The sequence below is a fragment of the Ruegeria sp. BI7 genome (genome assembly GCF_056537925.1).
The window spans coordinates 113,417-224,161 of sequence record NZ_JBQFSK010000004.1; the positions used below are offsets into that span (position 1 = coordinate 113,417).

The 110,745-nt window shown below is 58.7% G+C and carries 121 protein-coding genes and 1 pseudogene (2 of these 122 only partly in view); 60 read left to right on the forward strand and 62 right to left on the reverse strand.

All coding sequences use genetic code 11. The features are described 5' to 3' along the window. The 9 genes from ACR0JB_RS11935 to ACR0JB_RS11975 all read left to right on the forward strand — a co-directional run. Positions 1–133, forward strand: partial view of a NifU family protein gene (locus tag ACR0JB_RS11935; RefSeq protein ID WP_170350589.1) — the end only. It extends 431 nt beyond the left edge of the window; only the last 133 of its 564 coding nucleotides appear in the window; its start codon lies off the left edge, out of view; the stop codon is at positions 131–133. Beyond that, positions 123–707: a tRNA (adenosine(37)-N6)-threonylcarbamoyltransferase complex dimerization subunit type 1 TsaB gene (gene tsaB / locus ACR0JB_RS11940; protein WP_170397202.1), complete on the forward strand. Its 585-nt coding sequence runs from the start codon at positions 123–125 to the stop codon at positions 705–707. The genes ACR0JB_RS11935 and tsaB overlap by 11 nt, the downstream gene beginning before the upstream one ends. After that, on the forward strand, positions 704–1,117 hold the full coding sequence (locus ACR0JB_RS11945) for a GNAT family N-acetyltransferase (protein ID WP_170397200.1): 414 nt from the start codon (positions 704–706) through the stop codon (positions 1,115–1,117). The genes tsaB and ACR0JB_RS11945 overlap by 4 nt, the downstream gene beginning before the upstream one ends. 159 nt (positions 1,118–1,276) lie before the next feature. Next, positions 1,277–2,275 (forward strand): BMP family lipoprotein, encoded by a 999-nt coding sequence (locus ACR0JB_RS11950; protein WP_480789949.1) that lies wholly within the window; start codon positions 1,277–1,279, stop codon positions 2,273–2,275. An 85-nt stretch (positions 2,276–2,360) separates the two neighbouring features. Beyond that, positions 2,361–3,890 (forward strand): ABC transporter ATP-binding protein, encoded by a 1,530-nt coding sequence (locus ACR0JB_RS11955; RefSeq protein ID WP_170397198.1) that lies wholly within the window; start codon positions 2,361–2,363, stop codon positions 3,888–3,890. A gap of 3 nt (positions 3,891–3,893) precedes the next feature. Then, positions 3,894–4,988, forward strand: a complete 1,095-nt coding sequence (locus tag ACR0JB_RS11960; RefSeq protein WP_170397196.1) for an ABC transporter permease — start codon at positions 3,894–3,896, stop codon at positions 4,986–4,988. Beyond that, on the forward strand, positions 4,988–5,998 hold the full coding sequence (locus ACR0JB_RS11965; RefSeq protein ID WP_170397194.1) for an ABC transporter permease: 1,011 nt from the start codon (positions 4,988–4,990) through the stop codon (positions 5,996–5,998). The genes ACR0JB_RS11960 and ACR0JB_RS11965 overlap by 1 nt, the downstream gene beginning before the upstream one ends. Positions 5,999–6,342: 344 nt before the next feature. Then, complete coding sequence (locus ACR0JB_RS11970) at positions 6,343–7,263, forward strand: sulfite exporter TauE/SafE family protein (protein WP_170350595.1); 921 nt, start codon at positions 6,343–6,345, stop codon at positions 7,261–7,263. 2 nt (positions 7,264–7,265) lie between these two features. Next, entirely contained in the window at positions 7,266–8,033 is a 768-nt protein-coding gene (locus ACR0JB_RS11975) for a TIGR02186 family protein (protein ID WP_170350596.1), read from the forward strand. A 3-nt stretch (positions 8,034–8,036) separates the two neighbouring features. On the opposite strand, the gene ACR0JB_RS11980 is transcribed toward ACR0JB_RS11975, so the two are convergent. From ACR0JB_RS11980 to ACR0JB_RS12010, 7 genes are all read right to left on the reverse strand, one after another. Beyond that, positions 8,037–8,765, reverse strand: a complete 729-nt coding sequence (locus ACR0JB_RS11980) for an SDR family oxidoreductase (protein ID WP_170397192.1) — start codon at positions 8,763–8,765, stop codon at positions 8,037–8,039. Continuing rightward, a complete protein-coding gene (locus ACR0JB_RS11985; protein WP_170397189.1) occupies positions 8,762–10,294 on the reverse strand; it encodes an ATP-dependent DNA helicase in 1,533 nt (510 codons plus the stop codon). The genes ACR0JB_RS11980 and ACR0JB_RS11985 overlap by 4 nt, the downstream gene beginning before the upstream one ends. A gap of 60 nt (positions 10,295–10,354) precedes the next feature. Beyond that, complete coding sequence (locus ACR0JB_RS11990) at positions 10,355–10,993, reverse strand: acyl-homoserine-lactone synthase (protein ID WP_170350599.1); 639 nt, start codon at positions 10,991–10,993, stop codon at positions 10,355–10,357. A gap of 84 nt (positions 10,994–11,077) precedes the next feature. Beyond that, on the reverse strand, positions 11,078–11,797 hold the full coding sequence (locus ACR0JB_RS11995; RefSeq protein WP_170361413.1) for a helix-turn-helix transcriptional regulator: 720 nt from the start codon (positions 11,795–11,797) through the stop codon (positions 11,078–11,080). Next, on the reverse strand, positions 11,736–11,954 hold the full coding sequence (locus ACR0JB_RS12000; protein ID WP_170350439.1) for a hypothetical protein: 219 nt from the start codon (positions 11,952–11,954) through the stop codon (positions 11,736–11,738). The genes ACR0JB_RS11995 and ACR0JB_RS12000 overlap by 62 nt, the downstream gene beginning before the upstream one ends. 206 nt (positions 11,955–12,160) lie before the next feature. After that, complete coding sequence (gene ccrA / locus ACR0JB_RS12005) at positions 12,161–13,447, reverse strand: crotonyl-CoA carboxylase/reductase (RefSeq protein ID WP_170377733.1); 1,287 nt, start codon at positions 13,445–13,447, stop codon at positions 12,161–12,163. Between the two features lie 110 nt (positions 13,448–13,557). Continuing rightward, the gene (locus tag ACR0JB_RS12010; protein ID WP_170397187.1) at positions 13,558–14,946 is read right to left on the reverse strand and encodes a 1-acyl-sn-glycerol-3-phosphate acyltransferase; all 1,389 of its coding nucleotides are present in this window, start codon (positions 14,944–14,946) and stop codon (positions 13,558–13,560) included. Between the two features lie 135 nt (positions 14,947–15,081). On the opposite strand from ACR0JB_RS12010, the pseudogene ACR0JB_RS12015 reads away from it, so the two are divergent. From ACR0JB_RS12015 to deoD, 3 genes and pseudogenes are all read left to right on the forward strand, one after another. Beyond that, positions 15,082–17,058 (forward strand): annotated as a pseudogene (locus ACR0JB_RS12015) (methylmalonyl-CoA mutase family protein); the annotation flags it as partial. A gap of 123 nt (positions 17,059–17,181) precedes the next feature. Beyond that, a complete protein-coding gene (locus ACR0JB_RS12020; RefSeq protein ID WP_170350763.1) occupies positions 17,182–17,499 on the forward strand; it encodes an H-NS histone family protein in 318 nt (105 codons plus the stop codon). 17 nt (positions 17,500–17,516) lie between these two features. Further along, complete coding sequence (gene deoD, locus ACR0JB_RS12025; protein WP_170397183.1) at positions 17,517–18,230, forward strand: purine-nucleoside phosphorylase; 714 nt, start codon at positions 17,517–17,519, stop codon at positions 18,228–18,230. 258 nt (positions 18,231–18,488) lie between these two features. On the opposite strand, the gene ACR0JB_RS12030 is transcribed toward deoD, so the two are convergent. The 11 genes from ACR0JB_RS12030 to ACR0JB_RS12080 form a co-directional block, all read right to left on the reverse strand. Continuing rightward, positions 18,489–18,629, reverse strand: coding sequence for a hypothetical protein (locus tag ACR0JB_RS12030; protein ID WP_170397181.1), 141 nt, complete (start codon positions 18,627–18,629; stop codon positions 18,489–18,491). Between the two features lie 155 nt (positions 18,630–18,784). Next, a complete protein-coding gene (locus tag ACR0JB_RS12035) occupies positions 18,785–19,033 on the reverse strand; it encodes a hypothetical protein (RefSeq protein ID WP_480789950.1) in 249 nt (82 codons plus the stop codon). A gap of 87 nt (positions 19,034–19,120) precedes the next feature. Then, a complete protein-coding gene (locus tag ACR0JB_RS12040) occupies positions 19,121–19,900 on the reverse strand; it encodes a succinate dehydrogenase iron-sulfur subunit (RefSeq protein ID WP_170361401.1) in 780 nt (259 codons plus the stop codon). Between the two features lie 12 nt (positions 19,901–19,912). After that, positions 19,913–21,721, reverse strand: a complete 1,809-nt coding sequence (gene sdhA / locus ACR0JB_RS12045) for a succinate dehydrogenase flavoprotein subunit (RefSeq protein WP_170377745.1) — start codon at positions 21,719–21,721, stop codon at positions 19,913–19,915. Between the two features lie 22 nt (positions 21,722–21,743). After that, positions 21,744–22,115 (reverse strand): succinate dehydrogenase, hydrophobic membrane anchor protein, encoded by a 372-nt coding sequence (locus tag ACR0JB_RS12050; RefSeq protein ID WP_170350608.1) that lies wholly within the window; start codon positions 22,113–22,115, stop codon positions 21,744–21,746. An 11-nt stretch (positions 22,116–22,126) separates the two neighbouring features. Beyond that, positions 22,127–22,510 (reverse strand): succinate dehydrogenase, cytochrome b556 subunit, encoded by a 384-nt coding sequence (sdhC, locus tag ACR0JB_RS12055; RefSeq protein WP_170350610.1) that lies wholly within the window; start codon positions 22,508–22,510, stop codon positions 22,127–22,129. A 207-nt stretch (positions 22,511–22,717) separates the two neighbouring features. After that, positions 22,718–23,386 (reverse strand): DUF1194 domain-containing protein, encoded by a 669-nt coding sequence (locus tag ACR0JB_RS12060; RefSeq protein ID WP_425081675.1) that lies wholly within the window; start codon positions 23,384–23,386, stop codon positions 22,718–22,720. Positions 23,387–23,441: 55 nt separating this feature from the next. Continuing rightward, positions 23,442–24,470 carry a MaoC family dehydratase gene (locus ACR0JB_RS12065; RefSeq protein ID WP_480789951.1) on the reverse strand — a complete coding sequence of 343 codons (1,029 nt, stop codon included), beginning with the start codon at positions 24,468–24,470 and terminating at the stop codon, positions 23,442–23,444. After that, positions 24,470–24,676: a DUF1737 domain-containing protein gene (locus tag ACR0JB_RS12070; protein ID WP_170350615.1), complete on the reverse strand. Its 207-nt coding sequence runs from the start codon at positions 24,674–24,676 to the stop codon at positions 24,470–24,472. The genes ACR0JB_RS12065 and ACR0JB_RS12070 overlap by 1 nt, the downstream gene beginning before the upstream one ends. A 12-nt stretch (positions 24,677–24,688) precedes the next feature. Beyond that, positions 24,689–25,243, reverse strand: a complete 555-nt coding sequence (locus ACR0JB_RS12075) for an NnrU family protein (protein ID WP_480789952.1) — start codon at positions 25,241–25,243, stop codon at positions 24,689–24,691. A gap of 7 nt (positions 25,244–25,250) precedes the next feature. Continuing rightward, the gene (locus ACR0JB_RS12080; RefSeq protein ID WP_170506898.1) at positions 25,251–26,108 is read right to left on the reverse strand and encodes an HpcH/HpaI aldolase/citrate lyase family protein; all 858 of its coding nucleotides are present in this window, start codon (positions 26,106–26,108) and stop codon (positions 25,251–25,253) included. A gap of 168 nt (positions 26,109–26,276) precedes the next feature. Between ACR0JB_RS12080 and ACR0JB_RS12085 the strand changes: the two genes are divergently transcribed. Next, entirely contained in the window at positions 26,277–26,576 is a 300-nt protein-coding gene (locus ACR0JB_RS12085; protein ID WP_170397167.1) for a hypothetical protein, read from the forward strand. On the opposite strand, the gene ACR0JB_RS12090 is transcribed toward ACR0JB_RS12085, so the two are convergent. Continuing rightward, positions 26,573–27,328, reverse strand: a complete 756-nt coding sequence (locus tag ACR0JB_RS12090) for a sulfite exporter TauE/SafE family protein (protein WP_170377757.1) — start codon at positions 27,326–27,328, stop codon at positions 26,573–26,575. The genes ACR0JB_RS12085 and ACR0JB_RS12090 overlap by 4 nt on opposite strands. A gap of 161 nt (positions 27,329–27,489) precedes the next feature. On the opposite strand from ACR0JB_RS12090, the gene mdh reads away from it, so the two are divergent. The 11 genes from mdh (at position 27,490) to lpdA (ending at position 40,002) form a co-directional block, all read left to right on the forward strand. Beyond that, positions 27,490–28,452, forward strand: a complete 963-nt coding sequence (gene mdh, locus ACR0JB_RS12095) for a malate dehydrogenase (RefSeq protein WP_170377759.1) — start codon at positions 27,490–27,492, stop codon at positions 28,450–28,452. A gap of 320 nt (positions 28,453–28,772) precedes the next feature. Further along, on the forward strand, positions 28,773–29,966 hold the full coding sequence (gene sucC / locus ACR0JB_RS12100) for an ADP-forming succinate--CoA ligase subunit beta (RefSeq protein ID WP_170350625.1): 1,194 nt from the start codon (positions 28,773–28,775) through the stop codon (positions 29,964–29,966). A 42-nt stretch (positions 29,967–30,008) separates the two neighbouring features. Further along, a complete protein-coding gene (locus ACR0JB_RS12105; protein ID WP_170412706.1) occupies positions 30,009–30,716 on the forward strand; it encodes a class I SAM-dependent methyltransferase in 708 nt (235 codons plus the stop codon). A 33-nt stretch (positions 30,717–30,749) separates the two neighbouring features. After that, positions 30,750–31,631, forward strand: coding sequence for a succinate--CoA ligase subunit alpha (gene sucD / locus ACR0JB_RS12110; RefSeq protein ID WP_170350627.1), 882 nt, complete (start codon positions 30,750–30,752; stop codon positions 31,629–31,631). A 187-nt stretch (positions 31,632–31,818) separates the two neighbouring features. Beyond that, a complete protein-coding gene (locus ACR0JB_RS12115) occupies positions 31,819–32,442 on the forward strand; it encodes a hypothetical protein (protein WP_170424866.1) in 624 nt (207 codons plus the stop codon). Between the two features lie 9 nt (positions 32,443–32,451). Then, a complete protein-coding gene (locus ACR0JB_RS12120) occupies positions 32,452–32,994 on the forward strand; it encodes a DUF805 domain-containing protein (RefSeq protein ID WP_170424863.1) in 543 nt (180 codons plus the stop codon). A 57-nt stretch (positions 32,995–33,051) separates the two neighbouring features. Further along, entirely contained in the window at positions 33,052–33,756 is a 705-nt protein-coding gene (locus ACR0JB_RS12125) for a sulfotransferase family 2 domain-containing protein (RefSeq protein ID WP_170397162.1), read from the forward strand. A 39-nt stretch (positions 33,757–33,795) separates the two neighbouring features. After that, on the forward strand, positions 33,796–36,753 hold the full coding sequence (locus ACR0JB_RS12130) for a 2-oxoglutarate dehydrogenase E1 component (protein WP_170350633.1): 2,958 nt from the start codon (positions 33,796–33,798) through the stop codon (positions 36,751–36,753). Positions 36,754–36,756: 3 nt separating this feature from the next. Continuing rightward, positions 36,757–38,268 (forward strand): 2-oxoglutarate dehydrogenase complex dihydrolipoyllysine-residue succinyltransferase, encoded by a 1,512-nt coding sequence (odhB, locus tag ACR0JB_RS12135; RefSeq protein WP_170397159.1) that lies wholly within the window; start codon positions 36,757–36,759, stop codon positions 38,266–38,268. 2 nt (positions 38,269–38,270) lie between these two features. Beyond that, the gene (locus ACR0JB_RS12140) at positions 38,271–38,540 is read left to right on the forward strand and encodes a hypothetical protein (RefSeq protein ID WP_170361376.1); all 270 of its coding nucleotides are present in this window, start codon (positions 38,271–38,273) and stop codon (positions 38,538–38,540) included. Between the two features lie 73 nt (positions 38,541–38,613). Next, positions 38,614–40,002 (forward strand): dihydrolipoyl dehydrogenase, encoded by a 1,389-nt coding sequence (lpdA, locus tag ACR0JB_RS12145; protein WP_170397157.1) that lies wholly within the window; start codon positions 38,614–38,616, stop codon positions 40,000–40,002. Between the two features lie 21 nt (positions 40,003–40,023). Here lpdA and ACR0JB_RS12150 read toward each other — a convergent pair whose 3' ends face one another. Then, a complete protein-coding gene (locus ACR0JB_RS12150) occupies positions 40,024–40,617 on the reverse strand; it encodes a TetR/AcrR family transcriptional regulator (RefSeq protein WP_254440530.1) in 594 nt (197 codons plus the stop codon). A gap of 85 nt (positions 40,618–40,702) precedes the next feature. Here ACR0JB_RS12150 and ACR0JB_RS12155 point away from each other — a divergent pair, with 85 nt between their 5' ends. Continuing rightward, positions 40,703–41,296 (forward strand): NAD(P)H-dependent oxidoreductase, encoded by a 594-nt coding sequence (locus ACR0JB_RS12155; RefSeq protein WP_170506901.1) that lies wholly within the window; start codon positions 40,703–40,705, stop codon positions 41,294–41,296. A 9-nt stretch (positions 41,297–41,305) separates the two neighbouring features. Here ACR0JB_RS12155 and ACR0JB_RS12160 read toward each other — a convergent pair whose 3' ends face one another. The 4 genes from ACR0JB_RS12160 to ACR0JB_RS12175 are packed head-to-tail and all read right to left on the reverse strand — an operon-like array spanning position 41,306 to position 44,214. Then, the gene (locus tag ACR0JB_RS12160) at positions 41,306–41,914 is read right to left on the reverse strand and encodes a pyridoxamine 5'-phosphate oxidase family protein (RefSeq protein ID WP_480644623.1); all 609 of its coding nucleotides are present in this window, start codon (positions 41,912–41,914) and stop codon (positions 41,306–41,308) included. Next, complete coding sequence (locus tag ACR0JB_RS12165) at positions 41,901–42,641, reverse strand: lysophospholipid acyltransferase family protein (RefSeq protein WP_170397151.1); 741 nt, start codon at positions 42,639–42,641, stop codon at positions 41,901–41,903. The genes ACR0JB_RS12160 and ACR0JB_RS12165 overlap by 14 nt, the downstream gene beginning before the upstream one ends. Beyond that, entirely contained in the window at positions 42,641–43,540 is a 900-nt protein-coding gene (locus ACR0JB_RS12170; RefSeq protein ID WP_170361370.1) for a cell division protein FtsX, read from the reverse strand. The genes ACR0JB_RS12165 and ACR0JB_RS12170 overlap by 1 nt, the downstream gene beginning before the upstream one ends. Next, positions 43,537–44,214, reverse strand: coding sequence for a cell division ATP-binding protein FtsE (locus ACR0JB_RS12175; protein ID WP_170397149.1), 678 nt, complete (start codon positions 44,212–44,214; stop codon positions 43,537–43,539). The genes ACR0JB_RS12170 and ACR0JB_RS12175 overlap by 4 nt, the downstream gene beginning before the upstream one ends. A gap of 183 nt (positions 44,215–44,397) precedes the next feature. Here ACR0JB_RS12175 and ACR0JB_RS12180 point away from each other — a divergent pair, with 183 nt between their 5' ends. Then, positions 44,398–45,198 carry a zinc-ribbon domain-containing protein gene (locus tag ACR0JB_RS12180; RefSeq protein ID WP_170397147.1) on the forward strand — a complete coding sequence of 267 codons (801 nt, stop codon included), beginning with the start codon at positions 44,398–44,400 and terminating at the stop codon, positions 45,196–45,198. A gap of 18 nt (positions 45,199–45,216) precedes the next feature. Here the strand turns inward: ACR0JB_RS12180 and ACR0JB_RS12185 are convergent, their stop codons facing one another. The 5 genes from ACR0JB_RS12185 to argH form a co-directional block, all read right to left on the reverse strand. Continuing rightward, complete coding sequence (locus tag ACR0JB_RS12185) at positions 45,217–47,754, reverse strand: TIGR02302 family protein (RefSeq protein WP_367648187.1); 2,538 nt, start codon at positions 47,752–47,754, stop codon at positions 45,217–45,219. 36 nt (positions 47,755–47,790) lie between these two features. Continuing rightward, positions 47,791–49,056 carry a diaminopimelate decarboxylase gene (gene lysA, locus ACR0JB_RS12190; RefSeq protein ID WP_170350644.1) on the reverse strand — a complete coding sequence of 422 codons (1,266 nt, stop codon included), beginning with the start codon at positions 49,054–49,056 and terminating at the stop codon, positions 47,791–47,793. 65 nt (positions 49,057–49,121) lie between these two features. Further along, entirely contained in the window at positions 49,122–49,271 is a 150-nt protein-coding gene (locus ACR0JB_RS12195; RefSeq protein ID WP_170350645.1) for a hypothetical protein, read from the reverse strand. Positions 49,272–49,362: 91 nt separating this feature from the next. After that, positions 49,363–49,548 (reverse strand): argininosuccinate lyase, encoded by a 186-nt coding sequence (locus tag ACR0JB_RS12200; RefSeq protein WP_413247489.1) that lies wholly within the window; start codon positions 49,546–49,548, stop codon positions 49,363–49,365. Next, on the reverse strand, positions 49,545–50,933 hold the full coding sequence (argH, locus tag ACR0JB_RS12205) for an argininosuccinate lyase (protein ID WP_170397145.1): 1,389 nt from the start codon (positions 50,931–50,933) through the stop codon (positions 49,545–49,547). The genes ACR0JB_RS12200 and argH overlap by 4 nt, the downstream gene beginning before the upstream one ends. Before the next feature lie 21 nt (positions 50,934–50,954). Here argH and ACR0JB_RS12210 point away from each other — a divergent pair, with 21 nt between their 5' ends. From ACR0JB_RS12210 to yddG, 10 genes are all read left to right on the forward strand, one after another. Continuing rightward, positions 50,955–51,521: a TlpA disulfide reductase family protein gene (locus ACR0JB_RS12210; protein ID WP_170350648.1), complete on the forward strand. Its 567-nt coding sequence runs from the start codon at positions 50,955–50,957 to the stop codon at positions 51,519–51,521. Between the two features lie 65 nt (positions 51,522–51,586). Beyond that, positions 51,587–51,949, forward strand: coding sequence for a hypothetical protein (locus ACR0JB_RS12215; RefSeq protein WP_170397140.1), 363 nt, complete (start codon positions 51,587–51,589; stop codon positions 51,947–51,949). Between the two features lie 89 nt (positions 51,950–52,038). Further along, positions 52,039–52,368 carry a hypothetical protein gene (locus ACR0JB_RS12220; RefSeq protein ID WP_170350651.1) on the forward strand — a complete coding sequence of 110 codons (330 nt, stop codon included), beginning with the start codon at positions 52,039–52,041 and terminating at the stop codon, positions 52,366–52,368. 60 nt (positions 52,369–52,428) lie between these two features. Continuing rightward, positions 52,429–52,815: a hypothetical protein gene (locus ACR0JB_RS12225; RefSeq protein WP_170350652.1), complete on the forward strand. Its 387-nt coding sequence runs from the start codon at positions 52,429–52,431 to the stop codon at positions 52,813–52,815. Then, a complete protein-coding gene (locus tag ACR0JB_RS12230) occupies positions 52,812–53,783 on the forward strand; it encodes a sterol desaturase family protein (RefSeq protein WP_170397138.1) in 972 nt (323 codons plus the stop codon). Before ACR0JB_RS12225 ends, ACR0JB_RS12230 begins: the two co-directional genes overlap by 4 nt. A 93-nt stretch (positions 53,784–53,876) precedes the next feature. Then, complete coding sequence (locus tag ACR0JB_RS12235) at positions 53,877–54,065, forward strand: hypothetical protein (protein WP_170350656.1); 189 nt, start codon at positions 53,877–53,879, stop codon at positions 54,063–54,065. A gap of 92 nt (positions 54,066–54,157) precedes the next feature. Next, positions 54,158–54,991: an EAL domain-containing protein gene (locus ACR0JB_RS12240; protein ID WP_170397136.1), complete on the forward strand. Its 834-nt coding sequence runs from the start codon at positions 54,158–54,160 to the stop codon at positions 54,989–54,991. 183 nt (positions 54,992–55,174) lie between these two features. Beyond that, a complete protein-coding gene (locus tag ACR0JB_RS12245; protein ID WP_170397134.1) occupies positions 55,175–56,350 on the forward strand; it encodes an acetyl-CoA C-acetyltransferase in 1,176 nt (391 codons plus the stop codon). A 187-nt stretch (positions 56,351–56,537) separates the two neighbouring features. Then, positions 56,538–57,260: an acetoacetyl-CoA reductase gene (gene phbB, locus ACR0JB_RS12250; protein ID WP_170397131.1), complete on the forward strand. Its 723-nt coding sequence runs from the start codon at positions 56,538–56,540 to the stop codon at positions 57,258–57,260. 137 nt (positions 57,261–57,397) lie between these two features. Next, positions 57,398–58,264, forward strand: coding sequence for an aromatic amino acid exporter YddG (gene yddG, locus ACR0JB_RS12255; protein WP_170397130.1), 867 nt, complete (start codon positions 57,398–57,400; stop codon positions 58,262–58,264). Here the strand turns inward: yddG and ACR0JB_RS12260 are convergent. The 3 genes from ACR0JB_RS12260 to ACR0JB_RS12270 form a co-directional block, all read right to left on the reverse strand. Then, positions 58,261–58,425, reverse strand: coding sequence for a YdcH family protein (locus ACR0JB_RS12260; RefSeq protein ID WP_170350663.1), 165 nt, complete (start codon positions 58,423–58,425; stop codon positions 58,261–58,263). The genes yddG and ACR0JB_RS12260 overlap by 4 nt on opposite strands. Positions 58,426–58,546: 121 nt before the next feature. Continuing rightward, complete coding sequence (locus ACR0JB_RS12265) at positions 58,547–59,320, reverse strand: tRNA1(Val) (adenine(37)-N6)-methyltransferase (protein WP_170397128.1); 774 nt, start codon at positions 59,318–59,320, stop codon at positions 58,547–58,549. Beyond that, the gene (locus ACR0JB_RS12270; protein ID WP_037316655.1) at positions 59,317–59,532 is read right to left on the reverse strand and encodes a putative signal transducing protein; all 216 of its coding nucleotides are present in this window, start codon (positions 59,530–59,532) and stop codon (positions 59,317–59,319) included. The genes ACR0JB_RS12265 and ACR0JB_RS12270 overlap by 4 nt, the downstream gene beginning before the upstream one ends. A 56-nt stretch (positions 59,533–59,588) precedes the next feature. Between ACR0JB_RS12270 and ACR0JB_RS12275 the strand changes: the two genes are divergently transcribed. Beyond that, on the forward strand, positions 59,589–60,587 hold the full coding sequence (locus tag ACR0JB_RS12275) for a polyprenyl synthetase family protein (RefSeq protein ID WP_170397126.1): 999 nt from the start codon (positions 59,589–59,591) through the stop codon (positions 60,585–60,587). Here ACR0JB_RS12275 and ACR0JB_RS12280 read toward each other — a convergent pair. The 4 genes from ACR0JB_RS12280 to soxR form a co-directional block, all read right to left on the reverse strand. After that, complete coding sequence (locus ACR0JB_RS12280; RefSeq protein WP_170350670.1) at positions 60,580–61,401, reverse strand: 4-(cytidine 5'-diphospho)-2-C-methyl-D-erythritol kinase; 822 nt, start codon at positions 61,399–61,401, stop codon at positions 60,580–60,582. The two genes, ACR0JB_RS12275 and ACR0JB_RS12280, sit on opposite strands and share 8 nt — an antisense overlap. Continuing rightward, entirely contained in the window at positions 61,391–63,067 is a 1,677-nt protein-coding gene (locus ACR0JB_RS12285; RefSeq protein WP_170397364.1) for a tetratricopeptide repeat protein, read from the reverse strand. The genes ACR0JB_RS12280 and ACR0JB_RS12285 overlap by 11 nt, the downstream gene beginning before the upstream one ends. A 131-nt stretch (positions 63,068–63,198) precedes the next feature. Next, a complete protein-coding gene (locus tag ACR0JB_RS12290; protein ID WP_480789953.1) occupies positions 63,199–64,845 on the reverse strand; it encodes an electron transfer flavoprotein-ubiquinone oxidoreductase in 1,647 nt (548 codons plus the stop codon). A gap of 135 nt (positions 64,846–64,980) precedes the next feature. Next, on the reverse strand, positions 64,981–65,436 hold the full coding sequence (soxR, locus tag ACR0JB_RS12295) for a redox-sensitive transcriptional activator SoxR (RefSeq protein ID WP_170350673.1): 456 nt from the start codon (positions 65,434–65,436) through the stop codon (positions 64,981–64,983). Positions 65,437–65,520: 84 nt separating this feature from the next. On the opposite strand from soxR, the gene ACR0JB_RS12300 reads away from it, so the two are divergent. The 3 genes from ACR0JB_RS12300 (at position 65,521) to ACR0JB_RS12310 (ending at position 67,620) form a co-directional block, all read left to right on the forward strand. After that, a complete protein-coding gene (locus ACR0JB_RS12300; RefSeq protein WP_170350675.1) occupies positions 65,521–65,901 on the forward strand; it encodes a VOC family protein in 381 nt (126 codons plus the stop codon). A gap of 241 nt (positions 65,902–66,142) precedes the next feature. Further along, positions 66,143–66,613 carry a transcription elongation factor GreA gene (gene greA, locus ACR0JB_RS12305; RefSeq protein ID WP_058282071.1) on the forward strand — a complete coding sequence of 157 codons (471 nt, stop codon included), beginning with the start codon at positions 66,143–66,145 and terminating at the stop codon, positions 66,611–66,613. Positions 66,614–66,627: 14 nt separating this feature from the next. Continuing rightward, positions 66,628–67,620 (forward strand): hypothetical protein, encoded by a 993-nt coding sequence (locus ACR0JB_RS12310; protein ID WP_170350677.1) that lies wholly within the window; start codon positions 66,628–66,630, stop codon positions 67,618–67,620. Here ACR0JB_RS12310 and ACR0JB_RS12315 read toward each other — a convergent pair. The 4 genes from ACR0JB_RS12315 to ACR0JB_RS12330 form a co-directional block, all read right to left on the reverse strand. Next, a complete protein-coding gene (locus ACR0JB_RS12315) occupies positions 67,617–69,692 on the reverse strand; it encodes a molybdenum cofactor synthesis domain-containing protein (RefSeq protein WP_367648262.1) in 2,076 nt (691 codons plus the stop codon). The genes ACR0JB_RS12310 and ACR0JB_RS12315 overlap by 4 nt on opposite strands. Then, positions 69,689–70,180 (reverse strand): molybdopterin-guanine dinucleotide biosynthesis protein B, encoded by a 492-nt coding sequence (gene mobB / locus ACR0JB_RS12320; RefSeq protein ID WP_170506907.1) that lies wholly within the window; start codon positions 70,178–70,180, stop codon positions 69,689–69,691. Before mobB ends, ACR0JB_RS12315 begins: the two co-directional genes overlap by 4 nt. Further along, complete coding sequence (gene mobA / locus ACR0JB_RS12325) at positions 70,177–70,821, reverse strand: molybdenum cofactor guanylyltransferase MobA (protein WP_170506910.1); 645 nt, start codon at positions 70,819–70,821, stop codon at positions 70,177–70,179. The genes mobB and mobA overlap by 4 nt, the downstream gene beginning before the upstream one ends. A 352-nt stretch (positions 70,822–71,173) precedes the next feature. Next, positions 71,174–72,061: a formate dehydrogenase accessory sulfurtransferase FdhD gene (locus ACR0JB_RS12330; RefSeq protein ID WP_480789964.1), complete on the reverse strand. Its 888-nt coding sequence runs from the start codon at positions 72,059–72,061 to the stop codon at positions 71,174–71,176. Positions 72,062–72,110: 49 nt separating this feature from the next. Here ACR0JB_RS12330 and ACR0JB_RS12335 point away from each other — a divergent pair, with 49 nt between their 5' ends. Together ACR0JB_RS12335 and ACR0JB_RS12340 are read left to right on the forward strand one after the other, a co-directional pair. Then, the gene (locus ACR0JB_RS12335) at positions 72,111–72,827 is read left to right on the forward strand and encodes an AzlC family ABC transporter permease (protein ID WP_170361335.1); all 717 of its coding nucleotides are present in this window, start codon (positions 72,111–72,113) and stop codon (positions 72,825–72,827) included. After that, positions 72,824–73,156, forward strand: coding sequence for an AzlD domain-containing protein (locus ACR0JB_RS12340; protein WP_170397120.1), 333 nt, complete (start codon positions 72,824–72,826; stop codon positions 73,154–73,156). Before ACR0JB_RS12335 ends, ACR0JB_RS12340 begins: the two co-directional genes overlap by 4 nt. Here the strand turns inward: ACR0JB_RS12340 and ACR0JB_RS12345 are convergent. The 7 genes from ACR0JB_RS12345 to ACR0JB_RS12375 all read right to left on the reverse strand — a co-directional run bounded on the left by ACR0JB_RS12345 (position 73,145) and on the right by ACR0JB_RS12375 (position 79,653). After that, a complete protein-coding gene (locus tag ACR0JB_RS12345) occupies positions 73,145–73,777 on the reverse strand; it encodes a hypothetical protein (protein WP_170397118.1) in 633 nt (210 codons plus the stop codon). The genes ACR0JB_RS12340 and ACR0JB_RS12345 overlap by 12 nt on opposite strands. A gap of 18 nt (positions 73,778–73,795) precedes the next feature. Then, complete coding sequence (locus ACR0JB_RS12350) at positions 73,796–73,930, reverse strand: aa3-type cytochrome c oxidase subunit IV (RefSeq protein WP_058281864.1); 135 nt, start codon at positions 73,928–73,930, stop codon at positions 73,796–73,798. Between the two features lie 68 nt (positions 73,931–73,998). Then, positions 73,999–74,559: a hypothetical protein gene (locus tag ACR0JB_RS12355; RefSeq protein WP_170397116.1), complete on the reverse strand. Its 561-nt coding sequence runs from the start codon at positions 74,557–74,559 to the stop codon at positions 73,999–74,001. After that, positions 74,546–76,384, reverse strand: a complete 1,839-nt coding sequence (locus tag ACR0JB_RS12360) for a glycerophosphodiester phosphodiesterase (RefSeq protein WP_170350686.1) — start codon at positions 76,382–76,384, stop codon at positions 74,546–74,548. The genes ACR0JB_RS12355 and ACR0JB_RS12360 overlap by 14 nt, the downstream gene beginning before the upstream one ends. Positions 76,385–76,446: 62 nt before the next feature. Continuing rightward, a complete protein-coding gene (locus tag ACR0JB_RS12365; RefSeq protein WP_170350687.1) occupies positions 76,447–76,899 on the reverse strand; it encodes a DUF6173 family protein in 453 nt (150 codons plus the stop codon). Between the two features lie 4 nt (positions 76,900–76,903). Next, a complete protein-coding gene (locus ACR0JB_RS12370) occupies positions 76,904–77,950 on the reverse strand; it encodes an MBL fold metallo-hydrolase (RefSeq protein ID WP_170578035.1) in 1,047 nt (348 codons plus the stop codon). Beyond that, the gene (locus ACR0JB_RS12375; protein WP_170578032.1) at positions 77,950–79,653 is read right to left on the reverse strand and encodes an acyl-CoA dehydrogenase family protein; all 1,704 of its coding nucleotides are present in this window, start codon (positions 79,651–79,653) and stop codon (positions 77,950–77,952) included. The genes ACR0JB_RS12370 and ACR0JB_RS12375 overlap by 1 nt, the downstream gene beginning before the upstream one ends. Before the next feature lie 138 nt (positions 79,654–79,791). On the opposite strand from ACR0JB_RS12375, the gene ACR0JB_RS12380 reads away from it, so the two are divergent. After that, a complete protein-coding gene (locus tag ACR0JB_RS12380) occupies positions 79,792–80,742 on the forward strand; it encodes an L-threonylcarbamoyladenylate synthase (RefSeq protein ID WP_170397110.1) in 951 nt (316 codons plus the stop codon). Here ACR0JB_RS12380 and ACR0JB_RS12385 read toward each other — a convergent pair whose 3' ends face one another. Further along, on the reverse strand, positions 80,743–81,297 hold the full coding sequence (locus ACR0JB_RS12385; RefSeq protein WP_170350691.1) for a YqgE/AlgH family protein: 555 nt from the start codon (positions 81,295–81,297) through the stop codon (positions 80,743–80,745). Between the two features lie 146 nt (positions 81,298–81,443). On the opposite strand from ACR0JB_RS12385, the gene ACR0JB_RS12390 reads away from it, so the two are divergent. Together ACR0JB_RS12390 and ACR0JB_RS12395 are read left to right on the forward strand one after the other, a co-directional pair. Further along, complete coding sequence (locus tag ACR0JB_RS12390; protein WP_170397108.1) at positions 81,444–82,256, forward strand: protein-disulfide reductase DsbD domain-containing protein; 813 nt, start codon at positions 81,444–81,446, stop codon at positions 82,254–82,256. A gap of 3 nt (positions 82,257–82,259) precedes the next feature. Next, positions 82,260–82,706 (forward strand): NUDIX hydrolase, encoded by a 447-nt coding sequence (locus ACR0JB_RS12395; protein WP_170397106.1) that lies wholly within the window; start codon positions 82,260–82,262, stop codon positions 82,704–82,706. Here the strand turns inward: ACR0JB_RS12395 and ACR0JB_RS12400 are convergent. The 6 genes from ACR0JB_RS12400 to ACR0JB_RS12425 form a co-directional block, all read right to left on the reverse strand. After that, the gene (locus ACR0JB_RS12400) at positions 82,676–86,077 is read right to left on the reverse strand and encodes an efflux RND transporter permease subunit (RefSeq protein WP_480789954.1); all 3,402 of its coding nucleotides are present in this window, start codon (positions 86,075–86,077) and stop codon (positions 82,676–82,678) included. The two genes, ACR0JB_RS12395 and ACR0JB_RS12400, sit on opposite strands and share 31 nt — an antisense overlap. A gap of 5 nt (positions 86,078–86,082) precedes the next feature. Further along, on the reverse strand, positions 86,083–87,537 hold the full coding sequence (locus ACR0JB_RS12405) for an efflux RND transporter periplasmic adaptor subunit (RefSeq protein ID WP_226689303.1): 1,455 nt from the start codon (positions 87,535–87,537) through the stop codon (positions 86,083–86,085). A 106-nt stretch (positions 87,538–87,643) separates the two neighbouring features. Continuing rightward, complete coding sequence (gene moaB, locus ACR0JB_RS12410; protein ID WP_170350700.1) at positions 87,644–88,186, reverse strand: molybdenum cofactor biosynthesis protein B; 543 nt, start codon at positions 88,184–88,186, stop codon at positions 87,644–87,646. A 6-nt stretch (positions 88,187–88,192) separates the two neighbouring features. Next, a complete protein-coding gene (locus ACR0JB_RS12415) occupies positions 88,193–88,813 on the reverse strand; it encodes a LysE family translocator (RefSeq protein WP_170350701.1) in 621 nt (206 codons plus the stop codon). After that, on the reverse strand, positions 88,810–89,409 hold the full coding sequence (locus ACR0JB_RS12420; protein WP_170397102.1) for a metallophosphoesterase family protein: 600 nt from the start codon (positions 89,407–89,409) through the stop codon (positions 88,810–88,812). Before ACR0JB_RS12420 ends, ACR0JB_RS12415 begins: the two co-directional genes overlap by 4 nt. Continuing rightward, positions 89,409–90,173: a uracil-DNA glycosylase gene (locus ACR0JB_RS12425; protein WP_170397357.1), complete on the reverse strand. Its 765-nt coding sequence runs from the start codon at positions 90,171–90,173 to the stop codon at positions 89,409–89,411. The genes ACR0JB_RS12420 and ACR0JB_RS12425 overlap by 1 nt, the downstream gene beginning before the upstream one ends. Before the next feature lie 85 nt (positions 90,174–90,258). On the opposite strand from ACR0JB_RS12425, the gene ACR0JB_RS12430 reads away from it, so the two are divergent. From ACR0JB_RS12430 to ACR0JB_RS12465, 8 genes are all read left to right on the forward strand, one after another. Then, on the forward strand, positions 90,259–90,888 hold the full coding sequence (locus tag ACR0JB_RS12430; protein ID WP_254437415.1) for a scavenger receptor class F, member 2: 630 nt from the start codon (positions 90,259–90,261) through the stop codon (positions 90,886–90,888). Between the two features lie 59 nt (positions 90,889–90,947). Then, positions 90,948–91,883, forward strand: a complete 936-nt coding sequence (locus tag ACR0JB_RS12435; RefSeq protein WP_170397098.1) for an aspartate carbamoyltransferase catalytic subunit — start codon at positions 90,948–90,950, stop codon at positions 91,881–91,883. Further along, positions 91,880–92,398: a hypothetical protein gene (locus tag ACR0JB_RS12440; RefSeq protein ID WP_170397096.1), complete on the forward strand. Its 519-nt coding sequence runs from the start codon at positions 91,880–91,882 to the stop codon at positions 92,396–92,398. The genes ACR0JB_RS12435 and ACR0JB_RS12440 overlap by 4 nt, the downstream gene beginning before the upstream one ends. Beyond that, entirely contained in the window at positions 92,383–92,769 is a 387-nt protein-coding gene (locus ACR0JB_RS12445; protein ID WP_226689300.1) for a hypothetical protein, read from the forward strand. Before ACR0JB_RS12440 ends, ACR0JB_RS12445 begins: the two co-directional genes overlap by 16 nt. Further along, positions 92,766–94,046, forward strand: coding sequence for a dihydroorotase (gene pyrC, locus ACR0JB_RS12450; RefSeq protein WP_480789955.1), 1,281 nt, complete (start codon positions 92,766–92,768; stop codon positions 94,044–94,046). Before ACR0JB_RS12445 ends, pyrC begins: the two co-directional genes overlap by 4 nt. Then, positions 94,046–94,651 (forward strand): glycerol-3-phosphate 1-O-acyltransferase PlsY, encoded by a 606-nt coding sequence (plsY, locus tag ACR0JB_RS12455; protein ID WP_170350708.1) that lies wholly within the window; start codon positions 94,046–94,048, stop codon positions 94,649–94,651. The genes pyrC and plsY overlap by 1 nt, the downstream gene beginning before the upstream one ends. Continuing rightward, a complete protein-coding gene (locus ACR0JB_RS12460; RefSeq protein WP_170397092.1) occupies positions 94,648–94,917 on the forward strand; it encodes a hypothetical protein in 270 nt (89 codons plus the stop codon). The genes plsY and ACR0JB_RS12460 overlap by 4 nt, the downstream gene beginning before the upstream one ends. Before the next feature lie 179 nt (positions 94,918–95,096). Continuing rightward, a complete protein-coding gene (locus ACR0JB_RS12465; RefSeq protein ID WP_170350710.1) occupies positions 95,097–95,570 on the forward strand; it encodes a YHS domain-containing (seleno)protein in 474 nt (157 codons plus the stop codon). Between the two features lie 106 nt (positions 95,571–95,676). On the opposite strand, the gene ACR0JB_RS12470 is transcribed toward ACR0JB_RS12465, so the two are convergent. Then, complete coding sequence (locus ACR0JB_RS12470; protein WP_170350711.1) at positions 95,677–96,660, reverse strand: quinone oxidoreductase family protein; 984 nt, start codon at positions 96,658–96,660, stop codon at positions 95,677–95,679. Between the two features lie 191 nt (positions 96,661–96,851). On the opposite strand from ACR0JB_RS12470, the gene ACR0JB_RS12475 reads away from it, so the two are divergent. Continuing rightward, complete coding sequence (locus ACR0JB_RS12475; RefSeq protein WP_170350712.1) at positions 96,852–97,709, forward strand: DUF2189 domain-containing protein; 858 nt, start codon at positions 96,852–96,854, stop codon at positions 97,707–97,709. Between the two features lie 29 nt (positions 97,710–97,738). Here the strand turns inward: ACR0JB_RS12475 and ACR0JB_RS12480 are convergent, their stop codons facing one another. Together ACR0JB_RS12480 and ACR0JB_RS12485 are read right to left on the reverse strand one after the other, a co-directional pair. After that, entirely contained in the window at positions 97,739–98,725 is a 987-nt protein-coding gene (locus tag ACR0JB_RS12480) for an NAD(P)H-quinone oxidoreductase (protein ID WP_170377834.1), read from the reverse strand. 55 nt (positions 98,726–98,780) lie between these two features. Then, positions 98,781–99,473 carry a COQ9 family protein gene (locus tag ACR0JB_RS12485; RefSeq protein WP_170377836.1) on the reverse strand — a complete coding sequence of 231 codons (693 nt, stop codon included), beginning with the start codon at positions 99,471–99,473 and terminating at the stop codon, positions 98,781–98,783. A 111-nt stretch (positions 99,474–99,584) separates the two neighbouring features. On the opposite strand from ACR0JB_RS12485, the gene rpsU reads away from it, so the two are divergent. The 3 genes from rpsU to ACR0JB_RS12500 all read left to right on the forward strand — a co-directional run bounded on the left by rpsU (position 99,585) and on the right by ACR0JB_RS12500 (position 102,651). Beyond that, positions 99,585–99,791 (forward strand): 30S ribosomal protein S21, encoded by a 207-nt coding sequence (gene rpsU / locus ACR0JB_RS12490; RefSeq protein ID WP_005614280.1) that lies wholly within the window; start codon positions 99,585–99,587, stop codon positions 99,789–99,791. 296 nt (positions 99,792–100,087) lie between these two features. Then, positions 100,088–101,320 carry a CAP domain-containing protein gene (locus tag ACR0JB_RS12495; protein WP_480789956.1) on the forward strand — a complete coding sequence of 411 codons (1,233 nt, stop codon included), beginning with the start codon at positions 100,088–100,090 and terminating at the stop codon, positions 101,318–101,320. A gap of 203 nt (positions 101,321–101,523) precedes the next feature. Continuing rightward, positions 101,524–102,651 carry a CAP domain-containing protein gene (locus tag ACR0JB_RS12500; RefSeq protein WP_170397086.1) on the forward strand — a complete coding sequence of 376 codons (1,128 nt, stop codon included), beginning with the start codon at positions 101,524–101,526 and terminating at the stop codon, positions 102,649–102,651. Between the two features lie 55 nt (positions 102,652–102,706). On the opposite strand, the gene ppk2 is transcribed toward ACR0JB_RS12500, so the two are convergent. Further along, entirely contained in the window at positions 102,707–103,624 is a 918-nt protein-coding gene (gene ppk2, locus ACR0JB_RS12505) for a polyphosphate kinase 2 (protein ID WP_170350719.1), read from the reverse strand. Positions 103,625–103,915: 291 nt separating this feature from the next. Between ppk2 and ACR0JB_RS12510 the strand changes: the two genes are divergently transcribed. After that, complete coding sequence (locus ACR0JB_RS12510) at positions 103,916–104,755, forward strand: CPBP family intramembrane glutamic endopeptidase (protein ID WP_170397084.1); 840 nt, start codon at positions 103,916–103,918, stop codon at positions 104,753–104,755. Between the two features lie 3 nt (positions 104,756–104,758). On the opposite strand, the gene ACR0JB_RS12515 is transcribed toward ACR0JB_RS12510, so the two are convergent. After that, a complete protein-coding gene (locus tag ACR0JB_RS12515) occupies positions 104,759–105,217 on the reverse strand; it encodes an Lrp/AsnC family transcriptional regulator (protein WP_170350721.1) in 459 nt (152 codons plus the stop codon). 138 nt (positions 105,218–105,355) lie between these two features. Between ACR0JB_RS12515 and ald the strand changes: the two genes are divergently transcribed. After that, a complete protein-coding gene (gene ald / locus ACR0JB_RS12520; RefSeq protein ID WP_170350723.1) occupies positions 105,356–106,474 on the forward strand; it encodes an alanine dehydrogenase in 1,119 nt (372 codons plus the stop codon). 166 nt (positions 106,475–106,640) lie between these two features. Here the strand turns inward: ald and ACR0JB_RS12525 are convergent, their stop codons facing one another. Next, entirely contained in the window at positions 106,641–107,447 is an 807-nt protein-coding gene (locus ACR0JB_RS12525; RefSeq protein WP_170350724.1) for a mechanosensitive ion channel family protein, read from the reverse strand. A 215-nt stretch (positions 107,448–107,662) separates the two neighbouring features. Here ACR0JB_RS12525 and ACR0JB_RS12530 point away from each other — a divergent pair, with 215 nt between their 5' ends. Next, entirely contained in the window at positions 107,663–108,361 is a 699-nt protein-coding gene (locus ACR0JB_RS12530) for a glutathione S-transferase family protein (RefSeq protein WP_480789957.1), read from the forward strand. Positions 108,362–108,422: 61 nt separating this feature from the next. On the opposite strand, the gene ACR0JB_RS12535 is transcribed toward ACR0JB_RS12530, so the two are convergent. Together ACR0JB_RS12535 and pheT are read right to left on the reverse strand one after the other, a co-directional pair. Next, positions 108,423–108,872 carry a YtoQ family protein gene (locus ACR0JB_RS12535; protein WP_170397082.1) on the reverse strand — a complete coding sequence of 150 codons (450 nt, stop codon included), beginning with the start codon at positions 108,870–108,872 and terminating at the stop codon, positions 108,423–108,425. Positions 108,873–109,033: 161 nt separating this feature from the next. Then, a protein-coding gene (pheT, locus tag ACR0JB_RS12540) for a phenylalanine--tRNA ligase subunit beta (RefSeq protein WP_480789958.1) crosses the window boundary here: on the reverse strand, positions 109,034–110,745 show its 3' portion. 685 nt of this gene lie beyond the right edge of the window; only the last 1,712 of its 2,397 coding nucleotides appear in the window; its start codon lies beyond the right edge, outside the window; it ends in the stop codon at positions 109,034–109,036.

Below are 110,745 nucleotides of genomic sequence, written 5' to 3' on the forward strand. Positions count from 1 at the left end.
CGTTGTTTACCTGCACATGCAAGGCGCTTGCGCGGGCTGCCCGTCCTCGACCCTGACGCTGAAAATGGGAATTGAGAACCTGCTGCGCCACTACATCCCGGAAGTGACCGAGGTTCGCCCCGTTGCCGTCTGACCCGATCATTTTAGCATTTGACACATCGGCCGCGCATTGCGCGGCCGCTTTGCTACATGGCGACACGATTGTCGCTTCGCGCGTTGAGCCCATGTCACGCGGGCAGGCAGAACGGTTGATGCCGCTGTTAGAAGAGATTCTGGCCGAGGCGGATTGCACGTGGCGCAATCTGACCGCCATTGGAGTCGGGATCGGGCCGGGGAATTTTACCGGCATCCGTATCTCGGTTTCGGCTGCGCGGGGATTGGCGTTGGGACTTGGTATCCCGGCTGTTGGAGTTACCGGTTTTGATGCCTTGGCCGAAATCGGGGATGGGATTCCCGCGATCCGCGCACCCCGCGAGCAAGTCTATGTCGCGCTGCCCGGTCAGGACCCCGCACTGATGGCGCAGGAACACGCAGAATCACTTGGAAATCTGATTCTGAATGATGACGCCGATGTGCTGGTCAACGCCCTTGCCCGGCTGACAGCGCAAAGATGGTCCACCACGACCCAGCCCCCTGCCCCGTTCTATGTGCGCCCGGCTGATGCGGCCCCGTCAAAGGACTCACCACCGGTTCTGCTTGACGGATGACCCCGCAAGAATTGGCTCATACCCATACGGCAGCCTTCACGCAGTCGCGCCCTTGGACGGAATCAGAATTTTCTGATCTTCTGACCAATCGGTTCACGCATGTCATTGGTAACGCTGACTGTTTTGCCCTGTTTCAAGTCATTGCAGGTGAAGCTGAACTGCTGACAATCGCCACCCACCCCAATCGTCAGCGCCAAGGTCTTGCCCTGCGCCTCATGCAGGACTGGCACGCAAAAGCCAAAGCTTTGGGCGCAACCCGCGCCTTTCTGGACGTTGCGGCAGACAATCACCCGGCTATCGCGTTGTACCAGCGCTGTGGATACACAAGCTGCGGCCTGCGCAAGGGTTACTATCTGCGCGAAAAAGCTGAGAAAATCGACTCCGTTGTCATGGTCTGCGCCCTGACCTGACCGACGCCTCCTAATTTTTTCGACCATTTGGTCAAGAATCAGTTGACCGCACCGGTTGCAAACGCCCTTAATTCCCGCCATCACAACAGTTATGCTCGCTCACAGTGAGTAATCGGGGCTATCTTAACCCCGACCAACAATAACAAACGGGAGTATGAAATGACCCTGATGAAATCCTTGATGGGCGCTGCCGCCGCCGTCGCGTTGACCGCGGGTGCGGCCCTGGCTGAACCAGCCCTGATCTTCGACCTGGGTGGCAAGTTTGACAAATCGTTCAACGAAGCAGCCCATAATGGGGCATCACGTTGGGCGGAACAGACCGGTAAGACTTATCGCGAAATCGAACTGCAGTCTGAAGCCCAGCGTGAACAAGCCCTGCGTCGTTTTGCCGAAGCTGGCCTGAACCCAATCATCACCATGGGTTTCGCAATGGCTGATCCGCTGGCGGCTGTCGCGGGCGACTATCCCGACACCAAATTCGTTGCAGTTGATGTGAATTGGCTAGATGCTCCGAACGTGCGTCAGATCGGCTTTGCCGAGCATGAGGGTTCCTATCTGGTTGGAATGATGGCTGCGATGGCATCTAAGACCGGAACAGTTGGCTTCATCGGTGGCATGGATATTCCGCTGATCCGTCACTTTGGCTGCGGTTACGCGCAAGGCGCCAAAGCCGTGAACCCCGACATCAATATCGTTGCCAACATGACTGGTACCACCCCATCGGCATGGAACGACCCGGTCAAGGGCTCCGAACTGACCAAGGCACAGATCAGCCAGGGTGCTGACGTCATCTATGCTGCTGCGGGCGGCACCGGTGTGGGCGTTCTGCAGACCGCCGCCGATGAAGGCATCCTTTCGATCGGTGTGGACAGCAACCAGAACCACCTGCATCCGGGCAAGGTTCTGACCTCAATGCTGAAGCGCGTGGACGTGGCCGTTTATGACGCCATGAAGGCTGGCGAGGATCTGCAAACCGGCGTTTTCGCCATGGGTCTGGCCGAAGAGGGTGTGGGCGTCGCCATGGATGAATACAACGCTGAACTAGTTACGGAAGAGATGAGCTCGGCCGTTGCAGACGCACGCAGTGACATCATCAACGGAAACGTCTCCGTCGTCAGCTATTACGAGAACGACAGCTGCCCGGCACTGCAGTTCTGATACCACGCGGGGCGGGGGTTTGACCTCCGCCTCGTCTCCACTTGGCCGCGCCCTGTGCGGCCCCTTCGGCAATTGAGGACACGACATGACAGTCCCCGCCATTGAGCTCAAAGGGATTTCCAAAGCCTTTGGGCCGGTTCAGGCCAACAAAGACATTTCCATCAGCGTCGCCCCCGGCACGATCCACGGGATCATCGGTGAAAACGGTGCGGGCAAATCCACGCTGATGAGTATTCTCTACGGTTTCTACAAAGCCGACAAAGGTGAGATTTGGATCAACGGGACCAAGACCGACATCCCCGACAGTCAGGCGGCGATTGCGGCGGGCATCGGGATGGTGTTCCAGCATTTCAAGCTGGTTGAGAATTTCACGGTTCTGGAAAACATCGTTCTGGGCGCCGAAGATGGCGGGCTGCTGGCTCCGTCTTTATCCAAGGCTCGCAAGGAACTGAAAGAGCTGGAAGAAGAATACGAGCTGTTCGTTGACCCAGACAAGCGCATTGACGAAATCGGCGTGGGGATGCAGCAACGGGTCGAAATCCTCAAAGCCTTGTATCGCAAAGCCGAGATTTTGATTTTGGACGAACCGACCGGCGTTCTGACCCCGGCCGAGGCCGATCAGCTGTTCCGCATTCTCGACCGTCTGCGGGCCGAAGGGAAGACGATCATTGTGATCACCCACAAGCTGCGCGAGATCATGGAAAACACCGATACAGTCTCGGTGATGCGGCGCGGGCAGATGACGGCGACAGTCAAAACCGCCGAGACCAGCCCCGAGGAGCTGGCCGAGCTGATGGTAGGCCGCAAGGTTCTGCTGCAGGTCGACAAGGTTCCTGCAAAACCCGGCAAACCTATTCTTGAGGTCGAAAACCTGCGCGTCTTCGATTCAGCGGGTGTTGAGCGGGTCAAGGGTATCGACTTGACGGTCCGCGCGGGTGAGATCGTCGGCATCGCCGGTGTTGCGGGTAATGGCCAGTCGGAACTGCTTGAGGTTTTGGGCGGGATGCGGCCTGGAAAAGGGTCTATCAAGCTGAATGGTGAACCGCTGGCGCTTAGTGGGCATGGGTCTGACGGTCAGGCGCGGCGTGCGCAGCACATCGCTCACGTCCCCGAGGATCGTCAGCGCGAGGGCCTGATCATGGATTTCCACGCGTGGGAAAACGTGGCGTTCGGCTATCACCGCGACCCTGCCTATAAACGCGGTCTGTTCATGGACAATGCCGCCCTGCGCGCGGATACCGAGCGCAAGATTCAAAAGTTCGATGTGCGCCCGCCCAATGGCTGGCTGACCGCCAAAAGCTTTTCAGGCGGCAACCAGCAGAAAATCGTCGTCGCGCGCGAGATCGAGCGGAACCCCGACCTGTTGCTGGTCGGCCAGCCGACACGCGGTGTGGATATCGGCGCGATCGAATTCATTCACAAACAAATCGTCGCCCTGCGCGATCAGGGGAAGGCAATCCTGCTGGTCTCGGTCGAGCTGGAGGAGATCTTCTCGCTGTCCGATCGGATCGCGGTGATGTTCGACGGACATATTATGGGCGAACGCCTGCCCCACGAGACAGATGAAAAAGAACTGGGCCTGCTAATGGCCGGTGTTGCGGAAGAGGCCGCGTGAAGCATGGATAAAATGCCCAAATGGGCCGATGTCGTTCTGATCCCACTGATCAGTCTGATATTGGCCGCGATCCTTTCGGCGCTGGTTATTCTGGCCATTGGTGAAAACCCGGTTGAAGCGGTGAATCTGATGGTTACCGGCGCGCTGGGGTCGACTTATGGCTGGGGCTATACGCTCTATTACGCGACCAATTTCATGTTCACCGGGCTGGCGGTGGCTGTGGCGTTCCACGCGCGGCTGTTCAACATCGGCGGCGAAGGCCAAGCCATGCTGGGCGGGCTTGGCGTTGCCATAGTGTGTCTGTACATCGACTGGCCACATTGGAGCATTGCCCTGCTGGCCGCCTGTGCGGCGTCGATGCTGTTTGGGGCGGCATGGGCCGCAATCCCGGCCTTTCTGCAAGCCAAGCGCGGCAGTCATATCGTCATCACCACGATCATGTTCAACTTTATCGCGGCGGCCTTCCTGAACTATATGCTGGTCAATGTGATGCGCCCGCAGGGCTCGCAAGATCCTGCAACTGCACGCTTCCCCGAGGCCGTGCATCTGCCGACCTTCCAGTCGATGTTCTCGACCGCTGAAAACGCGGTATTCAAGGGTGCGCCGGCCAATATCTCGTTCTTTGTCGCGATCCTGGCCTGTTTTGTGGTCTGGGCGCTGATCTGGCGGACGCGGCTGGGGTATGAGATCCGTGCCTATGGTCACTCCGAAACCGGTGCTGTCTATGCCGGTATCTCTCCCGTGCGCATCACCATCGTTGCCATGCTGATCTCGGGCGCGCTGGCTGGGTTAATGGCCACCAACAACGTGATGGGTGAGGCTGAACGGCTGGTACTCAACTCGACCGAGGGCGCGGGTTTCATCGGGATTGCCGTGGCGCTGATGGGCCGGTCGCACCCGTTCGGCGTGTTTGTGGCGGCCCTTTTATTCGGGTTCCTGTACCAGGGCGGTGCCGAATTGGCGCTGTGGACCTCGATCCCGCGTGAGCTGATCGTGGTTATTCAAGCGCTGGTGATCCTGTTTACCGGGGCACTGGACAACATGGTGCGCATGCCGCTTGAGAAACTGTTCCTCGGTCTGCGGAAGGGGGCCGAGTGATGGAGGTTTTCGTAACACTCATTCAGGTTTTTGATTCAACGATCCGTCTGGCAACACCGCTTTTACTGGCGTGTCTGGCCGGGTTGTATTCGGAACGCGCGGGTATTTTCGACATTGGGCTGGAAGGCAAGATGCTGATGGCGGCGTTTTTCTCGGCGGCGATTGCGGCAGTGACCGGGTCTGTCTGGTTGGGCCTGCTGGCAGGGATCGGGTCCTCGCTGATTTTGTCCGGCTTGCACGGGCTCGCTTCGATCACCTTCAGGGGCAATCAGCTGATCTCGGGCGTTGCCATCAACTTTCTGGCCTCGGGCCTGACCGTTCTGATTGCGCAGAGCTGGTTCAAACAGGGCGGGCGCACGCCTTCTCTCTTTGGCGGTGGACGGTTCGAATCTGCAGAGTTTCCTTATGCAATCGGCCCCGAAGATGCTGAACTCTCGGGGAAACCGGTTTCTGAACTGATGTCTGACACCAATTCGTTTCATATGGTGTATTCCGAACTACTCTCGGGTCATTCGATATTGGTCTATGTGGCGTTTCTGATGGTGCCATTGACGTGGTGGATTCTGTATCGCACCCGGTTCGGCTTGCGCCTGCGCGCGGTGGGTGAAAATCCGGCCGCGGTGGATACCGCCGGTGTCTCGGTTGTCGGCCTGAGATTTGCGGCCGTTGCCATCTGCGGCGTGCTGTGTGGGATCGCCGGGGCCTATCTGGCCACTGCCCTGCAGGCCGGGTTCGTCAAGGAAATGACCGCCGGTCGCGGGTTCATCGCTTTGGCCGCGCTGATCTTTGCGAAATGGCGGCCTTGGCATGCGATGTGGGCTTGCCTGCTGTTCGGTCTGTTACAGGCGATTGCGCTGCGTTTCCAGAACATCGACCTGGGCGGCGTTGTTATCCCGGTACAGGCCATGGACGCCCTGCCCTATATCCTGACGGTGGTTATTCTGGCCGGGTTCGTAGGCAAAGCCGTCCCGCCACGCGCCGGTGGCGAACCCTATGTGAAAGAGCGCTGATAAGTCCAGTTTAAGACTCATTTCAGTCCTGTTCGCTGCAGAGCGGCATGCAGAGTTGATTTTGCATGCCGCAACCGCTCTAAGGGGGTATGTGTTTGTTTCCTGTGATAGCCAAGATCGGATTCGTTCCTGTCACGGTGGCAAACGCACAAAAACGTCTCGGTTCCGGGGTCCGTTTTTCAATTCAGCCAGATCGGCTTGTCGGTCACGCAGCCCGCGCGATCGGCAGGTTGGTATTCGCCATACGGCCGCATTGCGCGCGCAGTATTAAAGCCTCATCCCTGTGGTATGAGACGGGCCGGATCACTTTGTGTGACGCGTCTGACCTCATCCGGTAAATACACATGCAGATCTACCTTCCAATCGCCGAAGTCTCCGTCAACGCCTTTTTGCTGCTGGGGCTGGGTGGGATGGTTGGCATCCTGTCGGGCATGTTCGGTGTAGGCGGCGGGTTTCTGATGACGCCGCTGCTGTTCTTCATCGGCATCCCCCCCGCTGTCGCCGTCGCAACCGAAGCCAACCAGATCGTCGCCTCGTCCTTTTCCGGTGTATTAGCGCATTTTCGACGAAAGACCGTAGATCTGAAAATGGGCACGGTCTTATTGATCGGGGGCTTAATGGGTGCGGCCCTTGGGGTGGTGGTGTTCAACTATCTCAAAAGCCTGGGCCAGGTCGATCTGCTTGTCACGCTATGCTACGTCGTCTTCCTTGGCGTCGTTGGTGGCCTGATGTTCATCGAAAGCTTGCGGGCACTGCGCAAGGCCAAAAAGGGTGGCGGCGCACCAGCAAAACGGCGCCAGCGTGGCTGGGTTCATGCGATGCCGTTTAAAATGCGCTTTCGCACTTCGGGCCTGTATATCTCGGTCATTCCCCCAATTCTGGTCGGGCTTTGCGTCGGTGTACTGGCGGCCATCATGGGCGTCGGCGGCGGCTTTATTATGGTGCCTGCAATGATCTATCTACTGGGCATGCCCACAAAGGTGGTGGTTGGAACATCCTTGTTTCAGATCATCTTTGTGACCGGCTTTACCACCATGCTGCACGCAACCACGAACTATACGGTTGATGTTGTTCTGGCCGTTCTGCTGCTGGTCGGCGGTGTCGTGGGCGCGCAGATTGGCACGGTGATTGGCGCGAAGATGCCCGCCGAGCAGTTGCGCGTGCTGCTGGCAGCCCTGGTTCTGGTGGTCTGCGGCAAGCTGGCACTGGACTTATTGATCGAACCATCCGAGCTGTATTCCATTGGCAGCGAAGGAGGGCACTGATCATGCTGAAACGCTTGATTGCCCTGCTGGTTTTCTGCTGCTCGCCAGCCCTTGCGCAAGAAGAGCAGGTGGTGCTGGGTCTCAGCCAGGACCGGGTCGCCATTACCGCGACATTCGATGGTTCTGAAATCCTGATCTTCGGTGCCGTCAAACGAGAAGCACCGATCCCCGCCGGCCCACCGCTTGAGGTGATCGTGACTGTGGCCGGGCCGTCCAGCCCAGTGACAGTCCGGCGCAAGGAACGCAAACTGGGCATCTGGGTCAACACTGACAGCGTTCTGGTCGACCTTGCGCCAAGTTTCTACGCCGTCGCCACAAGCGGACCGCTGGATAATATCCTTTTGGACACCGAGGACCTAAGATACCGAATTTCAATCGAACGCGCCATCCGATCGGTCGGGGCGGCCATGCATATCCGAGGCGCGCAGGATTTTGCAGATGCCGTGGTGCGCATTCGCGAGGATGAGGGGCTGTATTCCATTCGCGAAAACACAGTGGCCGTGGATGAGCAAACCCTGTTCCGCACCTCAATTGCAATGCCTGCCGACCTGACCGAAGGCGACTATGCTGCGCGCATCTTCCTGACCCGCGGCAAAGAGGTGATCTCGGAATTCGAGACAACCATCGACGTGCGCAAAGTGGGGCTGGAGCGGTTTTTGTACAATATGTCCCGACAGCAACCTGTGTGGTACGGGCTGATGTCACTGGTCATTGCGATTGCAGCGGGCTGGGGGGCGTCGACTGCGTTCCGATTGCTGCGTGAAAACTAGCCTCTAACCGCGCCCGATATAGGGCATCGTTGTTGCCATCACGGTCATGAACTGCACATTCGCCTCGGGCGGCAGGGTCGCCATATGCAGCACCGAGCGTGCTGCGTCTTCAACCGCCATGGTCGGGTCGGGCGTCTGACCGGCCTCAACCGCGGCATCCACCAGTCCCTGTACCATCTGCGTGCGCGCGTTGCCGATGTCGATCTGACCGCAAGCAATTCCGAAGTCCCGCCCGTCCAGCGACAGACTGCGGGTCAGACCGGTGATGGCATGTTTCGTGGTCGTGTAGTGCACCGAGTTCGGGCGCGGCACATATGCGGCAATCGAGCCGTTGTTAATGATGCGCCCGCCCTGCGGCGACTGATGGCGCATGATCCGAAAAGCCTCGCGCGCGCATAGGAACATGCCGTTCAGATTGACGTTGACGGTTTGATACCAATCCTCCAGCGCGATCTCGTCGATGGTTCCGCCGGGCGCAAAGATGCCCGCATTGTTGAACAACGCGTCCAACCGGCCAGCCTTTTCCTGAAACGCGCCAAAGGCCGCATGGACCGCATCCGCGTCCGTTACATCCGCAACCAATGGGATCGCGTTTGTGCGATCCTTGGCCATTTCGTGCAACGTATCGGCACTGCGCGCCAACAGGCCCACTGTCCAGCCTTCGTTCAAGAACAATTCCGCCGTGGCCCGCCCAATGCCCGAGCTTGCGCCGGTTACTATGATGGATGTCATGTATCTTCAGCCTCCAATGTCAAGGACGCCGCCGGAACCGCGCGCAGATCATCCACACGCAGCGGATGGGTGGGCTTGGCCAGACGGTTGCGCACAACCCAGATCAACCGCTCTTGCGCGCGGGTGATGGCGACATAGGCCAGCCGCTTCCAAAGCGGCTGCCCGGCCTCGGTCCTGCCCATGCGGGCGGCGGCGTAAATATCCGGTGCAAAGACCTGTACTGTGTCCCATTGCGAGCCCTGCGCCTTGTGAATGGTTACCGCCGCGCCATGCAGAAAGGTGGCACCCATGCGGGCGGCGAAGGGGATAAAGGGTTCTTCTTCATCCGGCTTTTCGATCTTGACGATCGAGGCCGCACTGACCTGTGGGTCCTCGGCGCCCATCACGTGCAGGCGTGAAAAGCCCGGCTTGCGCCCTGGTCCCAAATAGATGACTTGCGCGCCTTTGATCAGCCCGCGCGCCTCAAGGTCCAAACGTTTCTTGCGGTGTTTCAACGGCAGTTCGATGCCATCACAGATCAGTGGTTCACCTTCCAGCAGCTCGGTCTCAGGCGCGCCGTGAACTTGCCGAAACGCCTGAATCAACCGAATGCGTGTGGCGTTGCGCCAGACCAGAACCGGGCTGCGGGCCATCAGATCAACTTCGACCCGCTGACCCCAGACCACGCGGTCATCCTGACGGGCGGTTTGTTCTATAAGACGTTCGAAATCCTCGAACCCCATCTTAGGGTCCGCCAGCGCGTGGGCCAAGTCCAGGATAGGATTGTCCGCCTCTTGCCGGTGGACCCGGTGCAGGACCTGTTTGCGCGGCTCGGGCAAAGCGTCAAACACCATGCTGCCCGATTGATTGACGGGGGCCAGCTGCGCAGGGTCACCGAATAACAACAAGGTCGGAAAAATCTCTTGCAGGTCCTCGAATTGCCGGTCGTCCAGCATCGAGGCCTCATCGACGAACCCGATATCCAAAGGCTCGTCCCGACGTTTCCAGCCGGTGATGAAATCGGATCCGCGCAATCCGGCGGCGGCCAAGGCACCAGGGATCGATTTATTATTCGCATAAAACGCCGCTGCACGGTCCAACGCCTCGTCCGTCAGACCTTCGATCTCGGGGCGTTCGTCATTGCCCGCCAGCCATTCGGCGATGCGTTCATATTCCGGGTCATAAACCGGGGTATAGAGAATGCGGTGAATGGTCGTTGCAGGGACCCCGCGCAGGCGCAACACGCTGGCGGCCTTGTTGGTGGGGGCCAGGATCGCAAGGCTACGCTTTTCCTTGGCTTTGCGGCTTTCGAAATCACCAGACACAATCTGAACACCGGTTTCGGCCAAGGCCTTGTACAGCTCGGCCAGCAACAAGGTCTTGCCCGAGCCGGCTTTGCCGATCACCGCCATCACACCGGATTTGCCATTGCCCGGCAATTTCAGCAGGGCATCATCATCCAGATCAACACCGGCTGATCGCAGCATTTCAGAAATGCTGTCATAGGCGGCCGCCTGGTCGTCAGAGAAGGTCACGGGGGGCAAAGACATGGCGCGACCCTACAGGGCCGCGCCAGCTATCACCAGAGAGGGATTGGGCTTTTCGCCTGATCAGGCCGACAGAGAAAAGCGATGCTGCCGTCCGATCCCGAATGCCGTCTTGAACCACAGCCGCGACAACTCTCGCGGGATCCCCGCGCGTTCGGCTACGCGGTTGCAATCATCGGCAGAATAGGGCCACAGCCCTACCGAAATCTGATCACGCCCATGCCCTTCGGTCCCCAGAACCACCGGGGACGATCCGATCAGGCGGTAAATCCGAATCATGCGTGCATCAAAGACCCCGGCGATATGGGTCAGGCCGAACCCTTCCATCATCTCACCGCCGCTTAGCATGATGGCGCCTGCGGTGTGTGGGCTGGCCGTGCGCGACAGGCAGAACCTTGTGACCTCCCAAATCAGCGGGCTGCAGACTGGTTTGCCACCGGTCAGATGGCCGAACACCTCGTTCACCATGACCGGGCCGGTGGTCGGCAACACGCGCATTGAGCCTCCATGACTGCCGTCTTCTTCTTCCCAGATGACATAAAGCGGGTTCAGATCGTCATACCGATCCCGCTCTTCCCCTTTTTCGTTAACGTGTACGTCCCAACCCAACCGGGTTTTGAACTGATCCGCGCGATCCCGGAACATCCCTTCGGCCAGATCCGGAAACTTGTGCAGCTCATCCGCATACAAATAGCGCAACATGACTTTTTTCCCCTTGTCGTCCTGTGCAGGAACGAAGGGGGTACAAAGTCATAGTTAATTTCCCGTTCTGAGGGCGCGCGCCTCTTAAACCACTATTAATCCTCGGCTGAGCGCTGTGGCGATGGCGTGAGTGGTGTTCTGCGCCCCAAGCTTCGCCCGGGCGCCTTCGATATAGACCCGTAGTGTATGTTCAGAGATAGACAGCGAATGGGCCACCTGGGCCCGGCTGTACCCCAGCGCCAGCAAGGTCATCGCGTCGACTTCGCGTGGCGACAGACTGCGGGCAGAGTCGGGCTGTCGATCAACTTCGAATTCCAGCGCTTTGCGGTTGAAATAATGCGCGATCAGGATCAGCTCACGACCATGACGCTCGATGAAACGCTGCCAGGTTTCATCATCACAGGTATGGTTGACCGTAAACAAGGCGAATTGCCCGTTCGGCCCCCGGATCGGGATGGAATAGCCTTGATTGCCGACACCGTGGCTTTGTGCGTCTTGCAGAAATGCCTTGGCCACTTTGCTGGACCAATCCAGCGTTTTCCAATCGACCGGGTGGAACCGCTGAAAGCACCCCAGGATGACCGGATCAATGCGGTGATAACTCTTTTCCAGATATCGCTCTGCCCAAGCATCGGGATAGGTCGTATAGCCGTACTGATCCCCGGCACCATCGACCCAGTGGTATATAAGGTGCTCGACTTTCAGCCGGTCACGCAACCGGATTGCGACGCCACTTAATTCATCAAGCGTGCTGGTGTTTTCCAAGTCCTCCAGGACTTGGCTCATATCGAGTATTTTTCCCATCCGCCGGCGTCCGTACCTCAGCCTTCATGGACGCGATCTCGGCTGCGGCGATCAGCTTGGTGTCGTCCAGCTGTTCGGCCAGCGCGATCATACCATTCTCAACAGCGAAGGCGTTGAGGTCCGACAACACGTCCAGTATCCACTCATTCTGCGCCATCAGGGTCTCTCCGAAACGGTTAACGAAGGGTTAACACAACCATAACATGTGCAGTATTTTTTTGCCTATTCGCTGCTTTCTACTCCCCCAAAACAGTGGGGTTAATATCTATAACCCCTTAAAATGAATAGACTTACCCTTGAAAAAGTGACGCCCGCGAACCGTTAACACGATTCGCGGGCACCATTAACTGATTTTGGTGCGGTTCAACCGCGGGCGTCCAAAACCTCTTCCAGAGTGCGCATTCCGGTTTGCGGAGCTTGAACCAAGACCGACATGTTGCCCGGCTTATGCTCGTTACGCATCATCTTCATGTGCGCATCGGGTAGCTCATTCCACGAGAACACCTCGGACATGCATGGGTCCAGGCGACGCTCGACCATCAGCTGGTTCGCAGCAGCCGCTTGTTTCAGATGCGCAAAGTGCGAACCCTGCAGACGCTTCTGGTGCATCCACATGTAGCGCACGTCGAAGGTCAGGTTATAGCCGGTGGTACCGGCGCAGATCACAACCATGCCGCCCTTTTTCACCACGAAGGTCGACACCGGGAAGGTGCTTTCGCCGGGGTGTTCAAACACCATGTCGACATTGTTGCCCTTGCCGGTAATGTCCCAGATGGCCTTGCCGAACTTGCGTGCTTCTTTGAACCAATCGGCATATTCCGGTGTGTTCACTGTGGGCAATTGGCCCCAGCAGTTAAAGTCTTTGCGGTTCAGAACACCCTTAGCACCCAGACCCATTACAAAGTCACGTTTACTTTCGTCCGAGATCACACCGATCGCGTTTGCACCCGCAGTGTTGATCAACTGGATTGCATATGAGCCCAGACCACCCGACGCACCCCAAACCAGAACGTTCTGGCCCGGCTTCAGATCGTGTGGCTCGTGACCGAACAGCATCCGGTATGCGGTGGCCAGTGTCAGCGTGTAGCAGGCGCTTTCTTCCCAGGTCAGGTGCTTGGGGCGCGGCATCAGCTGCTGTGCCTGAACATTAGTGAACTGAGCGAACGACCCATCCGGCGTCTCATAGCCCCAGATCCGCTGGCTGTCCGAATACATCGGATCGCCGCCGTTACAGGCTTCGTCGTCACCGTCATCCTGGTTGCAGTGGATTACGACTTCATCGCCCACTTTCCAGCGCTTGACCTTGTCGCCTACGGCCCAAACGATGCCCGATGCATCCGAACCGGCGATGTGGAACGGCTGTCCGTGACCATCAAACGGGCTGATCGGTTTACCCAACGACGCCCAGACGCCGTTGTAGTTGACGCCAGCGGCCATCACCAGAACCAGCACCTCGTGGCTGTCCAGCTTGGGGACATCTACCACTTCCAGCTGCATGGCCGTGTCCGGCTCGCCATGGCGTTCCTTGCGGATCGCCCATGCATACATTTGTTTCGGGACAAACCCCATCGGAGGGATTTCACCCATCTCATAGAGGTCTTTTTCCGGTGCCTCGTACGACGCGATGCCGCTATCGGTGTCCAGAGCCATGTTGGCCTCCTTTTCTAAAATCCTTGCCGCAACGCAGAATCGGCGGCTTTACCCGATGAGTATTTTCCATCAAGCAATATTGCAACCCATTTTGAGTTCATTTTGTAACTTTATGACCCAGCGGGTGCAGAAATTTCTTTTGCAGTCGCAGAAATCACTTGCCCTGCATCCAGTGGCGCCGAGGCTGCATAATAGTTCAACAGGTCAACTCTTTGACCTGAAGACGATAATATCCCGCCCTCGCGTTTCAGAATGCGGCGATCCACCAATTGCTGAATACTAGCCTCGATTGCACTGTGCTCCAATGGTGTAGAACTTCCGTTGCGTCGCAGCAGTTGGTCTATCAGCGCCACCGCGTCTGTTTCGGCAATTTCGCCCTTTTCACGCACCAACCAACACGCAGCAGGCCCCGGAACCAGCGGGATCGCTTTACCAATGCCCACCATCAAGTCCCGCGCCAGATCGGTCATCAGGTTGGTTTTGTGGTCCGCCCGGAACGCCCGCAGCGAAACAGGCTGGCCGTACCGCACCGAAGCCACCCCGAACCGCTGATAGCGACCTACCAACCGTCGGCCGACCTGTTTGATAATCCACCAGGCGATGACCCCGATCCTGGCCCGAAACCTGCGTTCATTTCCCAGCGCCGCTTTGGTCAGGATTGTATCCTCTAGCACGCGGTCATAATTCAGCGCGACGGGTACAAAAACAACGTCCCTACCGTCGGGGGTGGTGGCATCAATGATGTATTTGAGCAGCCCCAGCTTTGGCCGACCCAGTGCGCCGGTCAAGCTAAGACCGCCCTCGGGGAACATGGCTTGCGTCACGCCTGCTTCGGTCGCGTGCCGCACATAGCAAGCCAGCACCTGCCGATAAAGCTCACTGCCCGATTTTCGGCGGATAAAGTAGGCACCCATTGCCCGGATCAAACGGCTAAGCGGCCAGACGCGCGCCCATTCCCCAACCGCATAAGACAGCGCAGACTGTTGCGCCGCCAGATAGGTCACCAACACATAGTCCATATTGCTGCGATGGTTCATGACGAAAACAACCGTCGCCTCTGGGTCAATGTTGCGCAGGGCTTTTTCGTCCATATAGCTAAGACGCACGTTATAAAACGCGTTGCTCAGCATACGAGTCAGGCGGATGGCAATGCTGAAATAGGCTACCGCTGAAAAGGACGGAACGATTTCGCGCGCATAACGACGGGCTGTTTCAAAGGCCACGGCCTCGGGAACACGTTCCTCGCGTGCAAAGTTCTGAACCGCCTGCCCGACCTGCGGGTCATAAATCAGCCGCTGAATCATGTCATGACGATGCGCCAGCTTGAACGGCTGGATGGGTCGCTGCAGGCGTTTGTTCAGGCGTTTGACTGCCCGCTCAAGCCGGCGGCGAAAAAACCAGCGCACCGAAGGAAACAGAAAATGCGAGGCCAGAGTGACCGCGGCAAACACCACGATCAGCAAAAACAGCCAAAGCGGAAGTTCCACGGTCTGAGTCATGCACGCACCCTGCCACCAAACCGGGCCGCCTACAATCTGAAGAACCTGAAATGCCGCGACGCAGCGAATTGACATATCCCGAAAATTGCGCTTTAGAGGCCAGTGACGTAATTTTCTTGCCCACCCGCAACACGAGGCCCAGCTATGACGCAGACGCAGAAAGATCGCCCTTGGCTCATCCGAACCTATGCCGGTCATTCCACCGCCAAGGCCTCAAACGCGCTGTATCGCGGGAATTTGGCGAAGGGACAGACCGGTCTTTCCGTGGCATTCGACCTGCCGACGCAGACCGGTTACGACAGCGATCACACATTGGCGCGCGGCGAGGTCGGCAAGGTTGGCGTTCCGATCAGCCATCTGGGCGACATGCGGGTATTGTTCGATCAGATTCCGTTGGAACAGATGAACACCTCGATGACGATCAACGCCACCGCCCCTTGGTTGCTGGCGCTTTATATCGCTGTGGCCGAGGAACAGGGCGCGGACGTGTCCAAGTTGCAAGGCACCGTGCAGAACGACCTGATCAAGGAATACCTGAGCCGCGGCACCTATGTCTGCCCGCCAAAACCGTCGCTGAAGATGATCGCGGACGTGGCCGAGTATTGCTATACCAACGTGCCGAAATGGAACCCGATGAATGTGTGTTCCTATCACTTGCAAGAAGCCGGCGCGACACCCGAACAAGAGCTGGCCTATGCACTTGCCACGGCCATCGCCGTATTGGATGAGCTGCGCCCCCGCGTCCCAGCCGAGGATTTCCCGGCGCTTTGCGGTCGTATTTCGTTCTTTGTGAACGCGGGCATCCGCTTTGTTACCGAAATGTGCAAGATGCGGGCTTTCGTGGATCTTTGGGACGAGATTCTGCAACAACGCTATGGCGTCGAGGATTCAAAATACCGTCGGTTCCGCTATGGTGTTCAGGTCAACTCGCTGGGCCTGACCGAGCAGCAGCCCGAAAACAACGTCTATCGCATCCTGATTGAAATGCTTGCGGTGACCTTGTCGAAAAAGGCCCGGGCCCGTGCTGTGCAATTGCCCGCATGGAATGAAGCTTTGGGTTTGCCACGCCCGTGGGATCAGCAATGGTCGATGCGGATGCAGCAAATCTTGGCCTATGAAACCGACTTGCTGGAATATGGTGACCTGTTTGACGGCAACCCCGCCGTGGACGCTAAGGTTGAAGAGCTGAAAGCAGGCGCGCGGGCTGAATTGGGCAACCTCGAATCGATGGGCGGCGCGGTGGCGTCGATCGAATACATGAAATCCCGTCTGGTCGATTCCAACGCCGAACGCCTGAACCGGATCGAACGCAATGAAACCGTCGTGGTCGGGGTGAACAAATGGACACAGGGCGAACCCTCACCGCTGGAGACCGAAGATGGCGGTATCATGGTTGTCGACCCTGCCGTTGAGCAAGAGCAGATCAACCGCCTGAATGAATGGCGCGCAGATCGTGACGACGCAGCCGTCAAGGCGGCTTTGGCCGCACTACGTGAGGCGGCGCGATCCGGCACCAACGTGATGGAACCGTCAATCGCCGCCGCCAAGGCAGGTGTCACCACCGGAGAGTGGGCTGAAGAAATGCGCAAGGTCTACGGCACCTACCGCGGCCCAACCGGCGTCTCAGGTTCGGTATCGAACAAGACCGAAGGGCTGGAGGGTCTGCGCGCTGCTGTTGATGCGGTCAGTGACAAACTGGGGCGCCGCCTGAAATTCCTGGTGGGTAAGCCGGGATTGGACGGCCATTCAAACGGAGCCGAGCAAATCGCCTTCCGCGCCCGCGATTGCGGCATCGACATCAGCTATGAAGGCATTCGCCTGACACCCGAGGAAATCGTCACTGCTGCCATTGAAGACAAGGCCCATGTCATCGGTCTGTCGATTCTGTCCGGCAGCCACATCCCATTGGTGCAAGACGTCATGACCCGCCTGCGCGAAGCCGGGCTGAACGATGTCCCTGTCGTGGTTGGAGGGATCATTCCCGATGATGATGCAGCGAAGCTCAAGGCAATGGGCGTTGCCAAAATCTATACGCCCAAGAACTTTGAGTTGAATGTGATCATGGGCGATATCGTAACTCTGGTCGACCCGCAAAATATCGCGGCTGAATAGTTCAACCCTTTTTGGGAAATCTCTGTTTCTATTCCCCTTCACGAGGGGATAGATAAATTTCGGATTTGGAATTACGGTGGGCTATTGCGTCCACGTATGACGAAGTGCGGAATGGAGAAAAAAATGGCGATCAGCCTAGATAAAATGTCTCGAAAAGAACTGCTTGAATTGCGCGACAAGGTGGAAATCGCGCTTAAAAATGCGGAAAAGCGTGATCGCAAAGAGGCTTTGAAAGCGGCCGAAAAGGCCGCCGCTGAGTTCGGATTTTCACTTTCAGACCTGTCTGGCAATGGCTCAAAGCTACCTAAAAGCCCGAAAGCCAACGCAAAATACAAGAATCCGTCCAATCCTGAACAAACCTGGTCGGGCCGAGGACGCAAACCGCAATGGGTTCATGACGCGTTAAAAGCCGGGGCAGATATTTCGGATTTGGAAATCTGACAGGAATTGAGTGAAAAATGACAATTCATATTGGCGCAGAAAAAGGTGAAATTGCTGAAACCGTTTTAATGCCCGGAGATCCCTATCGAGCGAAATGGGCGGCAGAGACTTTTTTGCAGAATACCAGGCTGGTCAATAATGTGCGGGGCATGCTGGGTTTCACCGGAACCTGGAAAGGAAACCCGGTTTCAATTCAGGGCAGCGGCATGGGGATGCCGTCCTTGTCGATTTACGCCAATGAACTGATCCGCGATTTTGGTGCTAAAACCCTGATCCGCATCGGATCGTGCGGCGGGATGCAGGACAGTGTCAATATCCGCGATGTGATATTGGCGATGACCTCGACAACGCTCAGCACGCCATCACGCGGCATTCTGAAAGAACTGAACTTTGCCCCCTGCGCCGACTGGGGTTTGCTACAGGCGGCGGCTCAGGCGGCGGCGGCCAAAGGGACACCCACGCATATCGGCGGGATTTATTCGTCGGACGTGTTTTATGACGAACGACCTGATTTGAACGAACAGATGGTGCGACACGGCATTCTGGGGGTCGAGATGGAGGCCGCCGAATTGTATATCCTCGCCGCGCGTCACAATTGCCGCGCGCTGGCCGTTCTGACCGTGTCCGATCACCTGCTGACGGGTGAGGCACTGCCGTCGTCCGAACGCGAAAGCAGCTTTGGGGATATGGTGGAAATCGCGCTGCAAGCAGCATTTCCCGACGCGGCATAGCCACAGACAGGGCGAATGATCGCCCTGTTGTCCTATTTCCCTTTCAGGCAACTGGTCGGTGAATCCGCACCTTCGTGCTGTGCCCCGCAATAGGCACAAACCCAGACGCCTTCCTTGCGGTGCTGCCGCCATCGGCAATCGCGCGTCAACGACGACGTCCGTGATCGCCAGATAAAATAGGCGAACGCTCCGGCCGCCAGTACTAACAACAGAATGGGCATGCTTATGCATTGCCCAATCCAAGGATAAATTCAAGCGTTAGGCGGCGTTTGCGTATTCGAACAATTCAGGCTCGAGAACCTCAGCCACCGGCGCAGGTTCCGGCGTGTAATAAGCCCAAGCTTGTTCCAACAGTTCCAGAGCTTCAGCAGCGTTCGTTTTAGAGTTTTGGTCTTGCATCGGAGCGATCCCGTTTCGGTTCCATCACTCCTCCCATGTTGAAAGGTTAAGCAGTCCAACAACTGACTTCATCACATCTTTTTGCAATCTCGGTATGACAAAACTGCATAAAAAACTGGCACTTGCATCTGCCAGCCTTTCTCGTTTTTCGCCAATTACGCGGTTATACAAGCATTCGCTTTACCGGCTTGTTCTTCGCTGACGCCGTTGCCGGGCACGAACACTTCAGTCTGCTTACCATCCTGGAGGACATATTGAGTGGTAAATGAGCCGCCAATTCCCGCCTGCTTCGCGCAGTCTACCTGCTTAAAAACAAGTTCCGCTCGGTTGCCACCTGATCCGCCACACGCTGAAAGAACGGTGATCGCAGAAATAGACAGTGCTTTTAGTAGAGTTTGGGTCATTGATGTACTCCGATATTTCAATGCCCGCATAACACGAAAAACCCGGAATGATTCCATCCCGGGTTTAATTTTATTTTGTGACTGTGATCAAACGGACCGGTCGACCATCATCTTCTTGATCTCGGCAATTGCCTTGGCCGGGTTTAGACCCTTGGGACAGGTCTTGGCACAGTTCATGATCGTATGGCAGCGGTACAGCTTGAAGGGATCTTCCAGCTCGTCCAGACGCTCACCCGTAGCTTCATCGCGGCTGTCGATGATCCAACGATAGGCATGCAGCAAAGCGGCGGGCCCAAGGTAGCGATCGCCGTTCCACCAGTAACTCGGGCACGAGGTCGAGCAGCTGGCGCACATCACACATTCATACAAACCATCCAGCTTTTTGCGGTCTTCGATCGACTGCTTCCACTCTTTCGCGGGGCGGTTGGTCTTGGTTTCCAACCACGGCATGATCGAAGCGTGCTGGGCATAGAAATGCGTCAGATCGGGGATCAGGTCCTTAACCACCGGCATATGCGGCAGCGGATAGATTTTCACGTCGCCCTTGATCTCATCCATACCGTAGATACAGGCCAGCGTGTTGATCCCGTCGATATTCATTGCGCAGGAACCGCAGATGCCTTCGCGGCACGAGCGGCGGAAGGTCAGGGTCGGATCGATCTCGTTCTTGATCTTGATCAGCGCATCCAGAATCATCGGCCCACAGTTGTCCATATCGACGAAATAGGTGTCGAGCTGGGGGTTTTTGCCGTCATCCGGGTTCCAGCGATAAATCTGGAACTTACGCACATTGGTCGCGCCTTCCGGCTTCGGCCAGGTTTTGCCCGTCGTGATGCGCGAATTCTTGGGGAGGGTCAGTTGTACCATAAGTTCCTCTCCTTAGAACGTCCGCGCCTTCGGCGCGATTTTCTTGAGGCTGATGCCACCTTCTTCTTCGGTGGTCAGCGGATCGGCTATGACCGGGCGATAGCTGAGCTCAACCTTGTTGCCCTCAACCCGCGAAACGGTATGGACACGCCAGTTTTCGTCGTCACGCTCGGTGAAGTCTTCGTGCGCATGAGCACCGCGGGATTCCTTGCGTGCCTCGGCACCAACGATGGTAGCCAGCGCGCTTGGCATCAGGTTGGTCAGTTCCAGAGATTCCATCAGATCACTGTTCCACACCAGCGAACGGTCGGAGACCTTCAGGTCGTCCATCTTGGCCGCGATCACCGTCATCTTTTCGACGCCTTCGGCCATGGTTTTGGCGGTCCTGAATACGGCTGCGTCTTCCTGCATGGTCCGCTGCATTTCAAGCCGCAGATCAGCGGTAGGGATTGCGCCGCTGGCATTCCGCACAGCGTCAAACCGGTCAAACGCCTTGTCGACCGACGCTTGGTTCAGAACCGGGTTCGACGCTTTGGCATCGACAACCTCACCGGCCCGGATCGCTGCCGCACGGCCAAACACCACAAGGTCGATCAGCGAGTTCGAGCCCAAACGGTTCGCCCCGTGAACCGAAGCACAACCCGCTTCACCCACGGCCATCAGGCCCGGCACAACAGCCGTTGGGTTATCGGCTGTGGGGTTCAGAACCTCGCCCCAATAGTTAGTCGGAATGCCACCCATGTTATAGTGCACGGTCGGCAGAACCGGGATCGGTTCCTTGGTCACGTCCACACCTGCAAACACACGCGCCGATTCCGAGATGCCCGGCAGACGTTCCGCCAGCGCTTCGGCCGGTAGGTGGCTGAGATTCAGGTGGATGTGGTCGCCATTGTCACCATGGCCACGGCCTTCACGGATCTCCATGGTCATCGAGCGCGAGACGTAGTCACGTGGCGCGAGGTCCTTGTATTGGGGCGCGTAACGCTCCATGAACCGTTCACCTTCCGAATTGGTCAGGTAGCCACCCTCGCCCCGTGCGCCTTCGGTGATCAGGCAGCCCGAACCGTAGATGCCGGTCGGGTGGAACTGAACGAACTCCATATCCTGCAGCGCCAAACCCGCACGAGCCACCATGCCGCCACCGTCACCGGTGCAGGTATGGGCCGACGTGGCGCTGAAATAGGCACGGCCGTAGCCGCCGGTCGCCAGTACCACCATCTTGGCGTTGAAGACGTGCATCGTTCCGTCGTCAAGTTTCCAGCAGACGACACCCTGACACTGCCCGTCCTCGGACATGATCAGATCGATGGCGAAGTATTCGATGTAGAACTCGGCGTTGTTCTTCAGCGACTGACCATACAGCGTGTGCAGGATCGCGTGGCCTGTCCGGTCGGCTGCAGCACAGGTGCGCTGCACGGCAGGACCTTCGCCGAATTCGGTTGTGTGGCCTCCGAAGGGACGCTGATAAATCTTGCCTTCTTCGGTCCGGCTGAAGGGCACGCCGTAGTGCTCCAGCTCATACACCGCTTTGGGTGCTTCACGGGCCAGATATTCCATCGCGTCGGTGTCACCCAACCAGTCCGAGCCCTTGACGGTATCGTACATGTGCCACTGCCAGTGGTCCGGTCCCATGTTTGACAGAGATGCCGCGATGCCGCCCTGCGCCGCAACCGTGTGCGAGCGTGTCGGGAACACTTTGGTGACGCATGCAGTGCGTAGGCCCTGTTCGGCCATGCCCAGCGTCGCCCGCAGACCTGCACCACCTGCGCCTACGACAACGACGTCGTATTCGTGGGTTTCATATTCATATGCTGCTGTCATTGTTCTTGTTCCTTACCGCGCATCACAGGGCGAGCTTGACCAGAGCGAACAGCCCGGCCGCGATCAGCGTGTAGCCCAGGGCCCACATTGCAACGAGCGAGACTTTCTCGAGAACACCATGGACATAATCTTCGATGGTTTCCTGCGCCTCATACATCAGCTGTTGCATGCCCACGACCAAAGTCAGAGCGGTCACAATTGCCGGGAATGGGCGGCTGAAATAGGCGACGACTTCTTCGTATGTGCCGCCGATACCGGCCCCGAAGGTGAAGATGAAGATCGGAACAAGCACGGTCAGGATCATCGCCCGGACCATGGTGCGCCAATGTGTTTGTGTGCCGGATTTCCCTGCGCCCAGACCCTGCGCGCGTTTACGGTCAGTCAGATATCGCATGTGCCGTCCCCTTAAACCGCAATCACAGTGATAATGGTCAGGATGGTCGCACCGACGAACATGCCTAGACCCAGTTTCTCAGAGACCTCAACATCAAGGCAGTAGCCGAAATCCCAAAAGACGTGACGCAGACGACCCAGCGTGTGATACCAAAGCGCCCAGGTGGCCAAGGTCAGGAGGATGTCGCCGAACCAGCTGCGCAAAAATCCGTCGATGGCCAGAAACGCGCTTTCCGATGTCGAAGCGGCCAACAGCCACCAGACGATCAGGATTGCAACGGCAAAGGCGCCCAATCCCGAGAGGCGAACCATGATCGACGACAACGAAGTCATCTGGGGGCGATAGATCATAATGTGTGGCGAGAGCGGGCGGTTGCCCCGATTGACATCGGCCATGTCGGCTCCTCTTTCGTTGGCTACCGGTCGTTTTACTGTTTTTTGCCCTTCTGTCACGTGCTGCATGCGCAAAAATGGGTAAAAAGGGTTCAAAATAGCAGATTTCATCAGTTTGTGATCACGCAAAATAATACTGTGATCACGAAAACCCTTCCAAGCCTTGAATGTTAGCGTTTTCAGGGAACAAGCATTGTGATCACGAATCTGCTACTGCCGCTCCAAAGCCGCTGATTGCTGTGTAACTTCGCGCAACAGCTTCTTTCGAATCCGCTCAGGGTAATCGGCAAACCCCGCTGCCGACACCACAAATGCGCCCTCGCCGACAATGACATTTTCAAAGAAATAGGCGGTCAGATCCGGTTCGCTTTCCTCGATCGCAATTGCGTTTACCGTCACCCCGCGTGTGCGCAACGCCCTGTGCGTCTCGGTTGGTTCGACACCCTCGTTCGACACCCCATCGCCCGAAATGTCTATCAGATGCCGTTTGCAATCCGCCACCGCATCGAAGCTGGACATGGTCATCTCAAGCGCCTCACCGATTGCGGTTGAAAAGTTGCGCCAAACCCTGGGGTCGTCGGCAACTTGATCGGCAAACCGTTCAAGCGTGTCAAAGCTATCGATCCGGGTCCACGGGATCGTCACCTTTTGACGCGAGGACCCGGTCCACTGCACCAGCATCAACTGTGCCTGCCCCCGCACCAGCGCCTCGGAAACCAAGGGGTCGCGCAGCCCGGCGGCCAGCCCATCCATCTGTATCCGGTATTCCGTCGTATCGACCGAACCGGATACGTCCACTGCCAAAGCCAACGCCAGATCGCACGCGACGGCGGGCGGCGTCAGAAACAGGAAGGCAGCAAGTGATCGAAGTAAGACCATGATCGCAGCCTAGCATGATTGACACAGGCTGCGATCAAATGAATGTGGGGCGTGTTCAGATTGGCATCAGCGCCCAATAATCAAGGTCCAACAGGACGTTCGGCTGATACCGGCCAGCTTCGTTTTTCAGCGCAAACGGCTCTCCACCCTTTGTCGCGACCAGCCGCAGACGGATGGCACCCACGCCCGGCACACCAGTTTCGGCCTTGTCCAGAACCTCGGACCAGGCCTTGATTGTGTCGCCTGCGAAGCAGGGGTTGGCATGGGCGCCGCCGTTCAGGCCGACAATCATCTGCGCATTGGCCAGGCCGTTGAACGACAATGTCCGCGCCATCGAAATTACGTGGCCACCATAAATCAAACGACCATCGGGCCGGAAGGTCAGGTCGAAATGCACTTTGGCTGTGTTCTGCCACAGCCGGGTGGCAAGCATATGCTCGGCCTCCTCCACCGTCACGCCGTCGACATGATCAATGGTTTCGCCAATTTCGTAATCACCCCAACGATGCGCCTCGCCCGATTGGGCAAAATCGTAATTCGAGAAATCCAACCCCGCGGGCACCACCAGATCTTTTGGCCCAAGTACCTTTTTCAGGTCCGGTACAACCGCCTCGGGCGCGGGGGCGTCAAGGTTCGATTTGCGCACCATCACCCAGCGGACATATTCGATCACGACCTCATCGCGCTGATTCAGGCCACGCGTGCGTACCCAGACCACGCCGGTCTTGCCGTTCGAATTCTGCTTGACCCCGATTACCTCGGATTCAGAGCGCAGCGTATCGCCGGGATAGACCGGCAACAGCCACCGCCCCTCGGCATATCCCAGATTGGCAACCGCGTTCAGCGAGATATCCGGCACGGTCTTGCCAAACACCACGTGGAAAGCGGCCAGATCGTCAATTGGGCTTTGCTGCAACCCGCAATTCCGAGCAAATTCATCCGAGGAATAAAACGCGTGCCGCGCCGGGTAGAGCGCATGGTACAGCGCCCGCTCTCCGTCAGTTACAGTACGCGGCACGGCGTGATGCAGCACCTGACCAACAGAGTAGTCCTCGAAAAAGCGGCCCGGATTTGTCTTTGCCATTATTGCTGTCCCAGTTTCATATCGGAGGAATAGTCGGCCTCGACCTCTTTGGTCACAGCCTGCGCACACCGCATCATGCGGCTGTTTTCGTCATAGGCGTAAGACGGGTCGCCATACAGCTCCCACCCTTTTGCCAAGGCGTCTGACACTTTGTGGCAGAAGGCGGATGTGTCTTCCTCGGTCAGCAGGCGATAGAGTTTTGCCATGATGTCATTTCCTTAAGATGGGAAGGGAGACGGACCAAGCAGCCCGTGAATATAGCCGATCACACCCAACAACACGATCGAGGCGACAAAGAACATCGCGTCCTTGCCATAGGTACCGGGTTCACCGGGTGTCCAATCGGGCTCGGACTTGTTGATCACAATGACCTCGACAACAGCCCAGGCCAACAGCCCGCCGAACAGAATGATCGAGGCCAAATCGCCGTTAACCAGCAAATGCGCAAAAGCCCACAGCTTGAACCCGCCGAGCATTGGGTGGCGAAGCTTGTTCAACAGGCGACCCTTTGTGCCTGCGGGACTCATCATATAGATCGCGATCAACACCAACAGATTGTTTATGTGGATCATGAAGGATGGTGGTGCCCAGACGAAAACGGTATCGGTCATGCGATAGCCGAAGATCATCAGCAGTATTGCCACGACCAGCGCCAGCGCAACCGCGCCTTTGCCCGCGCTGCCCATCGCCGCGCGCTGCGCCGGCATGACACGTTGGAACAGATGAGCGGCCCACCACAGCGCCACCCCAAGGATCAGAAGAACAAAGCCCATTGCTGGCTTACCCCGCTTGCAAAGCTGAAATCGCCTCTGCTTTTGCCAGAATTTCGCGGGCTGTTACAACATGCAGGTTTTCAACGATCTTCCCATCCACGACGGCAACGCCCTGCCCTTGTGCCTCGGTCTCTTCAAACGCTGCAATCTGACGGCGGGCCAAGTCGATCTCGGCCTCTGACGGCGCATAGGCCGCGTTGGTGATGTTGACCTGCGCCGGGTGGATCAGCGTCTTGCCGTCAAAACCCATGTCACGGCCTTGTTCGCATTCTGCGGCCAGACCAGCCTCATCCTTGAATGCGTTGTAGACACCATCCACGATGATCAGCCCATGGGCCTTGGCGGCCAACACGCACAGGCCCAGCGATGTCATCAACGGCAGACGGTCCGGACGGAACCGGGTTTGCAGATCTTTGGCCAGATCGTTGGTGCCCATGACAAAGCCTGCCATCAACGGATGCGCTGCAATCTCGGCCGCGTTCAACATCCCTTGCGGAGTTTCCATCATCGCCCAGATCGGCATGTCGCCGGTGATCGCGGCCAGCGCGTCCACGTCAGCGGCCGAACCCACCTTGGGCAACAACACGGCATCCGCGTCCATCTCGCGTACGGCTTCGGCGTCGGCACGGCCCCATTCGGTATCCAGCCCGTTGATGCGCACGATCCTGACCCGTTCGCCATACCCGCCAGCAGCCAGCGCCGCCTTGAGAGTTTCGCGCGCATTGGCCTTTTCGTCGGAGGCAACGGCGTCTTCAAGATCAAAGATGATCGCATCCACCGGCAGGGTGCGGGCCTTGTCCAGCGCCCGATCGCGCGAGCCGGGGATATAGAGAACGGAACGATAGGGGCGCTGACGGGGGTCCATTTGCCTCTCCCTTTGAAAGAATGTTGCGCGGAATGGGGCATTTTTTGTCGGAAAGTTCAAGGGCAAAATCGCCGCGCTGCAGCATTTACGACGCAACGTCCGGAGCTTTAACCGGATTTCTGCCCGCCGGACGCACCCTGATTACGTTGGAATCGAAAGGGGTGACTGATGAAAACGACGTTGTTCAAGATGACGATGGGCCTTGGGATCATGGTTCTGGCCGCACAACAGGTGCAGGCCCGCACCTGTGCCCCGCGCGAGGACATAGTGAAGCGCCTGACCGAGACCTACGGCGAAACACGCCGCAGTATCGGCGTCGCGCGGCAAGGGACCGTGATGGAGGTTTACGCTTCGGATCAAAGCGGCAGCTGGACGATCACGGTGACATTGCCAGACGGGATAACTTGCCTGGTCGCCTCGGGCCAGGCCTATGATGATATGGCCGAGGCGCTGCCGCCCAACGTCTAGGTCAACGCGTCCCAGATCAGCTTGCTGCCGGTCAATGTCAGCAGCACATAAGCGATGCCAAAGAACAGGCGCTCGGACAGCATGAAATGCGCCCGGACGCCCAGCCAAGCACCCAGAATAGCAAAGGGCGTCAGCAGCAGGTCAACCCATGCGGTGTGCCAGGTGAACAGCCCCAGATATGCATAAGGCACAAACTTCGCGATATTGATGACCCAGAAAACCAGCACGGTTGAGGCTTGAAACTGAGTCTTCGTCAGACGCTGCGACAATAGGTAAACGGCGGCCGGAGGCCCTCCGGCGTGGCTTACGAAACTGGTAAACCCGGCAATCAACCCCGCAAACAAACCCGCAGGTGGCGGCAGGCGATTGGCAAAGCCGCGCACCCAGCCTTTGGTCTGCGAGAAATGCCAAATCACAAATCCGACAGAAATTCCGCCGATAAGCAATCGCAGCAGGTCATCATTTGTGGCGCGATACAACCACGCCCCCAGCGCAACCCCCGGCACAGCGCCCAGTATTAACAGGCGTGAATCCGGCCAGCTCCAGCGTTTCCAATAAGGGCCAAGGGTGGCTACATCGATCACCATCAAGATCGGCAACATCAGTGCAAGCGCCTGCCCCGGTTCCAAGATCAGGGCCAGAATCGACGAGGATGCAAAGGCCACACCTGACCCGAACCCGCCCTTCGAGATTCCGGCAAAGACCACCGCAGGGATCGCCACGGCAAAAAACATCAAGTTCAATTCGAACATGTGGCGTCCTGCAAATTGGCCTGTCTAAAAGGCCGTTTAGCGCAATCACACGGCCGGGTGCAAATGGTATGCGGTTGCATGCCGCGCCCAAGGGTACTTGCGCGAAACCCATTTAACGACTAGCAAAACCGCGATTTCAAAACCGACCGGAGATAATCCAAATGGCCAGACCCAAGATCGCGCTGATCGGCGCAGGTCAGATCGGCGGCACGCTCGCCCACCTCGCAGCAATGAAAGAACTGGGTGACGTCGTCCTGTTCGACATCGCCGAAGGCACCCCCGAAGGCAAGGCGCTGGACATCGCTGAATCCGGCCCGTCCGAAGGCTTTGACGCAAAGCTGAAAGGCACTCAGTCCTACGAAGATATCGCTGGCGCCGACGTCTGCATCGTGACCGCTGGCGTCCCTCGCAAGCCAGGCATGAGCCGCGACGACCTGTTGGGCATCAACCTGAAAGTCATGAAATCTGTCGGCGAAGGCATTGCGGCCAACGCACCCGACGCGTTCGTCATCTGCATCACCAACCCGCTGGACGCGATGGTCTGGGCGCTGCGTGAATTCTCGGGCCTGCCGCACAACAAGGTCTGCGGTATGGCAGGTGTTCTGGATTCGGGCCGCTTTGCTCATTTCCTGGCCGAAGAGTTCAACGTCTCGATGAAAGACGTCACCGCGTTTGTTCTGGGCGGCCATGGCGACACTATGGTGCCGTCGGTCCGTTACTCGACCGTCGCTGGTATCCCGCTGCCCGATCTGGTCGAAATGGGCTGGACCACGCAAGACAAGCTGGACGCTATCGTACAGCGCACCCGTGACGGCGGTGCCGAAATTGTTGGCCTGCTGAAAACCGGTTCGGCCTTCTACGCACCGGCCACGTCGGCAATCGAAATGGCCGAAGCCTATCTGAAAGACCAAAAGCGCGTCCTGCCCTGCGCAGCCTATTGCGAAGGTGAGCTGGGCGTCAGCGGCCTGTACGTGGGCGTACCCACCGTGATCGGCGCGGGCGGTATTGAAAGGATCGTCGACATCAACTTGAACGAAGAAGAGCAGGCTGGTTTCGACAATTCGGTCAACGCGGTGAAGGGCCTGATCGAGGCGTGCAAAGGCATCGACAGCTCGCTGGCCTGATCCCTTCTGTGAGAATTCTGAAAGCCGGTCCTTTTCAGGTCCGGCTTTTCTATTGCCCGTTTGCCCAAGTCCGAATGGAGCTACCGAAAATGTTGGCGCAAACGTTTTAAATTTTGTTTTTGAATGTGTTTTTGGCAGGTTTGGTTTCAGATTCGAATCAAGTAACTGCCCGAGAATGAATTGTGATCACACCCCAAAAAACTGTGATCACAAATAACAAAAATCTTCGCTAAAAAGCTCTTCGCCATCAAAAAAGCCTTTATATTTGCGCTCTACAGCCCTCTATAACGGGGTAATCGTAGTCAGACGGGACAGTGTTGATGAACATTCACGAATATCAGGCCAAAGCTCTTCTTCGCAGCTATGGCGCTCCGGTCTCCGAGGGACGCGCGGTTCTGCGCGCCGAGGAAGCCAAAACCGCAGCCGGTGAACTGGACGGCCCGCTTTGGGTTGTCAAAGCGCAAATCCACGCAGGTGGACGCGGCAAAGGTAGCTTCAAAGAGGCCGATGCCGGTGAAAAAGGCGGTGTGCGTCTGACCAAATCGGTGGAAGAAGCCGCCGAAGAAGCCAAGAAGATGCTAGGCCGCACGCTGGTTACGCATCAGACCGGCCCGGCGGGCAAACAGGTTAACCGCATTTATATCGAAGCCGGTTCCGGCATCGAGCGTGAACTGTACCTGGCCCTGCTGGTGGATCGCCAGACCAGCCGCATTTCCTTCGTCTGTTCGACCGAAGGCGGCATGGACATCGAAGAAGTGGCCGCAGCCACGCCCGAGAAAATCCTGTCCTTCTCGGTTGACCCTGCAACCGGCTATCAGCCCTATCACGGCCGTCGCATCGCCTTCTCGCTGGGTCTGGAAGGCGCTCAGGTCAAGCAATGCGTCAAGCTGATGGGTCAGCTCTATAACGCTTTCGTCGAGAAGGACATGGAGATGCTGGAGATCAACCCGCTGATCGTGTCCGACAGCGGCGACCTCAAGGTGCTGGACGCCAAGGTCGGATTTGACGGCAACGCGGTCTACCGCCACCCCGACATCGCCGAACTGCGCGACACGACCGAGGAAGACCCCAAGGAACTCGAAGCCTCGAAATACGACCTGAACTACATCGCGTTGGACGGTGAGATTGGCTGCATGGTCAACGGCGCCGGTTTGGCGATGGCGACGATGGACATCATCAAGCTGTACGGGGCTGAGCCTGCCAACTTCCTGGACGTTGGTGGTGGTGCCACCAAAGAGAAAGTGACCGAGGCGTTCAAGATCATCACCTCGGACCCGCAGGTCAAAGGCATTCTGGTCAACATCTTCGGCGGCATCATGCGCTGTGATGTGATTGCCGAGGGCGTTGTCGCCGCGGTGAAAGAGGTCGGCCTGCAGGTTCCGCTGGTCGTGCGTCTGGAAGGCACGAATGTCGAGAAAGGCAAAGAGATCATCAACACCTCAGGCCTGGACGTGATCGCGGCGGACAACCTGAAAGACGGTGCCGAGAAGATCGTGAAGGCGGTTAAGGGGTAATCGCCACAGCTCATCGAACCTTAAACCAAACGGAGAACCGCTATGCGCAGTGGTTTGAGAGACACTTTTGAAACGCTGAGCTGGTCCGGACGCCGCAACGGACCGCGCTCGGGGCATGGGTCGACCCTTGCGGCGACCCGACCGTTGCGTGATGCGCTTCCGCGTATTTTTGACGAGTACAATGTCAAAACGTTTCTTGACGCGCCATGTGGTGATTGGACCTGGATGCAACATGTGGACCTGACCGGCATTCAATATGTCGGCGGGGACATTTCGCTGGAGGTTCTGGAAGAGGTCAAACAGCAGCATGCTGCTCCGGGACGCGAGTTCATGCACCTCGACATCACATCAGACACTCTGCCAAAGGCGGACATGATGATGTGCCGCGACTGTCTTTTTCATCTAAAATGGTGGTTGCGGTGGGCCTTTTTTGAAAACTTCGTCGCAAGCGGAATCCCGTATTTGCTGACGACGCGGCATTACATCCCCCAAAACCCCAGACTGCCAAGAAACGGAGGTTTCAAACGGTTCAACCCGTGCGTTGCACCCTTCAACTTTTCAGAACCGATCGAGACCGTCAGTGAAACGGGCGAAATCAACCTGGACCCCGAGTTTATGCTGACGCGAGAAGGTCAGAAACAACGGTCTTTGGGGATTTGGTCCCGAGACCAGGTCATCGACGCCTTGGCACGACGCGGTTCTGATCCCGACCAAAACGAGACTCGCAGCGCTGGTGATCAAAACATCTAGCGCGCTAACATTAATCACTATGGAGGCCACGAAATGGCAGTCCTCATCGATGAAAATACCAAAGTGATCTGTCAGGGCTTTACCGGCTCGCAGGGCACATTTCACAGCGAACAGGCCATCGCCTATGGCACCAAGATGGTCGGCGGCGTGACCCCCGGTAAAGGCGGGATGACCCATCTTGACCTGCCCGTTTTCAACTCGGTCCACGAGGCCAAGCATGTGACCGAAGCCAATGCCAGCGTGATCTATGTACCGCCGCCCTTCGCGGCGGACTCGATCCTCGAAGCGATTGATGCCGAGATGGAAGTGATCGTCTGCATCACAGAAGGCATCCCGGTTCTGGACATGATGAAGGTGAAGCGCGCGCTGGAAGGCTCAAGCTCGCGCCTGATCGGCCCGAACTGCCCCGGTGTGATTACGCCGGATGCCTGCAAGATCGGCATCATGCCCGGTCACATCCACAAGCGCGGTTCGGTCGGCGTTGTGTCCCGTTCGGGCACCCTTACCTATGAGGCCGTCAAGCAGACCACCGATGTAGGTCTGGGCCAGTCCACCTGCGTGGGCATCGGCGGCGACCCGATCAAAGGCACCGAGCATATCGACGTGCTGGAATGGTTCCTGGCCGATGACGAAACCGAGTCGATCATTATGATCGGTGAGATCGGTGGCTCAGCCGAGGAAGAAGCCGCGCAGTTCCTGGCGGATGAGGCCAAGAAGGGCCGCAAAAAGCCAACCGCAGGTTTCATCGCAGGCCGTACGGCCCCTCCGGGCCGCCGCATGGGCCACGCGGGCGCAATCGTCGCCGGCGGCAAAGGTGGAGCTGAGGACAAGATCGAAGCCATGCGCTCGGCCGGTATCGTCGTGGCCGAAAGCCCGGCGCAACTGGGTGAGGCGGTGCTGGAAGCGATTGGGTAAGATGCTCAAGGACCGGGACATAGCTCTGAGGGCAGCGCCCGGCCGCGGGTGGGCGCAAAGCGCCCGCCCATGGGGGCGGTCGGGCGCTGCCCGGCAATGCCGCCGGGCGGGTGCAGTATTCGTCGCGCTAAGCACTCTGTGCAGCCCCGTATATGCATCCGGTGAACCGGAAACCGTCCGCGATGTATTGAGCCTGTGTTCTGACCTCGGAAACAACGTTGCGGCGGTTGATGACGAGTTGAAAAATCTCGGCTGGCAGGCTGCTGATACACCGCAAACGAGTTTGAACGTACTGTTCTGGTCGTTGTTTGCGCGGGACTTCACAGTCTTTGGCGATGAAGCCCTCGAGCTAATGGCAAATAGCGACAACCTTGGCACGCAGCTTGGTTATTTGATTGTAAATGCTGACTTCATGGCCGCCTCAATTCTGGGCAACTCTGCGCTGCCTCCGAACCAGCCCGCATATAGCAAAGGCGAGTACCAACTGGCAGTTCTCGGCGTAAGCCTCGGTAAGGGTTATTGCATCATGGCGGGAACCAGCACCATCCTTGACGCCGTAACACAGTTCGACAGTTTTGCAGAAAAATGGCCCGAGGACATGCCAAAGAGCAACCGGGACGGCGTGACAGCCTTGTTTGGAACGGTGGGAAACGCAAAGATCTTTGCCGCCAATCTGGACGAACCGACACTCAGAACGCTCTATTCGTCGACGACAATCGAGCTCCCCGAATCCAGAAGAACATTCGATCCGCAAATCTTCGATGCTCTGCCACCGGCAGTCATCAGTATCTCTCCCACTAAGCCTCAGTGAGGTAAACCCATGACCTTCTCTGACGCCATCCGCACCTGTTTCTCCAAGTTCTTCACCTTCTCGGGTCGTGCATCGCGGTCTGAATATTGGTTCTTTTTCCTGTTCATCGTGATCTGGAGTATCATCGCCGGGATCATTGATGCACAGTTCTTCACTCAGGTTGCTGTGACTGAAACTGAAACATCCAAATCTGTCACCGCCACGTCTTCGGCACCGGTGCAAAGCATCGTTAGCCTGATCGTTTTCTTCCCGCATCTGGCGGTCGCTTGGCGGCGGATGCATGATACAGGGCGCAGCGGGCTATACGCATTGCTGCCGATCCTGCTGATCCTCGGGGCCTTTGCGGTTCTGATCTTTGGTATCGGTCTTGCGTCGCATTTTCAGCACGGCGGCAACCTGGACATACTGTTTACCCGCGCCACGCTTCTGATTGTTGTTCCAACGTTGATCGTTCTGTTTGTGTCTCCTCTTCTGGTGTTGTGGTGGCTGACCCGCCCAAGCCAGCCAGGTGTCAATAAATACGGCCCCAATCCAATTGAGGTGCCCCAGTGAACGGGCTTGGTATTCATAAATGGTCGCGGCCATCGTCTTCCGGAAAGGACCGCTGAAATGGTTCTGGTGTGCCACAAGCATAAATTCATCTACCTCAAGACTACTAAGACGGCTGGCACGTCGACGGAAAAGGTCCTTCAGCCGCTTTGCGAAAAGCCGGGTCTGGGGGAACTGGAAAACGGCAAAGTCAGGATCTCAAAATACGGGATCGTCGGGGCACGGGGGCCTGGGCGGCGTGAACCGCATCCGGATTGGCAGTTCTGGCGCAAGCACAAATACCCATGGCGCAACCACATGCCGGCCTGGGAAGTCAAAGAGAACCTTGGGGCCGAAACATTCGACGAGTACACCAAAATCGCAAATGTCCGCGATCCCTTTGACCGGGCGGTGTCTCAGTTTCACTTCATGAAATACCTGCAGAACCTGCCCTCGGAAGATCCGAAAACGGAATTTGAGCAGTTCAAATCGTTCATCTTGTCGGGAACCTGGTCCATCGATTGGAAGATTGTCTCGATCGACAACATTTTGATCGTGGATCGCTTTATTCGAAAGGAGCATCTGGTTGCCGACCTGAACGGTGTTTTCGCTGATTTTGGCTTGCCGGAAAACAGTTTTAACCTGGGGCATGACAAATCGATGAAGGAACGACGAAAAGGAATACCTGTGCCAGAGTATTATGACACCGAAACGATCGATACTGTCCGACGAAACATGGCCTGGGTGTTTGACAAGCTGGGCTACCCCGACAGCCCGCAGCACTGAGACCAAAACCGAAACCGCCAGCCCATTCGAGGTTCGCACATGACCGAACATACGCCCAATTCCGCATTTCACGCCTCTAGCTTTATGCAGGGGCACAATGCCGAGTATCTGGAACAGCTTTATGCCCAGTACACCAAGAATCCCGGCGCGGTGGATGCCGCCTGGGCCGAGTTCTTCAAGGCCATGGGTGACGCCACGCCGGACGTGCAGCGTGAGGCCGAGGGGCCGTCATGGGCGCGCACCGACTGGCCGCCGATGCCAGCCGATGACCTAACCGGCGCGCTAACCGGCGAATGGGCCGAGATCGACGCCAAGGCAGCTGGCCAAAAGATCAAGGAAAAGGCTGCGGACAAGGGCGTTGCCGTCAGCGACGATCAGATCAAGCGCGCGGTGCTGGACAGCCTGCGGGCGCTGATGCTGATCCGGGCCTACCGTATCCGGGGCCATCTGGCCGCCAATCTGGACCCGCTGGGCATGCGCACGGCCAGTACACACCCCGAGCTGGACCCCAAAACCTATGGCTTCACCGAGGCCGACATGGACCGGCCGATCTTTATCGACAACGTGCTTGGCCTGCAGATGGCAAGCATGCGCCAGATCGTTGAGATCGTAAAACGCACCTATTGCGGCACCTTCGCGCTGCAATACATGCATATCTCTGATCCCGAACAGGCCGCGTGGCTGAAGGAACGGATCGAAGGCTATGGCAAGGAAATCGCCTTCACCAAGGAGGGCCGCAAGGCGATCCTGAACAAGATGGTCGAGGCCGAAGGTTTTGAGAAATTCCTGCACGTCAAATACATGGGCACCAAGCGCTTCGGTCTGGACGGCGGCGAGGCCCTGATCCCGGCGATGGAGCAGATCATCAAACGCGGTGGCGCCTTGGGCGTTCGGGACATCGTGATCGGCATGCCGCACCGGGGCCGCCTGAACATTCTGGCCAACGTGATGCGCAAGCCCTATCGCGCGATCTTCAACGAATTCCAGGGGGGCAGCTTCAAGCCCGAAGACGTGGATGGTTCGGGCGACGTGAAATATCACCTCGGCGCCTCCAGCGACCGTGAGTTTGATGGCAACTCGGTCCACCTGTCACTGACCGCGAACCCCTCGCACCTTGAGGCGGTGAACCCGGTGGTGCTGGGCAAGGTCCGCGCCAAGCAAGACCAGTTGAAAGACGATGACCGCACGACTGTGATGGGCATCCTGCTGCACGGCGACGCGGCGTTCGCCGGTCAGGGTGTTGTGGCCGAAGGCTTTGGCCTGTCGGGTCTGCGCGGGCACAAGACCGGCGGCACCATGCACATCGTGGTCAATAACCAAATCGGTTTCACCACCGCTCCGCACTTCTCACGCTCCAGCCCATATCCCACGGATATTGCGCTGATGGTCGAAGCACCAATCTTCCACGTGAACGGTGACGACCCAGAGGCCGTCGTGCACGCCGCCAAGGTCGCAACCGAGTTCCGCCAGAAGTTCCACAAAGACGTCGTGATCGACATCTTCTGCTATCGCCGGTTTGGTCACAATGAGGGCGACGAGCCCATGTTCACCAATCCGATCATGTATAAGAAGATCAAAACCCATAAGACCACGCTGTCGCTGTACACCGAGCGTTTGGTCAAGGACGGCCTGATCCCCGAGGGTGAGATCGAGGATATGAAAGCCGCCTTTCAGGCGCATCTGAACGATGAGTTCGACGCGGGCAAAGACTATAAACCCAACAAGGCTGACTGGCTGGACGGGCGCTGGTCACATCTGGACAAGAACAAAGAGGAGTACGTGCGCGGCGAAACCGCGATCACGCCGGACACTCTGGTCGAGATCGGCAAGGCCCTAACGCATGCACCCGCCGACGTTGCCCTGCACAAGACCGTCGGGCGGTTGCTGGATCACAAGAAGAACATGTTCGACAGCGGCAAGGGCTTTGACTGGGCCACGGGCGAGGCGCTGGCCTTTGGCTCGTTGCTGACCGAAGGGTTCCCGGTGCGCCTGTCCGGTCAGGACGCGACACGCGGCACCTTTAGTCAACGTCACTCAGGCTTTGTGCATCAGGAAAGCGAAGAGCGGTACTACCCGCTGAACAACATCCGTGCAGGCCAGTCGAAATACGAAGTGATCGACTCGATGCTCAGCGAATACGCTGTACTGGGTTTCGAATACGGGTTTTCATTGGCCGAACCGAACGCACTAACCCTGTGGGAAGCGCAGTTCGGAGACTTTGCCAACGGTGCGCAGATCATGTTCGATCAGTTCATCAGCTCGGGCGAAAGCAAATGGCTGCGCATGTCCGGTCTGGTCTGCCTGCTGCCGCACGGGTTTGAAGGGCAAGGGCCCGAACACTCATCCGCACGGCTTGAGCGGTTCCTGCAGATGTGCGGCCAGGATAACTGGATCGTGGCGAATTGTACGACGCCTGCGAACTACTTCCACATCCTGCGCCGTCAGTTGCACCGCACCTTCCGCAAACCGCTGATCCTGGTGACGCCGAAATCGCTGCTGCGCCACAAGCTGGCGGTCAGCACTGCCGACGAATTCACCACAGGCTCAAGCTTCCACCGGGTGCTGTGGGATGATGCACAACACGGCAATTCGGACACCAAGCTGGTCAAGGATGACAAGATCAAGCGGGTCGTGATGTGCTCGGGCAAGGTCTACTATGACCTGCTGGAAGAACGCGACGCCCGCGGGATCGACGACGTCTATCTGATGCGGATCGAGCAGTTCTACCCCTTCCCCGCCCACTCGCTGATCAATGAGCTTGAGCGTTTCAAAGGGGCCGAGATGGTCTGGTGTCAGGAAGAACCCAAGAACCAGGGCGCCTGGACCTTTATCGAACCCAATATCGAATGGGTGTTGACCCGCATCGGCGCCAAACACACAAGGCCGATTTATGTCGGCCGCGCAACCTCGGCTTCGCCCGCGACGGGTCTGGCCAGCCAACACAAAGCTCAACAAGAGGCGCTTGTGAACGAAGCGCTGAGCCTCGAAGGAAAGTAAACGATGACCATTGAAGTTCGTGTACCTACGCTAGGCGAATCCGTCACCGAAGCTACGGTTGCCACCTGGTTCAAGAAACCTGGTGACGCTGTGGCCGTGGATGAGATGCTCTGTGAGCTTGAAACCGACAAGGTAACGGTCGAGGTTCCAGCCCCCGCTGCCGGTGTGATGGGCGAAATCGTCGCTGCCGAAGGTGAAACCGTAGGCGTTGACGCATTGCTGGCCACCATCACCGCAGGCGAAGGTGCTGCACCGGCACCCGCCGCTGCCCCGGCCCCTGCTGCCGCGCCTGCAGCGGCCGCTCGTGGTGGCAGCGTCGATGTGATGGTGCCCACTTTGGGTGAATCCGTGACCGAGGCTACCGTTTCGACCTGGTTCAAACAGGTTGGCGATGCCGTGGCGCAAGACGAAATGCTCTGCGAATTGGAAACCGATAAGGTCTCGGTTGAGGTTCCGGCACCGGCTGCTGGTGTTCTGGCGGAAATCGTAGCGCCCGAAGGCACCACCGTGGACGCCTCGGCCAAGCTGGCCGTGATTTCGGGTTCGGGTGCTGGAGCCGCCCCGGCCGCAGCCCCAGCCGCCGCAGCAGCGCCTGCGGCAGCCACTGCAGGAAAAGACGTGGCCAATGCACCCTCGGCTGAGAAAGCAATGGCCGAGGCTGGTCTGTCTGCCGATCAGGTCACTGGCACTGGCCGCGATGGCCGCATCATGAAAGAGGACGTGGCCCGCGCCGCATCGGCCCCCGCAGCCGCTGCTGCGGCCCCTGCCCCAGCGCCTGCACCTGCACCGCGCGCACCGGTCGCTGCTGGTGACGCTGCACGTGAGGAACGGGTCAAGATGACCCGCCTGCGTCAGACCATCGCCAAGCGACTGAAAGACAGCCAGAACACCGCCGCCATGCTGACCACCTATAACGAGGTGGACATGACCGAGGTGATGGCCCTGCGCAATCAGTACAAGGACCAGTTCGAAAAGAAGCACGGCGTGCGTCTGGGCTTTATGTCTTTCTTCACCAAGGCCTGCTGCCACGCGCTGAAAGAAGTGCCCGAGGTGAATGCGGAAATCGACGGCACCGACATCGTCTACAAGAACTTTGTCCATATGGGCGTTGCCGCCGGAACGCCGACCGGTCTTGTGGTTCCGGTTATCCGCGACGCGGATTCGATGTCCTTTGCCCAGATCGAAAAAGCCATCGCCGAAAAAGGCAAGCGCGCCCGTGATGGCAAGCTGTCAATGGAAGAGATGCAGGGCGGCACCTTCACCATCTCGAATGGCGGTGTCTATGGCTCGCTAATGTCCTCGCCGATCTTGAACCCGCCGCAATCGGGTATCCTGGGCATGCACAAGATTCAGGACCGTCCGATGGCAATCAACGGTCAGGTCGTGATCCGTCCGATGATGTATCTGGCCCTGTCCTATGACCACCGGATCGTTGACGGCAAAGGCGCCGTGACCTTCCTTGTTCGTGTAAAAGAGGCGCTGGAAGATCCGCGCCGCCTGCTGATGGATCTGTAATTATGGCAACGCATGTATTGTGGCAGGCCGATGTGGCCGATTTCGATGCCTGGCTGAAAGTGTTTCGTGAGGATACGCCAATGCGCAAGGCTGCGGGTATCCGCGACTTGCACGTCTGGCGTGACCCGGATCAGGCCGACCATGCCATTGCCATGTTCGAGGTTACGAACCTGGACAAGGCCCGCGCCTTTTTCGGATCTGAGGAATTGGCGATGCACCATGAACGGGGCGGCATCGCCCATATCACGATCAAGCTGCTGGAACCGGTTTGAAGTAAGCACAGCATGATCCAACCAGTTTGGATCATGCAGCCACCGGCCCATCCGGTCGACTTAGGAGAGTATAATGGCAAACTATGACGTCATCGTAATCGGCGCCGGCCCAGGCGGCTATGTCTGCGCTATCCGCTGCGCCCAGCTGGGCCTGAAAACCGCCGTTGTCGAAGGGCGTGAAACCCTGGGAGGCACCTGTCTGAACGTGGGTTGTATCCCGTCAAAGGCGCTGCTGCACGCTTCACATCAATTGCATGAGGCCGAGCATAACTTTGCCAAAATGGGCCTCAAGGGCAAAAGCCCCTCGGTCGACTGGAAACAGATGCAGGCCTACAAGGAAGAAACCATCGAAGGGAACACCAAGGGCATCGAGTTCCTGTTCAAAAAGAACAAGATCGACTGGCTAAAGGGCTGGGGCTCGATCCCTGCTGCCGGTCAGGTCAAGGTGGGCGATGAGGTTCACACGGCCAAGAACATCATCATTGCCTCGGGGTCTGAACCGTCCTCGCTGCCTGGTGTAGACGTTGACGAAAAGGTTGTCGTGACCTCGACTGGTGCGCTGTCACTTGGCAAGATTCCTAAGAAGATGGTCGTGATTGGTGCCGGTGTGATCGGGTTGGAACTTGGCTCGGTTTATCAGCGATTGGGGGCCGAAGTGACGGTGATTGAGTTCCTCAAGGAAATCACACCGGGCATGGACCCCGAGGTTCAGAAGACTTTCCAGCGCATTCTCAAGAAACAGGGCTTGAAGTTTGTGATGGGCGCAGCGGTGCAAAAGACCGAAGCGACCAAAACCAAGGCCAAGGTCACCTATAAACTTCTGAAAGACGACAGCGAGCATGTGATCGACGCGGATACCGTGTTGGTCGCCACCGGGCGCAAGCCGTTCTCTGACGGTTTGGGACTGGAGGCTCTGGGGGTCGAAATGACACCGCGCGGTCAGATCAAAGTTGGCAGCGACTGGCAGACAAACGTACCGGGAGTCTACGCCATCGGCGACGTGACCGAAGGCCCGATGCTGGCCCACAAGGCCGAGGATGAGGGCATGGCCGCTGCTGAACAGGTCGCGGGCAAGCATGGCCACGTGAACTATGGCGTCATTCCCGGCGTGATCTACACTTGGCCCGAAGTGGCCAATGTGGGTGAAACCGAAGAGACGCTGAAAGCACAGGGCCGCAACTACAAAGTCGGCAAGTTCATGTTCATGGGCAACGGGCGCGCCAAGGCGAACTTTGCCGCCGATGGCTTTGTGAAGATCCTGGCCGACAAGGACACGGACCGCATCTTGGGGGCTCATATCATCGGTCCTGCAGCAGGCGATTTGATCCATGAAGTCTGCGTGGCGATGGAATTCGGCGCATCAGCGGAAGACCTGGCGCTGACCTGCCATGCCCACCCGACATATTCGGAAGCAGTGCGCGAGGCAGCGCTGGCTTGTGGTGACGGTCCAATCCACAGTTAAACAAACTGACCTCGGCGGCGATTAGGTTGCCGGGGTCAGCCACGCATCAAGATAGACTTCCAGCCTGCCAGTGAATGTCTGCGCAGAGTGCAAAGCGCAAAACTTCAGGGACATGGCCTGAATCGCAAAGGCTTGTACACCTTCGGCTAGAAGGTCTGTTGAAACATCCGTTCGGACTTGTGCATCGTCAAGCCACATCATCACAACGCGGAAATATCTTTCAAAACAATATGCTATTGGGCCAATTTCTGAAATTGCCGTCGCGCCTGAGTACCTGATCAGCAGGTCAAAAACATACCTCTCGGAGGTCATGAAGCTATGGACCGGCTCAAGGGCAGCGATGATTTCCGATACCGTTTTGGGTGGTCTTCCCGCTTCGGTCTGATCCAGGCAAGTATTCAATTTTGCTGCCATCAAAATTTCCATAAGCGCATCTTTGTCACGGAAATGCGCAAAGAATGTCCCTTTGGCTACACCAGCGGCCTGAACAACCTCTTCTACCCTCAATGCTTCGTAGCCGCACCGTTGAATAACCTCCTCTGACGCCGCGATCAGGCGCGCTCGGGTTTTCAGCGTGCGTTTTTGAATCGTCTTTTGCATGGGTCTAAGTTGCATGGTTTTTGACCATGGTCAAATTTTTATTGACCATGGTCAGTTTTTGCCTCTATAAACTGACCATGGTCAACTTTGGAGTTTCCCGATGCCACAAAAGAGAATCCTCATCCTCAACGGGCACCCTGCCGAAAGCAGTTTGTCTCGAACCTTCGCTCAAACCTACAGTGAAGCCGCCCAAAAACACGGGCACGTTGTTCGCGTTACTCACCTAAGCGATTTACAATTCGATCATGACTTTGGGCAGGGCAACTACCACGACTTTAAGCCGCTGGAGCCTGAACTGGAACAAGTGCTTCAGGATATCGAATGGAGCGAACATCTTGTCCTGACAACACCGATGTGGTGGGGAGGACTCCCCGCGAAGCTAAAGGGTCTGATTGACCGGATGTTCATCCCGGGACGAACGTTCGATACAAGGAAAACGACCAAGATTGGCTTCCCAGCGCCAATGCTTACCGGGCGCACAGCGCGCGTTATCCTGACGTCAGACACACCAGGCTGGTTCATGCGGTTGATTTATCGACAAGCACTCATCCGGCAAGTCCGTGATCAAATTTTGGGTTTTGTCGGCTTCAAACCGACGCGTTTCACATATTTTTCAGGTGCCAGCTACCCAAAGCCCGGCAGTGTAGAACGCTGGGTTACCAAAGTCGCCAAATTAGGCGCGGCGGCAATATAGTGGGCGTTTTCACCACATCGTCTTTGCGGCGCGGGCACCCCATTCTGCATCATAGCGTTCACCGCCCTCCTCACCCTGACTTGCCTCGGCCAGAATCTCACCAATACTGGGCAACTCGGCGGAATTGTCACCCGAGGTCCAAATTTCAGCGCGCATCAAGGCACGGGCGCATTGCGTGTAGATCTCGGTGATTTCGATAACGATGACCGTGGCTGGCTGTTTGCCGTGTTTCTCAAACCGGGCGCGCAGGTCTGCATCCGCAGTCAGTCGGGCCGTTCCATTCACACGCACCACGTTGTTTGAACCCGATACCATAAACATCAAGGCCACACGCGGATCACGTACAATATTGCGCAGGGAATCCAATCGATTATTGCCGCGCCAGTCCGGAAGGGCCAGCGTATTTGGATTAAGCTCTAACACCGCCGGGCCATCATCTCCGCGGGGGCTGCCATCCACACCTTCGGGACCCACGGTACTGAGGATACAAAGCCGCGAGCTCATGATCCATTTGCGATAAAGTGGCGTCAGGCTGTGTACCACTTTTCGAAAAGAGGCCGCGCCGGGCGGTCTGTTGTAGATCTCTTCGAGCGATTTGATGTCCTTAATGAACTCCATCCGGATCAAACCCCACTTCTTTCATCAATGCATTGGATCGCGTCTCAATCACGTCTTCCAATCGACCAAGAAACGAATTGCGCGCAACCCCCGGCTCGATCGGATCAAGAAAGTCCACAATCGCCAAACCCGGTTTGCGCAGAACACCTGTGCGCGGCCAGAAAACTCCGGCATTTGTCGCCACCGGGACACAGGGAAATCCCAACCCCTCATACAGAACCGCTGTGCCCACTTTGTAAGGTTTCTGCACCCCTGGCGCAACGCGTGTGCCCTGCGGGTAGATCACCAATTGACCGGGCTCAGTGAATTCTTTGGCGACGTCTTTGACCATCTTGGCAACGGCAGCGCCTTTTTTACCGCGATCGACTGGGATACAACCGAGACGCCGCGCATACATGCCGATGACTGGGGTCCACAGCAGCTCTTTCTTCATGATGAATTTGCCGTGGGGGATGGCGTCGAAAATTATGATGATGTCGAGAAAGGACTGGTGCTTGGCGCCAATCACCACCTCGTCCACCGGCACTTTGCCGCGTACTTCGGATCGAATGCCAACCATCCAGCGCGCCAGCCACAGGGTTGTGCGGGCATAGGTCTTACACGCCCGCAACGCACCACGCTTGTTGAACAGGGCAAAGGGGGCAAACACGATGCCCAGGATCAGCATCCAGACATAGATCACGATCATGAAGATCAAAGAGCGCACCCATTGAAACGCTGTGGCCATCACGAAAGCTCCTTCAATTTGCGGCTGGCGGCGGTCCACGTGGCCAGGAAGGCAACAGTTGCGCCCAACACAGGGATCAGTGCAGGCAGCAACCAGCCTGCCCCCTGAAAGCCCAGACCGGTCAAAAACCCGCCCTCGTCCGAGGCTTCGGGCAGCAAAAGCACCCCGGTCATACCCAGCAATACCCCGACAACCGCGCCAAAGAATGCCCGGTAGGTAAAGCGCCGGACAAAGGCGCGGGCGATAAAGCGATCCCTGGCACCAACCAGACGCAGCACCTCAATGATCTGCGCGTTGGCCGCAAGCGAGGCATTAGCCGCAAGCGTAATCATGGCTGCGGTCGCGCCACCGATCAGCAGGATCGAGACCCAACCGAGCCGGCGCAGTGACATGGCCGCATCGACCAGAGGTTCGCGCCAGCGGGTGTGGTCGTCCAGCACAGCGCCCGGCACCTCGGCCCCCAACCGCAACCGCAGTCCGGTTGCATCCAGACCCGGATCGCCTTCGATGATCTCGATCAGTTGCGGAACGGGCAATGTGTCCAGCGGCAGGTCAGAACCAAACCATGGCGACAACAGCGCGGCCTGCTCCTCGGTCGTCAGCGCCCGGGCCGATGCGACGCCGGGGGTTTGGGCCAGCACGGTCAACGCAGCCTCGGTCTGGGCGGCCAGCTGGTCGGCGGGGGCATTGATCCGCAAGGTGGCCGCCCCGGCCAGTTCGGTTGCCCAACGGTCGGCCAATCGCCCGGACGCCAGCGACAGGGCCAGCGCAAACACGGTCAGAAAAGCCATCGCGCCCGATACGAACAAGGTCAAATGTGCGGTGTAACCGGTGGGGGGCACCACCCGATCGGCCCGCGCATCCCGTTTCAGCAAGTTTCGGATCATCCCCTTGCTCATAGGTCTGCCCCCGCAAGTTGGACCTGCCGTTGCGAAATACGCAGCACGCGTGCCTGTACCTGGCTTTTAGCGGCGCGGATCAGGCTCAGATCATGGGTGGCGATCAGCACGGTTTTGCCCATCTTGTTCAGCTCGACCAACAGGCGCAGCAAGCGTTGCGACATCTCCCAGTCCACATTGCCAGTGGGCTCATCTGCCAGAACAACATCGGGCGACAGGATCACCGCCCGAGCCAGCGCCGCGCGCTGACGTTCACCACCCGACAGTTCGGGCGGAAGCGCGCCCAGCCGGGTGCCAAGACCCACCCAGTTCAGCAATTCAGTCAGATCATCCCGCAATGCAGATTCCGAACGCCCCGACACCATCAGCGGCAGCGAGACATTTTCGACCACCGTCATATGATCCAGAAACCGGCAATCCTGATGCACAACGCCAACCCGGCGGCGCAGCAGGGCCATCTGATCGCGATCCAACTGGGCCACGTCCTGTTCAAACGCGCTCAACCGTCCGGACGTGGGCAGCAATGCACCGTAGCACAGTTTAAGCAAAGTGGTCTTGCCCGCGCCCGAAGGGCCGGTCAGAAAGTGGAACGAACCCGGCTGCAGTCGCAGGGACACGTTGCTCAGCAATTCACCTCCACCATAGGTGTAGCTGACATTTTCCAGCTCGATCACAGGGGCCCCCGTTCTAATTGCTGCTCTTCTTGCCCGAGCGTGGTTGTGGTTTCAATGCCTGCACCGGGGCGAATTGGTGACATTTATGCTGCCAAACCGAAAACACCCTTTGCGGTCAGGTCTTAACGGAATAACATCCCTAAAAAAACTATTATCAGGTCGAGGTCCCGACCAGGAGGCAGCATGCGTCTTACGTGTCCGAATTGCGGTGCCCAATATGAGGTGCCAGACGAAGTCATCCCGGAAGAGGGCCGCGACGTTCAGTGTTCAAATTGCGAGAACACCTGGTTCCAGGCCAAATACCCGGACCAACCCGCGCCCGCAGCGGTCTCGCCCATTTCAGAAGAGCCTGCAGCCGAGGAAGCCGCGACAGACCCGACCCCCACACCGGTGGATGAAGCGTTTGCCGCGGAACCGCAGGCTGAGCCTAGATCTGAACCTGCGACGGAACCCGAAACAACACTCGCACCAGAACCTGAAGCAGCCCCCGAGCCGGAAAAACCAGAAACAACCGGAAATATCGACCCTGCTGTTGCCGGCATCCTGCAAGAGGAAGCCGCCCGAGAGGCTGAGCTGCGTGCCCAGGAAGGCGGCAGCATAGAAACTCAGCCCGATTTGGCACTGGACACTCCTCCGGAACCTGACCCCGAACACGCCATCAAGGAACTGACGGCCACGGAAACCGCAGAAGACGCGGGCCAGAAAGATGACCTGCCCGATGTCGAGGCGATCAATTCCAGCTTGCGCAGCGACGACATCATGGGCGCAGAAGACGAGCCCGCGCCGCGTAAATCTGGCGGATTTGTGCGCGGATTTGCATTGATCCTGATTGTTGGCATCATTCTGTTGCTGGTCTATGGCAACGCCCAAAAAATCAGCGAGGCTGTGCCGCAGGCCGAACCGATCCTGACTCCATATGTGTCGCTGGTGGATCAGGCACGTCTGTGGCTCGAAGCACAGACTTCGGGGACAGCACAGAACTGACCTGATTGAAAGACGGACCTAGAACCGCTCTAACAGCCGCTTGAGGTATTCCAACTCGATCTGAGGACGATCCGATTCACCGGTGCGGCGACGGATTTCGTCCAGCAATTCGCGGGCGCGACGATAGACATCCTCGCCCTGCAACAGGCTGTCATCGGTTGAGATCGAGCCATTCGAACCCGGGTTGCGGCCCAGCGGATCACGGCTGTTGGCCTGCATATCACCTTCTTGCGATCCCTGACCCGGTTGGTTCTGCTGGTTCTGGGCCAAGGCTTCACCCAGTGACCGCATACCTTCGCGCAAGGCTTCCATCGCCTCGGACTGGTTGTCGATTGCATCAGCCAGATCATCATTACGCAGCGCGTTTTCGGCCTCGTCCATAGCCCGCCCTGCGCGGCCCAGCGCATCGCGCGCGGCATCGCCCTCGGGCGTGCCCGCACCGGGTAAATTCTGTTGCTGACGACCCAATTCATCGCGCAAAGCCTGTTGGCGATCAGCCAGCGATCCTTGCCCTTGCTGGCCGTCGCCCTGTTGGTCCGAGCCGCGACCACCCTGACCTTCGTGGCTTTGTCCCCGACCCTGACCGCCATTGCGGCCTTCGTTGCCCTGGCTTTCACCAGCCTGCGCGCCGGGGTTGAACTGTTCCTGCAGATCGCGGAAAGCCTGATCGCTGAGGCCTTGCTGTTCGCGCAAGGTTTCGGCCAACCCTTCCATCGCCTGCTGGCCTTCGGATTGCTGGCCCTGCCCCTGGCCCTGAGTGACGCGCATGTTTTCCATCATCCGCTGAAACTCTTCCAGGGCCTGCTGAGCCTCAGCCATGCGGCCCTGTTCCATCAGTTCCTGAATACGGTCCATCATCCGCTGCAGATCGTCCTGCGTCATCTGCAGGGATTCGCCATTCTCGCCTTGTTGGTTTTCGTCAAACTCACCGTTTTCCTGTGCCAGACGCTGCAGTTGGCGCATGTAATCCTGCGTTGCCTCGCGCAGCTCTTGCATCAGCTCAGCGATTTCCTCATCGGTGGCGCCGTTCTTCATCGCCTCGGTCAGGCGTTCCTGTGCCCGGCGCATCCGTTCCAGCGCATCGGCCAGCGTTCCGTCTTCAATGATGATCGCCAGATCCCATAGGGCCTGGGCGATCTCTTCCTGTTGTTCCAGTGTCAGCCCGTAGTCATCGAACATTTCCAATCGCCGCAGGGTCACACGAAGACGCAGATACGCGGTATCGGATCGAAAGAACCCTTCGGGCAGATGCGAGACCGCGCGCAAAATCTGAGACACCCGGGTCGCGTTATCCCTGGCCCACAGCAAATCACGCCGCTGTTCGATCACCGCAGCGGCCAGCGGATCAAAGAAACGTCGCGCAGGCAATGTGGTCTGATACGGATCAGAGTGGCCTTCCTGATCGGCCGCATCCCGTGCCGTCAATGTAACCTTGACCGGCAAATGCGCCCAAGGGTGCTGCGAGAAATCCTCGATCAGGTCTTCGGTAAAATCGATCCGGTCGCCGGTAATCGGCATCGGAAGTTCCACGGTGATCACTTCGCGCGGTTCAGGTACAGCGGCCAGACCATAGCTCCGGCTGACCTCAGCCAGATCCAGCGCGATCACGGCTGATCCAGAGACCACGCCATAATCGTCCACAGCAGTGAACGGCAGTTTCATGCGTCCGCCAGCCTCGGTCTCGGCCTCGTCGGCGATCGCAATCTTCGGCGACGTATCCGCAATGATGTTCACGGCCCAGTTCCGCCCTGCCGGACCATCAATCGTCAACTGGCCTGAACGGGTGGCAAGAAAATCCTGTTCCACCTCAGATGCGTCTTCGGCACCCAGGGGCGATGTCGTCTCGATCAAGCTATGGTCGCCGACCTCGCCATAAAAACGCAGGGTGATGCGGCTGCCTTGTGGAACAGATAGTGTCGGGTCTGATTGATCCGCCAGGTAAAGCGTCGGCAAGCCGGTATAGCGTGGCGGCTCCACCCAGCCTTCCCAGCTGGGCCCCTGCCCAGCCGTGGCCGCGCCCGGCGTCATCTCGGCCACTGAACCAATGCGCCAGAACGATCCGAACAAAACCGCAATCACCAGCGCCAGCAAGGCAGAGTAACGCAACGCATAAGGATCGCGATCAGCCAGCCGCAAATCTGGTTTGACCGGCTCAGCCTGCGCCGCCCGTTGCGCCATACGCGTCTGGTGCGCCTGCCACAGCGCGACTGAATCGGCATCCATCGCCCCAATGGCCTGATCGTCCATAAGCGCCTGAATCGGACGCCCCGGCAGTGACACATCCACCCGCATCAGCGCTTCGGCCCGTCTGGGCAAATGGAATCGCCTGATACCCCAGACCAGCGCCACCAGCAGGCCAATCACTGCGACAACACCCACTGCCCAGACCACCTCGACCCGGACGTGATCCTGCAACCCCAGCATCAACGCAGCCAGAATCGCCATGAAAATCGAGAAAAATGGCCAGAATGCACGCAAAACCTGCTCGGCCAGCATCCCTGCGTGCGTCAGCCACAGGGAAAGTCTTGGAATCGGCAGGTTATGTCTTGCGTTCAAGGCAGGCCTCCTGAGCGGGCCCGCGCGGTCATCGCGTCAAAGCCACTCAGGTATGGTATCGCGGTTTATGATTTCGTCAAAGCTTGGCCGTTCACGAATAACTGCAAATTGATCCCCATGTACCAGAACCTCAGGGATCAGGGGGCGCGTGTTATATTCGCTGGCCATCACCGCCCCATAGGCTCCGGCGCTGCGAAAGGCCACCAGATCACCCGGCGCCAGCGGTGGCATGTTGCGTTGTTTGGCGAAGGTATCACCGGTCTCACAGACCGGACCGACAATATCATAGGGTTGTTGTTCAACGCCCGGCGCCGGTTCTTGCACGGCAACGATATCGTGATGCGCCTCGTACATGGCGGGGCGGATCAGGTCGTTCATGGCCCCGTCGAGGATCAGAAAATCGCGCCCCTCACCGGATTTCACATAGATCACCTTGCTGATCATCAAACCGGCATTGCCCGCGATCAGACGACCAGGTTCGATCTCGATCTCGCAATCCAGATGGCCCAGCGTTTTCTTGATCAACGCACCGTATTCTACGGGCAGCGGTGGTGCGTCATTGGCACGGGTATAGGGAATGCCCAAACCTCCGCCCAGATCGAGACGGCGGATATTGTGACCTTCGGCACGCAGCTGCTCAGTCAACTCGGCGACTTTGGTATAGGCCAGCTCGAACGGCTCCAGCTCGGTCAGTTGCGAGCCGATATGGACGTCGATGCCAATCACCTCAAGCCCGGGCAGGGACGCGGCGTGGGCATAGACCTCTGACGCGCGGGCGATGGGAATACCGAACTTGTTCTCGGACTTTCCTGTAGCGATCTTGGCGTGGGTTTTGGCATCAACATCCGGGTTAACCCGCACAGTGATAGGCGCAACCACACCCAATTCCAGCGCTACAGCGTTAATCACTTCCATCTCGGGTTCGGATTCGACGTTGAACTGACGGATACCCCCGGTCAGCGCGGTGCGGATCTCATCCACAGTTTTGCCAACGCCTGAGAACACGATTTTATCGCCTGGCACACCCGCCGCCTTGGCGCGCAGGTATTCCCCGCCCGAGACCACATCCATCCCCGCGCCCGCCTGCGCCAGCGTTTTCAGAATCGCCTGATTGCTGGCGGCTTTCATCGCGTAGCATACAAGATGCTCGGTCCCTTCCAGCGCATCATCGAACAACTGGAAATGGCGCAGTAAAGTCGCGGTGGAATAGACGTAAAACGGGGTCCCGACCGCGGCAGCGATTTCGGAGATTGGGACATCCTCGGCGTAAAGCGCGCCGTCGCGGTAGAGAAAGTGATCCATGACAGCGCGCTTAGACCAAAACCGCCCGGCGGATCAATGGATTCTGCACATCCGGCGGTATTCGGTCAGTTGGTGACAGAAACGCCAACCCGACCATAGCCCGAAATCGAAACGCCAGAGCTGCCGGAATTCGCCTCGGGTTCGGGGCGGGAGTTGTGCGAAGGCTCGCAAGCCGCAAGTACGGCAATAGTCAGGATCAGGCCGAAAATCTTCATGATGTCATCTTAGCTCAGGAAATTCGGCACCAGGCCGATCATACGTGCGAACATGGGCGCCGCGTGGGCAAAATGCAATTACCTCAGAGGATTAAACCCCAAGAAAAACACCCAATCCACCGCGCCGAAAGCCAACACCACCACCAACATAAGTGCCGCTGCTTCCGACGCCTACATTGGCGCTCATCGTGGGTTGGATCGGCTCGCCATCTGCGCCACAGGCGGCCAGGGCAAACCCAGCCGCAATCAGCAGGACAACACGGAGAATTTGCATCATACCAACGCCTTCCATCGCTTGATCTGGGCCCGCACCTGATCCGGTGCGGTGCCGCCAAAAGACTGGCGCGAGTTTACCGAATTTTGGACGGTAAGGACAGAATAGACGTCATCGGTGATATCTGCGTGGACCGATTGCATGTCCTCCAGCGTCAGGTCAGGCAAGTCGCAGCCTTTGCTTTCGGCCATGGCCACCAGCGATCCGGTCACATGGTGGGCGTCGCGGAACGGCAGGCCCAGTACACGAACCAGCCAATCGGCGAGGTCGGTAGCGGTCGAGAACCCCGAGCCCGCTGCCGCCGCAAGGCTCTCGCGGTTGGCAGTCATGTCCTTAACCATACCTTCCATCGCAGCCAGCGCCAGCATCCAATTGTCGGCGGCATCAAAGACCTGCTCCTTGTCTTCTTGCATGTCCTTGGAATAGGCCAGCGGCAGGCCCTTCATCACCATCATCAATGCGGTATTTGCACCGTAAATGCGGCCCACTTTGGCGCGGATTAACTCAGCAGCATCCGGATTCTTCTTCTGCGGCATGATCGACGAACCAGTCGAAAACCGATCAGACAGGGTGACAAATCGGAACTGGGCCGAAGACCAGATCACCAGCTCTTCAGCAAAGCGCGACAGGTGCATGGCGCAGATCGAGGCGGTCGACAGGAACTCAAGCGCGAAATCGCGGTCGCTGACTGCGTCCAGCGAGTTTGCGGCAGGCCGGTCAAAGCCCAGCGCCTCGGCCGTCATCTGGCGGTCGATGGGAAAAGACGTCCCAGCCAAAGCCGCCGCCCCCAAGGGGGATTCGTTCATCCGGGCTCGCGCATCGCGGACGCGGCTCAGGTCACGGCCAAACATCTCGACATAGGCCATCATGTGGTGGCCCCACGTCACCGGCTGTGCGGTTTGCAGATGGGTAAAGCCTGGCATGACCCAATCGGCCCCGGCCTCGGCCTGCGCCAAAAGCGCGCGGATCAGGGCCAGCAGGCCGCTCTCTGCCGCGTCCAGTTGATCACGCACCCACAGTTTGAAATCGGTCGCAACCTGGTCATTCCGGCTGCGGCCCGTGTGCAAACGACCTGCAGGCTCGCCAATAACCTCTTTCAGACGCGCTTCGACATTCATGTGGATGTCTTCCAGCGCGGTCGAGAACTGAAATTCCCCGTTCTGAATTTCTGACAAAACGGTGAGCAGCCCTTCCCGAATTGCCTGCGCATCACTATCAGTTATTACGCCTGTGGCAGCCAACATGGCGGCATGGGCGCGCGAGCCTGCGATGTCCTGGGCTGCCATCCGCTGATCGAACCCGATCGAGGCATTGATTGCCTCCATGATCGCGTCTGGACCGGCGGCAAAGCGGCCGCCCCACATCTGGTTCGAAGATTGATCGGTCATGTAAGAAAACCCGGAGTTGATATGCGCCTATTTCGTCTGATCCCCCTTTATATGGCCCTTGCGCTGGGTGCAAACGCCGCTTTGGCAACAGATGCCGAAACGCTTGGCCCGCTGCGCGATGGAACACTGAAACGCCTGATCCTGCACAAAGAACCCAAGCCCGCAAAAGCAATCGAATTCCAGCTGGAAGATGAGGGCGGAGTTGGAACGCTTGAGGACTATGCCGGCAAGTATGTTCTGGTGAACTTCTGGGCCACGTGGTGTGCGCCTTGCCGCAAAGAGATGCCGCAGATTGCCGAGCTGCAAGAAGAGTTCGGCGGTGACAAGTTTGAGGTTCTTACACTTGCCACCGGGCGCAACTCACCCGCCGGGATCAAGAAGTTCTTCGAGGAAAACGGCATTAATAACCTGCCGCGCCATCAGGACCCCGGTTCAGCCGCCGCGCGCGAGTTTGGCGTTGTTGCGTTGCCAATCACCGTTATTCTGGATCCTGAGGGTCAGGAAATTGCCCGGTTAATCGGCGATGCGGAATGGAATTCAGAAAGTGCCAAGGCGATTATCGCGACGCTTGTCGGCGCTGAAAGCTAAGCAAAACACATAAGAAAATTGCGAATCGTGTTATTCTGCCAACTATTAGTTTGGGGGGAATAGCTGTGAATTCTATTGCCATCTTGGCCGCGGCAGCCAGTGTCCTGTGCATTTCGGCGGCTGCCGCAGACGCCAAAGACATCGAAAAGAAGCAGCAATTCATGGATGCTGTCATCGGCAAGAAACTTGTGCGCAATAGGTATTGGTTTATCGTCGCGGCAGACGGCACGATTTACGGGGATACCGCCCAAAAAGGTAAAATCAAAGGTGCCTGGGTCTGGAACAAAAGGTACTACTGCCGAAATCTCTTTATCGGGACCACGCAACTTCCTGTGGATTGTCAGAAAGTCGCAATCGACGGAGACCAAGTAGTTTTTACGCGTAAGAAGGGAAAAGGTAAGGCCGTGCCTATGACCATTTCCGACTAGGCAGAAAACACTGCATTCACATGTGCTAGAATAGAAATGGTCTTTTGGGGCCGGATTTTCTAATTGCTACCAGTGAAAAGGAGGCAACAATGAAACCAGTGGTTCTGTTGATCGGTCGCTTGCCGAATGTAATCGGCGACGTGGCGCGGCGTCTGGATCACATGCCTATCCAATGGCTGGGCGCGCATGATCAGGATGAGGTCCGGCGGCAACTGGATGCCGAACCCCGGATCGTCTGTGCGGTCATGGGCGCGGGCTTGGATGACAAGATCCGCGGCGAGATGGTCGGCATCATCGCAGCACGCAGGCCAGACATCTGCATACACCTGAAAGACAGGGCCTCGGGGCCTGATGGGCTGGTGCCCTTTGTCGAACGCGTGGTGCAGCACGAAGTCCTGGACACGTTCGAAGCTGGCTGACGTAACGCTACCTTTGACAGCGTCATTGCCGCTCTGCAATCTGTCGGGCGGGAGGAAAGAATGCCGCTTGAAATACTTCTGGTTCTGGTGGTCGGAGGCATCGTCGGCATCACCGTTCTGCTGCACCTGTCAGGGCGGTCACGCGTGCGCGAACTGACCCCCCAGACCGCGCGTTCGGAATGGCTGCGCCATGCGCCGGACGACGTAATAATTGATATAACAATCGCACATGACAAGCGGTCCGCCCTGATCCGTACCGAGACGGGAAACGGGCTGTTGTGGTCCTTTGGTGCCGATACGGTGGCGCGCCACCTTCTGGATTTCGACTGGATCGATCACCCCGAGGGTTTCGAAATTCAATTTCATGACTTCGGCACGCCCAAAGCCCTGATCCGCCTTGACGATTTCGAACGCCCCCACTGGCAAAACCTGATGGACCCCGCATGACCGACCAAGTGAGCTTTCCCGACGCCGTGCAATGGGCGGTGCCGTTCTTCATCGCCGCCATTCTGGCCGAGTTCCTGTGGATCGCTTTCAAAGGCAGGGGCGGACGGTATGAGACGCGCGATGCCGTCACCTCGCTGATCATGGGGGCGGGAAATATCGCCTCGGGGTTGCTGCTTGGGTTCATCGCATATGGCTTTTTCATGTGGCTGTGGCAGATCACGCCGCTGAACCTGGGCACCTCGATTCCGGTGATCATCCTGTGCTTTGTGCTGGATGATTTACGCTATTACTGGGTGCATCGGTTCGGTCACCGCATCCGCTGGGTCTGGGCCAGTCACGTGAACCACCACAGTTCTCAACACTACAATCTGACCACGGCGCTGCGTCAGACATGGACCTATACGTTTACCTTCATGATGGTAGTACGTGCGCCGCTGATTCTGCTGGGCTTCCACCCGGCGATGGTGCTGTTCTGCGGCGGTTTGAACCTGATCTATCAGTTCTGGATTCACACCGAGGCGATTGGGAAAATGCCCCGCTGGTTCGAGGCGGTGATGAACACCCCTAGCCACCACCGCGCCCATCATGGACGGAACGCGCGTTATCTGGATTGCAACTATGCCGGGGTTTTCATCATCTGGGACAAACTGTTTGGCACGTTTGTGCCCGAACAAAAGGACGACCGCGTCGATTACGGGCTGGTCCACAATATTGGCACGTTCAACCCGCTGCGCGTGGCCTTTCACGAATGGGTCAGTATCTGGCGCGACGCAACCCAGCCGGGGCTGACGTTGCGCGAACGTCTGGCCTATTGCTTTGCTCCACCGGGTTACAGCCATGATGGCAGCCGCGAAAGCTCAGAACAGATCAAAGCCCGGCATCTGGCGCGCCATCCCGAAGATCACGGAACGCCCGGTTTTGAACAACTTGAGGCCCAGACGCCCAATCCACAGGCAAAACAGGCCTAAATCCGCCTGTTCGACTCTCTGCTTTCTTGAAAACGGGATTTCACATTCCATATTCAGCGGATGTGACCCGTAGCCAGTAATCCGGAGGCCGCCATGACCCGTTTGATGACAGTATCGACCACACTTGGTTTGATCGGTCTGGCTTTGGCCATGTTGACGGCACTGACGGGTGGCCCCTCAACCATCGTTGCATTGGGCTTTGTCATGCTTGCACTGGGCTTCATGGGAGCCGTGGTCGGCGCCGCCGCTGTACTTGGACGGGTTTGGGAATCCGCGCGCTGACACCTGGCAAATTCGCCCCTCTTAACCGCAGATTCATACCTTTGCCTTGAAATAAGGCCCTGACCGGTGACGTTACGGGGCTTGGCAAGGACATGCGGGACAGGAAACAGGCAGATGTGCCCGAGGGTGCCGAAAGCCCGCTGAACGCGGCCGTCGCATCCCGTGACGAATCCTCGGTTCAGATGGCGACCGAGGCGGTAAAGCACAAACAATGCAAACTGGCCTTTCAGCCGGTCATGCAGGCGCATCAACCGTTCGGTGTAGCGTTCTACGAAGGGTTCATTCGGGTGCTGGACGAAACCGGGCGGGTTATTCCTGCACGGGATTTCATGCCGCAATTGGAAAATACCCCGATCGGGCGGGACCTGGATTGTGTCGCATTGGAAATGGGGTTGAGGACACTGATCAATAACCCCGATATCCGCCTGTCCATCAACATGTCCGCACGTTCGATCGGCTATGCGCGGTATTCTCGGGTGTTAGATCGGTTTCTCAAGAAAGACGCCAATTTGGGCGAACGGTTGATCCTGGAAATTTCGGAAAGTTCGGCCATGACTGTGCCCGAGTTGGTGATCGATTTCATGGACCGGCTGCAACCGCGCGGCGTTGCGTTTGCGCTGGACGATTTCGGTGCCAGCAATTTCAGTTTCCGCCACTTTCGCGAGTTTTTGTTTGATGCCGCCAAGATCGACGGTCAGTTCGTCCGCGGAGTTTCCGAAAACCCGGACAATCAAGCGTTGGTCCGGGCACTGGTCGCTGTGGCCCGGGAATTTGAAATTCTAGTAACCGCCGAATCGGTCGAAACCAGGGGCGATGCCGAATTCCTTGTGGCCAATGGCGTGGACTGCTTGCAGGGGTTTTTGTTCGGCGCACCCACTGTGTCGGGCCCTTGGAAAGATAAAAAGCTTAAGAAAACTGGTAGTTAAAGATATAGAATCCATTTCCAATTTACCTGAGACAAGCTGACCGTTGCTGCAATTGCAGCGTTACGCTATTCCATGAGCAGTTGGAGCGGGGGATCATGAGGCGCTCTGGATCTTAGAGGCCGGACCTCTGCGATCTGCGCCATCACGGTTCCCACAGGACCTTGATGGTAAAGGATTGTCTATATGACTAACGTAGTAATCGCATCTGCAGCCCGTACCGGTGTCGGCAGTTTTGGCGGCTCGTTTGCAAACACACCCGCACATGATCTGGGCACTGCCGTACTCGAAGCAGTTGTAGAACGTGCCGGAGTTGACAAGGGTGAAGTCAGCGAAACCATCATGGGTCAGGTACTGACGGCTGCACAGGGCCAGAACCCGGCGCGTCAGGCCCATATCAATGCCGGTCTGCCGCAAGAAAGCGCGGCTTGGGGCATCAACCAGGTGTGTGGCTCGGGTCTGCGCGCGGTTGCGTTGGGCGCACAGCACATCCAGCTGGGCGATGCCGAAATCGTGGCCGCCGGTGGTCAGGAAAATATGACCCTTTCGCCCCATGCCGCCGCGCTGCGCGCCGGTCACAAGATGGGCGACATGAAATATATCGACACGATGATCCGCGATGGTCTGTGGGATGCCTTCAACGGCTATCACATGGGCCAAACCGCTGAAAACGTTGCTGAAAAATGGCAGATCAGCCGTGACATGCAGGACGAATTCGCCGTTGCCTCGCAGAACAAGGCCGAAGCGGCGCAAAAGGCTGGTAAATTCGCCGACGAAATCACGCCCTTCACCATCAAGACCCGCAAGGGCGACATCGTTATGGACAAGGATGAATACATCCGCCACGGCGCAACCATGGAAGCCATGGGCAAGCTGCGCCCGGCCTTCACCAAGGATGGCTCGGTCACCGCAGCCAATGCCTCGGGCCTGAACGACGGTGCCGCCGCAACCCTGCTGATGTCAGCCGAAAACGCCGAAAAGCGTGGGATCGAGCCTCTGGCTCGTATCGCATCCTATGCCACGGCAGGTCTGGACCCGTCGATCATGGGTGTAGGTCCGATCTATGCCTCGCGCAAAGCGTTGGAAAAAGCGGGTTGGTCGGTTGACGATCTGGATCTGGTTGAAGCCAACGAAGCCTTTGCTGCGCAGGCTTGTGCCGTGAACAAGGACATGGGTTGGGACCCATCCATCGTGAACGTCAACGGTGGCGCAATCGCCATCGGCCACCCGATCGGCGCATCGGGCTGCCGCGTTCTGAACACCCTGCTGTTCGAAATGAAGCGCCGCGACGCGAAAAAGGGTCTGGCGACCCTTTGCATCGGCGGCGGCATGGGTGTCGCCCTGTGTGTGGAGCGCGACTAAGTGCTTTGACAACTAAATGGAAAAGGGCGTCTACTGGGCGCCCTTTTTTGTTACATTCGGGCCCTATCCCTTAGATGCGACAATATCGCCGAACAGAAAGATCAAAACGAAGACGAAACGATATTGCGCAGCAATCTCTCTCAGAGTAACAGAATTACCAAGTCAGACTTAATTGGAGGATTCCTCAATGGCACGTACAGCACTCGTCACCGGCGGTTCCCGCGGCATCGGCGCATCAATTTCCAAGGCGCTCAAGGCCGAAGGCTACAATGTTGCAGCCACCTATGCCGGCAATGACGAAGCCGCCGCAAAATTCACCGAGGAAACCGGCATCGCCACCTACAAGTGGAACGTGGCCGACTATGACGAATCGAAAGCGGGCATCGAAAAGGTCGAAGCCGAAGTTGGCCCGATCGACATCGTGGTCGCCAATGCAGGCATCACCCGCGATGCCCCGTTCCACAAAATGACCCCTGAGCAGTGGCATCAGGTGATCGACACCAACCTGACCGGCGTTTTCAACACCGTCCACCCGGTATGGTCCGGCATGCGCGAGCGCAAGTTTGGCCGTGTGATCGTCATCAGCTCGATCAATGGTCAGAAAGGCCAGTTCGCGCAGGTGAACTATGCCGCGACCAAAGCGGGTGATCTGGGCATCGTCAAATCGCTGGCGCAGGAAGGTGCGCGTGCGGGCATCACCGCCAACGCGATCTGCCCTGGCTATATCGCGACCGAGATGGTCATGGCTGTTCCGGAAAAAGTACGCGATTCCATCATCAGCCAAATCCCGGCCGGTCGCCTGGGCGAACCCGAGGAAATCGCGCGCTGCGTGGCGTTCCTGGCGTCGGACGATTCTCAGTTCATCAATGGCTCTACAATTTCGGCCAACGGTGCGCAGTTCTTCGTCTGATCTGCAGACCCACGAACAATTCAGGCCGGTCCTTTTGGATCGGCCTTTTGCGTTCTGAAACCGATAGTTAAAGAATTGCACGTCTTCCCGGTGGCTGTATCCTTTCAAAGCAGATCGGTGAAAAAGGTCACGGACCTATGACAAAATCTCAGGCAACAGCGATTGGGTTTGTGGCTGTGCTGTTGTGGTCTTTACTGGCGCTGCTCACAGTCGGCTCGACCCCAACCCCACCGCTTTTGCTGAACGCCATCTGTTTTTCTATCGGCGGTACGCTGGGCCTGATCTGGACATGGGCCAACGGCGGTTTGCCCCAATTACAGGCGGTGCCCTGGACAACGTATCTGTTCGGTGCCGCGGGCCTGTTCGGCTATCACGCCTTGTATTTTTCGGCCCTGCGCATGGCTCCAGCAGCTGAGGCTGGGTTGATCGCCTATCTCTGGCCCCTGCTGATCGTGCTGTTTTCCGGGCTATTGCCGGGCGAGCATCTGCGTATCAGTCATCTGTTTGGGGCCTGTCTGGGCTTTGCCGGAGCTGCGATCATCATCGCAGGAGGCGGTAGCGCAGGGGTTCAGACCGCTCATCTACCGGGGTATGGGCTGGCGCTGCTGTGCGCGCTGACATGGTCGGGGTATTCGGTCCTGTCGCGCCGTTTGGGGGACACTCCAACCAGTTCGGTCGCCGTGTTCTGCATCGCGGCGGCGATTGCCTCGGGCGCGCTGCATCTGGCTGTTGAAGAAACCATCTGGCCCGACAGCGCCTTTGGCTGGGCTTCGGTCGTGGCACTGGGTCTGGGGCCGGTGGGTCTAGCGTTTTATGTGTGGGATATCGGGGTAAAGCAGGGTGACATACAAATCCTCGGTACTGCTTCTTACGCGGCACCGCTGTTGTCTACGCTGGCTTTGGTTGGGGCCGGGATCGCCGCCCCGTCCTGGGGTCTGGCGATCGCGGCCGTGTTGATCACTGGCGGCGCGGCCATTGCCGCGCGGGCGAGCTTGCGTCGCTAGGCTGACAGGCGCTCGATCTCTTCTTTTAGCTTAAGCTTCTGCTTTTTGAGTTGTGCAATATGGAGATCGTCGATGCCAGGCGAGCGTTGGGCTTGTTCAACTTCAAGACCGAGTGTTTCGTGCTTTTTCTTCAGTTCGGTCAGGTGTGCGCTCACGCTCATGGCGATACTCCTCTGTTGGTGTCTGAGTTTCACGTAAGAAGTTGATCACATCGTTTCCACCCTGTCACGCTGCATACGCACAGATTCTGTAATAAATCCGACAAATTCGGCTGGTTACTGCCTATTGGCCGGACAACCCCGGCAGGGCGGCCGCATCGCGCAGCACCGCCGAAACCTGCGGTGTGTAGCTTTCACCATCTTTTTCGTGGCGCGCGCCTGCATGCAAAATCAACGGCGCATGCAACCGAAACGCGGCCTTTCCGCCCTTTTTGGCGCGTAAAATCACTAATTCGGCAGCCCGACCCGCGCGTGCCGCCAAAGGCAACACCTCGACTGAGCCCAGGCGCCCCGTGCAGCCCAAAAGCATATCTGGCAAACGGTCGGCCTTTTGGATCATGTGCAAATAGCCGCGCGGTGCGAGACGTTTGGCCGCAGTGTCGAACCAAACACCCAGTGGTGTGCCCTCACCCAGCGCGATTGCCCGTCCGTCATCCGCAGCGGCACTGTGCGCTCCGGCGCGGTAATAGGGCGGGTTGGCGATGACATGGTCAAACTGGCGCTGTTTCAGATCGGCAGGCAGGGCGGCAAGATCGGCCTCGACCACCTCAAACGACGCGGCGTTCTCGGCTGCGTTGCGACGGGCCAGCGCGGCATAGCTGGCCTGCAATTCCACCCCGACCCCTTGCAATCCCGGCACACGCGCCAGAAGGCACAGGATCGCGGCGCCTACCCCGCAGCCCAGTTCCAGCACGGTGTGACCACGTGTCGCCGGAACCGAGGCAGCCAGCAAGACCGGGTCCACGCCCGCACGATATCCCGAACGCGGTTGCCACAGGCGCACACGGCCGTTCAAAAAATCGTTACAGGTCAGATCATTATCCGGCAAATGGCTCATCGACCCAGCGGAATCTCATTATCGCGCATCACCCGTTCAGCCCGCGTCAGGTCATCAGCCCGCACCATCAGACGACGGGGGAAGATTCCGATGCCTCCTTCGAGGATGCTCATATTTACGTCCATCTGAAAGCAGTCTATATCCTCACCCTCAAGAAGGGCCGAAGCAAAGGCCAGGATCGTCGGATCGGTGCTGCGCAAAAGTTCTTTCATAGGGATGGATGTAAGGGCAAGGTAAGTCGAAAGTCGAGCCTTGTATCAGGAGTGTGATGGAAATCGACGCGATCACGAAACCGCATGAGCGGCTGGCCGACCTTCTGACCAGCGAAATGGCTGCGGTGAATGAGCTGATCCGCACGCGCATGGCCTCTGATCACGCGCCGCGCATCCCCGAAGTGACAGCACATCTGGTTGAAGCCGGTGGCAAACGTCTGCGTCCGATGCTGACCCTGGCGGCCGCACGTCTGTTCGGTTACGCGGGCGACCACCATGTGCGGCTGGCCGCGACGGTTGAGTTCATCCACACGGCGACCCTACTGCATGACGATGTGGTGGACGAAAGCGCCCAGCGGCGTGGCCGCCCAACGGCGAACCTGCTGTGGGACAACAAATCCAGCGTTCTGGTGGGCGATTACCTGTTCTCCCGCAGTTTCCAGTTGATGGTTGAGACCGGGTCACTGCGTGTTCTGGACATTCTGGCCAATGCCTCGGCCACCATTGCCGAAGGTGAAGTGTTGCAGATGACCGCGGCCACCGATCTGGGCACGGATGAGGCGATTTACCTGCAGGTTGTACGCGGCAAGACCGCCGCCCTGTTCTCTGCCGCGACCGAGGTTGGCGGTGTAATCGCCGGAGCGTCTGAGGAACAGGTCAAGGCGCTGTATGACTATGGCGATGCTTTGGGTATTGCCTTCCAGATCGCTGATGATCTGCTAGATTATCAAGGTGATAGCAAGGCCACCGGTAAAAATGTCGGCGACGATTTCCGCGAACGCAAGTTGACCCTGCCGGTGATCAAGGCCGTGGCGCAAGCCACCCCTGATGAACATGTCTTTTGGGAGCGCACGATTGGCCGGGGTCGCCAAGAAGAGGGTGACCTGGACCACGCGCTGAGCCTGATGGGAAAATACGGCACGCTTGACGCCACCCGGTCAGATGCGTTCGACTGGGCCGCCAAGGCCAAGGATGCGCTGGCGCCCCTGCCCGATCATGAGATTCGCAAGCTGCTGCGTGATCTGGCCGATTACGTGGTTTCGCGCCTCAATTAAGCTGCACCGCACGGCACCACCAATCGGGATGGGCCGCGCCGATCTCGTACGCTGCGAAATGCGCGTCTTTCATTGTGGGATAGAGCGCGAAACAGGTCGAACCTGACCCCGACATGCGGGCCAACAGCGCCCGCGTAGTCAATCGCAGTGAATCCAGCGCAAACTCAATTTCGCGGGCGATGCCCATTGCAGGGATTTCCAGATCATTCCGCTGGTCACGCAACCATTCGGCGCAGGCCCCGGCATTCTCGAATTCCGGGATATCAATCGGCATGGGCAGGTTGTCCCGCCGGGCCAATGCCTCGAACACCGAAGATGTGGGCACCGGAATACCCGGGTTGACCAGAACTGCGGGCAAATTCGGAAGGGACACGGACGTTAGCCTATCGCCAATTCCCTGCATTCGTGTCGCTTGGGCGGCCATGCAAACAGGTACATCAGCACCCAGAGAAACAGGCAGGTCCTCTGGTATGTTGACCCCCTGACCAGACAACGCCCAAAGGGTCGCGGCGGCGTCAGACGAACCGCCGCCAATCCCGCCACCATGCGGCAGCACCTTGTTCAGATCGATATGGCCCGTCCACCCGGCGGCTTGGGCCGCTTTCCAGACCAGATTGCGACTGTCCGCAGGCACGCCTGCCGCGTGTTCTCCGGTGACTGAGATCGACAATTCAGGGCCTGGTGTAAACTGCAACCTGTCGCCCACATCAGCAAATACGACCAGCGAATCCAACAGGTGATATCCATCAACCCGCTGGCCGGTCACATGCAGAGTCAGGTTGATCTTGGCGGGCGCGAAGGCCTTAGTTGCCATTGGCGACCTTCAACGGTTCCGCCCCTTCCTCGGCCAGAACCTCGTCGAGGCCAATCTCCAGCTTGCGACGGATACGGTCGGGATCAGCCTCGGCATCCGTGTCTTCAGGATCAATGAAGGACAGGGCGCGTTTCCACTGGAACTCAGCCTCGCGCGCGCGGCCCACAGCCCAATAGACATCACCCAGATGATCGTTCACCACTGGATCAACCGCCATCAGCTCGACCGCGCGCTCCATATGTTCGACCGCCTCATCATAGCGGCCCAGACGGAAAAGGACCCAGCCCAGACTGTCGACGATATAACCGCTGTCGGGGCGCGCCGCGACGGCGCGTTCGATCATGTTCAGCGCCTCGTCCAGTTTTTCGCGCCGTTCGACCAGGGAATATCCCAAATAGTTCAGCACCTGCGGCTGATCTGGGTTCAACTCTAGCGCGCGGCGGAAATCGGCCTCGGCCTGATCCCATTGTTTGAGCCGTTCGTGCGAGATGCCGCGGGCATAGTGCAAAAACCAGTTCCCACCCTCGGTCAGTTCGATGGCACGATCATAAGACGCGACAGCGCTGGTGTATTCTTCTTGCTGGCGTTGCAGATCGGCCAGCGCTACATGAACGCTAGGCAGGTTTGGGTTCTGGCTGGCCAGGGTCTGCAACACCTCGGCAGCAGCATCCTTTTTGTCCGACCGGCTAAGCACCTCGGCCCGGCCAAGTTCAGCCGCGTGATAGTCACTGCTGCTGGCGGGCACCTGACGATAGGCTTCCACGGCCAGATCATATTGCTCCAGCACGTCCAGCAATTCGGCACTCAGCAAGATCGCATCCACATGTCCGGGACGCAGGAACGCAGCCGTGCGCACATAAAGCAGGACATAGTTCTGCGCCGCCTCATTGCTCAGCGCTGCGCCAACGGAAAAGAAAACCTCGGCCATGCCATCTTGCGCGGATTGAGCATGGGTGAATGGCAGGGTGTCACCATTTGTCAGACGCGCCACGTAACCTTCGATCGACGGGTCGCTGCCGGCCGCAAATACCTCACCCAGAAATTGCTGTGCCTCTTCATTGCGGTCCAGTTGCGACAAAACCTCGGCCCGGGCCAAAGCGGCCCGTCGCGAAAAGCGGGCAACCGCACCGTTATGGGCCGTGAATACTTCTTCGGCCCCTTCAAAATCGCCAACCGAGGCCAGCGCCAGCGCCTTGTGGTACAGTGCAAAGTCGCGCAAGCCATCCTGCGTTGCGACCTCGTCAAACTGCTCCATCGCGCGGGTCATGGCCCCTTGGCCAATGTATGCCCATCCCTGTACCAAACCGTCGACCAAAGGCCCCACGCCTTGCGTTTCGGGATCACGGGCCAGCAATTCATCCAGTTTACCGTCGGCCACCAGATTGGCGGTGATCACCATCCTTGCTGCCTGACTGGGCAGACCGGCATCCTCAATCATCTGCGCAACAGGCAGCGCGCGTGCCACATCGCCCAGCGCCAGCCGTGCGACAACCACGCTTTCCAACAATGCTGCATTTTCAGGATCGGCTTTCAGGGCCTGCGCATAGTATTTCTCAGCGGCTGAATAATCGTTTTGATAGATGGCCTGACGGCCAGCCAAATACGCACCGGACCCCGAATCCGCTACAGCTGGAAGCACAATCGACGAGGTGAAGAGCGCAGCCATTGCGGCGCGACGAACCAGAGAAATCACCAAAATCCTGCCTTGCTATTCTTGTCTGCGCAACAAGCTAGGGCTTTGGCTGGCAAGAGGCAATGGCAGAGCCTTCACGACCCTGCCAGTGCCCGGTTTTTTGCTTACATATTTGGATAGTTTGGCCCGTCGCCACCCTGCGGCGTGGTCCAAGTGATGTTCTTGCTGGGGTCCTTGATGTCGCAGGTCTTGCAGTGGACGCAGTTCTGGAAGTTGATCACGAAGCGCGGACTGCCTTCATCTTCGACCATCTCATACACGCCCGCCGGACAATAGCGCTGCGCCGGTTCGTCGTATTTGGGCAGGTTGACTTTGACCGGGATGTCCGGGTCCGCCAGTTTTAGGTGGCAGGGCTGGCTCTCCTCGTGATTGGTCATCGCAAACGAGACGTTGGTTAGGCGGTCAAACGACAGCGTGCCATCGGGTTTGGGATAATCGATAGGCTTGTGTTTGCTGGCCTCTTCGGTCGAATCCGCGTCGTTCTTGCCATGGCCCACTGTGCCCAACAGCGAAAAGCCCAGCGTGTTGGTCCACATATCCAGGCCGCCCAGCATCAGGCTGGCAGTCAGACCCCATTTCGACCAGATCGGCTTGACGTTTCGCACCTTTTTCAGATCGCTGCCGATCGGGCCATTGCGCACATCGGTCTCGTAATCGGTCAGCTCATCGCCCGAGCGTTCTGCCTTGATGGCGTCAAAGGCGGCTTCAGCCGCGGCTTTGCCCGACAGCATCGCGTTGTGATTGCCCTTGATGCGCGGCACGTTGACCATGCCCGCCGAACAGCCCAACAGTGCAACCCCGGGCGCAGCCAGTTTCGGCATAGACTGATAGCCGCCCTCGGTGATCGCACGGGCACCATAGGCCACGCGCTTGCCGCCCTTCAGTAGCTCGGCCACCATCGGGTGATGCTTGAAGCGCTGGAACTCCATATATGGGTACAGATGCGGGTTTTTATAGTTCAAGTGAACCACAAACCCGACATAGACCTGATTGTTTTCAAGGTGATAGATAAAGGACCCGCCGCCCGCGTTGCTGCCCAGAGGCCAGCCCATCGTGTGCGTGACGGTGCCTTCCTTGTGCTTGGCGGGGTCGATCTCCCAGATCTCTTTCATGCCGACGCCGTATTTCTGCACCTCTTTGCCGGCCTGCAGGTCATATTTGGCGATGACCTCTTTGGACAGCGAGCCGCGCACGCCTTCGGACAGGAAGACATATTTGCCGTGCAGCTCCATACCAGGTTCGGTGTTGGGGCCGTATGAGCCGTCGGGTTCCAGGCCAAACACCCCGGCCACGACGCCTTTGACCTCGCCGTTGTCGCCATAAACCAGCTCTGAACACGCCATGCCGGGGAAGATTTCCACGCCCAGTTCCTCGGCCTGTTCGGCCATCCAGCGGCAGACATTGCCCATCGAGACGATGTAGTTGCCGTGGTTGTTCATCAGCGGCGGCATCGGGAAGTTGGGAATACGGATCTTACCCGCCTCGCCCAGCATGTAGAAATTGTCTTCGGTCACCGGCGTGTTCAACGGCGCGCCTTTTTCCTTCCAGTCGGGGATCAGCGCATCCAGACCACAGGGGTCCAATACCGCGCCCGATAGGATATGCGCGCCCACTTCCGAGCCTTTTTCTAGAACAACGACGTTCAGGTCCGCGTCCAGCTGTTTCAGACGGATGGCTGCCGAAAGGCCCGCCGGGCCTGCGCCCACGATAACCACATCGTATTCCATCGCTTCGCGTTCAATCTCGGCCATCGCGGGCTCCTTAGCTAACTTTCCGAATTGGCGCTTTCTACATGCTGTCGGCGCAATATTGTTTCACGGCTGATTACATGGTTGCTAAGACCTTGGTCAATCAAAACACGGCGTAACATTGCTGCAATGCGGCAGTTATGTATCGGGAGAGTCCCCCATAAGGTACCTGGGACCGCTACCATGGCATTTGGCGCGGTCGTCCGGGTTGTAAAGGGCGCATTTCGGAAGGCTGAGGCAGCCACAGCCGATGCACCCATCCAGATTGTCGCGCAACCGCGTCAAGGTAGCGATTCGCTGATCCAGACGGTCACGCAGCCCGACACTGATTTTCTGCCAATCCTTTGGCGTTGGTGTGCGGTTGCCAGGCAAGTCGGACAAAACATCCTTGATCTCGGGCAACGTCAGGCCAAACTGCTGGGCGATCATGATGAAACTCAACCGCCGAATATCAGCGCGCTGATACCGCCGCTGCCCACCCGCATTGCGCCAGGGCGCGATCAGCCCCTGCGCCTCGTAGTACCGGATGGCCGACACAGCTAACCCCGTGCGCCGGGCCAATGCGCCAATTGCCAGCCCTTCGGAAACTGCCATTATCCTCATTTAATCCCTTGACCTAAAGTTAGGTTTAGAAATTACAGTGAGTCGTGACAAGCCTCAATTCGCAAAGGAGACCCCATGATGGCGACGCTTGAACACACCAACTTCACCGTTCGCGACCCGCAGGCTTCGGCCGCCTGGATGCACAAGGTGTTTGGTTGGAAAACCCGCTGGGAAGGCCCGGCCATTGCGGGCGGCTATACCGTGCATGTGGGCAGCGCGCATACCTATCTAGCGCTCTATGCGCCCAGCGATCCGCAGCCATCCGGCGAAAGCAGTTACGACATCATTGGAGGGCTGAACCACGTGGGTGTTTTGGTCGAAGATATCGACGCCACCGAGCAGCAAGTGATCAAAGCCGGCTTCACGCCCAAGTCACATGCGGATTATGAGCCCGGAAAACGGTTCTACTTTGACGACGACAATGGCATCGAATTCGAAGTGATTAGTTACAACTAGGGCGTTCCGGGAAACATCTTACAAACTCGTTATCGCCAATATCCCGAGAGCGCGAAGTGCGACAGGGTATTGGCGATTCAAACTTTTCCCGAACAACATAGGCCGTAATCCGCCCGCTGCGGGGCCAAGACCTCTTGCAATTCACGCCTCATTTGGGTCAGGTATTTGCCAACCCATCAATTCGCCCCGACGCTGGTTCCATGCGGCGGGGCGCATCAATTTATGCGTGGACGACAAGACCATGGAAAAAATTCCGATGACGCCTACGGGCAATGCCGCGCTTGCGGCAGAGCTGAAAAACCTGAAATCCGTTGAGCGCCCTGCGATCATCGAGGCCATCGCTACGGCCCGTGAACTGGGCGATCTGAAGGAAAACGCCGAATACCATTCTGCCCGCGAAAAGCAGGGCTTTATCGAAGGTCGTATCAAAGAGCTGGAAGGCATTCTGTCGCTGGCCGATGTGATCGACCCCGCCAAGCTGTCCGGTGCGATCAAATTCGGCGCCAAGGTCACGCTGGTCGATGAGGACACTGACGAGGAAAAGACCTGGCAGATCGTGGGTGAGTATGAGGCCAATATTGAAAACGGGCTGCTCAACATCAAATCCCCCATCGCCCGCGCCCTGATCGGCAAGGACGAAGGTGACAGTGTCGAAGTCCGCACCCCCGGCGGTGTGCGGTCTTACGAAGTCCTGAGTATCGAGTACGCCTGACCGGAGCGTCCTTCATGTCCGAGCCCACGCCAGAGCAGGAAGCCGAGCGGCCAACGTCGTTGGGTATTTACGACAAGCCCTCGCGGCCGTCCGTGACCGAGATCGAGATTGCGGCCATCGTGCTTAGCGTGATCTGGCTGGTGGTTTCGGTGGTGTTTCTGGTGCTGCCCGACGACGTCGAGGGCGGTGGGTTCGTGGTGACCTTGCTGGCGGTGTTCATGCCGGTAGCAATGATCTGGGTCGCGGCTACGGCGATGCGCGCCAGCCGCGTCATGCGCGAAGAAAGCGAACGTCTGCAGACTGCGATTGATGCGATCCGGCAGACCTATGTCCTCCAGCAACAGCGGGCCGCCATTTCCCACGAACCGGCCGTCAGCAAGAAGTTGGACGAAATCGCTGAATCCGCGAAAAAGACAGAAAGTACACTGGCCACGTTTTCGACCAAACGTAGCGAACCCGCGCGGGCGGCAGCGTCAAACGGAACCGGCGACCAAACCTCGTTGGAGCTGGGTACGCAGGCCGAGGACATCGCGCCGCCACTCAGCACCGATATTTTCATCCGAGCGCTGAATTTTCCCGAAACGCAGGATGACGCCGAAGGGTTCGACGCCTTGCGTCTGGCGTTGAAGGACCGCAAGACCGCCCAACTGGTGCAAGCTTCGCAGGACGTTTTGACGCTGCTCAGCCAGGAAGGCATCTATATGGATGACCTGCGCCCCGACATGTCCCGCCCCGAGATCTGGCGGCAATTCGCGCAGGGTGCCCGTGGTCGCTCGGTGGCGGCTTTGGGCGGCATTCGGGATCGGTCGTCGCTTGCGCTGACGGCGGCGCGGATGAAGCAGGACCCGATCTTTCGCGACGCCGCACATCACTTTCTGCGCCGCTTTGACCACATGATCGTGGCTTTTGAACCTGAGGCCAGCGATGCCGACCTGACCGCATTGGGTGAGACCCGAACAGCGCGAGCCTTCATGTTACTGGGGCGTGTGGCTGGAACCTTCGACTAAAGGCCGAAACTGCCGTAGGGGATAAACCGGACTATATCGCCCGGTTTGATATGGCGCGCGCCGTCTTCGATTTCGACCAGCCCTTCGGCCCAGCTGAGCCCGCTGATCCGGCCCGATCCTTCAGAGGCAAACACCTCGACCCGGCCATCGCGCACTCGGGCGCGCAGATATTCGCGGCGGCCCGGTTTCTTGCGTTTTTCAAAGGCGGCGGGCAGATCGAACCCCTGTGGGTCCTGCCAGCCCTCACCCGCCATCAGACCCAAAGCCGGGCGCGCAAAGATCAGGGTGCAGACTTTAGCCGCAACCGGATTACCCGGCAGGCCAAAGACCGGTGTGCCTTCCCACAATCCCAGAGCCAACGGCCGCCCCGGTTTGAGCGCAATCCTCCATTCCTGCATCGCCCCCGCCTCTCGCAACAGAGCCGAGACGTGATCCTCATCCCCGGCTGACGCGCCACCGCTGGTCAGGATTACATCCGCCTGTTCCGCCGCCGCATTCAGGCGATCGCGCAAATCTTCCCGGTCATCAGAAACCCGCCCCATATCCACCGGCTGAAACCCCATGCGGTCGATCAGTGACAGCAGCATCGGGCGGTTGGCATCGAATATCTGGCCTGGCCCGGCCTTGTCTCCGGGTTCGATCAGTTCATCACCGGTCGACAGCACCGCCACACGCAGCGTCTTGCGCACTGGAACTTTTGCAATTCCGGTAGCCGACAACAACGCCAGATCGGCGGGCGTCAACCTTCGCCCGGCAGACAGAACCAGATCGCCCGCGGTCATGTCCTCACCTGCACGGCGGGTGTTTGCACCCTGTTTCAGGGGGCCGTGAAAAGCGATGTGGTCATCTTGTACGGTCACGTCCTCTTCTAGAATGACCGTATCCACACCCGCAGGCAACGCCGCGCCGGTCAACACCCGCAGCGCATGGCCATGCGGCACCGTGCCATCAAACGGGATACCCGCAGCCGCGCGGCCCGGATGCAATGGCATCACCTGCGCACCCTCGGGCATCGCACCCGCAAATCCATAGCCGTCAACGGCCGTATTCGGTTGCGGCGGGTTCGAGCGTTTAGCGATGATATCCTCTGCCAGAATGCGCCCCATAGCCTGCGGGAGCGCAATTGTTTCAACAGGCACAACTACCGTCAGCCGCTGGCGCAGCAGGGCCAGCGCGTCATCCACCGGCGTCCAGCTCACCCCGGCAGGCAAAGCAAAGCAATCGTTGCGCAGGGGCGGTGGGGCAATATCCGGCTTGCGTTGTGACACTCCCAAAATCCAGCCTTCCTCTGCTGCGTTGACGTTCAGATGGTTCGCCAATTCCTCGGGTCGCATCCCGGCCAGTGACAGGGCAACCTGTTCCACCTGCCAGGCGTCCTTGATCCGGTCTTTCGGCCCGGCCCCCAGGGTAAGCGAGGGCCAGATTTCCACAAAGGCGACCGGGGTGTCCAGCGGCTCGAACGGCCAGACCGAGATTTGTCCGGTAAATGCGCGGCGCAGACGGGCCAGAACCGGCAGGCCAGTCATGACCTGACCACCCACAGCACCGGCCCCGCCCATTTGCCAACACGTAAAGCTGCCCTTGGTTTCGGGGTTCAGTTCGACGCAACGGCGTTCGGGAAATGGGTTGTGATAGTCCGCCTTGTTTTTGGGCAGACCGTCAATGCCACGCCGCAGGCCATTGAACCAGAACGGACCCTTACCGCCAAAACGGCGGTTAATCTCTCCGGCCAGATCAAACCGGTTGTTGGCTTTTGGCGAATCCTCGATCCGGCTCTCGAACCAGTCCCACAACCGCAACGGATCATCCGATCCGGTCAGCGCACGGGCGAACCCTTTGGGATAGCCAAAGGGGAAATCGAACCCCAGACACAGCCGCCGTCCTGAGGCAATCTCATCCGCAATCAGGTCGTGCAGCCATTGCTCGGCAATCTTGCGGTTTCTAAGGTATGTCGGTTCTTCCGCCCTGCCCTTACACACCACACAGGCCCAGATGGCATCCTTGCGTTCGGAAAGGCCGGTGTCGTTGCCACCGGACCAATCGACCATGGCAAAACTATCGAAACCGGTCACAAACCAACCTCTTGCAGAATGAAATCGGCGATGGCTGCGGTGTCATTCAGGTCAAAGACCGGCACAGCCACATCGAGCGGCGTGTCACTTGCGACGGCGCGGATCGTCGCGTTCTCAGGCGCCATCAACGGGTTCGCGGCCACGGCCCGATAGGCTTCGACCTTGGGGTGGGCCTCGCTTTTAAACCCCTCGATCAACACCAGATCGACTGGCGACAGTCGCTCTAGTAACTCATTCAATGGAGGCTCGGGCACGCCGCGCAGCTCTTGCATGATCGCGACGCGTTGACCCGAGGCCAGCAGAACCTCGGACGCGCCCGCAACGCGGTGACGATAGCTGTCAGTGCCCGGCTGATCGACATCGACATTGTGATGGGCGTGTTTCAGGGTCGAGACGGTAAAGCCGCGCCCGGTGATCTCAGTCACCAACCGTTCCATCAGCCCGGTTTTGCCCGCGTTTTTCCAGCCGGTGACGCCGTAAACCTTCATGCCTGCTCCAGCAGTTGTTCCGCCCGCGCCAGATCGTCGGGTGTGTTGACGTTGAAGAACGGATCAAAGGGATCGGCCGGGAACAGCGCCTCGCGCCCGTCATGTTTGTCGGTCCACAGCACGACCTTGCGCAGACCGTCATTCAGCGCATCCCGCAGATCGTCGCGTAATGCCACGGGCCAGAGACCAAAGGTCGGGTGCCGATTGACCCGTTTTCCACCACCGGATTTCAACGCCTCATCCCCGGTGCGTGGCGTGGTGGCCAGCACCAGCGGAAGCGCTTGCCCCTGGGCAGCGTCGCTCAGCCGCATCACCAGATCGCGCGGGAAAAACGGAGTATCGGCGGCAGCGGTGACAATGCAGTCAGCCCCTTGCGTGGCTGCCCAGTCGAGCCCGGCCAAAACGCCCGCCAAAGGCCCCGCGAACCCTTCGATCGTGTCAGGCAGAATGGGCAGGTTCAGATCAGCGAACCGTTCCGGATCACCATTGGCATTCAGCGCAAGGCCATCCACCTGCGGGGCCAGCCGGTCGATCACATGGGACAGCAGGCTTTGCCCGCCGATCTGCAACAGACCTTTGTCACCGCCGCCCATCCGGGTGGCAAGGCCGCCTGCGAGGATAACTCCGAGAGGGCGAGTCATGTGGAGATCTCCGGGAGTTCATGGGGCCGCGTCGTCAGGAAATTGACGACAAAGAAGGTCAAAAATAACATCGCGGCGTAAAATCCGAAGAAAAAATAGGAAAATACGAAGAATACGGAAAACAAAACTGCGAAAGCGCGTCTACATCTTTTCAGTTCTGAAATTATTTCCGGCGTGCCGTTCATGCATCCTGAAAACAACAGATTTCGTGACACTCTTCGGTTGCGCCGGGGTATGTCGAGTCTTGCCAAAAGAGGCCACCAAAGCCGGGCCGCAATCCAAAATCCTGCTATGCCAAAAACCACGAATGGCCCCAAGATCAACGGCACTATTAACAAGTTTTCCGACATGGTTACTCCGCACTCTTCCTGCGATGCTTCTTATCCTCAACCGCCACGCTGGCCGGGTCCACATCGCGCAGCAACCGGTCCTCGCCCGACAGACACACAAACCGCTGACCGCGCATGCGGCCGATCAGGGTCAGGCCGACCTCGCGCGCGATCTCGACGCCCCATGCGGTGAAGCCCGAACGGGAGGCCAGCACTGGGATGCCCATCATCGCCGTCTTGATCACCATCTCGGATGTCAGACGGCCAGTGGTGTAGAGGATCTTGTCTTCCGCCGCCTCACCCTCGGACAGCATCCAGCCCGCGATCTTGTCGACAGCGTTGTGGCGGCCGACATCCTCCATGTAGACCAAAGGGCGGTTTTCAAGGCACAGAACCGTTCCGTGGATCGCCCCGGCCTCAAGATACAGCGACGGGGTTCGGTTGATCTTGGCCGCCAGCTCATACAGCCATGATGTCCGCACATGAACTTGCGGCAGGCGCACATCCTCGAGCCCCTCCATCATGTCGCCGAACACGGTGCCGACTGCGCAACCGCTGGTGCGGGTCTTTTTCTTCAGCTTGTCCTCGTAGGACGTCTCGCGCGCGGTGCGGACGATCACGGTTTCCAGATCGTCGTCATAATCGACCCGCGTGATCTGATCATCATCCAGCAACATGCCCTGATTGCGCAGGAACCCCAGCGCCAGATATTCCGGATAGTCGCCTATGGTCATTGCGGTCACGATTTCCTGGGAATTCAGGAAAATCGTCAAAGGGCGCTCTTCGACAACCGAGATCTGGCTGACCTCTCCATTCTGGTCCACGCCCTCGACCGCGCGGGTCAGGCGGTCCGCGCCGGGATCGGGGGCGATGATGTAGTCCGAGACATCCAGTTCCTTGGCCAATTGCAACCCTTTCCCAAGACCGCTACTGCTGCGGCTATCACCATAGGATTTAGCCATGGCAGACACCACATCCAAGTCATACTATTGGAAGGGTTTTCGCGACGGGACCCCGTTCATTTTCGTCGCCATACCTTTCGGCACCTTGTTCGGGGTATTCGCCACCGAAACCGGGCTGACCATCATTCAGACGATGGCGTTCACGGCAACGGTTTTCGCCGGGGCCGCGCAATTCGCGGCCTTGCAACTGCTGCAAGACAATGCGCCAACCCTGATTATCCTGGCTTCGGCGCTGGCTGTGAACCTGCGGATGGCGATGTATTCAGCCTCGCTGACGCCGTATCTGGGGGCCGCGCCACTATGGCAACGCGCCATTGGCGCATATCTGGTCGTGGACCAGTCCTACGCCAGCTGCATGGTCCGGTTCGAAAAAGAGCCCAACATGACCGTACCTCAACGCATGGCCTATTTCTTTGGCTCGGTCTCACCGATCACACCTTTGTGGATACTGTCCACTTATCTGGGGGCAGTGTTGGGCACGCGAATACCCGAAAGCTGGGCGCTGGATTTCGCCTTGCCGATTACCTTTCTGGCCATGATCGGACCGATGATGCGCACACTGCCGCATGTTGTGGCCGCTTTGGTCGCCATCACAGTCTCGCTGCTGACAGTAGCGGTGCCGTATAATCTGGGCCTGCTGGTGGCAGGGTGCACCGGTATGATGGCCGGGGCACAGGCGGAGTTGTGGCTCGAACGCAGAAAGGTCACGTCATGAACGCGGTCGATCCGGTTACCATGTGGATCATCATTGTCGGGCTGGCACTGGGCAGCTACGGCCTGCGGTTCGTGTTCCTCGGCCTGGTCGGGGATCGCCCGATGCCACCCTGGCTGCTGCGTCATTTACGCTATACTGCCGTGGCAATTTTGCCGGCGCTGATCGCGCCGCTGGTGGTATGGCCGACCGCAACCGGCGGCCAGCCGGACATCCCGCGCATGGCGGCAGCCGCTGTCGCGCTGATGGCCGGGTTGATTACGAAAAACGTGCTTGCCGCGATCTTTTCCGGGGCCGCGACCCTCTACGCGCTGCTGTACCTAGTGGGCTAGCGCACCGCTCTGCTGGTTCAGAAGGGCATTGTTCGCCGCCAGACCCTTTTGCAGATCGGCATCGTCATTTTCGCGATACTCGGTGGTGGACACCCCCGGTATCTGGCCGAATTGCTCGGACAGTTTGACCGGATAGAACGTGGTTCCGATCTGTTCGAACCCTGGCACCTGCTGCAACAATCGAGAGGTAGAGTTGGCGCAGTATGCACTGGATACCGGCCCCATCTGCTTGGCCAGCTGCAGGGCGATTTCCGCCTGTTGTGGGGTGACCTCGATGGTTTGGATACGCGCAAAATGCGTTTCGCGCGCGTGGCTGCTGCGATAGGCGCGCTCGACATTCGGAGTGATGCCGTACAGCACGTCGTTCTTGATCGGCACAACATCCGCGCGGAATGAACCTGCGGGGTCAAAAATCACCCGCTCACTACCACTGATCATCAACGAGGTATGCGCCCCCGAACCGGTTCGGGTGCTGATCATTGTATAAAGCGTCAGCGTCGACGGACCCGGATCACGGTAAGACCGTGCCACGACTTCTGACTGATCTGCCTGAGGGCGCTGCGACCCGGTGCAGCCTGCAACAGTTGCCGCCAGAAGGCAGGCAAACAAAATCCTGATCACGGTCGACCCCGGTTTGGATTACGCGGCGAAGACCGCCAGGAACAGGCAAAGGAAAGCAATCGCAACCACGCACCATGTGGTGGCCTTGATGAAACCGTTGAAGGTTTTGGTTTGGACGGTGATGTCCATTTCGCCGTGCTTGTATTCAGCCATGACTCAGAGATTCCTAATTCGCGTGTTTGAGATGTTGGATAATCGAAAAATCGAGGCCTGTCACCACGTCATTCGCGCGCAGGGGTCACGGATTGAAACACGGAACATCCCGGATAACCAAACCCCCACCGCCAGGGCAGGCCGGAACAGGGCCCGCCGCCCAAACGCACGGCGGTATACATCGCCTCGGCCGTAAAGAAGTGTGCCGTACGAATCTGGTCGGGGGTCATTTCATAGCGTTGGGCATAATCCTCGGCATGGTCATCGCCGTGTTGTTTGACGCAGGTGCGCAGCGTGTCATCCGCCGACAGGCGTGCGTCAAAGCTTTCCTCGGCTTGCAATGCGCCGCCTGCGTTGTGATAGGCGCGGTCATGGCTCACGCAGCAGTATTCCCACGGCGGGTGCGCCTCGTATAGCGCGCTGAAATTGGGGAAGGTTTCAGCCACAAAGCGCCAACTGGCCGACAAACCGCCGGAACAGCCATCTGTTTCAAAGGGAATGGGCTCGGCATCCCCACGTTGCGCGATCAGCGCGCGGTGGGCTGGCAACTCAATGTTGCGCATGAATTCCTGTGCCGTTGCCGGGGCGGCCAACAATGCCAGCAAGGCCGTCAGTTTAGGGGCTTTCATCACGCATCGCCTCTGTGTCGATGGACATGCCAAAAGTGGTCGCCATCCATAAAAGCAACCGCTCGGCCGGGCCCATTTCGGCTCGCACCCTCAGCACCTCGTTGGCCATTGCAGGACGGTCGGTGATCAGCCCATCCACCCCCATCGAGGCCATTGCCGACATCTGCAACGGATCATTCACTGTCCAGACATAAATATCCTTGCCCGCCTCATGGACCGAGCGCACCAGACCTGGCGTCGCCATCGCGGCGTTGACGGCAAGGAAATCGCCCTCAAGCCCTGTCAGGTCACCCACCGCCGTTGCCGCCAGAACGCCAGCCCGCCAATCGGGGCGGATGGACTTCATCTTTTGCACGGCGGGGTATTTCAGCGACATGGTGGCAATGTCGTCCTGCATCCCCAACTCTTCGACAAGGGCCACCACGCGGTTTTCCAGATCGACATCATGGCCGTAATATTTCAGCTCGATGATGACCTTGGCTTTACCTTTTGCGGCCTCAAGCACCTCACGCAGAGTCGGGGTGCGTTCATCGGCGTATTCGGGACCAAACCAGCTGCCGATGTCGATCTGGGCGACATCCTCCATCGTCGCATCCCAGACCTTAAGGTTCACGCCCGCAAGTTTCATGAAATCGCTATCATGGGCGACGATCACCACGTCATCCGCCGTTTCCTGCACATCGATTTCAACCCAGTCCGCACCGTCTTCGATGGCCTTGAGCACTGCGGCCATGGTGTTTTCCGGGCGCACCGCCGCGGCGCCGCGATGACCGATGACCTCGGCACGGTCGGGAGCTTGCACACGTTCCAGCAAATGCTGACCAAACCACAACCCGATCAACACAGCCACCACGGCTGCGCCGACGGTTGCCAACAGCGGAATACGCAGACTGCCGGGTTCGGGATGCAATGGCTCGTCTGTCTTGATCTCAAAAAAACCATCCAGCAACACTGCCAACGCGCCCAGCGCAGTCGCCGCCAGCACCAATCCGGCAAAAGACCAAACCCCCGCCACCAACAGGCTGTAAAGCAAGGCCAGACGCAGATGGCTGGCGCCCTGCAGGGGAACGATGGCGAACAGGATACCCGCCACCCAGGCAATCAGCGCAGCGATGATCAGACGCAGGATCAGCCATATCGCCAGCTCGATCTTGAGGCGTCCGCGTTTGCCCTCCATCCGGGTAGTGCTGATGTTAAAGGCATGCCCAGGGTGGACATTTTCGAACAGCACCAGATGCAGCGACAGCGCCCAAGCCGAGAGCCTGCGGATCAACACCCAGGCCATGACCAGAACTACCGCTCCGATCAATACCACCGCGACCCAGAACGAGGGCGGATGGAAGGTCAGGTAATAGTTGATGTCATATTCGGTCAGCGTCCACCACGCGATCAGTGCTGCAACCACAGCAAAAGGCAGCACCAGCAGCAGAACGCGCAGCACGAAGCGCACGGCAAATCCAAATAGTGCCGGAAGGCGCGACAGGATCAGGCCGATGGCGGAACTGCCCGCGCGCCATGGATCGGCTTCGCCCATCCGCAACGATGCGGCCATGACCGAAAAAACAAACACTTCGGCCAGAAGAAACAGGCTCAGCACAGCAACAGCAGCGATGAAACCGGCGGGTGACAGGATAAAGGCGGCGATGGCCTGATCCGTCAGCGCGGTTTGATTCGACAGCGACACGGCAAGGTTTACGGTGATCGCCACGCCCGGTGCAATCAATGCCACCAGCAGCAGGCGCACGGCGATGTAGATCGGCACGAACACGCGACGACGCGCCCAGGCGCGCCTGTAGGCGGTTGTAACGTCTGAGAAACTGGTCACGTGGCCCCCTTGAAAGTTACACTCATTCAAGGCTGCGCAGACGTGAATTGCAAGTCAGGCGATCAGCTTTCTTCCAGATCCTTGGCCAACCGGAATCCAATGCGATTGGCGGGCTTGTCCTCGACCGACTTGGGCAGGGCCCGCAGCATCACATTCAGTTGGCTGACATGCTGCACCAACTGGGTTCGCGCACCGGTCGCGTCCGAGCCGTAAAAAGTGATGATATCGGGATCGAAATAGCCCATGCCCTCGATCCGCATCACACCCGCATCGCCACCGGTAAAGCCCATGGCGACCTCTTGATCACCGGTCAGCGTTTGTTCGAAATTCTGGATATACAAGATCAGCCGCTCATAAGCCCATTGCGCCGGGCTTTTGGTCTCGACCGGTTTTTGCAGCTGTCCGGGCAGATCCTTGGCACCGGATTTCGCGTCCGGGTTGGCGTGGACCTCATAGCAACGGGGCAAAGCTGCCGCTTCTGCTGCCTCAGCTGATGTTTCGATCTGGTCCTGCATGGCTTTACCCTTTGCGCTGAAACTCCCACGCCCCGTCAGCGCGGCGCGTCCGGTTGGCAGTTCCAATGTGGTAAAGATGGTTCAGATGTGCAACCGCTTCGACCAAAGCCAGCCCGTACTCGCCTTCTTTGATCTGGCGCTTGAATAGAGGCATGAAACAATCGGCCGCGGTTTTGGGTTGGTCAAGATAGTCCTGCAACCGGTCCAGCGCGCCGTGGTGGTTGTCGATCAATTGCTTCATGCGCAGCGGCAAGCCGGTAAAAGGCAGCTTGTGCCCACCCAGCGCCAGATGATCAGGCCGCGCCAAGCCTTGCAGACGCTCACATGCCTCCAGCCACTCGGCCACGGGATCAGCCAAAGGTTCGGTGACATAGACGCCCAGATTGGGGCTGATCGAGCTGAGGATCTGATCCCCGGTGATCACCAGATTGTCATCGCGGCTCCAGAACGTGGCGTGTTCAGGGGCGTGCCCGTTGCCCATATGCACGTCCCAGTCACGGCCACCCATGCGGATGACGCTGCCCTGCTTGATCCGGGTAAAGCCCAGAGGCATTGGATAGACCGTGTCGCAATAGTTGAACGGACGCTCGGTCATCCGTTTGGCCAGAACACCCGCGTCCATGCCCGCGCTGCGGTAATAATCCAGCGTTTCCTGCGGCCAGCTTTCCTGCACATCCAGCTGCAGCATGCGCGAGAAAAGCCATGCGGTACGCGAGGCTACTAGTTCCACGCCGTGTTCCGATTGAAACCAGCCTGCATTGCCCACGTGGTCGGGATGGTGATGGGTCACGACAACCCGGTTGATCGGCTTGCCGCCCAGCGGACCCCCCATTAGGGTTTCCCAGATGCGACGGGTCTTGTTCGAAGACATGCCCGTGTCGATCACTGTCCATCCATCGCCATCGTCCAGCGCATAGATGTTGACGTGATCCAGCGCCATGGGCAGCGGCAGGCGCATCCACAGCACCCCTTCAGCAACCTCGATCGCCTCGCCCTGCGCCGGAGGCTCAGGCCAAGGATAGCGGATTGCCAAAGGTGTATCCCCGTCCATTACACCGCCAGCTCCTCAGGGGTGAGCGCATAGATGTCCTCGGCCCCGTTCTGCGCCTGCGTCAGCAGACCGGCATATTCCGGCAGCAATGCGTTGATGTAGTACCGCGCCAGTTTCAGGCGCGGACCTTCGGGGTCAGCCAGCGCCGCCTTCAGGTGGTAATGCGCGCCCAAAACGCGGGCGAAGGCGTACAGATAAGGCACAGCACCGGCAAACCGAGCGTTCAAGTCCGATTGCGCCACCATCCACTCGGTGGCTTCGCGCAGGCTTTCGGTCGCCTCCCATACGGGACCCGCCAGACCCGGCAGGCTGGCGCGGGCCTGTTCGGCGTGATCCTCGATCTCGTCCAACAAGCGCGAGGCTGCTTCGCCCCCATCCATCATCTTGCGCGCCACAAGGTCCATGGCCTGAATGCCGTTGGTGCCCTCATAAATCGCGGTGACGCGGACGTCGCGGTAATATTGGGCTGCGCCCGTTTCCTCGATGAACCCCATACCGCCGTGAACCTGCACACCGGTTTCCGAGACGCGCATGCCTGTTTCAGTTCCGAAGGCCTTGCAGATCGGGGTCAGCAGCGCGGCGCGTGCGGACCATTCGGCGTCACCGGTGGCCGTGGCCATATCGATAGCAGCCGCATTGGCCAGCATGATGGCGCGCGCGGCAAATGTATCGGCGCGCATGCTCATCAGCATCCGGCGCACGTCCGCATGGTCGATGATGGTGCCCGAGGGCGTCTTGCCCTGCTTGCGGTCCAACGCATAGGCCAGCGCGTGCTGGTAGGCACCCTCGGCAGCCCCAACACCCTGACCACCAACACCCAGGCGGGCATTGTTCATCATGGTGAACATCGCAGCCATGCCACCATGTTCCTTACCCACAAGCCAGCCCTTGGCCCCGTCATATTGCATGACACAGGTTGGTGATCCATGCAGGCCCATCTTATGTTCCAGCGACACCACTTTCAGATCGTTGGCCACACCGGGATTGCCGTTTTCATCGGGCAGGTACTTGGGCACCAAAAACAGAGAAATCCCCTTGGTTCCCGGCACACCATCCGGCAGGCGCGCCAGCACCAGATGGCATACATTCTCGGTAAAGTCGTTGTCACCCCAAGAGATAAAGATCTTCTGACCCGAAACCGAATAGGTCCCGTCACCGTTGGGCACTGCCTTGGAAGACAAAGCCCCCACATCTGATCCGGCCTGCGCTTCGGTCAGGTTCATGGTGCCCGACCATTCGCCCGTCATCATCTTGGGCAAGTACAGAGATTTCAGCTCGTCACTGGCGTGATGTTCCAGCGCTTCGATCTGGCCTTGCGTCATCAACGGTGCCAGTTGCAGCGACAAGCACGCGGCCGACATCATCTCATTCACAGCGGTGGTCAGGGCCATCGGCAGGCCCATACCACCGAATTCTGGATCGCCGCTCATCCCGATCCAACCGCCTTCGGCAATCGCCTTCCACCCATCAATGTAACCGGGCGATGTACGCAACACGCCATTTTCCAACCGCGATGGCTCCAGATCACCGGGGCGTTGCAGCGGGGCCATTACCTCTTCGCACATCTTGCCGGCCTCAGACAGGATCGCACCGACCACATCTTCGCTGGCTTCCGAAAACTTCTCGGTCGCCGCGATTTGATCGAATCCGACGACGTGGCGGAACAACAATTCATAGTCGGAAATGGGCGCGCGGTATGGCATGTCTTCCCCCGGGTCTGTTTGGGTCGGTTTTTGGCGGGTGGGGTTGGAAATTGCAATGCCCACCTTTATGCATCCTTGATTGGTCGGAAACGTAACTGGCCTTGTTCTGCAAGCAATCAAAACGCGGCGTCACATGAAATGAACCCTAACGGCACTTTGGATTTAGCCGCCGATCCGGGCGGAATCGCACAGGCAGCTGACCTGCTGCGGCAGGGCCTGCTGGTCGCCTTCGCCACTGAAACTGTCTATGGGTTGGGCGGCGATGCCCGCAATACCGATGCCGTGGCGAGCATTTATGCCGCCAAGGGACGACCCAGCTTTAACCCTTTGATTGCGCATTTGGCCTCTGCCGAGGCAGCGCAGCGATATGTCGAATGGTCCGAGCGGGCCGAGACGCTGGCTGCCGCGTTCTGGCCCGGCCCCCTGACAATGGTTCTTCCTCTGCGTGAGGGGCACGGGATTTCACCGCTGGTCACAGCCGGGCTGGAGACGCTGGCGGTTCGGGTCCCAGCACATGGTACGGCCCGGGCGTTGCTGTCAGCCTTTGACGGGCCGGTGGCAGCGCCATCGGCCAACCCCTCGGGTCAGATCAGCCCTACGACTGCCGATCACGTGCGCGCGGGTCTGAATGGGCGTATCGCGGCCATACTGGATGACGGCCCCTGCGGTGTTGGTCTGGAATCCACCATCGTTGGACTGGCCGGAGAGCCCGCATTGCTGCGCCCCGGCGGTGTGGCGCTGGAACAGATCGAAACCGTTTTGAAAACACAACTGCACCTGCATCAGGCTTCGGATGTACTGACTGCGCCGGGCCAGTTGCAATCGCACTACGCCCCCGACGCACCCGTACGCCTGAATGCGGCCGGCCCGCAGGGTGACGAGGTTTTGCTGGGGTTTGGCGCTGTTCCGTGTGATCTGAACCTGTCAGATAGCGGTGATTTGACCGAAGCCGCCGCAAACCTGTTCTCGGCCCTGCACAGGTTGAACACCACAGGCCGCCCGATTGCGGTGTCACCGATCCCCGATCATGGGTTGGGCGCGGCTATCAATGACCGCCTGCGCCGCGCCGCCGCGCCGCGTGACAGCTGATCAGGCGCGCCCGGCGCTGGCCGACAGGGTCAGCGGGTCAACACCCAGCGTCGCCAGCGCAGCCTCCCACTTTTCATCATCGGGCACATCGAACACCAGTTTCGAGGTCGCCTCGGTGGTCAGCCAACCGTTCATGGCGATCTCATCTTCAAGTTGGTCGGGACCCCAACCGGAATATCCCAGCGCCAGCATCGAGTTCAAAGGCCCCCGCCCCGAGGCCAGATCCTCGAGCACATCCAATGTCGCGGTCATGCTGAAATCATCCGAGATTTGCATGGAATGCAGGTTGGCATCGTAATCCGCGCTGTGCAGGACAAATCCGCGCGACATCTCAACCGGGCCGCCAAAATGAACCAGACGTTCGCCCACGACAGGGATGCTGCAGGCGATGTTCAACTGGCTGAGCAGGGTTTTGATCCGCAAATCCGACGGTTTGTTGACAATCAGGCCCATTGCCCCGTCCTCGCCATGGCTGCAGATATACACCACCGAGTGATCGAAACGTGGATCACCCATTCCAGGCATCGCAATCAACAGTTTTCCGGTCAGATCCATGGATTTAAAACTCTTGCTTCGTCTTCCTTCAACAATGGCCCCGGCACGTGGGGGTTGGCAAGGGATCAGGTCACATTTCGCCAGATTTCGCCCCAGTGACCGGAACGTGACTTGGAATCACCGGCAAGACCACGCATCTATGGAGTATGACGCGTTATCTTAAATCAACCGCGGCCGCTCTGACCGCTTGTTTCGCCCTGACCGCCCCCGCCCATGCGCAGGTTGAGGGCGATGTTGTGCAACTGGATGTGCTTGATGGTGGGCGTACGGCCAATGGCACCTATCTGGGGGCGCTGCGGCTGACGCTGAAGGACGGCTGGAAAACCTATTGGCGCGCACCCGGTGACGCTGGTATCCCGCCGCAGTTTGATTGGAACCGCTCGCAAAATGTGGGTGATGTGGCGATCACCTGGCCTGCGCCCCACGTATTTGTACAAAATGGCCTGCAATCGCTGGGCTATGCCGATCAACTGGTGCTGCCTGTTGAAATTACTCCAAGCGACCCCGCCAAACCCGTGCGGTTGCGTGGGGAAATGGATTTGGGCGTCTGCAAGGACGTCTGCATCCCCGAGACGTTGGATTTCGACCATACGCTGGACGCTGACGCCGGGCGCAACCCAGCCATTGCCGCAGCACTGGCCCAACGCCCCTATTCCGCGAAAGAGGCTCAGGTGACTGCCGCCAGCTGCCATCTGACCCCCACATCAGACGGTATGCGGATCGAAGCCCGCGTAACCATGCCCTCGGCCGGAGGGCGCGAGGTTGCGGTGATCGAACCGGGCAACCCCACGCTTTGGGCCTCGGAACCCGAAACGACACGGCAAGGCGGGACCCTGGTGGCCACATCCGAGGTGATCAGCGCCTCGGGCGGACCATTTGCGCTGGACCGGTCCGACATACGGATCACGGTGCTGGGCGCCAATCATGCCGTCGACATTCAGGGATGCAGCGCGGGCTGAGAGATGGGGAATACTCCTAAGATCGGCGCGCTGGCCGTTGTGGTGCATGAAACCCGCGTGCTGCTGGTGCAGCGCAGCAAACAGCCAGATGCGGGACTCTGGGGGTTTCCCGGTGGGCATGTGGAATGGGGCGAAACGGTGATGCAAGCCGCGCAAAGGGAGTTGCGCGAGGAAACCTCGGTCATCGCGGAACCGCAGTGTTATCTTGACAATCTGGACCTTCTGCGCCGCGACGAACAGGGCGCTGTGCAATCGCATTACCTGCTGGTCGGGGTGGCCTGTGACTACCTCTCAGGTTCTCCGACAGCCGGGGATGATGCGCTGGACGCCCGCTGGTTTTCGATAGATCAGATCAGACAAGGTGACCTGCCCATGAGTGATCGAGTCGTCGATCTGCTGGAAACCGCGCTGCAGGCGCGTCAAGCCGCCCGTCCCTTGAGCCGCACGTAAAGCAAGCCGGACAACACGACGCTTAGCATCAGAATTGGTAGCGCACCGGCAAGGAACGCTCCCAGCCCCATATGCAGCGCCGCGATGCCCTCATCCCCCGGGTAGAGCCCTGACAACAAACCAACTGGCGCGCCAGTCATCGCGGGCCAAATCATCGTCATGCCAAACCACAGCAGCAACACAAGCCCGGTGGCCATCACTGTGCCCTGCACCACTCGATCTGGTGCCCGCATCGCCCGGCGCAACGCAGTCATCGGGCGTGACAGGTCGTTTAGAATAGCAAGCAGCGCCGGCACCAACAACAACACCAAGAACATTCCGAAACCCAGCCCATACACCAGCGTGATCACCGAAGGTTTGAGGAACTGCGCCTGTTGCGAACCTTCATACAGCAACGGTGTCAGCCCCAAAACCGTCGTCAGCGTCGTCAGCATCACGGGTCTGAGTCGATCCGCCGTGCCTTCGACAATCGACGGCACCAACCCCCGCTCTCGCTGATAGGCGTCGATGGTCGTGACCAGAACGATCGAGTCGTTGATGATGATCCCAGTCATCCCCAGCAGGCCGATCACGGTAAACATGCTCAGCGGCACATCCCATATATAGTGCCCCCAGATCGCGCCCACCAATCCAAACGGAATGATCGCCATCACCACCAAAGGTCGCGTCCAGCTGGCAAAAACCCAGGCCAGCACAAGGTAGATCCCGGTCAGACACAGGATAAGGCCAGTGCGCGCCTCGGTCAGGAATTCATCTTCTTGCTCGCTCAGGCCCGTCAACCGCCATTCGACCTGCCGTTCGGCGGCGATATTGGGCAGGATCTCGTCATTCAGCGCCCGGGCAATTTCTGCCGCACGGGCCGGATCATCCTCGGAGATGTCACCCCCCACCGTAATCACCCGCAGGCCGTTATTGCGCCGCACCGTCGAAAAGCCCGACTTGCGCTCGACCGAGACGATATCGGCCAGCGGCACATAAACGCCATCCGGCGTGCGCATAAGGGTGCGTTCCAGAAAATCGGCGGTCAGTTCACCTTCGGGCAATTCGACACGGATTTCGGCGCTGCGCGGGCCATCGGGGAAAGTCGCGGCCTCGATCCCGTTCAGACGATCCCGCAACACACGGCTCAGCGTTTCCATACGAAAACCCAGCGCCTGCCCTATGGGTGTCAAATCCAGAATGAAATCTTCCTTGTCATAGGCCAGGTCGTCCTGCAGCGCCGAAACCTCGGGGTATTTCGCCAATTCGGCCCGCAGATCTTCGGAAGCTGCTTTGAGCGTGTTCACGTCGGCGCCATAGAACTGCACCTCGATTGAATCACCGCCGGGCCCGGATCGCCAGCCGCGGAAGGTCAGCATCTCGACCTTGGGATGACGCGGTACAAAATCCTGTAACTCGCCCACGAACTCAAAGCTGGAATAGGGGCGCAGGTCGGCGTCGATCAGCTCGATTGAAATCCCGCCCAGCAAGTCCTGATCCTTGCCTTCTGCGGCGGGCGGGTTGAACCATCCGGCGTTTCCGCCCACCTCGGCCAACACATAATCGATAGGATTGCGGCCATGGCGTTCTTCGTAAATCTGTCCCAGTTCTTCGGCAGCGCGCTGGATCTCGCGCATCATCGCCAGCGTATCTTCGCGGGTCGCACCTTCGGCCATGATAAAGTTGCCGGTGACCGAGCCGCGTTCGGGCGCGTTGAAAAAGCGCCAGTTCACATCACCTTTGATAAATAGCGCAATCTGGCTGGCCAGGATCACCACCATCACGGCCACAACCACATAGCGGGCCCAAACCACCCAGGCGATCAGCGGGCGGAACAGGTGATCGCGCACCCAGCGAAACCCGCGATTGACAACGCGGTTGGGCAAGTCATACCAATGTTCTTTCGCCGAATGCGCGATAGCGTGGGCCATGTGGTTGGGCAGAATCAGGAAACATTCGATCAACGAGGCAATCAGCACCGCAATCACAGTGAACGGGATGTCATAGATCAGTTCCCCAAACCGGCCGCCAATGGCAGTCAGACCAAAAAAGGCGATCACGGTGGTCAGGGTGGCGGCGAATACCGGCATCGCCATGCGCCGCGCAGCACGTTCGGCGGCCACAATCGGAGCCTCGCCCAGCCGGCGCGCACGGAAATCGGCGTGTTCACCAACAACAATGGCGTCATCCACCACGATGCCCAGCGTGATGATCAGCCCGAACAGCGAAATCATGTTGATCGACAGCCCGCCGATATACATGAACGCAATCGCCGCTGACATTGCCACTGGGATACCCGCCGCAACCCAAAAGGCGATACGCGCATTCAGGAACAAAAACAGCAGGCACACCACAAGGCCCAACCCCATCAGACCGTTGTCCACCAGAATATCCAGGCGGTCGGTGATCGCCTGGGCACGTGTGCGGATCAGCTCGATCGTCACTCCTTCGGGCAGGCTGGCCTGCAGTTCGGCCACCACATCCTCGACCGAGCGCTGAATCTGGATCGCATCCCCCAGGTTCGAACGGTCGATGCGCACCGACATGGCGGGGTTTTCGCCAACAAAGTAACTGCGATGGCGATTGACGCCTTCCACCCGAATATCCGCAACATCCCCGATAAAAAGTTTTGAGCCATCGGCAAAATTGCGCAGCGCAATGCCCTCAATCTCTTCGGGGGTGCGCTTTTCGGTGCCGGTACGGATGCGCGCATTGGCGCCCGTGACATCACCTGCGGGGCTGGCCATCGCTTCAGCGGCTATAGCCTGCGCAATCTCGGACAGGGTGATGTCATTGGCGATCAATTGCGCCGTTGGCACTTCGACCACCACGCGCGGCGCGGCAAGGCCGCGAATCGTGGTGCGGGTCACGCCAGCGGCGAACAGGCGGTTGATCATCTCGTCAGTGAACTTGGCCAGTTGATCCGGGTCAACGGGGCCGGTCACGACCACATCCGTCACACGATCCCGCCATGCACCACGCCGGATCGAGGGTTCTTCGGCGTCATCAGGTAGGTTTGTCACACTGTCGACGGCGGTTCTGACCTCATCTACGGCGCGCGACATGTCCCAGTTAGGCTCAAACTCCAGCCGGATATTGGCGCGTCCCTCGCGCGAGGTCGAAATCGCGCTGGCAACCCCTTCGACCGCCAGCAGAGCGGGTTCCAGCAGCTGGACGATGCCATTGTCCACATCCTCGGGGCCCGCACCTTCCCATTCGACGTTGACATCGACACGTTCAAGGATGACGTCCGGGAAGAATTGCGCCCGCATCGACGGGATCGCCGCCGCGCCCAGCACCAGCATCACCAGCAACAGCAGGTTGGCCACCGTCCGGTGGCGGGTGAAGTAGCTGAGGATACCGCCCGCCGCGCCGGGGATGTCGCGCATCATGGCGCTTACCCTCCTGCCCGGGTCTCGATGCTGCGCACCAGTGAGGCCGGGACACGGCTCTCGCTTAATTGTCCCAGAACACGAGCCTTGACGTCGTTCGGCATCTGATCGCTGGCCTCGACCCGCGCCACCAGTTGGGCGCGCTGTTCATCCGACAATTCAACCATGTCCGGTTCCGCCCCGGCATTGGCCTCGATCCGCAGTGGCCGCACCCGAACCCCGCCACCCAACAGCGGCGTCCGGCCAACAACAACCTCGCGCCCGACCAGACCATCACCGCGCAACAACACCTCATCGCCCTGGCGACGGATCAGTTGTACAGGCAGCGCCTCGAGCCTGTCATCGGGGCCCAGCACCAGCACCGTGCCCGCCGCATCAAGAACCGATGATGGCAAACGCACCACATTGTCCAGCTGTTGTTCCTGTACTGTGACCGTAACGAAATCGCCGGGCTTGAAACCGGGCGCGTCGTCCAGACGGGCATAGATCAGACGGCCAGTCTGCCCCTCACCCGCTGATCCGCTGTCGCGGCTGATGCGCCCCGTGGCGATCAGATCGGTTCCTGTTACCTCAAGCGATACGGTCACCGGCGCCTCGATCAGATTACCCTGGGCATCCAATAGGCGCACAAACTGCGCAGTCGAGACACGGAACGCGACCTCAAGCGCGTTGGGATCCACTAATTCCGCCAGTTTTTCATTCGCCGCAACCAACCGGCCCTCGACCAGGGTCACATCCGTCAGCGTCCCGGCAAACCGCGCGCGGACGGTCATGTCGTCCAGATCGCGTTCAGCGGCCTCAAGCGCGATACGGGCACGGGCCAGCAACGTGGTTGCCTGATCGACGCGCGATTCCGCCTGCGCCAGTGCGATACGACGCGCCAGAACCGCCTGCTGCGCGGCCGCTTCGGCCAGTTCGGCCTCTTCTGCGGCGGCAGGCGTGCCTACCCCTCGGCTTTGCAAATCCTTCTGACGCTGCATGGCACGTCCACGCAAGGCCGCCTGCGCCTCGGCCGAGTTCAACTCATCCTGCGCCAAAAGCAATGAGCGTTCGGCATCGCGTTCCTCGAACTGAGCGTCCAGCAGGTCGGACTTGGCGCGGTCCAGGGCCGATTGTGCGTCAGCCGGGTCCAGTTCGACCAGAACCTCGCCGGTGGTGACGACGCCGCCATCCTCAAAATCCTCAGCCAACGAGATGACGCGCCCGCCCAATGCGGCGCGCAGTTCCAGGCGGCGGCGGCTTTGCACCTCGCCAAAGGCTTCGAGATAGGGGGTTACCGTCTCTAACTCAGCCGGTTGCACGCTGACGGCAAAAATGCGTTCGCGGCCCTCGGGTGGCTCACTGTCGCGGTTCAGGGCCTCTTGCACCGCGCTGACAATCAGCTGTACTGCGACAAATACCAAGGCCAGCGTTAGAAACGCCAGAAATACACCAACAAGGCTTTGCCTCAAAAATCGCATCTATCACTTACCCCGGTCGCATCAGGCTACCATATGCAAAACGTAGCCGGGCACGGAAAAATGCCAAGCCACAAAGCGGTTACAATCAGTTATACGTGCAACCAGTCTACTTCCGTCGGAGATGTTCGTCCAATCTGGGCATTATTTCCACGAAATTGCAGGGACGATGCCGGTAATCGAACTGTTTTTCCAAAATACCGTCCCAGGCGTCCTTGCAGGCACCGGGGCTGCCGGGCAGTGCAAACAGATAAGTGCCCTCGGCCACGCCACCCGTGGCGCGGGATTGCACCGCTGAAGTGCCGATCTTTTCCATCGAAATGAGGGTGAAAACAGTGCCGAATGCCTCAATTTCCTTTTCATAGACGTCCCGGTGCGCCTCAACCGTCACATCGCGGCCGGTCAAACCGGTGCCACCGGTCGAGATCACCACGTCAATGTCCGGGTCACCGGCCCACAGCCTCAACTGCGCCGCGATCTCACCGCGCTCATCGCGGATGATCTTGCGGTCGGCCACCGAATGACCCGCGCGTTCGATCCGGTCGACCAATGTCTGACCCGAGCGGTCATCGTCTAGCGATCGCGTATCCGAGACGGTCAGAACGGCGATCCGAACCGGAATGAATTCCATGCTTTCGTCGATGCGTGACATGTGGTGTCAGGCCCTTTCCATGATGGCAAGCCGGATGGCGAGGGCAGCGAAAATTCCCCCGGTCACCCAGCCCATAATACGTGAGGCGCGCGGGTTTGAGATCAGAACCTTCCCCGCGCCCCCGGCAAACACGCCCACCAGCCCATTTACCACAAACCCGCCCAGCGCGATGATGACGCCCAAAATCAGGAATTGGGGCAGGATCGGCCCTATGGCGGGATTCACGAATTGCGGGATAAAGGCCAAAACGAACAGGATGACCTTGGGATTGGTCAGGTTCACCACCAACCCGTCGCGAAAGGCGTGGCTTGTGGGCTTTGCAGGCGCATCGGCGGACACCGCCCCGTTCCGGATCGCGCCCCATGCCAAATACAGCAGATAAGCCACCCCCATCCAGCGGATTACATCGAACAGCCATGGCATCGTCGCTACGGCGGCCCCCAACCCAAGCCCCGCTACAAAAACATGAACCATCGATCCGAGGGAAATTCCCGCGCTTGCAGCGAAAGCCGGTTTGGCACCTGACCGCAAACCTTGCCCAAAGCAAAACAACATGTCTGCGCCGGGGGTGAAATTCAGTGCCAAAGCTGCCGGAATAAACGCCAGCAGCGTGACCATTTCTATCATAAGGTGACCTCGAACCAGTTTACCTTGGGGCCCAGATTGGCGATCTGCGTGCGGCCTAGGCTGCCGCGATAGCCCCAGCTATCATGGATGTGTCCACACAGCGCAAGTTGCGGCTGCAAGCGTTCCACTGCGTCGCGCACGGCCACGGACCCCACCGCATCGCCCTGCGACGTGACATCGCCGTACCCCTTGGGCGGGGAATGCGCGATCAGGATATCCGCCGCGTCACAACGGTCCAGCAATTCAGCGGCCTCGGCATCGGTCAGGTCACAGGACCAGTTGCCAAAAGGTGTAACCGGCACGCCATACCCCAGCCCGAACAGGCGCAACCCGTCCAGAGTCATTCCAGTGCCGTGCAGCACGTGCCCCCCTTCGGGCGCGGCCTCGACCAATTCCTGCGCGCTTTCGGCATTGCCGGGTACCATCACGAACGGTGCGGTGATGCCGGACAGCATCGCCATCGCCTGGTTCAGCCCCTGTCGCGCATTGCAGAAATCCCCAGCCCCGATCACCAGATCGGCCTCGGCGCTGGCCGCGACGACCTCGGCCGCGCGGTTGCGTGCCATATGCAGATCGGAAAAGGCCAGAATACGCATCACTTGCCCTCCAGCCGGGCTTTCAACTCTAGCAGATCAGCCCAGGCCTGCCGCTTCATCTGTGGTTGGCGCAGCAGGTAAGCGGGGTGGAACATCGGGATGACCGGCAGGTTCAGCGCCTGTGCCCATTGCCCGCGCAACCGGGTGATACCGCGCTTGCCCAGCACCGCCTGACAGCTGATATTGCCCATGATCACCAGAACCTCGGGCTTGGCCAGCGCCACGTGCCGTTCCAGAAACGGCTTCATCATCCCGATCTCTTCGGGTTTCGGGTCGCGGTTCTGCGGCGGGCGCCAGGGCAGGACGTTGGTGATATAGGCATTTTGGGTGCGATCCAGATCAATCGCCGCCAGCATCCGGTCCAGCAATTGCCCGGCGCGGCCGACAAAGGGCTTGCCTTCACGGTCCTCTTCACGGCCCGGCGCTTCGCCGATGATCATGACCCGTGCGCCCGGCGTGCCATCTGCAAAGACCAACTGCCGCGCGCCACGCTTCAGCTCGCAATGCTCAAACGTATCCATCGCCGAACGCAATTGTTCCAGCGACCCAGCACCTTGGGCTGCCGCTTTCGCAACGGCAACCGGGTCCACCTTCTTGGGTTTTTCCGGGGCATTCTGGGCCACGGCGGGCTTTTTGGTCTTGGGCGCAGTATCGGGCAGCGCAAAACGGTCAATCGGCGCATCGCCGATTGCGTCCGTTGCGCCCAGTTCGATCTGCCATTCCAGCAGAGCCCGCGCCGTTTGATAGTCCAGAGCCGATTCCATACCCTTCAATCTAACCAGCTTTTGAACGAGGGAAAGCGAATAGGCCTTGATCGGGCGGTCCGTCGCACCGACCATGAGAGTATTCATGTTGGTTCTATTGCGATTCCTTATGATTACTTTGCTGCTGACCACCCTCAGCGGCCCAGCTTTTGCGCAACTTTTCGACCGCAACGGCCAATGCCGCCCCGGCCAGTTCCAATGCGGCACAAGGTGCTGCTCGGGCGGGCAGAGATGCAGCTTTGATGGCCATTGCATTCCTCTGGGTGGCACCTATTGCGGGGGCGGGCGCACCTGCGGCCCGTTTGAGCGCTGCGTTGCGGGGGGCACGCGATGCGCGCCTGCGGGGGCGAACAGTTGTACTTCGCGCGCGGATTGCCCGGGCGGCTCGATCTGCAATGCCCGCCGCGAATGTGAACGGATCACGCCCGATTTTGACCCCAACACAGCAATCGACGGCCTGCCCACCGTCTGCGATGATGGCCTGACTTGCGGTGCGGGATCGTCCTGTCTGCCGGGCGGCGGATGCTCGCGTCCCGGATGGTTTTTATGCGAGGAAACCGGCTCGCAATGCCGCCCCGGGTTCAAGTGTTCCGAACATCAGGGATGCGTGCCGATAAAGGCCATCGACTGCGGCTATGGCAAATGGTGCAAACCCGGCGAACAATGCCGGCCCGAGGGTGGATGCGAGAAACTGCCCGAAGGAACCGATCCTTAGGTTGCCTAGGCGCGCGGACCTTCCTATAAGCGGCCCGATTGTCAGACAGGAGCCCGCCCATGCGTTTCGCCCATCGTCACCTTCTTGGCATCGAGCATCTGTCGCAATCCGATATCACCGCTATTCTTGATCTGGCCGAGACATATGTCGACCTGAACCGGCAATCGACCAAGCATTCCGACGTTTTGTCGGGGCTGACGCAGATTAACATGTTCTTCGAAAACTCGACCCGCACGCAGGCCAGCTTTGAACTGGCGGGCAAGCGGCTGGGCGCGGATGTAATGAACATGGCGATGCAGGCCAGTTCGATCAAAAAGGGCGAGACCCTGATCGACACCGCCATGACGCTGAACGCGATGCATCCCGATCTGCTGGTGGTGCGGCATCCGCATTCCGGCGCCGTCGATCTGCTGGCGCAAAAGGTCAACTGTGCGGTGTTGAATGCCGGCGATGGCAAGCATGAACACCCGACACAGGCCTTGCTGGACGCGTTGACGATCCGTCGCGCCAAGGGCCGCCTGCACCGGCTGAACATCGCCATTTGCGGCGATGTCGCCCATTCCCGCGTGGCACGGTCGAACCTGATCCTGCTGGGCAAGATGGAAAACCGCATCCGTCTGATCGGCCCGCCCACTTTGGTGCCCGACCACTTTGCCGAATTTGGTGCCGAGATCTATGACGACATGAATGAGGGCCTTAGGGACGTTGATGTTGTCATGATGCTGCGCCTTCAAAAGGAACGGATGGATGGCGGCTTTATTCCGTCCGAGCGTGAGTATTACCACCGCTATGGGCTGGACGCCGCCAAGCTGGCGCTGGCCAAATCCGACGCCATCGTCATGCATCCCGGTCCGATGAACCGCGGGGTCGAGATTGACGGGACCCTGGCCGACGACATCAACCGCTCGGTCATTCAGGAACAGGTTGAAATGGGGGTCGCCGTCCGCATGGCTGCGATGGAACTTTTGGCCCACAACCTGCGCGAGGTGGCATGAGCGATCTGACCGTTGCCCCCCATGAACGCGGCGTGATCCGCCTGTTCACGCTGAAAATGCGCCCGGAAGAGGCCAAATTTCTGCGTGAACCCGGTGCCGCCGATCAAATTCTGGGCGTCGCGGGGCTGGACCCTGAACAGATCGACGTATTTGCGGTCTCAGACCTCGAGGACCTAGGGCTCTATGGCTATCTGAACGAGGGCTGCGGCGTGTCCGCCGATCAATTGGATCGCACAGCGCTTGAAGCCATAACGGGTTGGGTCATGGTGGTCCGCAGCGCTGCCTTTGGCGGTCGCGCAGCCACTCTGATCCCCGACAAACGGCTGCGCCTGATCGGGCTGTTCACCGAAGAGGCCACCAACTGGACCGGCGGTCCGATCGAAACCGAAAGCGCAAAACCGTTCTCGGCCCCTCAACCTGCGTCCCAAAACGACCAACCCCGCCGCATCGGTTCTGCCGTTATGGCATTAGTGATCCTTTTGGCCGTCGGAGGCATCCTGTGGCTGATCCTGTGACCTTCTCGCCCGACAGAGGCACTTATATTCGCACCAACGCATGGCTGGCCGCCGTGGCCATGGCGGGTGCGATGATTGTGCTTTGGCTGATCGGAAACCCCTATCCCTGGACCGGCGCGCCTGCCGGTCTGGCCGCCGTCGGCATCCGGGCATGGTACATGGCCTCGGAAGAACTGGTCGCCACCTGGACGATGACGGACACCACCCTCACCGGCCCCGGCCCGCGCAAGGTGGCCCTGAACCAGATCAAGGCGGTCAATATCATGGGCAGTTTTGTCCAGATCGTCACCAAGGGCGGCGACAAGCACCTGATCAAATATCAGGCGGATTCCGCCGCCACCAAAGCCGCAATCGAAAGGGCACTGGCATGAGCAACCTGACCTTCACCAACGCCCGCCTGATCGACCCGGAAACCGGCACGGACAGCCTTGGCTGGCTGCAGGTGGGCAACGGCCAGATTACCGCGCGCGGTGACGGCGACGCACCGTCCACGGATACGTCGATCGTCGATTGCGGCGGGCACTGCCTTGCCCCTGGTATCGTCGATATCGGTGTCAAAGTCTGCGAACCGGGCGAGCGGCACAAGGAAAGCTATAAATCCGCCGGTCTGGCAGCAGCGGCTGGCGGTGTGACCACCATCGTTACCCGCCCCGATACCAGCCCGGCCATCGATACGCCCGAAAGCCTTGAATTCGTCACCCGCCGCGCGCAGGCGGATACGCCGGTCAACGTCTTGCCCATGGCCGCCCTGACCAAAGGACGCGACGGGCGTGAGATGACCGAGATCGGTTTTCTGCAAGATGCGGGCGCGGTGGCGTTCACCGATTGCGATCACGTTGTCACCAACACCAAGGTATTCTCGCGCGCTCTGACCTATGCGCGGTCTTGCGACGCACTGGTTATCGCGCACCCACAGGAACCTGTCCTGAGCGCCGGGGCCGCCGCTACCAGCGGCAAGTTTGCAACCTTGCGCGGATTGCCCGCCGTCACGCCCATGGCCGAACGCATGGGGCTGGACCGCGATATTGCCCTGCTGGAAATGACCGGCGCTGCCTATCACGCCGATCAGATCACTACCGCCCGCGCCCTGCCCGCGCTAGAGCGCGCCAAGCGCAACGGGCTGGACATCACCGCGGGCACTTCGATCCACCATCTGACGCTGAACGAGCTGGACGTGGCCGACTATCGCACTTTCTTCAAGGTCAAGCCGCCGCTGCGGTCCGAAGATGACCGTCAGGCGGTTATCGAGGCCGTGCGCAGCGGCTTGATCGACATCATCAGCTCGATGCACACACCGCAGGACGAGGAAAGCAAACGACTGCCGTTTGAAGAAGCCGCCTCGGGCGCTGTTGCGCTGGAAACGCTGCTGCCCGCAGCCCTGCGCCTGTATCATTCGGAACAGTTGGACCTGCCGACGCTGTTCCGGGCCATGGCGCTGAACCCGGCAAAACGGTTGGGGCTGGACAGCGGTCGCCTGTCCGAGGGCGCGCCCGCCGATCTGGTGCTGTTTGACCCGGATGTGCCCTTTGTGCTGGACCGGTTCTCGCTGAAATCAAAATCCCAAAACACACCGTTTGACGACCAGCGGATGCAAGGTAAGGTCACCGCAACTTACGTGGCTGGACAAGAAGTTTACCGGAGACCCTGATGCCGCCATTTGACAGTTCGATGACCCAGCTGATCCTCTGGGCTGTGCTTGGTTATCTGATGGGGTCTGTTCCCTTTGGCATGATCGTCGCCAAGGTCATGGGGCTGGGCAACCTGCGCAATATTGGGTCAGGCAATATCGGGGCAACCAATGTGCTGCGCACCGGCAACAAGGCAGCCGCGGCGCTGACGCTGATCTTTGACGCCGCCAAGGGCGCGGTGGCCGTTCTGTTGGCGCGGGCACTGGCTGGGGAAGACGCCGCCCAGATCGCGGCACTGGCCGCATTTTTGGGCCACTGCTTTCCTGTCTGGCTGGGCTTTAACGGCGGCAAGGGCGTGGCCACCTTTCTGGGCCTGTGGCTGGCGCTGGATTGGCGCGTAGGTGTGGCCTGCTGTCTGACATGGCTGGTGGCTGCAGCGATCTGGCGTATTTCATCACTGGGCGCGCTGGTGGCGGCGGCCATGTCGGTTGTCTGGGTGATAGTGCTGACGGACAGTTCAGCCTTTGCGCTGAGCATCATCCTAACCCTGCTGGTCTACTGGCGCCACAGCGCCAATCTGGCGCGGATCAAGGCGGGGACCGAGCCGAAAATCGGCAAATCGTGATTGCGCCAACCGGTTTTCTGAACGCCTTTTTCGCGCTGCCCGAGGGTACGTTTACCGGTTACGCCAATGGGCGGCGCTATGTGGTCAGCCGTTCGGTTTATGGCGCTGGAAGATCTCTCAAACTGGTGGCCCATCAGCTTGGCGGCCCGGACTATATCAGCATGAACCTTTATTTGACGCGACAAAGTGGTGCCCTGCTGCGCCCTTGTGAAATGCCTGCCGATAAGGTCGTTTCATTCGTCACCGCTCTGATCCCGGATACGTAGTCTGCATCACCAAAATTTGTGTTACCGGACCTTCACAATTGATTGTCTTGAACGTGATCAGGGCGCTGCCCAATTGAGGTTCTGTGACGGCCAATTACCGGCGTCGCAAAAACAAAATCCGGTTTGCCCGGGCAAAATTCAGGTGCTCTTGAGCGAGCCTATTCACGAAAGGTGAAACCATGAACAAGTTCAAATCCATTCTGGGCGGCGTTGCGCTGTCCGTTGCAATCGCAAGCTCGGCGCTGGCCGCTGGTGTTGAGATCAACGCAAGCTCGACCGGTCTGGCAATGCAGGGCTATGACCCGGTTGCATACTTCACCGTAGGCGAGCCGACCAAAGGCGATTACCGCATCTCGACCCTGCACAACGACGCGCTGTACCGTTTTGCTTCGGAAGAAAACAAAGCCGCCTTTGAAGAAAACCCAGAAGCCTACCTGCCCGCATATGGCGGTTACTGCGCATTCGGCACCGCGATGGGCTTCAAGTTCGACGGCGACCCGAACTACTGGAAAATCGTTGACAACAAACTGTACCTGAACCTGTCGAAAGACATTCAGGAGCGCTGGGAAGGCGACGTTCCGGGCTTTATCGAAAAAGCCGGTGTGAACTGGGAAAACATTGCTGACAAAGATCCGGCTGAGCTGCAGCAATAATTTGCTGACATCTGACAGTCTTTCGGCGGCGAGGTCACTCGCCGCCGTTTTTGTTTGTTCCCGCTGGCGACAGGCCCTGTGACATTTGCCCAGGACTTGATGAGTTTTACAATTCCAGCACCGTGCTGCCGGTGGTCTGTCGTGCCTCAAGCGCACGATGCGCATCGTCCACCTGATCCAACGGAAAGCGCTGGTCGATATGGATCTTGACCTCACCGCCCTCAACCTTGCCGAACAGACGTCGGGCCATCGCCTGACAGACCGCGTGATCGGCAATATGGGTAAACAAAGTCGGGCGGGTGATCTTGAGCGAGCCCTTCTTGGCCAGCATCCCAATATCTATCAGCGGCACTGACCCAGACGCGTTGCCGAAGGAAATCATCATCCCCAACGGCTTGAGACAGTCCAGCGATCCGGTGAACGTATCCGCCCCGATGGAATCCATCACCACATCCACTCCCTTGCCGCCGGTGATTTCGGCTACGCGCTCGACAAAGTTTTCGGTGCGATAATTGATGCAATGCGCAGCGCCGTTGAATTGGGCAAGGCTGCATTTTTCGTCGGTCCCGGCGGTTCCGATCAGAGTAATCCCCTCGGATTTGGCCCATTGGCATGCGATCAGCCCTACGCCACCAGCGGCCGCGTGAAACAAAACAGTATCGCCACGTTTCAACGGCGTCGTTCGGTGAAACAAATATTCCACCGTCAATCCCTTTAGCATCATCGCCGCCGCCGCATCATACGGAATCCCGTCAGGTAGTGGACAAACCTGCGCTGCGGGCATCACCCGGGCTTCGGAATAGGCGCCTGCCGGTGCCGCCGCATAAGCTGCACGTTGGCCAGGCTCAAGATGGGTCACACCTTCGCCTACGGCTTCGATCACGCCTGCGGCCTCCATCCCCAAAGCGTGCGGCAGGTCCATCGGATACAGTCCGATCCGCTGGTAGATGTCGATAAAATTCAATCCGCAGGCATGATGGCGGATGCGCACCTCCCCAGGGCCCGGGTCCCCGACGGGGCAGTCTTCGATCCTCAGAACTTCGGGGCCGCCGTGTTCGTGAATGACGACGGTTCTTGCCGTTTGCTGCATGCTGACCTCCTGTTGCCTGCGACCAAGCTAACACGCCTGAAAATCAGGGCAATCGGCACATTTCCGCGTCACGCAACCGTAACGTGAAAAAATGTGCTATACTGCTATCTGGGCGTTGCCGGCTGGTCCGGCCTCAGGCAATCGATGCCGGATCCACCCTGCTGCGCGATACGCAAAGGGAGGGGAAATCAATGGCTAAAACGATTGGAAATCCGATTAGCTGGGCCGCCCAGAATATCGGTGCGACCGGTGATCACATAGCTGAAAGCGTCAACCATATCGGCAGCGCGGATACGCGGCATCTGCCGGTGGTGCAAAATTTAACGATGCAAGACCTGCGGGCTTGTCTACAGGCTGGGTACAATGACTTTCTGGAAACCAGAGCAGATGCCATATTCATCGTGCTGATCTACCCGATCGCAGGATTGTTGATGTTCGGGTTCGGGCTGAACCGCAACATGGTGCCGCTGCTGGCGCCGCTGATCATGGGGTTTGCTCTGATCGGCCCAATAGCCGCAGTGGGTCTGTACGAGATCAGCCGCAAACGCGAACAAGGGGGAGAAGTGCATTGGCTGGATGCGTTCGGCGTGTTCCGATCGCCATCATTCGGTGCCATTTTGATGTTGGGTTTCTACTTGGTCATGCTTTTGCTTGTCTGGCTGATGGTAGCGCAGAGCATCTATGTCCACACGCTGGGCCCTGATCTGCCCACATCCTTAGGCGCCTTTGTCACGCAGGTGTTCACCACCGGTGCGGGCTGGACAATGATCATCTTTGGCAACGCGGTAGGATTCCTGTTTGCTCTGGTCGCACTAGCCATCAGCGTGGTCAGCTTTCCGTTATTGCTGGACCGCAAAGTGGGTCTACCAGTTGCGGTTGTGACCTCGGTCCGGGTGCTGCGGCAAAACCCCGGAGTGATCCTGACATGGGGCTTCATTGTCGCCGCCTTGCTGGTGATTGGCGCAATCCCGATGTTGCTGGGGTTGATTGTGGTGATGCCCGTGCTGGGCCACGCCACATGGCACCTATACCGCCGGGCCGTCGCCTAAAGCGCGCGGCCTGAACCGCGCTGGTCAGCTTATCCGGCGACGTTCAAAACGATCTTGCCGATGTGATTTGAACTTTCCATACGCGCATGCGCAGCCGCGGCATCGGCCAGCGCGAACTCGCTGTCCATCACGGGCGCCACCCTTCCGGCGTCCAGCAATGGCCAGACCGCCTCGCGCAGATCCTGCGCAATCTTTGCCTTGGCCAGATCACTTTGTGGGCGCAGGGTGCTGCCGGTCAGGGTCAACCGTTTGACCATCATCAAGGCGAAGTTCAGTTCGACCTTCGGGCCCTGCAAAAAGGCGATCTGCACCAAGCGCCCGTCTTCAGCCAGGGTCTTGACGTTGCGCGGGATATAATCGCCCCCAACCATGTCGAGGATCAGGTTCGCCCCACCTTCGGCGCGCAGGACACCCACGAAATCCTCATCGCGGTAATTGATCGCCTTTTCGGCCCCCAGTTTGACGCAAGCCTCGCATTTATCGGCCGAACCGGCGGTTGCAAAGACCCGTGCGCCAAACGCATTGGCCAGTTGGATGGCCGTCGTGCCAATACCGCTGGACCCGCCATGGACCAGAAAACGCTCACCCGCTTTCAACCCACCGCGCATGAAGACGTTGGACCAGACGGTAAAGAAGGTCTCGGGCAGGCAGGCGGCCTCTTTCATTTCCATACCTGTGGGAACCGGTAGGCAATGTGCAGCGGGCGTGGCGACATATTCGGCATAGCCACCGCCGGGCAACAACGCACAGACCTTGTCACCAACCGACAGGCCATCGACACCCGCACCGATCGCCACGACCTCGCCCGACGCCTCCAGGCCTGGCAAATCGCTGGCACCCGGCGGGGGATCATAAGCCCCAGCGCGCTGCAACGCGTCCGGGCGGTTTACCCCGGCATATGCCACTTTGAGGATCACCTGACCGGCTTGGGGTTCCGGTACGGGACGGTCGGTCAGTTGCAAAACCTCCGGTCCGCCGGGTTTGGTGATCTCAACGGCGCGCATTGTCTCGGTCATGGGCAAATCTCCTTTGCCCAATGCCTAGCAGGCAATTTCTGGAAGGCCCAGATGCTTACTTGCGCGGATTCAGCATCCCGGGCAGGTCGACCCGCATTTTCACGGGCGGTTTCACCTGACTGGCAAACCAGTTCGGCACCGCCAGAAACGGTTTGAACAGCGGATTACCATTCACCTGCGCCTTGAGCTTTTCGAATTGCATGACATTGTCGATGCGACGGTCCAGAAACTCCCACGTTTTCTGGTGGTCCGGCGAATCATCCCCCAACCAGAACAACAGGGTCGAGGAATAGACCCCAGACAAGGTCGCGCGCTTGGTGTACCAGTTCACGTCGTCCGAGGTATCGCCCAGCGTGTCCCAGATCAGATCGCAGGTCTGCCACAGCGCCTTGGCCCCATCCGCCGCATGGGTCGGCAGCGAAAACAGCGTCATGCCCCGGCGCACCAATTCCTTGTCAGGCACAGCCTCGAACCGGAACCGAACGGCAGCGGCCACGCGCTCGCGGAATTTCAACTCGCTCAGGTCGGTGGATTTCAGACGCTCTACCATGACCGCATCCCCGCGCGCATGAAAAGCCAGCGCCAGATCAACCGCGCCTCGGGGGCAGATCGCGCGCGCCAAACCGTCATCCAGATCGCAATCAATGATCGCGGCGCGAAAGCTAGTTTCAGACCAACCGTCAAAGGGCACGTGGGTCAGCATCGCATCCAAAAGCTGTTGTTTTGCATCTTCATAGGTAACGGTCATGGCGGTTCTCCGGTTCTCGGGGCCAGTACTAGACAAGATAGACCGGCTTTGCTATACGGCCAACTCCTGCAATTTCCTTGCAACTCTATCTAGAAAGGTGGTGACAACCACATGCAGGTTAGTGTTCGCGACAATAACGTCGATCAGGCGCTTCGTGCCCTGAAGAAAAAGCTGCAGCGCGAAGGCGTGTTCCGTGAAATGAAGCTGAAGCAACATTTCGAGAAACCGTCCGAGAAAAAAGCGCGCGAGAAGGCTGAAGCGATTCGTCGTGCCCGTAAACTGGCACGTAAGAAAGCACAGCGCGAAGGTTTGCTCTAAGCACCTCGCTCGTCCAGCTTTGGATGACACTATTTGACGACCCCCGAGGCATCGCCCGGGGGTTTGTCGTTTCTATCACCGGTTGCATTCCGCCGAGTCCGCCTCAGCCTTAGGCGACAAGCTGCTAAATCGGGCCAAGCAACATTTTGCCCGGCATTTTGCAGCGCAGCGAATCCCGTATCGGTAGCACGCCCCTGCTGAAATTCGCCTGAAATCTAAACCGCCCTGTCCGTCCGTTCGACGCCCCCTGTAACTGGCCTCGTCTACTCAGACGACCATTCAAAACGGAGGCTACTATGTCGACTGCAAGTACATTCGAGCAAGAAATGCTGGCGTTAATCAATGATGAGCGCTCATCCCGCGGGCTATCCCCGCTGCAACTGGAAACCCGCCTGAACGCATCGGCCGAAGATCACAGCACCTGGATGCTGAACGCCGATATATTCAGCCACACCGGTTCGGGCGGTTCTAGCGCGACCGAGCGCATGGAAGATGCCGGGTTCGACTTTACCGGCAGCTGGCGGTCAGGTGAAAACATCGCCTGGCAATCGGAACGCGGTGCCGCAGGCATCAGCGACGATGTCGAGCAACTGCACCAGAGCTTGATGAACAGCCCCGGCCACCGCGCCAACATCCTGAACCCTGACTACGAATTTATCGGAATTGGGATTGAAGAAGGCGACTACAATGGGTGGGATGCCGTGATGGTGACCCAGAACTTTGCCACCACCGACGCTGCAGTGGTGCTGGACAACGGTGCGGCACCAACGCCGCCCACGGACGACGTGGCAATGCCGGACGACCCTGTCACCGAAGACCCGGTCGAAGATTCACCGGACACCGACGTCACCGAAACCGATGACCCGGTCGAAGAAACACCGGACACCGATGTCACCGAGACCGACGACCCGGTTGAGGAAACGCCTGACACCGACGTCACCGAGACCGATGATCCGGGCGAGGAAACACCGGACACCGATGTCACCGAGACCGACGACCCAGTCGAAGAAACACCAGACACCGACGTCACCGAGACCGACGACCCGGTTGAGGAAACACCAGACACCGATGTCACCGAGACCGACGACCCGGTTGAGGAAACACCAGACACCGACGTCACCGAGACCGACGACCCGGTTGAGGAAACACCAGACACCGATGTCACCGAGACCGACGAACCGGGCGAAGAAACACCGGACACTGACGTCACCGAGACCGAAGACCCGGAAACACCTGAACCGGATGTCACCGATACGACTGCAGGCGTTTGCTTCGACGTGGAAGAATTCCTGGCGGCAATCGAGGATTTCGTGAACGACCTGTTGGCGCTGGTCGACGATTTCAGAATGAATGACGACCCGATGGTGACCGATGCGGACACCACCGAGGACGATTTCATGCTGACCCTGGATATGTGCGACGACACTCCGGCGGCGAATGACGATGCCCCGGTCATGGAGGCGGACGCACCGGATGACTTCTTTATCCTGATACCGGCCGACAGCGGATGCATGATGGACTTTGTCTAAGGTTCGATGCAGCGTGTGAGGCACTGAAACGGTGCCTCACACCGCTTTCACAGCGCACTTGCGCAGTTTTTCGCACAAACAACGCGAATCAGGCGGTGGCAAATCGCCGAACGGGTCGGGGTGTCCAGATTGTGTCTGTATCCCGTCAAATTCTCGCCATTAATGTCTCGCCAAAATAACTCAATTCAATTGGAGGCAGAATCATGTCAACGGCCAGCAATCTAGAACGGCAGATGCTTGCATTGATCAATGACGAACGCACAAGTCGGGGGCTGCAACCCCTCAAGCTTGAGCTTCAGCTGAACGACTCGGCCGAAGATCACAGCGAATGGATGCTGCAGACAGATATCTTCAGCCACACCGGTCAGGGCGGCTCGAGCGCGACCCAGCGGATGAGAGATGCCGGTTTCGATTTCACCGGCAGTTGGAGATCGGGTGAAAACATCGCCTGGCAATCCGAACGCGGTGCTGCAGGTGCCAGCGACGACGTGGTGCAGCTTCACCAAAGCCTGATGAACAGTCCCGGCCACCGGGCCAACATATTGAACCCCGATTTCGAATATATCGGGATCGGCATTGAAGAGGGCAATTTCAACGGTTGGGATGCCGTGATCGTGACCCAGAACTTTGCCACGACCTCGGCACCGGTTCAGTTGGACACCGGCGGGTCAGGCGGTGGTTCGGGTGGTGACACACCTACCCAGCCCGGCCAACAGGCCGTGGACGCAGGCACAGTGGGCGATGCATCAGATAACTGGTTCATTCTGAAAGCCGGTCAGGCCGGCGCGCTGAACGGCGGCGACGGCGATGACATTCTTGACGGCGGCTTCGGCCGCGACACGCTGACCGGCGGCACCGGCGATGACACGCTGAGCGGTCATGGCGGCAATGACGTCCTTCTGGGTGGCCAAGGCGGCGATTTGTTGATGGGTGCGACCGGGAATGACTGGCTGCAATCGGGCATGGGTGCCGACAGGTTGCAGGGCGGCTCTGGCAACGACGTGCTTAGGGGTGGCCGTGGCCGCGACACCCTGATCGGAGGCGACGACGACGATACTCTGATCGGTGCCCGCGGCATTGACACAATGACCGGCGGCAACGGGGCGGATACGTTCGTATTCACCATCGGGCCGGACACCGTCACGGATTTCACCTCTGAGGACTTCATCGACCTCAGTCTGAATGGTGCGATCACCGGATATAGCGATCTGATGAACAACCACATTTCGCAATCCGGCAATGATGTGATCATCGATGACAATGCGGGAAATACTCTGACCCTGCAAAACACGCAGATCGCGGACCTGGCAAACGAACATTTCATGTTCTGAGCCCCACTGTATTCCAAACTAAAACGCCCCCGATTTTGGGGGCGTTTTCTTTTGATCAATAGATTTTGGGGACGTGCAGCTCATCCGGCAGAACGCGCCGTTCATATTCCGGGTTGTATCTTCGATCCGGTAATTCGACCTTTTCCTGTGGAACATCCGTATAGGGAATCTTGGTCAGAAGATGCTCGATACAGTTCAGGCGCTCGCGTTTCTTGTCATTGCCTTCGACGATATACCAGGGCGCCTCGGGAATGTTGGTGCGGAACAACATGTCTTCTTTGGCCTTGGTATAGGCCTCCCAGCGGATGCGGGATTCCAGATCCATCGGCGACAGTTTCCACTGTTTCATCGGGTCGTGAATGCGCATGAGGAACCGCAACTGCTGTTCTTCATCAGTGATTGAGAACCAATATTTCAGCAAAATGATCCCCGACCGCACCAGCATCCGTTCGAATTCGGGAACGTCCTGAAAGAACTGTTCGACCTGATCCTCGGACGCAAACCCCATCACCCGTTCCACCCCAGCGCGGTTGTACCAGGATCGGTCGAACAACACGATTTCGCCGGCCGCGGGCAGATGCGGTACATAGCGCTGGAAATACCACTGGCTTTGCTCCCGGCGGCTGGGCGCAGGCAAGGCGACCACACGCGCGACCCGTGGATTCAGACGCTGGGTAATACGCTTGATAACGCCGCCCTTGCCGGCGCTGTCACGCCCTTCGAACAGGATGCACACTTTGGCCCCGGTGTGCTGTACCCAGTCCTGAACCTTGATCAATTCGGCCTGCAAGCGCAGCAGATTGCGGAAATAGACCTTGCGATCCAGCATGTCGGGATGCTGATCCTTATAGATCTTGCGGACTTCCATCGAGAGCATGGGTTCGCTGAACTCGATCTCGAAATCTTCGTCCAGCGTGTCTTCCAACTCGGCTTCCAGCCAATCTTTTGGGGCATCGTTATGTTCGTAAGCCAAGGTCTTATCCTTATCGTCTATCGGGTCCGGACCATACAACGCGCGTGTAACCGCCTGATGTCATCAGAAGAATTGATAAAGCCCTTCCCCAAGCGAAACCGCTTATGGCAGCAAGGTCAAGGCGATGCGAAAAGAGGTTTGGTCCTTTTCTAAATCTGAACCTACACGCCCAAGGATACAAGCGGCAGATTTGCCGCATTACCAACAGGTTGGCATAAATCCGCCCCAAACCTACTTGCCAGAGGGATCATTCCGTCGGCACAAGTACCCTTCAACCCCCCTGAGGTGAATGTGGCGCATTTCATTTCCCTACTGCCTGCGATCTGGCCCTGGTTCATATTGATTGCCGCACAAATAGGCATGGTATCAGGCCGACAAGGGCTGGGTCTGGCCCTGTTGGCAGTGTTCCTAGGTTCAGCAACAGTGCTTGGCCTGCTGACCCCGCTGGCCTTGGCAATCACGGCAGCGGGCTTGCTGGGTGCTTTAGGGTTGCGCCGTCTGACCGGTGTGCCCGCCGTTTTCGGGCATCTGGTGTTGATCCTGTGGTGTCTGGCTCTGGGTGCGCATCTGATCCCCGGGTTTCACAATCTATTGGTTCTGAATCAGGTACAGGCAGGCCCGGGCAGCGCTGCGTTCACAATGTATCTCAACCTGGACAAACCAATGGTCTTGTTTGCCGTTCTGCTGGCTTGGCCAGGCATGATCCATGGCGCGCGGCTGGTCAGAACCGGGCCTTTGTTGATCGGGTTGGCGGCACTGCCCGCCCTGTTTGCGTTGGGTCTTTCCTTGGGTGCGGTACGGCCCGAGATCGACCTGCCCGCATGGTGGCTGATTTTTGCGTTTTCAAACCTATTCCTGACCTGCCTGACTGAAGAGGCTTTTTTCCGTGGCTATCTGCAATCGGTCCTGACGTCGAAAATCGGCGTGGCGCTCGGGATCGCAGCTGCCAGCCTGCTGTTCGGTCTGGCCCATGCGGGCGGTGGCCCGGCACTGGTCGTCTTCGCCTCGATCCTCGGGGCCGCCTGCGGATTGGGGTATTACGCAACCGGGCGGCTTTGGGTGCCGGTTCTGATGCATTTTGGCTTTAACGCCCTGCACCTGGCCCTGTTCACCTATCCCGGCCCGGGTTGAACGTCACACCGGCAACGCAGTGGTCTTGAACACCGTACGCAGCGCGAAGGAACTTTGCATCTGCGCCACCCCCGGCAGTCGCGACAAATACTGGCGATGGATACGGGCAAAATCCTCGGTGTTCTCGGCGACAACCTTCAAAATATAGTCCGCCGTACCGGCCATGAGGTGGCATTCAAGCACATCAGGAATGCGCGCCACGGATTTTTCGAACGCATTCAGGAGCTCTTCGGCTTGCCCTTGCAGCGTGATCTCGACAAACACCGTCGTGGGCACATTCATCTTGCGCGCATCCAGCAGCGCCACGTATTTGCGGATATAGCCTTCAGCTTCTAGCCGCTGAACGCGCCGGTGACAGGCCGAAGGCGACAGATTCACCTGCTCGGACAGTTCCGCATTTGACATACGGCCATCCCGCTGAAGGGCTGCCAGAATCTTTTTATCCGTCGCATCCAAGCTCATTTGCGCAAATCCTTTGCGAGTTTCCGACTATATAACGAAGATTCTCCTGAAAAAAAGCAATTTTGCAGGCAGAGTTTCACAGAAATTGCGCTCTGGATCGCCCATTATTTAGGCAGTTTATGAATGGAGGAGCGAAAAATGAAGATCGGTTGCCCCAAGGAAATCAAACCGCAGGAATTCCGCGTCGGCATGACGCCCAACGCGGCACAAGAAGCCGTCGCGCGCGGCCACGAAGTTGTAATCGAAACCGGTGCCGGGATCGGTTCGGGCTTTGACAACGAATCCTACATCGCTGCTGGCGCCCAGATCCTGGACACCGCAGAAGAGGTGTTCGCCACTGCCGACATGATCGTCAAGGTCAAGGAACCCCAGGCGGTCGAGCGCAAGATGCTGCGTGAAGGCCAGTTGCTGTTCACTTACCTGCACCTGGCACCCGATCCAGATCAGACCCACGACCTGCTGGCATCGGGCTGCACCGCGATTGCATACGAAACCGTCACCGCACCTGGCGGTGGTTTGCCGCTGCTGGCCCCGATGTCCGAAGTTGCCGGTCGTCTGGCGCCGCAGGTAGGCTCGTGGACCCTGCAAAAGGCAAATGGCGGTCGTGGCGTTCTGATGGGCGGCGTTCCCGGCGTTGGACCGGCCAAGGTCGTTGTGATCGGTGGCGGCGTTGTTGGTACGCATGCCGCGAAAATCGCGGCTGGCATGGGCGCAGATGTTACCATCCTGGACCGCTCGCTTCCGCGTCTGCGTTACCTCGATGACGTGTATGGCGGAACCTTCAAGAACCAATACTCGACCGCTGGTGCCACCGCCGAACTGATCCAGGATGCCGACATGGTTATCGGCGCCGTTCTGATCCCGGGCGCGGCTGCTCCTAAACTGGTGACACGCGAACAGCTTTCGACCATGAAGCCCGGCGCGGTTCTGGTTGACGTTGCGATCGACCAGGGTGGCTGCTTTGAAACCTCCAAAGCAACAACCCATGCTGACCCAATCTACGAAGTCGACGGCATCATGCACTATTGCGTTGCCAACATGCCGGGTGCCGTTGCGCGCACCTCGACCATCGCATTGGGCAACGCGACCATGCCGTTCATGCTGTCGCTGGCCGACAAAGGCTGGAAAAAGGCTTGCCAGGATGACCCGCACCTGTTGGCTGGTCTGAACGTGCATGCCGGAAAACTGACCTATGACGCGGTTGGTGTTGCACTGGGTCTGGACGTTGTATCGCCCAAGGACATCGTCAACGCCTAAGGCTGATATACAGAAATCGAAAGGCGCCCTCGGATGAGGGCGCCTTTTTTGTTGCCACGCTAAGTACAACGACCCGCGCGCGGCACAAAAAACGCCGCGCGATCAGCGCGGCGCCGGGCCCAACCGGAGGAGGGCATTTCAATGCCCGATCACCGGACGGAAGCGTTCACCCCTCTTTGTGAATCTCTACCGAATGCGGATACGGGATCGACACGCCTTTTGCGTCGAACGCCTCTTTCACCGCTTTGGTGATTTCGAACTTCACGTCCCAATAATCCGCCGCTGCGCACCACAGGCGGGCCGTCAGATCGACCGAGCTGTCGCCCAGGTTGGTCACGCGCACCCAAGGTTCGGGATCGCTGTGAATACGCTCGTCCGCCTTGGCGACATCCAGAATGATCTTCATCGCTTCGTCCGCGTTGTCGCCATAGTCGATACCAAACACCAGATCGACACGCCTTGTGTCATGCGCCGAATAGTTGGTGATGATCGACCCCCAGGATTGCCCGTTGGGGACAATGATCTGCACATTGTCCGGCGTCACCAGTTCGGTGGTGAACAGGTTCAGGTCTTTCACCGTCCCGGCCGTGCCGCCAATATCCACATATTGACCTAACTTGTAGGGACGAAACACCACCAGCATGACACCGGCCGCCAGATCGCTGAGCGTCCCTTGTAGCGCCAGACCAATGGCCAGTGACGCGGCACCCAGAATGGCAACGATACTTGTGGCTTCGATCCCGAAGATCCCCAGAACGGCCACCAGAACCATCGCGAGGATGACCCATTTCACCAGGCTGGCTGAGAAGTTGCCCAACGTCGGATCAATCTGCGGAGTCGAGTTGATCCGGCGACGCACTAGGCCGCCCACGGCCCCAGCCACGATCCAGCCAAGGATCAGAACGATCAGCGCCTTGACCGCGTTCATGATCAGCGGCGCAAACGCGCCCACCTGTGTTACGACCTCATCCACGGCCATCTCCTTTCAACAACAAGAAACCCGCGGCTTTCGCGCGGGAATTGCCAAAGTCTGAGGCAAAAACACGCTTTGGTCTAGGTGCCAGTTCCACCGGATTTCCCCGTTGTTCGCCAGCAAACACGCGCTGACCGGTCGCGCACAGCTTCGGGGGCTTACAAGATGGCCCCTCGCGCCCTACGTTCTGGGGGTATCCACTCAGGAGCCCCCCAATGCTGGACACCAAACCACACCCGATCATGAATCGCTGGCCCGCACAGTTCCCGGACCGGATTCAGCTGTATTCCTTCCCCACGCCCAATGGGGTCAAAGCCTCGATCATGCTGGAAGAAACCGGCCTGCCGTATGAGGCACACAAGGTCACCCTGTCGGAGGCGGATGTCAAAAGCCCCGAGTTCCTGTCGCTGAACCCCAACAACAAGATCCCCGCAATCATCGACCCGGACGGCCCGGACGGAAAGCCCATTGGTTTGTTCGAAAGCGGTGCCATCCTGCTGTATCTGGCCGAAAAATCGGGCAAGTTTATTGGTCAGACCCAGGCAGACAAGCACCAGGTCACTCAATGGCTGATGTTTCAGATGGGCGGCATTGGTCCAATGTTCGGCCAGCTTGGCTTTTTCCACAAATTCGCTGGTAGCGAGATCGAAGACCCCCGCCCCCGCGAGCGATATGTGAACGAGGCCAAACGGCTGCTGAACGTGTTGAACCAGCAGCTTGAAGGGCAGGACTGGGTCGCCGGAGATTATTCGATTGCCGACATAGCCATCGCGCCCTGGCTGCGCGGACTAGATTTCTATGGTGCCAGAGAACTGGTCGGATGGGACGACCACACAAATGTAACAGCTTATTTGGACCGTTTTCTGGAACGCCCTGCCGTTCAGAAAGGTCTTGTGACACCGCCACGGGACTGACCGCCCGCACCCTCGGGCCTGCAGCCACACTATGCTGCAAGCCCAATTTCAATGGGTCAATTCAGCCTGGCAGCGTGCCGGTCAGCACATAGCGCAGGACCTCAACCACTTGCGAGGGTTGTTCGGCCACGGCTAGGGCTGCGGCGTCCACCTCTTTCAGCGCATGCTGATGATCGGGGCCGTGTAGGACGATCAGCGACTTGCCCAGCGCTGCCGCATAACCTGCATCAAAGGCAGCGTTCCACTGTTTGTATTTCTCGCCAAACCGGACGACCACCACATCTGCATCCGCGATCCCTTTGCGCGTCCGGATCGCGTTGACCATCGCGCCCTTGTGGTCGTGCCAGTATTTGTTCGGCTCTTCGCCCAAAATAGCCACACCGCAATCGTCGCTGGCGTCGTGATCGGTGACGGGGCTGTTGAAGGTGATGTCCAATCCCTGTGCGCCGTCGATAATTTGCTCACGCCAATCGGTGTGAATTTCCCCTGATAGGTATACGTTCAAGCCCATGTCGACCTCCGGTATTGATTTGGAACCTACTTAAGGCGCATTTGCGGGAAGCCCAATCAAGAAAATCCAGAAACACTTATCCCAAACACGCCCTAATTCCCGTAGGTGAAACGAAAAACGCGCCCGGAAGCGCGTTTTTTTGAAGTCTTATGGCAGGGCCCCTATCCGCGCAACACACCGCCCGTCGCCTTGGAGACCTTGGCGATGATCTTCTCGGCCACCGCTTCGATGTCTTTTTCCTTCAGCGTCGCGTCGGTTGGCTGCAGGCGCACGGTGATTGCCAGCGATTTTTTACCTTCGCCCAGACTGCCACCGATGAATTCATCAAAGACACGCACATCCTCGATCAGCGCCTTGTCAGCACCGGCCGCGGCGTTGACCAGCGTCAGCGCCTCGACCCCCTCGTCAACTACAAAGGCAAAGTCACGTTCAACCGCTTGCAGGTCACGCAGTTCCAGCGCAGCACGGGTGGCGCCGGATTTACGGGGCAGAGGCACCTCGTCCGGCCAGATCGTAAAGGCCATCGCCGGGCCTTTGATATCCAGCGCTTGCAACACACGAGGGTGCAACTCGCCAAAGACGCCCAGCACCTTTTTCGGGCCCAGACAGATTTTGCCGTGACGCCCCGGATGCCACCAGGCATCGCCGTCACGCAGGATCTGCACCTTGGCGGGTGCGCCAATGGCGGCCAGCACCGCCTCGGCATCCGCTTTGGCATCGAACACGTCGACCGGGCGCGATGCCCCATGCACGTCCTTGGAACCATTACGACCAACCAGCAGACCGGTGATCTGCGTTTTTTGATCTCCCGGTTCACCATCATGGAACACTGGACCGACCTCGAACAACGCCACATCCGCGTAGCCACGCGCCTGATTGCGGGCGGCGGCCTGCAGCAGACCGGGCAGCAGATCGGGGCGCATGTGGCTCATCTCGGTCGAGATCGGGTTTTCCAACTGCGTCGCTTCGTCCCCGCCACCAAACAAGGCCGCCGAGGCCTGATCGATGAAAGTGTAGGAAACACACTCATTGTACCCCAGCGCTGCGCAGGTGCGGCGCGCCATCGATTGACGGCGTTGTGTCGGGGTCATCACCGGTTTCGGGATGCCATCGGTGATACGCGGCAGCGGTTTGCCCTGCAGCTTGGTCAGGGATGCAATCCGCGCGACCTCTTCCACCAGATCGGCCTCACCCATGATATCTGGGCGCCAGCTGGGAACATGCGCCATCTCGCCCTCAAGGCGGAAACCCAGACGAGTCAGGGTCTGGCGTTGTTCGCTTTCGGGGATTTCCATTCCGACCAGAGACTGCACCCGCTCGGCATCCAGTTTAAAGGCGCGCGAATGATCCGGCGCTTTGCCCGCTTCCACGACCTTGGACACTTCGCCACCGCAGATATCCAAAATCATCTGCGTTGCCTGCTCCAACCCTTCCAGCGTGTATTCCGGGTCTACCCCACGTTCGAACCGATAGCGCGCATCCGAATTGATTTTCAAAGCCCGCCCCGTCAGGGCGATCTGCACGTGATCCCAGAACGCGCTTTCTAGGAAGACATTCACTGTTTCTTCGGTACAGCCGGTTTCCTCACCGCCCATGATACCGGCAATGGATTCCGGGCCTTTGTCGTCGGAAATCACCATCATGCCAGGCTGCAGAGTGTATTCTTTCTCGTCCAGCGCAACCAGCTTCTCACCACCCTTGGCGCGATGTACCCGCAGATTGCCATGCACCTTGTCCGCATCGAAGACGTGCAGCGGGCGATTGTGGTCAAAGGTCATATAGTTGGTGATGTCTACCAATGCCGAAATCGGACGCAGACCGATGGCCTTCAACTGATCCTGCAGCCATTGCGGGCTGGGTCCGTTCTTAACGC

Excerpts from the sequence above, each read along its gene's own strand:
- ACR0JB_RS12230 (WP_170397138.1), top strand. The coding sequence starts at position 52,812 with ATGACCGACCAAGTGAGCTTTCCCGACGCCGTGCAATGGGCGGTGCCG.
- ACR0JB_RS12105 (WP_170412706.1), top strand. The coding sequence starts at position 30,009 with ATGCGCAGTGGTTTGAGAGACACTTTTGAAACGCTGAGCTGGTCCGGA.
- sdhC (WP_170350610.1), bottom strand. The coding sequence starts at position 22,510 with ATGGCCGATGTCAATCGGGGCAACCGCCCGCTCTCGCCACACATTATG.
- ACR0JB_RS12395 (WP_170397106.1), top strand. The coding sequence starts at position 82,260 with ATGGGGAATACTCCTAAGATCGGCGCGCTGGCCGTTGTGGTGCATGAA.
- ACR0JB_RS12290 (WP_480789953.1), bottom strand. The coding sequence starts at position 64,845 with ATGGCCGAGATTGAACGCGAAGCGATGGAATACGATGTGGTTATCGTG.
- deoD (WP_170397183.1), top strand. The coding sequence starts at position 17,517 with ATGACAATTCATATTGGCGCAGAAAAAGGTGAAATTGCTGAAACCGTT.
- ACR0JB_RS11975 (WP_170350596.1), top strand. The coding sequence starts at position 7,266 with ATGCTGAAACGCTTGATTGCCCTGCTGGTTTTCTGCTGCTCGCCAGCC.
- ACR0JB_RS12080 (WP_170506898.1), bottom strand. The coding sequence starts at position 26,108 with ATGGACCCCCGTCAGCGCCCCTATCGTTCCGTTCTCTATATCCCCGGC.
- ACR0JB_RS12235 (WP_170350656.1), top strand. The coding sequence starts at position 53,877 with ATGACCCGTTTGATGACAGTATCGACCACACTTGGTTTGATCGGTCTG.
- moaB (WP_170350700.1), bottom strand. The coding sequence starts at position 88,186 with ATGTCACGCATCGACGAAAGCATGGAATTCATTCCGGTTCGGATCGCC.
- rpsU (WP_005614280.1), top strand. The coding sequence starts at position 99,585 with ATGCAGGTTAGTGTTCGCGACAATAACGTCGATCAGGCGCTTCGTGCC.
- ald (WP_170350723.1), top strand. The coding sequence starts at position 105,356 with ATGAAGATCGGTTGCCCCAAGGAAATCAAACCGCAGGAATTCCGCGTC.
- ACR0JB_RS12420 (WP_170397102.1), bottom strand. The coding sequence starts at position 89,409 with ATGCGTATTCTGGCCTTTTCCGATCTGCATATGGCACGCAACCGCGCG.
- ACR0JB_RS12030 (WP_170397181.1), bottom strand. The coding sequence starts at position 18,629 with ATGCAAGACCAAAACTCTAAAACGAACGCTGCTGAAGCTCTGGAACTG.
- sucD (WP_170350627.1), top strand. The coding sequence starts at position 30,750 with ATGGCAGTCCTCATCGATGAAAATACCAAAGTGATCTGTCAGGGCTTT.
- ACR0JB_RS12220 (WP_170350651.1), top strand. The coding sequence starts at position 52,039 with ATGAAACCAGTGGTTCTGTTGATCGGTCGCTTGCCGAATGTAATCGGC.
- ACR0JB_RS12380 (WP_170397110.1), top strand. The coding sequence starts at position 79,792 with ATGAACCCTAACGGCACTTTGGATTTAGCCGCCGATCCGGGCGGAATC.
- ACR0JB_RS12335 (WP_170361335.1), top strand. The coding sequence starts at position 72,111 with ATGGCAGACACCACATCCAAGTCATACTATTGGAAGGGTTTTCGCGAC.
- ACR0JB_RS12210 (WP_170350648.1), top strand. The coding sequence starts at position 50,955 with ATGCGCCTATTTCGTCTGATCCCCCTTTATATGGCCCTTGCGCTGGGT.
- mobA (WP_170506910.1), bottom strand. The coding sequence starts at position 70,821 with ATGACTCGCCCTCTCGGAGTTATCCTCGCAGGCGGCCTTGCCACCCGG.
- ACR0JB_RS12125 (WP_170397162.1), top strand. The coding sequence starts at position 33,052 with ATGGTTCTGGTGTGCCACAAGCATAAATTCATCTACCTCAAGACTACT.
- ACR0JB_RS12195 (WP_170350645.1), bottom strand. The coding sequence starts at position 49,271 with ATGAAGATTTTCGGCCTGATCCTGACTATTGCCGTACTTGCGGCTTGC.
- ACR0JB_RS12465 (WP_170350710.1), top strand. The coding sequence starts at position 95,097 with ATGAACAAGTTCAAATCCATTCTGGGCGGCGTTGCGCTGTCCGTTGCA.
- ACR0JB_RS12020 (WP_170350763.1), top strand. The coding sequence starts at position 17,182 with ATGGCGATCAGCCTAGATAAAATGTCTCGAAAAGAACTGCTTGAATTG.
- argH (WP_170397145.1), bottom strand. The coding sequence starts at position 50,933 with ATGACCGATCAATCTTCGAACCAGATGTGGGGCGGCCGCTTTGCCGCC.
- ACR0JB_RS12485 (WP_170377836.1), bottom strand. The coding sequence starts at position 99,473 with ATGACCGTTACCTATGAAGATGCAAAACAACAGCTTTTGGATGCGATG.
- ACR0JB_RS12475 (WP_170350712.1), top strand. The coding sequence starts at position 96,852 with ATGGCTAAAACGATTGGAAATCCGATTAGCTGGGCCGCCCAGAATATC.
- yddG (WP_170397130.1), top strand. The coding sequence starts at position 57,398 with ATGACAAAATCTCAGGCAACAGCGATTGGGTTTGTGGCTGTGCTGTTG.
- ACR0JB_RS12500 (WP_170397086.1), top strand. The coding sequence starts at position 101,524 with ATGTCAACGGCCAGCAATCTAGAACGGCAGATGCTTGCATTGATCAAT.
- ACR0JB_RS12365 (WP_170350687.1), bottom strand. The coding sequence starts at position 76,899 with ATGCAGGACCAGATCGAAACATCAGCTGAGGCAGCAGAAGCGGCAGCT.
- ACR0JB_RS12350 (WP_058281864.1), bottom strand. The coding sequence starts at position 73,930 with ATGGCTGAATACAAGCACGGCGAAATGGACATCACCGTCCAAACCAAA.
- ACR0JB_RS12270 (WP_037316655.1), bottom strand. The coding sequence starts at position 59,532 with ATGAAAGAACTTTTGCGCAGCACCGATCCGACGATCCTGGCCTTTGCT.
- ACR0JB_RS12070 (WP_170350615.1), bottom strand. The coding sequence starts at position 24,676 with ATGGCAAAACTCTATCGCCTGCTGACCGAGGAAGACACATCCGCCTTC.
- plsY (WP_170350708.1), top strand. The coding sequence starts at position 94,046 with ATGCCGCCATTTGACAGTTCGATGACCCAGCTGATCCTCTGGGCTGTG.
- ACR0JB_RS12425 (WP_170397357.1), bottom strand. The coding sequence starts at position 90,173 with ATGGAATCGGCTCTGGACTATCAAACGGCGCGGGCTCTGCTGGAATGG.
- ACR0JB_RS11955 (WP_170397198.1), top strand. The coding sequence starts at position 2,361 with ATGACAGTCCCCGCCATTGAGCTCAAAGGGATTTCCAAAGCCTTTGGG.
- ACR0JB_RS11960 (WP_170397196.1), top strand. The coding sequence starts at position 3,894 with ATGGATAAAATGCCCAAATGGGCCGATGTCGTTCTGATCCCACTGATC.
- phbB (WP_170397131.1), top strand. The coding sequence starts at position 56,538 with ATGGCACGTACAGCACTCGTCACCGGCGGTTCCCGCGGCATCGGCGCA.
- ccrA (WP_170377733.1), bottom strand. The coding sequence starts at position 13,447 with ATGGCTCTGGACACCGATAGCGGCATCGCGTCGTACGAGGCACCGGAA.
- ACR0JB_RS12530 (WP_480789957.1), top strand. The coding sequence starts at position 107,663 with ATGCTGGACACCAAACCACACCCGATCATGAATCGCTGGCCCGCACAG.
- ACR0JB_RS12165 (WP_170397151.1), bottom strand. The coding sequence starts at position 42,641 with ATGGCCACAGCGTTTCAATGGGTGCGCTCTTTGATCTTCATGATCGTG.
- ACR0JB_RS12085 (WP_170397167.1), top strand. The coding sequence starts at position 26,277 with ATGAAAACGACGTTGTTCAAGATGACGATGGGCCTTGGGATCATGGTT.
- ACR0JB_RS12265 (WP_170397128.1), bottom strand. The coding sequence starts at position 59,320 with ATGAGCCATTTGCCGGATAATGATCTGACCTGTAACGATTTTTTGAAC.
- ACR0JB_RS12040 (WP_170361401.1), bottom strand. The coding sequence starts at position 19,900 with ATGGTACAACTGACCCTCCCCAAGAATTCGCGCATCACGACGGGCAAA.
- ACR0JB_RS12240 (WP_170397136.1), top strand. The coding sequence starts at position 54,158 with ATGCGGGACAGGAAACAGGCAGATGTGCCCGAGGGTGCCGAAAGCCCG.
- ACR0JB_RS12245 (WP_170397134.1), top strand. The coding sequence starts at position 55,175 with ATGACTAACGTAGTAATCGCATCTGCAGCCCGTACCGGTGTCGGCAGT.
- ACR0JB_RS12065 (WP_480789951.1), bottom strand. The coding sequence starts at position 24,470 with ATGGCAAAGACAAATCCGGGCCGCTTTTTCGAGGACTACTCTGTTGGT.
- ACR0JB_RS12050 (WP_170350608.1), bottom strand. The coding sequence starts at position 22,115 with ATGCGATATCTGACTGACCGTAAACGCGCGCAGGGTCTGGGCGCAGGG.
- ACR0JB_RS12280 (WP_170350670.1), bottom strand. The coding sequence starts at position 61,401 with ATGGCAACTAAGGCCTTCGCGCCCGCCAAGATCAACCTGACTCTGCAT.
- ACR0JB_RS12075 (WP_480789952.1), bottom strand. The coding sequence starts at position 25,243 with ATGGGCTTTGTTCTTCTGATCCTTGGGGTGGCGCTGTGGTGGGCCGCT.
- mdh (WP_170377759.1), top strand. The coding sequence starts at position 27,490 with ATGGCCAGACCCAAGATCGCGCTGATCGGCGCAGGTCAGATCGGCGGC.
- ACR0JB_RS12170 (WP_170361370.1), bottom strand. The coding sequence starts at position 43,540 with ATGAGCAAGGGGATGATCCGAAACTTGCTGAAACGGGATGCGCGGGCC.
- ACR0JB_RS11970 (WP_170350595.1), top strand. The coding sequence starts at position 6,343 with ATGCAGATCTACCTTCCAATCGCCGAAGTCTCCGTCAACGCCTTTTTG.
- ACR0JB_RS12000 (WP_170350439.1), bottom strand. The coding sequence starts at position 11,954 with ATGGCGCAGAATGAGTGGATACTGGACGTGTTGTCGGACCTCAACGCC.
- ACR0JB_RS12060 (WP_425081675.1), bottom strand. The coding sequence starts at position 23,386 with ATGGTCTTACTTCGATCACTTGCTGCCTTCCTGTTTCTGACGCCGCCC.
- ACR0JB_RS12035 (WP_480789950.1), bottom strand. The coding sequence starts at position 19,033 with ATGACCCAAACTCTACTAAAAGCACTGTCTATTTCTGCGATCACCGTT.
- ACR0JB_RS11990 (WP_170350599.1), bottom strand. The coding sequence starts at position 10,993 with ATGTTGCGCTATTTGTATGCGGATGAGCTGCACAAGTTTCCGGATCTG.
- ACR0JB_RS12355 (WP_170397116.1), bottom strand. The coding sequence starts at position 74,559 with ATGAAAGCCCCTAAACTGACGGCCTTGCTGGCATTGTTGGCCGCCCCG.
- lysA (WP_170350644.1), bottom strand. The coding sequence starts at position 49,056 with ATGGATCACTTTCTCTACCGCGACGGCGCGCTTTACGCCGAGGATGTC.
- ACR0JB_RS12300 (WP_170350675.1), top strand. The coding sequence starts at position 65,521 with ATGATGGCGACGCTTGAACACACCAACTTCACCGTTCGCGACCCGCAG.
- ACR0JB_RS12120 (WP_170424863.1), top strand. The coding sequence starts at position 32,452 with ATGACCTTCTCTGACGCCATCCGCACCTGTTTCTCCAAGTTCTTCACC.
- ACR0JB_RS12180 (WP_170397147.1), top strand. The coding sequence starts at position 44,398 with ATGCGTCTTACGTGTCCGAATTGCGGTGCCCAATATGAGGTGCCAGAC.
- ACR0JB_RS12470 (WP_170350711.1), bottom strand. The coding sequence starts at position 96,660 with ATGCAGCAAACGGCAAGAACCGTCGTCATTCACGAACACGGCGGCCCC.
- ACR0JB_RS12495 (WP_480789956.1), top strand. The coding sequence starts at position 100,088 with ATGTCGACTGCAAGTACATTCGAGCAAGAAATGCTGGCGTTAATCAAT.
- ACR0JB_RS11945 (WP_170397200.1), top strand. The coding sequence starts at position 704 with ATGACCCCGCAAGAATTGGCTCATACCCATACGGCAGCCTTCACGCAG.
- pyrC (WP_480789955.1), top strand. The coding sequence starts at position 92,766 with ATGAGCAACCTGACCTTCACCAACGCCCGCCTGATCGACCCGGAAACC.
- ACR0JB_RS11965 (WP_170397194.1), top strand. The coding sequence starts at position 4,988 with ATGGAGGTTTTCGTAACACTCATTCAGGTTTTTGATTCAACGATCCGT.
- ACR0JB_RS12285 (WP_170397364.1), bottom strand. The coding sequence starts at position 63,067 with ATGGCTGCGCTCTTCACCTCGTCGATTGTGCTTCCAGCTGTAGCGGAT.
- ACR0JB_RS12090 (WP_170377757.1), bottom strand. The coding sequence starts at position 27,328 with ATGTTCGAATTGAACTTGATGTTTTTTGCCGTGGCGATCCCTGCGGTG.
- ACR0JB_RS12310 (WP_170350677.1), top strand. The coding sequence starts at position 66,628 with ATGTCCGAGCCCACGCCAGAGCAGGAAGCCGAGCGGCCAACGTCGTTG.
- ACR0JB_RS12130 (WP_170350633.1), top strand. The coding sequence starts at position 33,796 with ATGACCGAACATACGCCCAATTCCGCATTTCACGCCTCTAGCTTTATG.
- ACR0JB_RS12415 (WP_170350701.1), bottom strand. The coding sequence starts at position 88,813 with ATGATAGAAATGGTCACGCTGCTGGCGTTTATTCCGGCAGCTTTGGCA.
- mobB (WP_170506907.1), bottom strand. The coding sequence starts at position 70,180 with ATGAAGGTTTACGGCGTCACCGGCTGGAAAAACGCGGGCAAAACCGGG.
- ACR0JB_RS11995 (WP_170361413.1), bottom strand. The coding sequence starts at position 11,797 with ATGGGAAAAATACTCGATATGAGCCAAGTCCTGGAGGACTTGGAAAAC.
- ACR0JB_RS11985 (WP_170397189.1), bottom strand. The coding sequence starts at position 10,294 with ATGTCTTTGCCCCCCGTGACCTTCTCTGACGACCAGGCGGCCGCCTAT.
- sucC (WP_170350625.1), top strand. The coding sequence starts at position 28,773 with ATGAACATTCACGAATATCAGGCCAAAGCTCTTCTTCGCAGCTATGGC.
- ACR0JB_RS12010 (WP_170397187.1), bottom strand. The coding sequence starts at position 14,946 with ATGACTCAGACCGTGGAACTTCCGCTTTGGCTGTTTTTGCTGATCGTG.
- ACR0JB_RS11980 (WP_170397192.1), bottom strand. The coding sequence starts at position 8,765 with ATGACATCCATCATAGTAACCGGCGCAAGCTCGGGCATTGGGCGGGCC.
- ACR0JB_RS12150 (WP_254440530.1), bottom strand. The coding sequence starts at position 40,617 with ATGCAACTTAGACCCATGCAAAAGACGATTCAAAAACGCACGCTGAAA.
- ACR0JB_RS12400 (WP_480789954.1), bottom strand. The coding sequence starts at position 86,077 with ATGATGCGCGACATCCCCGGCGCGGCGGGCGGTATCCTCAGCTACTTC.
- greA (WP_058282071.1), top strand. The coding sequence starts at position 66,143 with ATGGAAAAAATTCCGATGACGCCTACGGGCAATGCCGCGCTTGCGGCA.
- ACR0JB_RS12535 (WP_170397082.1), bottom strand. The coding sequence starts at position 108,872 with ATGGGCTTGAACGTATACCTATCAGGGGAAATTCACACCGATTGGCGT.
- ACR0JB_RS12370 (WP_170578035.1), bottom strand. The coding sequence starts at position 77,950 with ATGGACGGGGATACACCTTTGGCAATCCGCTATCCTTGGCCTGAGCCT.
- ACR0JB_RS12480 (WP_170377834.1), bottom strand. The coding sequence starts at position 98,725 with ATGACCGAGACAATGCGCGCCGTTGAGATCACCAAACCCGGCGGACCG.
- ACR0JB_RS12160 (WP_480644623.1), bottom strand. The coding sequence starts at position 41,914 with ATGGAGTTCATTAAGGACATCAAATCGCTCGAAGAGATCTACAACAGA.
- ACR0JB_RS12275 (WP_170397126.1), top strand. The coding sequence starts at position 59,589 with ATGGAAATCGACGCGATCACGAAACCGCATGAGCGGCTGGCCGACCTT.
- ACR0JB_RS11950 (WP_480789949.1), top strand. The coding sequence starts at position 1,277 with ATGACCCTGATGAAATCCTTGATGGGCGCTGCCGCCGCCGTCGCGTTG.
- ACR0JB_RS12515 (WP_170350721.1), bottom strand. The coding sequence starts at position 105,217 with ATGAGCTTGGATGCGACGGATAAAAAGATTCTGGCAGCCCTTCAGCGG.
- sdhA (WP_170377745.1), bottom strand. The coding sequence starts at position 21,721 with ATGACAGCAGCATATGAATATGAAACCCACGAATACGACGTCGTTGTC.
- soxR (WP_170350673.1), bottom strand. The coding sequence starts at position 65,436 with ATGGCAGTTTCCGAAGGGCTGGCAATTGGCGCATTGGCCCGGCGCACG.
- ACR0JB_RS12225 (WP_170350652.1), top strand. The coding sequence starts at position 52,429 with ATGCCGCTTGAAATACTTCTGGTTCTGGTGGTCGGAGGCATCGTCGGC.
- ACR0JB_RS12375 (WP_170578032.1), bottom strand. The coding sequence starts at position 79,653 with ATGCCATACCGCGCGCCCATTTCCGACTATGAATTGTTGTTCCGCCAC.
- ACR0JB_RS12440 (WP_170397096.1), top strand. The coding sequence starts at position 91,880 with ATGAGCGATCTGACCGTTGCCCCCCATGAACGCGGCGTGATCCGCCTG.
- ACR0JB_RS12260 (WP_170350663.1), bottom strand. The coding sequence starts at position 58,425 with ATGAGCGTGAGCGCACACCTGACCGAACTGAAGAAAAAGCACGAAACA.
- ACR0JB_RS12385 (WP_170350691.1), bottom strand. The coding sequence starts at position 81,297 with ATGGATCTGACCGGAAAACTGTTGATTGCGATGCCTGGAATGGGTGAT.
- ACR0JB_RS12435 (WP_170397098.1), top strand. The coding sequence starts at position 90,948 with ATGCGTTTCGCCCATCGTCACCTTCTTGGCATCGAGCATCTGTCGCAA.
- odhB (WP_170397159.1), top strand. The coding sequence starts at position 36,757 with ATGACCATTGAAGTTCGTGTACCTACGCTAGGCGAATCCGTCACCGAA.
- ACR0JB_RS12340 (WP_170397120.1), top strand. The coding sequence starts at position 72,824 with ATGAACGCGGTCGATCCGGTTACCATGTGGATCATCATTGTCGGGCTG.
- lpdA (WP_170397157.1), top strand. The coding sequence starts at position 38,614 with ATGGCAAACTATGACGTCATCGTAATCGGCGCCGGCCCAGGCGGCTAT.
- ACR0JB_RS12200 (WP_413247489.1), bottom strand. The coding sequence starts at position 49,548 with ATGATGCAAATTCTCCGTGTTGTCCTGCTGATTGCGGCTGGGTTTGCC.
- ACR0JB_RS12430 (WP_254437415.1), top strand. The coding sequence starts at position 90,259 with ATGTTGGTTCTATTGCGATTCCTTATGATTACTTTGCTGCTGACCACC.
- ACR0JB_RS12140 (WP_170361376.1), top strand. The coding sequence starts at position 38,271 with ATGGCAACGCATGTATTGTGGCAGGCCGATGTGGCCGATTTCGATGCC.
- ACR0JB_RS12390 (WP_170397108.1), top strand. The coding sequence starts at position 81,444 with ATGACGCGTTATCTTAAATCAACCGCGGCCGCTCTGACCGCTTGTTTC.
- ACR0JB_RS12155 (WP_170506901.1), top strand. The coding sequence starts at position 40,703 with ATGCCACAAAAGAGAATCCTCATCCTCAACGGGCACCCTGCCGAAAGC.
- ACR0JB_RS12405 (WP_226689303.1), bottom strand. The coding sequence starts at position 87,537 with ATGCGATTTTTGAGGCAAAGCCTTGTTGGTGTATTTCTGGCGTTTCTA.